This window comes from Pseudomonas sp. WS 5011, assembly GCF_012985775.1.
Lineage (GTDB): Bacteria > Pseudomonadota > Gammaproteobacteria > Pseudomonadales > Pseudomonadaceae > Aquipseudomonas > Aquipseudomonas peli.
Genome location: NZ_JAAQXA010000010.1, coordinates 1 through 112864, shown reverse-complemented (window position 1 = coordinate 112864; position 112864 = coordinate 1). Strand labels below are relative to the sequence as shown.

General features: G+C 59.7%; 105 protein-coding genes. 56 read left to right on the top strand and 49 right to left on the bottom strand.

Annotation, left to right across the window (positions count from 1 at the left end; all coding sequences use genetic code 11):
* Positions 1–55 precede the first annotated feature (55 nt).
* From flgN to flgA, 3 genes are all read right to left on the bottom strand, one after another.
* Positions 56–523, bottom strand: coding sequence for a flagellar export chaperone FlgN (gene flgN / locus HBN63_RS12795; protein ID WP_170049674.1), 468 nt, complete (start codon positions 521–523; stop codon positions 56–58).
* A gap of 85 nt (positions 524–608) precedes the next feature.
* Complete coding sequence (gene flgM / locus HBN63_RS12790) at positions 609–953, bottom strand: flagellar biosynthesis anti-sigma factor FlgM (RefSeq protein WP_170049673.1); 345 nt, start codon at positions 951–953, stop codon at positions 609–611.
* A gap of 158 nt (positions 954–1111) precedes the next feature.
* Entirely contained in the window at positions 1112–1870 is a 759-nt protein-coding gene (gene flgA / locus HBN63_RS12785) for a flagellar basal body P-ring formation chaperone FlgA (protein ID WP_160085159.1), read from the bottom strand.
* Positions 1871–1943: 73 nt separating this feature from the next.
* Here flgA and HBN63_RS12780 point away from each other — a divergent pair, with 73 nt between their 5' ends.
* Positions 1944–2876 (top strand): chemotaxis protein CheV, encoded by a 933-nt coding sequence (locus tag HBN63_RS12780; protein ID WP_090248441.1) that lies wholly within the window; start codon positions 1944–1946, stop codon positions 2874–2876.
* A gap of 44 nt (positions 2877–2920) precedes the next feature.
* Entirely contained in the window at positions 2921–3748 is an 828-nt protein-coding gene (cheR, locus tag HBN63_RS12775; protein WP_167354419.1) for a protein-glutamate O-methyltransferase CheR, read from the top strand.
* A 72-nt stretch (positions 3749–3820) separates the two neighbouring features.
* Here cheR and HBN63_RS12770 read toward each other — a convergent pair whose 3' ends face one another.
* Positions 3821–6904, bottom strand: coding sequence for a transglycosylase domain-containing protein (locus HBN63_RS12770; protein ID WP_170049672.1), 3084 nt, complete (start codon positions 6902–6904; stop codon positions 3821–3823).
* 299 nt (positions 6905–7203) lie between these two features.
* Here HBN63_RS12770 and HBN63_RS12765 point away from each other — a divergent pair, with 299 nt between their 5' ends.
* The gene (locus HBN63_RS12765) at positions 7204–7890 is read left to right on the top strand and encodes a methyltransferase domain-containing protein (RefSeq protein ID WP_170049671.1); all 687 of its coding nucleotides are present in this window, start codon (positions 7204–7206) and stop codon (positions 7888–7890) included.
* 17 nt (positions 7891–7907) lie between these two features.
* On the opposite strand, the gene HBN63_RS12760 is transcribed toward HBN63_RS12765, so the two are convergent.
* The 7 genes from HBN63_RS12760 to metR form a co-directional block, all read right to left on the bottom strand.
* A complete protein-coding gene (locus HBN63_RS12760; RefSeq protein WP_090248436.1) occupies positions 7908–8237 on the bottom strand; it encodes a DHCW motif cupin fold protein in 330 nt (109 codons plus the stop codon).
* A gap of 25 nt (positions 8238–8262) precedes the next feature.
* Positions 8263–9003, bottom strand: a complete 741-nt coding sequence (locus HBN63_RS12755; protein WP_090248434.1) for a glutathione S-transferase family protein — start codon at positions 9001–9003, stop codon at positions 8263–8265.
* Between the two features lie 126 nt (positions 9004–9129).
* Positions 9130–12276, bottom strand: a complete 3147-nt coding sequence (locus tag HBN63_RS12750) for an efflux RND transporter permease subunit (RefSeq protein WP_170049670.1) — start codon at positions 12274–12276, stop codon at positions 9130–9132.
* A 1-nt stretch (position 12277) separates the two neighbouring features.
* Positions 12278–13360, bottom strand: coding sequence for an efflux RND transporter periplasmic adaptor subunit (locus HBN63_RS12745; RefSeq protein WP_170049669.1), 1083 nt, complete (start codon positions 13358–13360; stop codon positions 12278–12280).
* A 5-nt stretch (positions 13361–13365) separates the two neighbouring features.
* On the bottom strand, positions 13366–14022 hold the full coding sequence (locus HBN63_RS12740) for a TetR/AcrR family transcriptional regulator (protein ID WP_170049668.1): 657 nt from the start codon (positions 14020–14022) through the stop codon (positions 13366–13368).
* 171 nt (positions 14023–14193) lie between these two features.
* Entirely contained in the window at positions 14194–15114 is a 921-nt protein-coding gene (locus HBN63_RS12735) for a bestrophin family protein (protein WP_170049667.1), read from the bottom strand.
* Between the two features lie 110 nt (positions 15115–15224).
* A complete protein-coding gene (metR, locus tag HBN63_RS12730) occupies positions 15225–16142 on the bottom strand; it encodes a transcriptional regulator MetR (protein WP_090248427.1) in 918 nt (305 codons plus the stop codon).
* Positions 16143–16292: 150 nt separating this feature from the next.
* On the opposite strand from metR, the gene metE reads away from it, so the two are divergent.
* Together metE and HBN63_RS12720 are read left to right on the top strand one after the other, a co-directional pair.
* The gene (metE, locus tag HBN63_RS12725; protein WP_170049666.1) at positions 16293–18596 is read left to right on the top strand and encodes a 5-methyltetrahydropteroyltriglutamate--homocysteine S-methyltransferase; all 2304 of its coding nucleotides are present in this window, start codon (positions 16293–16295) and stop codon (positions 18594–18596) included.
* Positions 18597–18795: 199 nt separating this feature from the next.
* Complete coding sequence (locus tag HBN63_RS12720) at positions 18796–19785, top strand: alpha/beta hydrolase (RefSeq protein ID WP_170049665.1); 990 nt, start codon at positions 18796–18798, stop codon at positions 19783–19785.
* 13 nt (positions 19786–19798) lie between these two features.
* On the opposite strand, the gene HBN63_RS12715 is transcribed toward HBN63_RS12720, so the two are convergent.
* The 5 genes from HBN63_RS12715 to HBN63_RS21890 form a co-directional block, all read right to left on the bottom strand.
* Positions 19799–20305 (bottom strand): DUF1993 domain-containing protein, encoded by a 507-nt coding sequence (locus HBN63_RS12715; protein WP_170049664.1) that lies wholly within the window; start codon positions 20303–20305, stop codon positions 19799–19801.
* A 155-nt stretch (positions 20306–20460) separates the two neighbouring features.
* Entirely contained in the window at positions 20461–20931 is a 471-nt protein-coding gene (locus HBN63_RS12710; RefSeq protein WP_090248421.1) for a MaoC family dehydratase, read from the bottom strand.
* Positions 20928–21890 carry an alpha/beta hydrolase gene (locus tag HBN63_RS12705; RefSeq protein ID WP_170049663.1) on the bottom strand — a complete coding sequence of 321 codons (963 nt, stop codon included), beginning with the start codon at positions 21888–21890 and terminating at the stop codon, positions 20928–20930. The genes HBN63_RS12710 and HBN63_RS12705 overlap by 4 nt, the downstream gene beginning before the upstream one ends.
* A gap of 72 nt (positions 21891–21962) precedes the next feature.
* Positions 21963–22238 (bottom strand): hypothetical protein, encoded by a 276-nt coding sequence (locus HBN63_RS21895; RefSeq protein WP_262498948.1) that lies wholly within the window; start codon positions 22236–22238, stop codon positions 21963–21965.
* A gap of 48 nt (positions 22239–22286) precedes the next feature.
* Positions 22287–22691 carry a hypothetical protein gene (locus HBN63_RS21890; RefSeq protein ID WP_262498947.1) on the bottom strand — a complete coding sequence of 135 codons (405 nt, stop codon included), beginning with the start codon at positions 22689–22691 and terminating at the stop codon, positions 22287–22289.
* 185 nt (positions 22692–22876) lie between these two features.
* Here HBN63_RS21890 and fadD2 point away from each other — a divergent pair, with 185 nt between their 5' ends.
* Complete coding sequence (gene fadD2, locus HBN63_RS12695) at positions 22877–24565, top strand: long-chain-fatty-acid--CoA ligase FadD2 (protein WP_170049662.1); 1689 nt, start codon at positions 22877–22879, stop codon at positions 24563–24565.
* 377 nt (positions 24566–24942) lie between these two features.
* Positions 24943–26631, top strand: coding sequence for a long-chain-fatty-acid--CoA ligase FadD1 (gene fadD1 / locus HBN63_RS12690; RefSeq protein ID WP_170049661.1), 1689 nt, complete (start codon positions 24943–24945; stop codon positions 26629–26631).
* A 91-nt stretch (positions 26632–26722) separates the two neighbouring features.
* Here the strand turns inward: fadD1 and HBN63_RS12685 are convergent, their stop codons facing one another.
* Positions 26723–27433 carry an endonuclease/exonuclease/phosphatase family protein gene (locus HBN63_RS12685; protein WP_170049660.1) on the bottom strand — a complete coding sequence of 237 codons (711 nt, stop codon included), beginning with the start codon at positions 27431–27433 and terminating at the stop codon, positions 26723–26725.
* A gap of 226 nt (positions 27434–27659) precedes the next feature.
* On the opposite strand from HBN63_RS12685, the gene HBN63_RS12680 reads away from it, so the two are divergent.
* The gene (locus HBN63_RS12680) at positions 27660–28691 is read left to right on the top strand and encodes an IS1595 family transposase (RefSeq protein ID WP_170049659.1); all 1032 of its coding nucleotides are present in this window, start codon (positions 27660–27662) and stop codon (positions 28689–28691) included.
* Here the strand turns inward: HBN63_RS12680 and HBN63_RS12675 are convergent.
* The 5 genes from HBN63_RS12675 to HBN63_RS12655 form a co-directional block, all read right to left on the bottom strand.
* Positions 28669–29178, bottom strand: coding sequence for a hypothetical protein (locus tag HBN63_RS12675; protein WP_170049658.1), 510 nt, complete (start codon positions 29176–29178; stop codon positions 28669–28671). The genes HBN63_RS12680 and HBN63_RS12675 overlap by 23 nt on opposite strands.
* A gap of 109 nt (positions 29179–29287) precedes the next feature.
* Positions 29288–29659 carry a hypothetical protein gene (locus HBN63_RS12670; protein ID WP_167144225.1) on the bottom strand — a complete coding sequence of 124 codons (372 nt, stop codon included), beginning with the start codon at positions 29657–29659 and terminating at the stop codon, positions 29288–29290.
* 2 nt (positions 29660–29661) lie between these two features.
* Complete coding sequence (locus HBN63_RS12665; protein ID WP_170049657.1) at positions 29662–30468, bottom strand: putative RNA methyltransferase; 807 nt, start codon at positions 30466–30468, stop codon at positions 29662–29664.
* Positions 30465–31619, bottom strand: a complete 1155-nt coding sequence (dapE, locus tag HBN63_RS12660) for a succinyl-diaminopimelate desuccinylase (protein WP_090248412.1) — start codon at positions 31617–31619, stop codon at positions 30465–30467. Before dapE ends, HBN63_RS12665 begins: the two co-directional genes overlap by 4 nt.
* Positions 31620–31712: 93 nt before the next feature.
* Complete coding sequence (locus HBN63_RS12655) at positions 31713–34307, bottom strand: glycosyltransferase (protein ID WP_170049656.1); 2595 nt, start codon at positions 34305–34307, stop codon at positions 31713–31715.
* A 250-nt stretch (positions 34308–34557) separates the two neighbouring features.
* Between HBN63_RS12655 and tcdA the strand changes: the two genes are divergently transcribed.
* Positions 34558–35379 carry a tRNA cyclic N6-threonylcarbamoyladenosine(37) synthase TcdA gene (gene tcdA, locus HBN63_RS12650; RefSeq protein WP_170049655.1) on the top strand — a complete coding sequence of 274 codons (822 nt, stop codon included), beginning with the start codon at positions 34558–34560 and terminating at the stop codon, positions 35377–35379.
* A gap of 74 nt (positions 35380–35453) precedes the next feature.
* A complete protein-coding gene (locus HBN63_RS12645; RefSeq protein ID WP_256665392.1) occupies positions 35454–36257 on the top strand; it encodes a transporter substrate-binding domain-containing protein in 804 nt (267 codons plus the stop codon).
* Here HBN63_RS12645 and HBN63_RS12640 read toward each other — a convergent pair.
* From HBN63_RS12640 to map, 7 genes are all read right to left on the bottom strand, one after another.
* Complete coding sequence (locus HBN63_RS12640; protein ID WP_170049654.1) at positions 36236–36667, bottom strand: SufE family protein; 432 nt, start codon at positions 36665–36667, stop codon at positions 36236–36238. The genes HBN63_RS12645 and HBN63_RS12640 overlap by 22 nt on opposite strands.
* Positions 36664–37869 (bottom strand): cysteine desulfurase, encoded by a 1206-nt coding sequence (locus tag HBN63_RS12635; protein ID WP_170049653.1) that lies wholly within the window; start codon positions 37867–37869, stop codon positions 36664–36666. The genes HBN63_RS12640 and HBN63_RS12635 overlap by 4 nt, the downstream gene beginning before the upstream one ends.
* Positions 37870–37952: 83 nt before the next feature.
* Positions 37953–38987: a 2,3,4,5-tetrahydropyridine-2,6-dicarboxylate N-succinyltransferase gene (gene dapD, locus HBN63_RS12630; protein ID WP_170049652.1), complete on the bottom strand. Its 1035-nt coding sequence runs from the start codon at positions 38985–38987 to the stop codon at positions 37953–37955.
* A gap of 39 nt (positions 38988–39026) precedes the next feature.
* A complete protein-coding gene (locus tag HBN63_RS12625) occupies positions 39027–39374 on the bottom strand; it encodes an ArsC family reductase (RefSeq protein WP_167141713.1) in 348 nt (115 codons plus the stop codon).
* Positions 39374–40570 carry a succinyldiaminopimelate transaminase gene (gene dapC / locus HBN63_RS12620; protein ID WP_170049651.1) on the bottom strand — a complete coding sequence of 399 codons (1197 nt, stop codon included), beginning with the start codon at positions 40568–40570 and terminating at the stop codon, positions 39374–39376. Before dapC ends, HBN63_RS12625 begins: the two co-directional genes overlap by 1 nt.
* A gap of 68 nt (positions 40571–40638) precedes the next feature.
* Entirely contained in the window at positions 40639–43341 is a 2703-nt protein-coding gene (locus tag HBN63_RS12615) for a [protein-PII] uridylyltransferase (protein WP_170049650.1), read from the bottom strand.
* 42 nt (positions 43342–43383) lie between these two features.
* Positions 43384–44166, bottom strand: a complete 783-nt coding sequence (gene map, locus HBN63_RS12610; protein ID WP_170049649.1) for a type I methionyl aminopeptidase — start codon at positions 44164–44166, stop codon at positions 43384–43386.
* Positions 44167–44451: 285 nt separating this feature from the next.
* Between map and rpsB the strand changes: the two genes are divergently transcribed.
* From rpsB to ispD, 23 genes are all read left to right on the top strand, one after another.
* The gene (gene rpsB / locus HBN63_RS12605) at positions 44452–45195 is read left to right on the top strand and encodes a 30S ribosomal protein S2 (protein WP_170049648.1); all 744 of its coding nucleotides are present in this window, start codon (positions 44452–44454) and stop codon (positions 45193–45195) included.
* 182 nt (positions 45196–45377) lie between these two features.
* A complete protein-coding gene (tsf, locus tag HBN63_RS12600; protein ID WP_160085136.1) occupies positions 45378–46244 on the top strand; it encodes a translation elongation factor Ts in 867 nt (288 codons plus the stop codon).
* Between the two features lie 190 nt (positions 46245–46434).
* Positions 46435–47184, top strand: coding sequence for a UMP kinase (gene pyrH, locus HBN63_RS12595; protein WP_090248393.1), 750 nt, complete (start codon positions 46435–46437; stop codon positions 47182–47184).
* Positions 47174–47731: a ribosome recycling factor gene (gene frr, locus HBN63_RS12590; RefSeq protein ID WP_090383231.1), complete on the top strand. Its 558-nt coding sequence runs from the start codon at positions 47174–47176 to the stop codon at positions 47729–47731. The genes pyrH and frr overlap by 11 nt, the downstream gene beginning before the upstream one ends.
* A 16-nt stretch (positions 47732–47747) precedes the next feature.
* Positions 47748–48503, top strand: a complete 756-nt coding sequence (gene uppS, locus HBN63_RS12585; RefSeq protein WP_090248390.1) for a polyprenyl diphosphate synthase — start codon at positions 47748–47750, stop codon at positions 48501–48503.
* The gene (locus HBN63_RS12580) at positions 48503–49318 is read left to right on the top strand and encodes a phosphatidate cytidylyltransferase (protein WP_170049647.1); all 816 of its coding nucleotides are present in this window, start codon (positions 48503–48505) and stop codon (positions 49316–49318) included. Before uppS ends, HBN63_RS12580 begins: the two co-directional genes overlap by 1 nt.
* Positions 49315–50499, top strand: a complete 1185-nt coding sequence (gene ispC, locus HBN63_RS12575; protein ID WP_170049646.1) for a 1-deoxy-D-xylulose-5-phosphate reductoisomerase — start codon at positions 49315–49317, stop codon at positions 50497–50499. The genes HBN63_RS12580 and ispC overlap by 4 nt, the downstream gene beginning before the upstream one ends.
* Before the next feature lie 21 nt (positions 50500–50520).
* A complete protein-coding gene (rseP, locus tag HBN63_RS12570) occupies positions 50521–51873 on the top strand; it encodes a sigma E protease regulator RseP (RefSeq protein WP_170049645.1) in 1353 nt (450 codons plus the stop codon).
* 89 nt (positions 51874–51962) lie between these two features.
* Positions 51963–54311, top strand: a complete 2349-nt coding sequence (gene bamA / locus HBN63_RS12565) for an outer membrane protein assembly factor BamA (protein WP_170049644.1) — start codon at positions 51963–51965, stop codon at positions 54309–54311.
* 43 nt (positions 54312–54354) lie between these two features.
* Entirely contained in the window at positions 54355–54858 is a 504-nt protein-coding gene (locus HBN63_RS12560; protein WP_090248384.1) for an OmpH family outer membrane protein, read from the top strand.
* Positions 54858–55919 carry a UDP-3-O-(3-hydroxymyristoyl)glucosamine N-acyltransferase gene (lpxD, locus tag HBN63_RS12555; RefSeq protein ID WP_170049709.1) on the top strand — a complete coding sequence of 354 codons (1062 nt, stop codon included), beginning with the start codon at positions 54858–54860 and terminating at the stop codon, positions 55917–55919. The genes HBN63_RS12560 and lpxD overlap by 1 nt, the downstream gene beginning before the upstream one ends.
* A gap of 48 nt (positions 55920–55967) precedes the next feature.
* Positions 55968–56408, top strand: coding sequence for a 3-hydroxyacyl-ACP dehydratase FabZ (gene fabZ / locus HBN63_RS12550; protein ID WP_160015687.1), 441 nt, complete (start codon positions 55968–55970; stop codon positions 56406–56408).
* Positions 56405–57181, top strand: coding sequence for an acyl-ACP--UDP-N-acetylglucosamine O-acyltransferase (lpxA, locus tag HBN63_RS12545; protein WP_170049643.1), 777 nt, complete (start codon positions 56405–56407; stop codon positions 57179–57181). Before fabZ ends, lpxA begins: the two co-directional genes overlap by 4 nt.
* 3 nt (positions 57182–57184) lie before the next feature.
* Positions 57185–58318, top strand: coding sequence for a lipid-A-disaccharide synthase (gene lpxB / locus HBN63_RS12540; RefSeq protein ID WP_170049642.1), 1134 nt, complete (start codon positions 57185–57187; stop codon positions 58316–58318).
* On the top strand, positions 58318–58914 hold the full coding sequence (rnhB, locus tag HBN63_RS12535; protein ID WP_170049641.1) for a ribonuclease HII: 597 nt from the start codon (positions 58318–58320) through the stop codon (positions 58912–58914). Before lpxB ends, rnhB begins: the two co-directional genes overlap by 1 nt.
* A gap of 111 nt (positions 58915–59025) precedes the next feature.
* Entirely contained in the window at positions 59026–62547 is a 3522-nt protein-coding gene (gene dnaE, locus HBN63_RS12530) for a DNA polymerase III subunit alpha (RefSeq protein WP_170049640.1), read from the top strand.
* A gap of 168 nt (positions 62548–62715) precedes the next feature.
* Positions 62716–63666: an acetyl-CoA carboxylase carboxyltransferase subunit alpha gene (locus HBN63_RS12525; RefSeq protein ID WP_090248373.1), complete on the top strand. Its 951-nt coding sequence runs from the start codon at positions 62716–62718 to the stop codon at positions 63664–63666.
* Between the two features lie 60 nt (positions 63667–63726).
* A complete protein-coding gene (gene tilS / locus HBN63_RS12520; RefSeq protein WP_170049639.1) occupies positions 63727–65043 on the top strand; it encodes a tRNA lysidine(34) synthetase TilS in 1317 nt (438 codons plus the stop codon).
* A 168-nt stretch (positions 65044–65211) separates the two neighbouring features.
* Positions 65212–66843 (top strand): CTP synthase, encoded by a 1632-nt coding sequence (locus HBN63_RS12515; RefSeq protein ID WP_160085125.1) that lies wholly within the window; start codon positions 65212–65214, stop codon positions 66841–66843.
* Between the two features lie 4 nt (positions 66844–66847).
* Entirely contained in the window at positions 66848–67693 is an 846-nt protein-coding gene (gene kdsA / locus HBN63_RS12510; RefSeq protein ID WP_170049638.1) for a 3-deoxy-8-phosphooctulonate synthase, read from the top strand.
* 145 nt (positions 67694–67838) lie between these two features.
* Positions 67839–69128, top strand: coding sequence for a phosphopyruvate hydratase (eno, locus tag HBN63_RS12505; protein WP_170049637.1), 1290 nt, complete (start codon positions 67839–67841; stop codon positions 69126–69128).
* Positions 69129–69193: 65 nt separating this feature from the next.
* Complete coding sequence (ftsB, locus tag HBN63_RS12500; RefSeq protein WP_090248365.1) at positions 69194–69475, top strand: cell division protein FtsB; 282 nt, start codon at positions 69194–69196, stop codon at positions 69473–69475.
* Positions 69472–70182 (top strand): 2-C-methyl-D-erythritol 4-phosphate cytidylyltransferase, encoded by a 711-nt coding sequence (gene ispD, locus HBN63_RS12495; protein ID WP_170049636.1) that lies wholly within the window; start codon positions 69472–69474, stop codon positions 70180–70182. The genes ftsB and ispD overlap by 4 nt, the downstream gene beginning before the upstream one ends.
* Here the strand turns inward: ispD and HBN63_RS12490 are convergent.
* The gene (locus HBN63_RS12490; RefSeq protein ID WP_090248362.1) at positions 70179–71066 is read right to left on the bottom strand and encodes a LysR family transcriptional regulator; all 888 of its coding nucleotides are present in this window, start codon (positions 71064–71066) and stop codon (positions 70179–70181) included. The genes ispD and HBN63_RS12490 overlap by 4 nt on opposite strands.
* A gap of 125 nt (positions 71067–71191) precedes the next feature.
* Between HBN63_RS12490 and HBN63_RS12485 the strand changes: the two genes are divergently transcribed.
* The 9 genes from HBN63_RS12485 to rpoS all read left to right on the top strand — a co-directional run bounded on the left by HBN63_RS12485 (position 71192) and on the right by rpoS (position 79220).
* Positions 71192–72304, top strand: a complete 1113-nt coding sequence (locus HBN63_RS12485) for an S-(hydroxymethyl)glutathione dehydrogenase/class III alcohol dehydrogenase (RefSeq protein ID WP_170049635.1) — start codon at positions 71192–71194, stop codon at positions 72302–72304.
* Between the two features lie 40 nt (positions 72305–72344).
* The gene (gene fghA, locus HBN63_RS12480; RefSeq protein WP_170049634.1) at positions 72345–73190 is read left to right on the top strand and encodes an S-formylglutathione hydrolase; all 846 of its coding nucleotides are present in this window, start codon (positions 72345–72347) and stop codon (positions 73188–73190) included.
* 100 nt (positions 73191–73290) lie between these two features.
* The gene (ispF, locus tag HBN63_RS12475; RefSeq protein ID WP_170049633.1) at positions 73291–73764 is read left to right on the top strand and encodes a 2-C-methyl-D-erythritol 2,4-cyclodiphosphate synthase; all 474 of its coding nucleotides are present in this window, start codon (positions 73291–73293) and stop codon (positions 73762–73764) included.
* Positions 73761–74819 carry a tRNA pseudouridine(13) synthase TruD gene (truD, locus tag HBN63_RS12470; protein WP_170049632.1) on the top strand — a complete coding sequence of 353 codons (1059 nt, stop codon included), beginning with the start codon at positions 73761–73763 and terminating at the stop codon, positions 74817–74819. The genes ispF and truD overlap by 4 nt, the downstream gene beginning before the upstream one ends.
* Positions 74807–75556, top strand: coding sequence for a 5'/3'-nucleotidase SurE (gene surE / locus HBN63_RS12465; RefSeq protein ID WP_170049631.1), 750 nt, complete (start codon positions 74807–74809; stop codon positions 75554–75556). Before truD ends, surE begins: the two co-directional genes overlap by 13 nt.
* A 41-nt stretch (positions 75557–75597) precedes the next feature.
* Complete coding sequence (locus tag HBN63_RS12460; RefSeq protein ID WP_167144219.1) at positions 75598–76233, top strand: protein-L-isoaspartate(D-aspartate) O-methyltransferase; 636 nt, start codon at positions 75598–75600, stop codon at positions 76231–76233.
* A gap of 22 nt (positions 76234–76255) precedes the next feature.
* Positions 76256–77194: a DUF368 domain-containing protein gene (locus HBN63_RS12455; protein ID WP_170049630.1), complete on the top strand. Its 939-nt coding sequence runs from the start codon at positions 76256–76258 to the stop codon at positions 77192–77194.
* Between the two features lie 55 nt (positions 77195–77249).
* On the top strand, positions 77250–78104 hold the full coding sequence (locus tag HBN63_RS12450; protein WP_345940482.1) for a peptidoglycan DD-metalloendopeptidase family protein: 855 nt from the start codon (positions 77250–77252) through the stop codon (positions 78102–78104).
* A gap of 105 nt (positions 78105–78209) precedes the next feature.
* Positions 78210–79220: an RNA polymerase sigma factor RpoS gene (gene rpoS / locus HBN63_RS12445; protein ID WP_170049628.1), complete on the top strand. Its 1011-nt coding sequence runs from the start codon at positions 78210–78212 to the stop codon at positions 79218–79220.
* Between the two features lie 564 nt (positions 79221–79784).
* On the opposite strand, the gene fdxA is transcribed toward rpoS, so the two are convergent.
* Both fdxA and mutS read right to left on the bottom strand, forming a co-directional pair.
* A complete protein-coding gene (gene fdxA / locus HBN63_RS12440) occupies positions 79785–80108 on the bottom strand; it encodes a ferredoxin FdxA (RefSeq protein WP_090248347.1) in 324 nt (107 codons plus the stop codon).
* Between the two features lie 139 nt (positions 80109–80247).
* A complete protein-coding gene (mutS, locus tag HBN63_RS12435) occupies positions 80248–82821 on the bottom strand; it encodes a DNA mismatch repair protein MutS (RefSeq protein WP_170049627.1) in 2574 nt (857 codons plus the stop codon).
* A gap of 78 nt (positions 82822–82899) precedes the next feature.
* Between mutS and HBN63_RS12430 the strand changes: the two genes are divergently transcribed.
* The 3 genes from HBN63_RS12430 to recX all read left to right on the top strand — a co-directional run bounded on the left by HBN63_RS12430 (position 82900) and on the right by recX (position 85022).
* The gene (locus HBN63_RS12430) at positions 82900–83412 is read left to right on the top strand and encodes a CinA family protein (protein ID WP_170049626.1); all 513 of its coding nucleotides are present in this window, start codon (positions 82900–82902) and stop codon (positions 83410–83412) included.
* 90 nt (positions 83413–83502) lie between these two features.
* Positions 83503–84546, top strand: coding sequence for a recombinase RecA (gene recA / locus HBN63_RS12425; protein ID WP_170049625.1), 1044 nt, complete (start codon positions 83503–83505; stop codon positions 84544–84546).
* An 11-nt stretch (positions 84547–84557) separates the two neighbouring features.
* Positions 84558–85022: a recombination regulator RecX gene (gene recX, locus HBN63_RS12420; RefSeq protein WP_170049624.1), complete on the top strand. Its 465-nt coding sequence runs from the start codon at positions 84558–84560 to the stop codon at positions 85020–85022.
* Between the two features lie 197 nt (positions 85023–85219).
* On the opposite strand, the gene HBN63_RS12415 is transcribed toward recX, so the two are convergent.
* Together HBN63_RS12415 and HBN63_RS12410 are read right to left on the bottom strand one after the other, a co-directional pair.
* Positions 85220–86299 (bottom strand): LOG family protein, encoded by a 1080-nt coding sequence (locus HBN63_RS12415; RefSeq protein ID WP_170049623.1) that lies wholly within the window; start codon positions 86297–86299, stop codon positions 85220–85222.
* 132 nt (positions 86300–86431) lie between these two features.
* Positions 86432–87835 carry an MBL fold metallo-hydrolase gene (locus tag HBN63_RS12410; protein ID WP_170049622.1) on the bottom strand — a complete coding sequence of 468 codons (1404 nt, stop codon included), beginning with the start codon at positions 87833–87835 and terminating at the stop codon, positions 86432–86434.
* A 129-nt stretch (positions 87836–87964) separates the two neighbouring features.
* On the opposite strand from HBN63_RS12410, the gene HBN63_RS12405 reads away from it, so the two are divergent.
* Together HBN63_RS12405 and HBN63_RS12400 are read left to right on the top strand one after the other, a co-directional pair.
* Positions 87965–90367 (top strand): xylulose 5-phosphate 3-epimerase, encoded by a 2403-nt coding sequence (locus HBN63_RS12405; protein ID WP_170049621.1) that lies wholly within the window; start codon positions 87965–87967, stop codon positions 90365–90367.
* Positions 90368–90403: 36 nt separating this feature from the next.
* The gene (locus tag HBN63_RS12400) at positions 90404–90604 is read left to right on the top strand and encodes a hypothetical protein (protein WP_170049620.1); all 201 of its coding nucleotides are present in this window, start codon (positions 90404–90406) and stop codon (positions 90602–90604) included.
* A 3-nt stretch (positions 90605–90607) separates the two neighbouring features.
* Here HBN63_RS12400 and HBN63_RS12395 read toward each other — a convergent pair whose 3' ends face one another.
* Positions 90608–91006 (bottom strand): quorum-sensing-regulated virulence factor family protein, encoded by a 399-nt coding sequence (locus HBN63_RS12395; protein WP_090248333.1) that lies wholly within the window; start codon positions 91004–91006, stop codon positions 90608–90610.
* 218 nt (positions 91007–91224) lie between these two features.
* Between HBN63_RS12395 and HBN63_RS12390 the strand changes: the two genes are divergently transcribed.
* Complete coding sequence (locus HBN63_RS12390) at positions 91225–91935, top strand: tRNA-uridine aminocarboxypropyltransferase (protein WP_090248332.1); 711 nt, start codon at positions 91225–91227, stop codon at positions 91933–91935.
* Positions 91936–91938: 3 nt separating this feature from the next.
* On the opposite strand, the gene HBN63_RS12385 is transcribed toward HBN63_RS12390, so the two are convergent.
* Positions 91939–92826, bottom strand: a complete 888-nt coding sequence (locus tag HBN63_RS12385) for a DMT family transporter (RefSeq protein ID WP_170049619.1) — start codon at positions 92824–92826, stop codon at positions 91939–91941.
* 198 nt (positions 92827–93024) lie between these two features.
* On the opposite strand from HBN63_RS12385, the gene erdR reads away from it, so the two are divergent.
* Both erdR and HBN63_RS12375 read left to right on the top strand, forming a co-directional pair.
* Positions 93025–93684, top strand: a complete 660-nt coding sequence (gene erdR / locus HBN63_RS12380; protein ID WP_170049618.1) for a response regulator transcription factor ErdR — start codon at positions 93025–93027, stop codon at positions 93682–93684.
* Positions 93685–93751: 67 nt separating this feature from the next.
* The gene (locus tag HBN63_RS12375) at positions 93752–94117 is read left to right on the top strand and encodes a diacylglycerol kinase (protein ID WP_090387581.1); all 366 of its coding nucleotides are present in this window, start codon (positions 93752–93754) and stop codon (positions 94115–94117) included.
* A 9-nt stretch (positions 94118–94126) separates the two neighbouring features.
* Here HBN63_RS12375 and HBN63_RS12370 read toward each other — a convergent pair whose 3' ends face one another.
* A complete protein-coding gene (locus tag HBN63_RS12370) occupies positions 94127–95053 on the bottom strand; it encodes a LysR family transcriptional regulator (RefSeq protein ID WP_090248326.1) in 927 nt (308 codons plus the stop codon).
* Positions 95054–95174: 121 nt separating this feature from the next.
* Here HBN63_RS12370 and fpr point away from each other — a divergent pair, with 121 nt between their 5' ends.
* Complete coding sequence (gene fpr / locus HBN63_RS12365) at positions 95175–95954, top strand: ferredoxin-NADP reductase (protein WP_090248324.1); 780 nt, start codon at positions 95175–95177, stop codon at positions 95952–95954.
* Between the two features lie 47 nt (positions 95955–96001).
* Here the strand turns inward: fpr and HBN63_RS12360 are convergent, their stop codons facing one another.
* The 11 genes from HBN63_RS12360 to HBN63_RS12310 form a co-directional block, all read right to left on the bottom strand.
* Entirely contained in the window at positions 96002–97336 is a 1335-nt protein-coding gene (locus HBN63_RS12360) for a GGDEF domain-containing protein (protein WP_170049617.1), read from the bottom strand.
* A 195-nt stretch (positions 97337–97531) separates the two neighbouring features.
* Entirely contained in the window at positions 97532–97945 is a 414-nt protein-coding gene (locus HBN63_RS12355) for a VOC family protein (RefSeq protein ID WP_170049616.1), read from the bottom strand.
* Positions 97946–98038: 93 nt separating this feature from the next.
* On the bottom strand, positions 98039–98734 hold the full coding sequence (gene tsaA, locus HBN63_RS12350) for a tRNA (N6-threonylcarbamoyladenosine(37)-N6)-methyltransferase TrmO (protein WP_170049615.1): 696 nt from the start codon (positions 98732–98734) through the stop codon (positions 98039–98041).
* A gap of 39 nt (positions 98735–98773) precedes the next feature.
* Complete coding sequence (locus tag HBN63_RS12345) at positions 98774–99544, bottom strand: SDR family oxidoreductase (RefSeq protein WP_170049614.1); 771 nt, start codon at positions 99542–99544, stop codon at positions 98774–98776.
* Positions 99545–99664: 120 nt separating this feature from the next.
* Entirely contained in the window at positions 99665–100126 is a 462-nt protein-coding gene (locus tag HBN63_RS12340) for a DUF1456 family protein (protein ID WP_090248320.1), read from the bottom strand.
* 47 nt (positions 100127–100173) lie between these two features.
* Positions 100174–100884 (bottom strand): rRNA pseudouridine synthase, encoded by a 711-nt coding sequence (locus HBN63_RS12335; protein ID WP_170049613.1) that lies wholly within the window; start codon positions 100882–100884, stop codon positions 100174–100176.
* Between the two features lie 188 nt (positions 100885–101072).
* Complete coding sequence (locus HBN63_RS12330; RefSeq protein WP_090248318.1) at positions 101073–101774, bottom strand: ABC transporter ATP-binding protein; 702 nt, start codon at positions 101772–101774, stop codon at positions 101073–101075.
* Positions 101774–102541, bottom strand: a complete 768-nt coding sequence (livG, locus tag HBN63_RS12325; RefSeq protein WP_160015649.1) for a high-affinity branched-chain amino acid ABC transporter ATP-binding protein LivG — start codon at positions 102539–102541, stop codon at positions 101774–101776. Before livG ends, HBN63_RS12330 begins: the two co-directional genes overlap by 1 nt.
* Positions 102538–103794, bottom strand: coding sequence for a high-affinity branched-chain amino acid ABC transporter permease LivM (locus HBN63_RS12320; protein ID WP_090251117.1), 1257 nt, complete (start codon positions 103792–103794; stop codon positions 102538–102540). Before HBN63_RS12320 ends, livG begins: the two co-directional genes overlap by 4 nt.
* A gap of 8 nt (positions 103795–103802) precedes the next feature.
* Positions 103803–104726: a high-affinity branched-chain amino acid ABC transporter permease LivH gene (gene livH, locus HBN63_RS12315; RefSeq protein ID WP_090248315.1), complete on the bottom strand. Its 924-nt coding sequence runs from the start codon at positions 104724–104726 to the stop codon at positions 103803–103805.
* A 117-nt stretch (positions 104727–104843) separates the two neighbouring features.
* The gene (locus tag HBN63_RS12310; protein WP_090248313.1) at positions 104844–105965 is read right to left on the bottom strand and encodes a branched-chain amino acid ABC transporter substrate-binding protein; all 1122 of its coding nucleotides are present in this window, start codon (positions 105963–105965) and stop codon (positions 104844–104846) included.
* A gap of 309 nt (positions 105966–106274) precedes the next feature.
* Here HBN63_RS12310 and HBN63_RS12305 point away from each other — a divergent pair, with 309 nt between their 5' ends.
* The 4 genes from HBN63_RS12305 to HBN63_RS12290 all read left to right on the top strand — a co-directional run bounded on the left by HBN63_RS12305 (position 106275) and on the right by HBN63_RS12290 (position 108812).
* Positions 106275–106592 carry a DUF2288 domain-containing protein gene (locus HBN63_RS12305; RefSeq protein ID WP_160085096.1) on the top strand — a complete coding sequence of 106 codons (318 nt, stop codon included), beginning with the start codon at positions 106275–106277 and terminating at the stop codon, positions 106590–106592.
* Between the two features lie 75 nt (positions 106593–106667).
* Entirely contained in the window at positions 106668–107036 is a 369-nt protein-coding gene (locus HBN63_RS12300) for a DUF5064 family protein (protein ID WP_170049612.1), read from the top strand.
* Between the two features lie 85 nt (positions 107037–107121).
* Positions 107122–108027 carry an NAD(P)-dependent oxidoreductase gene (locus HBN63_RS12295; RefSeq protein ID WP_170049611.1) on the top strand — a complete coding sequence of 302 codons (906 nt, stop codon included), beginning with the start codon at positions 107122–107124 and terminating at the stop codon, positions 108025–108027.
* Positions 108024–108812: a TIM barrel protein gene (locus tag HBN63_RS12290; RefSeq protein WP_170049610.1), complete on the top strand. Its 789-nt coding sequence runs from the start codon at positions 108024–108026 to the stop codon at positions 108810–108812. Before HBN63_RS12295 ends, HBN63_RS12290 begins: the two co-directional genes overlap by 4 nt.
* Before the next feature lie 52 nt (positions 108813–108864).
* On the opposite strand, the gene HBN63_RS12285 is transcribed toward HBN63_RS12290, so the two are convergent.
* The gene (locus HBN63_RS12285; RefSeq protein ID WP_090248305.1) at positions 108865–111069 is read right to left on the bottom strand and encodes a hypothetical protein; all 2205 of its coding nucleotides are present in this window, start codon (positions 111067–111069) and stop codon (positions 108865–108867) included.
* 309 nt (positions 111070–111378) lie between these two features.
* Between HBN63_RS12285 and HBN63_RS12280 the strand changes: the two genes are divergently transcribed.
* Positions 111379–112710: an MFS transporter gene (locus HBN63_RS12280; protein ID WP_160085092.1), complete on the top strand. Its 1332-nt coding sequence runs from the start codon at positions 111379–111381 to the stop codon at positions 112708–112710.
* The last annotated feature ends 154 nt before the right edge of the window (positions 112711–112864 follow it).

Sequence of the window (112864 nt, the reverse complement as noted above, 5' to 3'; positions counted from 1 at the left end):
TATGGCACTAGCATACTGGCAATATGACAGTATGTCCCCTGTGCCTTGTTGGGTTTCAGGCCTGGCTAAGCGGGCGCTGCTGGCCGATTCTAGCGGCACTGCCGCGGCTGTCATAGAGGCTGGGTGTCTCGTTGCCGCGCAGAATGCCGAGCATGCTGTGAGCGGACGCCTGACTGGAACGAATCAACCGGCCATTGCGCAGATTGGCCGCTTGGCAGCGTTCGAGCAGGCTGTTGAGCTGGTCGCCACGCTCCAGCAACAGCTCGCCCTGATTGGACTGAGCTGCAAGCGTTTGCAGGCCAGCACGGTCGGTACTGAGGTTAAGGCTGCTAAGCAGCTGGCTGCGTATCTTGCCGTGCTGGTCGAGTCGCGTCAGCAACGGCAGTTTTTCCGTGAGGATACTTTGCAGGCGAGGGAGGTCGCGGTCGCTGAGGGCTTGGAATTCGGTGTCGATCAATTCAAGCAACTGCTCGGCGGTGCCGATATCGTTGGTGAACAGTTCAAGCAACTGGGTGTCGTGCATTGCAGGCTCTTCGGGGTAACAGGCACTGATGCGAGTAGCATTCAGCGTCTATTGGGCGACCAATTACCCCAGCGTAGCCCGGTGACTAGCGCTGGGATTCGAAATTAAGCAGTTTGCTGGCAACGCGCTGGCTATCAACTTGGTAACTGCCATCTTCAATTGCTTGCTTGAGTTGGGCAACGCGCTCTTTATTGACGGTTGGCTGGTCGCGCAACTTCTCGCTGACTTTCTGCAGTTGTTGCGCATCACGGCTCAGCTGCACGGACTCACCGCTTTTGCCGGCCTGTTGTGCCTGCTCGACAGGGTTGGGGACGTTGCCAGGCTGTTTGCCGCTGATGGCTTCGTTCTGGCCACCTGCCTGCGCACTGCCGGCCCGCCCCGAATTGGCTGGCGATGCGGCATTGTTGAGCCGGTTGATGTCAATGACCATGATGCAAAACCTCGAACAGAGTTTGGACGCTTGACTAGCTTGTCGGCATTGCCCTGGAAAACTTTAGGGCAAAAAAGTGTGCGCCAAATAACAGTCTAAACACAGTGTGGATAATCGTCAGCTCACCGAGTGAACAAAGTTTAAAACAAGAATCATGCCTACATCGCTACTTCAACCTGTCCAGGGCCGATTACACGGGCTCTGATCACTCTGTTCGAGCGTTGATTGCGCACACTGATCTGCTTGCCAATTATGCCGTCAGATAAGGCTTCGCCCTGCATTCGCACGCTGATACCTGCGCTGCGGGCGCTGATAACAACCTGATCACCTTTGCGGATGGCGTCGGCCATTTGTACATGGATGGGCGCAAGCACCTGGTCGGGTAACAAAGGGCGCGTCAATTTTTTGCCGATGGCTTGCTTAAGTGCAGTGAGATAACCCTGGTTGAGTAGGCCGACATCACGCTCAGCCAACATCACGTCCATTTGTGTCAACAGGATGTCGCGCTTCAATGGCCGGCTGGCGATCACCACCTCCCGGTACAGGCGCACTTGTCCGGGCACAAACACCGTCCAAGGCGAGGCGCCGTCACAGCGTACGCGCAGGGTGACGCGGCCAATCGGCTCCGCAGGGCTTTCCAAGGTTGTGGTCAGGGGCTGCTGGCACTCTGGCAGGCGCAAGCGTGGGTCGAGTCGGTTGATTTGAATCTCATGGCGGCCAGCGATGTTGCTACGCTGTAAATAATCGTTCACCGCTTGCTCAAGAAAAACTTCGCCAGCGCCGATAAGTTGTTCAGGTCGTGTGGCGTTGGCTGTTGCCAAAGCGCTATAGCCGACTGCCAGCAAAGCGGGTACAACTGCCAGCCAGTAGCGGCATTTTGCCAGTGAGTGTCGGTTCGTTGTCGTTTCAGTGTTCATATGGGTTAGATAGCAAGGCGCGTGCCGCCTGCTACGCTGACAGCAATCTGTTACTCAAATAAGGAGTTTGGGTATGGCCGGTGTGATGGATTCGGTTAACCAACGAACTCAGTTGGTTGGGCAGAATCGTTTGGAGTTGTTGCTGTTTCGTCTGAACAGCAACCAGCTGTATGGGATCAATGTTTTCAAGGTGAAAGAGGTGCTGCAGTGCCCCAAACTGACCATCATGCCGAAATCGAGCCCGGTTGTTCGTGGTGTCGCCAATATCCGTGGCGGCACTATTCCGATTCTTGATTTGTCCATGGCCACCGGCAGCGCGCCGCTGGCTAATATCGACAACAGCTTTGTCATCATCACTGAATACAACACCAAGGTTCAGGGCTTTCTGGTGCACTCGGTCGAGCGCATCGTCAACATGAACTGGGAGTCGATTCATCCACCACCCAAGGGCACCGGTCGTGACCATTACCTCACAGCGGTCACCCACCTTGACGACAAGATGGTTGAAATCATTGATGTCGAAAAGATTCTGGCCGAAGTGGCTCCGACATCCGAAGTTATCTCTGAAGGTGTTCTGAATGCGGAGACCCAGGCCCGTGCGGTGAGCAAGCGTGTGCTGACCTGCGATGACTCATCGGTGGCGCGTAAACAGGTTACTCGCTGTCTGGAAACTGTCGGCGTGGAGGTGGTTGCGCTGAATGATGGGCGTCAGGCACTGGATTATCTGAAGGCGATGGTGGACGAGGGCAAGAACCCCGCAGAAGAGTTTTTGATGCTGATTTCTGACATCGAGATGCCGGAAATGGATGGCTATACCTTGACTGCGGAGATTCGCGCAGATCCGCGCATGCAAAAGCTGCACATCATCCTGCATACTTCGTTATCGGGCGTGTTCAACCAGGCCATGGTGAAGAAAGTCGGCGCGGATGATTTTCTCGCTAAGTTTCGCCCGGATGACCTGGCTGCACGGGTAGCTGACCGCATCAATATCGCGGCAGGGGACTGAGGGCTTTGCCCTCAGTGAATCATATGTTTGTCGAGGCCTCGCGAGTGTCTACAGGTAATTTGGATTTCGAGCAGTTCCGGACTTTCCTGGAAAAAGCCTGCGGCATCCTGCTTGGCACCAACAAGCAGTATCTGGTTTCCAGTCGGCTCAACAAGTTGATGGAGCAGAACAGTATCAAGACCCTGGGGGAGCTGGTGCAGCGCATGCAGACCCAGCCGCGCAGTGGTTTGCGCGAGCAAGTGGTCGATGCCATGACGACCAATGAAACCCTGTGGTTTCGCGACACTTATCCGTTTGAAGTGCTGAAAAACCGTGTGCTGCCGGAGATGATTAAGGCAAGCCCCGGCCAGCGCCTGCGCATCTGGTCGGCGGCGTGCTCTTCGGGGCAGGAACCCTATTCGCTTTCGATGACCATCGACGAGTTCGAGAAGACCAATATCGGTCAGCTCAAGGGTGGTTTGCAGATTGTGGCCACTGACCTCTCGCCGACCATGTTGATCAACTGTAAATCCGGTGAATACGACAGTCTGGCGATGGGCCGTGGGCTTTCCCAGGAGCGTCTGCAGCGCTATTTCGACCCTAAAGGGCCGGGGCGCTGGGTGGTCAAACCGGCCATTCGTAGTCGCATTGAGTTCCGCCCGCTGAACCTGTTGGACAGTTACGCCAGCCTGGGCAAGTTCGATGTGGTGTTCTGCCGTAACGTGCTGATCTATTTCTCGGCCGAGGTGAAGAAGGATATCCTCACGCGCATTCATGCCATGTTGAAGCCGGGCGGTTACCTGTTTCTGGGGGCTTCCGAAGCGCTTAATGGTCTGCCTAACCACTACCAGATGGTGCAGTGCAGTCCTGGAATCATCTACAAGGCGAAGTAACAGTCGCTGTATTGAAAAGCGGGAGGCCACTGGCCTCCCGTTTTTTATTGCGGACAGTTTTTGATGCTGGCCTTACGAGTTGCTGACCTGCGTTGCGGGGCTGGGTGGCAGGCACTGGCTGTGGGTATCTGGCTCAAGGTAGGGCTGCAGAATCGGGGCCATGCCCTTGAGCACCTGCACTGGCAAGGCTGAGGTGAAACGGAAGTTTTCTGCCGCACGGCCTGGGACGAAAGCGGTAAGCGTCCCGTAGTGGCGAGCGCCGAGGTAGAACACGAACGTTGCCGTACGGTTCATCGCCCGCGAGGTAAGTACCCGGCCACCGGCGCCAACGGTTTCGATGCGGTTATCGCCAGTGCCGGTTTTGCCGCCGACTTTCAGCGGTTGGCCATTCGCCTGGATAAAACTACCGAGCAGGCGCCGCGCAGTACCGGCTTCAACCACATCGGCGAGGGCGCTGCGCAACGCGGCCGCAACCTCAGAGGCCATCACTCGTTTGCCCTCGGTTTGATCGCGGAGCACAAGGGTGTCATAGGGCGTATCCGCAGCGAAGTGCAGGCTGTCGATGCGCGCTGTGGGCTGCCGAATGCCGTCGTTCTGAATAATTCCAACCAGTTCGGCCAACGCCGCCGGGCGGTCACCGGAGCTGCCGATAGCGGTGGCCAGCGACGGCACCAGATGGGCGAAGGGGTAGCCGAGGTTTTGCCAGCGCCGGTGAATATCGAGGAAGGCCTCTACCTCCAGCATGATGCGGATGCGGCTGTCGCGCGCGCTCTTGTGGCGACTGCGGAACAGCCAGCCGTAGACCTCTTGGCGCTCATCCTGGCTGGCGGTCACGGCATTGCTGAAGGTGGCTTGCGGTTGTTCGATCAGGTAGCCCAGGAGCCACAGTTCAAGCGGGTGGACGCGGGCGATATAGCCCTGGTCCGGTAGGCTGTAAGCGCCGGGGCCATAGCTTTTATAAAGCTCGGCGATGCGCTTATCGCTGAGTTTTTCCTGGGGCAGGTATTTGCGCAGGAAGGCGGCGAAGCTGGCTTCATCGCTATGCGGCATCAGGTAGCGGTGCACGGCGGCGAGGCGTACCGAGGTATGGCGCAGGCCGTTGAGGAAGGTGTCCAGACGCTGTTGCTCGGGCTGGCCCTGATATTTTCGCCAGAAACGCAGCAGGAAGGTGGTGCCTTCGCGGTCGGCGAAGTCCTGCAGATAGGCTTGGCGGCGCGGGTCCTTATCGTCCTTGAGCAGTTCGGCGCTGTTGTTCGGGCCCTGGTAGGTGCTGTAGCGCACCAGGTCGCGCATCAGGCGGATAAACGGCAGGTTGAGCGACTCGCGCAGGGCTTCGCGCATGCTGGCGATGCGCTGGTTGTCCTCGCGGCGGAAGTTGGCGAAGGTGTGAATGCCGCCGCCGGTGAAGAAGCGCTCGCCCGGGCTGGCGGAGTATTTACGCTCCAGCGCGGCATCAAGCATGGCCGATAGGCTGGCGTTGGGGGTGCTCTGCAGGTAGCCGATGGCCCAGCGGGTGAGGTTGTCCTGAGCGTTGACAGCGCGCAATTCGCTGGCGCTTTGGCCGGCATGGCGCTGATGCAGCTCGGCGATGATTTCCAGGTAGGTAGCCAGCACCCTGAGCTTGGCGGTGGAGCCCAGTTCCAGCTTGCTGCCTTCGTTGATGTCGAACGGCTGGTCTGTGCTGTCGGTTTGCACCCGTACCACGCTGCCGTTACTAGTGCGCTCGAACAAGGTGAAGCTGTAGCGCACATCGGCAGTCTTTTCCGGGGACAGCAGACGCTCGCCAAACAGGCCGATTTGCCCGGCAAATTCCGGGTCGGCCAATTGCTGCAGGTACTGGCTGGCGGCTTGCTGCAGCTGGTTGTTCAGCGTGCTGGTGGCGCTCAGGTCGAGGCGATCCAGGTCATACAGCGGCATGTTGAGCATGGCTGACAGGCGTGCCCGCGAAACGCTGATGCCCTTGTTATTGTCCACCACCTGCAGGTTGGGCTCCAGGGCCCAGTCGCGGTAGACCAGTGACTGGTTCAGTGCCGCATCGCGTAGCGCCGCGTCAATCAGGCCGCCGCCGGCCAGCAGACGGATATGGCTATCGGTCAGTTCGGCCAGGTCATTACGGCCCTGAGCTAGGTAATACGAGGGGCGGCGCTGGGCAATCATCAGAGCCAGTACCTGACGCAGCGCCAGGCCGCGCTCGGCCAGGCTGGCATCTGGCGAGCGCGTCGGGTCGAGCAGCAGATTGACCTGGGCGAAGTCCGCGCCGAACCAGATGCGCAGGCCATCGGCCAGGCCATGCACTTCGCCATGCCCGGGGGCGGCGGAGAGCGGCACGCTGTTGAGGTAGTCGCGCACGATATTTTCCCGCGCAGCCAGTGTCTGCGGGCCGCTCTGGTAGGCGCGCACGCTGGCGGAAAGCATTTGCCGCAGTTTCTCCGTGGCCGACAAGGTCAGGCCATCCGGGGAATGGCGATACTTCTCCAACTGGGTGGCCAGGGTGCTGCCGCCGGCAGACTGGTCCTGCATGTCCAACAACTTGCCGACCTGGGAGATGGCCGCCATGACGAAGCGCGGCCAATCCACCGCTGGGTTGGCCAGCGGCTGCTCGGGGTCGAGCAGCTTACGGTTTTCGATAAACAGCAGGCTGCTGGCTACCAGTGGCGGGATGGCGTTGAAGCTTGGGTAGCGCTGTTGCGGGTAGCGGAATTCATAGAAGGGCGTGCCGCTGCAATCACTGATGCGCAGGCCACTCTGGATTTTTTCCGGGTAGGGGATAAACAGGCCGCGCTGGGCATAGCTGAGCAGGGCGGGGGAGAACTGCGCCTGCTGTTGCACGATGTAATTGCGCTGGCCAAGGCGTTCCAGCATCAGGGGCAGGTAGGTGTAGCCCTGGCGCTTATCGAAAGGGCCTTCTTTGGGGTAGATGATCGACGGGCTGGGGCCTGGCTTGACCCGGTAGCTCAACGTCTGCGCATAGCGGCTGAGTTCCTGAGCCTGAAAGCGTGAGGTGCGCACTTCCTCGGCCAGCAAAAAGCCGGCAGCGATGCACAGCAGTAAAACCAGCAGCCAGAAAGTGACCTTCACTTTACTGATGGGGTTGCGCCGGTTAGGTGGTTCGCCAGCCGGCAGGGTGGTGATATCGAGTTGCCAAGGTGCGCCCATATTCATTTAGCCTGATGTACTCATCCATAGGTTTGACAGGTTGCTGAATAACATCAGCGGGCTTGAGCACTGAGTTCCTCTCAGCTGGCCACTGCCTGTAGTTTAGTCGTTGGTGCAGTAGGCAAGCCGGGATGGGCTTGGCAGCCGGAAGATTTTTTGCTGATTTTTATACGCGGCTGTTGGATTAAGTGATCAGCGGCAACACCGCGATACGGGAACTGGTGCACGATTGTGGTGATGCTGCGTTGAGGCGCAGTTCGCTGGAATTTTGCCGTGACGGAACAGGCGACGAGTGAGCGATGCAGCGCGATCATCGGGAGCAACTCAACCTCAGTTGGCAGGCCAATGCCGATGCCTGGACGGCAGCCGTGCGCGAGCAGCGCATTGAAAGCCGCCGGTTGGTGACGGATGCCGCCATCGTTCAGGCGATTCTGGCCCTGGCGCCTAAGCGTGTGCTGGATCTTGGGTGTGGCGAGGGCTGGTTGTGCCGTGGGCTGGTCGAGCATGGCATTGAGGCGGTTGGCGTGGATGCTTCCGCCCCGCTGATTGCTGTGGCGCAGCAGGCGGCGACAGGTGCGTCGCAGTACCGCGTATGCGGCTATGCCGAGCTGGAAAGTCAGGCCGAGCTGCTGGGCCGTTTCGATGTTCTGGTGTGCAACTTTGCCCTGCTGGAAGAACCCCTGACGCCGACCCTGAATGCCTTGCATGGCCTACTGGCGGAGAACGGTCGCTTATTGATCCAGACCCTGCATCCTTGGCGCGCCTGCAACGATGCGAGCTATCGCGACGGTTGGCGGGTGGAAACCTTTGCCGGCTTCGGCGAGGGCTTTGCCCAGCCGATGCCCTGGTTTTTTCGCACGCTGGAGTCCTGGCTGGCGTTGTTCAGTGAAACCGGCTGGCGCCTGCAATGGCTGCAGGAGCCGTTGCACCCGGAGAGCGAACAGCCGGTATCGCTGTTGATGCTGCTGAGTTCCGAGCGCAGCTGAACCGGCTGTACTGCCGATCAATCGACGATAAACAGCCGCGCCCCGTCGGTCGTGGATGAACGATGCGCCTCAGCCTGATCAGCCACCTGATAGCTCATGCCCGCTGTCATGACAAAGCGCCGGCCATCCTCCAGCTCGGTGTGCAGTTCGCCTTCGAGGCACAGCAGGATGTGGCCTTTCTTGCACCAATGATCGGCCAGGTAGCCGGCGCTGTACTCGACCATGCGCACGCGAATGTTGCCAAACACCTGGGTGCGCCAGTAGGCCATACCGGTTTCGCCGGCATGTTCGCTGCGCTCAATCTGGCTCCAGTCGGTAACGCCGAATGGGATATCGCTGAGGTTCATGGTGTCAGTCCTTTGCTCAAGCCGCTCAACTGCGGCGTTGACGATCTTCTGCATAGCGGCGCATCACCCATTGGCCGGCCGGGTGAGCGTGCAGTTCATCAAGGAAAGCCTGAGTCTTGGCATCGTGTCCGGCAATGCCTTCCCACGGCGTACCGGCCGGGGTGAACAGCGGGGCGAACAGGGCGGCGGCGCTGATGTCGGCCAGGGTCAGCTGCTCACCGACCAGATAGCGTGATGGATCGCCATGGATGCGCGACTCGATCAGTGCCAGGCCTTCGAGCAATTCGGCCTGGGATTTCGCCACCCGCGGCGGCGTCACGCCATACAGGCGTTGTACACCGTTGATCAGTACCGGCTTCATTAGGTCGCGCAGGCCCAGCAGCGGGCGGTAGACCTTGAGCATGGCGTGCATCACCGAGTCCCATTGCTTGATCTGGCCGTACAACCAGCGGCGTACATGCACACCCAGGCGGTCGAACTGTTCTTCCAGCTCCAGCACCTCGGCGCGTTGTGCCGCGTCGGTCGGCAGCAGCGGACGCTCTGGATAATGCTGCTCCAGGTACAGGGCGATCTGCGTGGAGTCGCCGATGACCTGCTCGCCATCCTTGAGGATCGGCAGGGTGACGATATTGGCCAGGCGCTTGCTTTTCAGCCGGTGCAGACCAGGAAAGAGGTTATCCACCTGAAAATCGAGGCCCTTATGATCCAGGTGCCAGCGGGTTTTTTCGCAGTAGTGGGATATCGGGAACTGATAAAGCGTGCGCATGGTGGGCCCTCGACAATGATGCGCCGAGTGTACGGGCTGTTTGGTCGACTACCCAGTCGCAATCAGCAGTCCAGGCTTTCGTTGGGGGAGCCATTGCCCAGGCCACCGTTGACCTGGGCGAACAGCTTAGGGCGTACGTTGCAGCTCGACCTTGCCGGTGGCACTGGCCAGCAGATGCTCCGGCAAGTCGAGCAGGTCATCATCGAAGGTTTCCAGCGGCGGCGGGCGACGCTCGAAACGCGAGCCGAGCACCAGCAGGCAAGGCGTCAGCAGCAGGGTCAGCACGGTGGCGAAGCTCAGGCCGCCAGCGATGGCGCTGGACAGCTGGGTCCACCACTGGGTCGACGGCGCGCCAAAGCCCAGGCTGGGGGTGAGCAGGTCAACGTTAACCCCGATCACCATCGGCACCAGGCCGAGGACCGTGGTCACGGCGGTCAGCAGCACTGGGCGCAAGCGCAGGCTGCCGGTTTCCAGCGCCGCCTCACGCGGCTCCAGACCCTGGCGGCGTAGCTGGTTGTAGGTGTCGATGAGGATAATGTTGTTGTTCACCACGATCCCCGCCAGTGCGATCAGGCCCATACCCACCATCACGATACCGAACGACTGGCCATTGACCAGCAGGCCCATCAGCACTCCGGCGGTGGACAAGACGATAGCCGAGAGCACCAGCAGCGACTGGTAGATGCTGTTGAACTGCGTCACCAGGATGATAAACATCAGGAAAATCGCCACCGCAAAGGCAGTGCCGAGGAACGTCGCGGCTTCACGCTGGTCGGCGTCTTCGCCGGCGAATTTCACCTGCACATCAACGGGCACCTCGCCCATGGCTTCGCGCAGGGCTTGCAGGCGCTCGTCCAGGCGCGCGCCTTCGGCGATGTCGGCCTGTAGGGTGATTGTGCGGTTACCGTCGACCCGGCGCAGGGTGCCGACCTTCGGCGCCTGTTGCAGCGAGACGAAATTACTCAGCGGAATCTGCCCGGCCGGGGTGTTCAGGGTCAGGCGGCCGAGCTGGTCGAGGGAGCGCCAGTTGGCCGGCAGGCGCACGCGGATATCCACCTCGTCGGTAGCGTCTTCCGGGCGGTAGGTGGCCAGTTTCAGGCCGTTGGTGACCATCTGCACGGCATTACCCACGCTCAGCACGTCCGCGCCAAAACGCGCGGCCGCCTCGCGGTCGACCTTGACCCGCCATTCGATACCCGGCAGGGCTCGGTCATCCTCGACATCCTTGAAGCCGCCCAGGCGCTGCATGTTGGCGCGCACCTGTTCGACCCACTGATCGGCCTTGGCCGGGTCCATGGAACTGACCTGTAGCTTCACGGGTTTGCCGCTGCTGGGGCCTTCTTCCTGTTTGCGGAATTCCAGCACGATGCCCGGGATGTCCGCCGTTCGCGTGCTCATGTCGGCGAGGATCTTGCCGGCCGAACGCCGCTCATGCCATTCGACGAACTGGAATTGCAGGGTGCCGATCACGTCCGCACCGAGCTGGCCATCCGGCTGCGCCAGGGAGCGAGCGTACAGCGCTTTGACCTCGCTCATGCCGAGCAGGCGTTTCTCCACCTGTTGCAGCAGGGCGTCTTTTTCTTGCACTGACAGATCGCCACGGGCGCGCAACCAGATCTGCGCGTTTTCCGGCTCGACTTCGGGGAAGAATTCCACGCCATGGTTGAAGCGACCATAGGCGGTGTAGATCAGCGCAATCAACGCGAGCATGCCCAGCAAGGTCAGTCCAGGGCGTTTCAGCAACGTAGCGAGCAGGCGGCGATAACCGACGGCGCCACGGCCAGGCTGGGCGGCTTGCGGCAGGGGCTGGCCGCCAGTGACGGCGCCGAGCACTGGTAGAAACACCAGGGCCATGGCCAGTGAAGCGAGCAGGCAAACGATCACTGTAGCCGGCAGGTACTTCATAAACTGGCCGACCACGCCGGGCCAGAACAGCAGTGGCAGAAACACCACCAGGGTGGTGGCGGTGGAGGCGATCACCGGCCAGGCCATCCGCGTGGCGGCATTGGCCCAGGCCTGGCGTGGCGTCTGCCCTTGATGCAGGTAGCGGTCGGCCAGTTCTGAGACGACGATGGCGCCGTCCACCAGCATGCCAGCCACCAGAATCAGGCTGAACAGCACGACGATATTCAGGGTGAAACCGAACATCCAGATCACCAGGATGCCGGTCAGAAAGGCCCCTGGAATGGTCAGCCCAACCAACAGCGCCGAGCGCATGCCCATGCTCGCCACAACCAGAATCAGCACCAACACGATGGCGGTCATCACGTTGTTGAGCAGGTCACTGAGCATGCTCTGCACCTGCTGCGACTGGTCCATGATGTAGCTGACCTTGAGGCCTTCGGGCAGCAGCGGCTGGGCTTTGACCATCAGCGCCTTGACCTGCTCGATGGTGTCGATGATGTTGGCGCCGCTGCGCTTGGACACCTCCAGCACCACCGCCGGCTGGCCATTGATCCGTGCGTAGCCGGTGGGGTCCTTGAAGGTGCGGTGAATGGTGGCAACGTCGCCGAAGGTCACCACGCTGTCGCCGACCACCTTGATCGGCATGGACAGTACGTCTTCGAGGTCTTCGATCACCCCGGGCACTTTCATGCTCATACGCCCGGCACCGGTGTCCAGGCTGCCGGCGGCGACCAGGCGATTGTTGCGGCTGACCAGGTTGAACAGCTCGTTGTAATCGATGCCGTAGCTGTCGAGCACCTGTGGGTCTACGACGATTTCCAGCAGGTCTTCGCGGTCGCCGCCGATTTCCACCGACAACACTTCGGCGATGCCTTCGACGTTCTCTTTCAGGCGCCGGGCGATGTAGACCAATTCGGTTTCGGCAATCGGCCCGGACAGGCCAATCGACAGCACCGGAAACAGCGCCACGTTGACTTCATTGACTGTCGGTTCCTCGGCTTCCTCTGGCAGCTTGCTGCGGGCGGTATCAACCTTCTCACGCACATCGGCCAGGGCCAGTTTGGCGTTGAAGCCAGCATCGAACTCCAGAGTCACCGAGGCATGGCCTTCGCTGGCCATGGAGCGCATTTCCTTGACCCCTTCGAGGCTGCGCAGCTCCTGCTCAAGGGGGCGAACCAGCAGGCGTTCGGCGTCTTCCGGGCTGATGCCTTCGAGGGTTACCGAAACATAGATGATCGGGATGCTGACATCCGGATTGGCTTCCTTGGGGATGGCGAAATACGCCGCCAGCCCACCTAGCATAAGAAATAGCAGCACCAGCAGGCTGGTGCGGCTGCGATCCAGCGCCGCAGCGATCAGGCCGTGCATATCAGCTACCCCCTTTGGCCAGCTGGCTGATCACCTGCTGGCCCGGCTCGACAAAGCCCTGGCCGAGGGTGATCAAGGCGACCTTGTTAGGCAGGCCGCTGACCCAGGCGCCCTGATTGTCGACGCTGATCAGTTGCACGGGCGTGAACTCTACCTGTTGCTGCTCGTTAACCCACTTGACGCCATGCCGGCCGGCTTTATCCAGGCTCAGCAGGGCGGGCGACAGGCGATGGGCCAGGGCTTCGCCGGTCTGTACATGCAGGGTCGCGCTGGCACCCGCCAGGCGCAGGGCTTGCGGGTTGGCAACCTTGACCTCGATGCGGAAGCTGCGTGAGCCCGGATCGGCGGCGGCGGCGATAAAGTGCAGCTCGCCCTGCAGTTCGCGGCCGTCGAGCAATTCGACCTTCACCGGCTGCCCCAGCTTGAGTTGGGTGACTTCCTGCTGGGCAATCTGCGCACTGACCTTGAGCTGGCTGATGTCCACCAGGGTCAGCAAGCTTTGCCCCGGCTGAACGAAATCACCCAGCTCGACCATGCGCTGGTCATACACCCCGGCAAACGGCGCGTTGATTTGCGTGTTGCCCAGCTGAATGCGCGCCAGATCGAGTTCGGCGCGGGCCTTGGCCAGTTCGCTCTGTAGGCGGATCAGTTCGTTGGTCGAAACCAGGTTGCGTTCGCGCAGGCGTTCGGCGGCGCTGGCATCGGCGGCACGCTGGCGTACATCGGCCTCGCCCTTGGCCACCTGAGCCGGACGGTTATCGGTGGAGAGGCTGAGCAGCAACTGACCCTGCTTGACCGGGTTGCCTTTGTCCTGATCCAGGCGCATCACCGTGCCGCTGATCTGCGAACGCAGCTCGACCCGGCGCCAGGCTTCGATCTGCCCTTGCACCACATGCTGGCGCTGCATCGGGCTGGCTTCCAGCCACTGCACTTCAACCTTGGTCAGACCCTTTTCCTCCACTGGCGCATCGGCCGTGGCGGTTTCCTGGGTCTTGAACAGCGAGCCGCTGAACAGCCACAGCACGAGCAGCAGACTGATGGCGACGGCGATCAACCAGGGGCGTTTGGACAGCTGACTGAACATGGTGGCTACTCGTGGCAATGGGGTTGAGCAAGCAGTTCGGCGGCCTGAGTGCGCAGGCCGGCAATAATGAAATCGGTGACGCGGGCGAAGTACTCATCCAGGGCAATCGGCTCAGCCCAGTGGGCAAAGCCACCGGAGGCGATGCGTGCCATTACCCCGTTGACGCAGGCTTCCACGCCCCACAGCAGGTTCTGGCAGTCGCTCTGGCTGAGCGCCTGGTTGTTCAGGGCCACGCCGAGCATGTCGCTGAAGAACAGCTGGAATTCGCGCTCTATATCGAGGAATTGCTGGCGGTACGGGCTTTCCAGGCGCTCCTGAAACTCCGGGCGGTCGCAGTGCAGGCACAGCTGCGCCTGAATCGGGTTGGCCAGCATCTGCTCGAAGGCGCGGTGGATCACCCGGCGCATGGCGTCCTGCGCCGGGCTGGCGGCATGCAGTTCGCGTAGTTCCAGCAGGTTGGCGCGGCTGAGGTCGAGCACCAGGCGCGCATACAGCGCTTCCTTGCTGGGGAAGTGCTTGTACACCGTGCCTTTGCCTATGCCGGCGGCAAGCGCCACTTCGGCAATCGTCACGCGATCCCAGGGCTGTTCGGCAAACAGCTGGCGGGCCGCATCGAGAAGGGCGTTCTCACGTTGTTCGAAGAGTTGATCTTGGTAGCGCATGCGGATTTGTCAGAGGTTGTGACCGGTGGTCATGCTATGACTGTTGGTCACGATGCGGCAAGCCGGCAGTTGTAACAGGCTTTGCCGTGCAGTTATTTGCAGAGAAGTGTGTGTTGAGGGCCCATCAGGCAAACATCGGGTTATTGCTGCTGCGCTCCTGTTTAAGCGCCATTACCGCAAAACGTAGTCCTGCGGCTGCAAGGGTGCGGGCAAGGTGTCGCCAAGTGACTCGAGCAGGTCGATCTCAATCCCCCTAACCATGGCGCTTAAGGGGAGGTCGTTGTCTGACAGGCCGAAGGGCTCCTCCAGTTCGTCACCCAGAGCATCCAGACCGAAGAAGGTGTAGGCAATAATAGTTACCAGAACCGGTGTGAGCAGTTCCAGTGAGCTGACCAGGCCGAATGGCAGCAGCATGCAGAACAACCAGGCCGTGCGGTGCAGCAGCAGGGTGTAGGCGAACGGTGTGGGTGTGCTCTTGATGCGTTCACAGACGGCCTGACTGACGGCTAGGGTATCCAGTCGTTGTTCCAGGCCCCTGTAGAGCACATCGCTGATGCGCTGTTCACGTACGCATTGGGCCAGGTCCTGGTTGATCCAGATGAGGAGCGTGTCCGGCACGTTGCGCCGTTGGCGCAGGATTGTCAGTTCGTCTGGGCCGACCCAGGCGGCACAGGCCGCCGCGCCATCCTGCCCACGCAGATGAGCGGCCAGGGCGTGGGCAAAGGCAATACAGCGCTGGATGGTCTGGCGGCGCAAGCCCGCGTTGTCATCACCGGGCAGCAGGGCATGACTTTCACGGGCGAGGCCGCGAGCCTGGATGATCAATTCGCCCCACTGCTTGCGTGCTTCCCACCAGCGGTCATAACAGGCGCTGTTGCGAAACCCGAGAAACACCGAGAGTGCCAACCCCAGCAGTGAAAACGGTGGGGCGCTGACCTGGTCGAGCCACTGGAGCCAACCGTATTCATAAAATCCCACCACCATGCAGGAGAGCAGCGTGATGCTCAGCAGCTTGGAGGCAATGTGCGGGAAGATTGAACCACGGCGAACAAAGAACAGGTGCAACGCACTGGGGCGCGGGCGAACGATCATGGCGGAAGTGCATCCAGGGATCGGAGGGGTTTGAGCGGCGCGAATTATGCGCCGCGCCTGGGTGTCTGCCTAGGTCCTGTTTAATCCGCCACGACGTTTCTGCAAGGCCTCTAACGCGCCACGCTGACGCCTTCCAGATTGGCGAAGGAGGTGTCCTTGGCGGTCAGCAGGAAGTCACGCATAAACGGCGCGTCGAGCATATCGGTACGGATGCCGGCATACAGGGTGGCAAACAGCCCCTTATCGCCCAGGCGTTTTGCCGTCACGTAGCCACGCGAACTGTATTCATGCAGCGCCCAGTTGGGCAGGCCACACACGCCGCGGCCGCTGGCCACCAGTTGCATCATCATCACCGTCAGCTCGGAGGTGCGCACCTGCGCTGGTTCGACATCTGCCGGCTCAAGGAAGCGGGTGAAGATGTCCAGGCGGTCGCGTTCCACCGGGTAGGTGATCAGGGTTTCCGTGGCCAGGTCCTGCGGCTTGATGCACGGTTTGCTGGCCAGCGGATGCTGGTTGGCCACGGCGAGCATGGCTTCATAGGTAAACAGCGGCACATAGGTGATGCCGGCCAGCTCCAGTGGATCGCTGGTTACCACCAGGTCCAGATCACCGCGGGCCAGGGCGGGCAGTGGGGCGAAGGAGAAGCCCGAGGCCAGGTCCAGTTCCACTTCCGGCCAAGCATCGCGGAACTGGTCGATGGTCGGCATCAGCCACTGGAAGCAGCTGTGGCATTCGATGGCCATGTGCAGACGGCCGGCGGTGCCACCGGCCAGGCGGGCTAAATCACGCTCGGCACCGCGCAGCAGCGGCAATACCGTGTCGGATAGCTGCAACAGGCGCAGGCCGGCGCTGGTAAAGCGCACTGGCTTGGTTTTGCGCACGAACAGCGGCATGCCCAGACGCTCTTCCAACTCCTTGAACTGGTGCGACAGCGCTGATTGCGTCAGGTGAAGGCGCTCGGCGGCGTCCACCAGGCTTTCGCTTTCGCGCAGGGCATGCAGGGTTTTCAGGTGGCGCAATTCGAGCATGGCGGGCCTCGGTGTTTGGCGGATCGGCTTTCTAGTGGCAAGCAGAACATGAGTAAAACTATAGTTCAAGGCGAATAGATTGAGTTTGTCTCACTTAGGCGGGGTGCCGAGAATAGCCAGCATCTTATTGATCTGCTGGAGCGTTCTGACATGGCCCTGTCCCATTCCCTTGGTTTTCCGCGTATCGGTCGTGACCGAGAACTGAAACAAGCCCTGGAGGCCTACTGGAAAGGCGAGCTGGACGAGGCCGGTCTACAGGCGGTGGGTCGTGAACTGCGCGCCGCCCACTGGCAGCTGCAGAAGGACGCTGGCATCGATCTGCTGCCGGTCGGCGACTTTGCCTGGTACGACCAGGTGCTCACCCACTCGCTGACCTTCGGCGTAATCCCCGAGCGTTTCCGCCCGGCAGACTGCAAGCCAACCCTGGATACCTTGTTTGGCATGGCGCGTGGTGCCGTTGCAAACAAGAGCAGCCAGAACGCCTGCTGCGCTGCTCATGCACAAGAGATGACCAAATGGTTCGACACCAACTACCACTATCTCGTGCCCGAATTCAGTGTCGAGCAGCAGTTCCAGCTGAGCTGGGAACAACTGTTCGAGGAAGTCGAAGAAGCCCACGCCCTGGGTCACCGCATCAAACCGGTGCTGATCGGCCCGCTGACCTATCTGTGGTTGGGCAAAGCCAAGGGCAGCGATTTCGATAAGCTCGATTTGCTTGAGCGGCTGCTGCCGGTCTACGGCGAAATCCTCCAGCGCCTGGCCGCTCAGGGTGTGGAGTGGGTGCAGATCGATGAGCCGATTTTGGTGCTGGACCTGCCGCAAGCCTGGAAGAACGCCTTCGAGCGCGCCTACAACCTGCTGCAGCGCGAGCCCTGCAAGAAACTGATCGCTACCTATTTCGCCGGCCTGGAAGACAACCTCGGCCTGGCCGCCAGCCTGCCGGTGGATGGACTGCATATCGACCTGGTACGTGCGCCCGAGCAGTTCCCGACCATCCTCGACCGTTTGCCGGCCTACAAGGTGCTGTCGCTGGGCGTGGTCAACGGCCGTAACGTTTGGCGTACCGATCTGCAAGCGGTACTGGAGACGCTGCAGCAGGCTCAGGAACGCCTGGGCGAGCGCCTGTGGGTGGCGCCAAGCTGCTCGCTGTTGCACAGCCCGGTGGACCTGAACCGCGAGGAAAAACTGGATGATGAGCTGAAAAGCTGGCTGGCCTTTGCCGTGCAGAAGTGTGAGGAAGTCGCACTGCTGACCACGGCGCTTAATAACCCGCAGGATGCTCAGGTGCAGGCCGCACTGGCGGCAAGCCGCGCCGTGCAGGCCAGTCGCGCGCAGTCGCCACGTATCCACAAACCGTCGGTACAGGCGCGTTTGGCTGCCATTACTGCCGCTGACAGCCAGCGTCAGTCGCCATTTGTCACACGCATCGAGCAGCAGCGTGCACGCCTGCAGTTGCCGGTCTTGCCGACCACCACCATCGGCTCGTTTCCGCAAACCGCCGCCATCCGTCTGGCGCGTCAGGCGTTCAAGGCTGGCAAGCTGTCGGCGGGGGATTACACCGAGGCCATGCACAGCGAAATCCGTCATGCTGTCGAGGTGCAGGAAAACCTCGGACTGGATGTGCTGGTGCACGGCGAGGCCGAGCGCAACGACATGGTCGAGTACTTCGCCGAGCAGCTCGACGGCTATGCCTTTACCCGTTTCGGTTGGGTGCAGAGCTACGGTTCGCGTTGTGTCAAACCGGCAGTGATCTACGGCGACCTGAGTCGGCCCAAGGCCATGACTGTGGCCTGGATCGGTTATGCGCAAACCCTCACCCGCAAGGTGATGAAGGGCATGCTGACCGGCCCGGTGACCATGCTGATGTGGTCCTTCCCGCGCGACGATATTTCCCGTGAACAGCAGGCACGCCAGCTGGCTCTGGCCATTCGTGACGAGGTGGTGGACTTGGAAACAGCGGGTATCAAGATCATCCAGATCGACGAAGCCGCCTTCCGCGAAGGCCTGCCGCTGCGCCAGGCGCAGTGGCAGGGTTACCTGAACTGGGCCACCGAGGCATTCCGTCTGTGCGCCTCGGGCGTGCGTGACGAAACGCAGATCCACACCCACATGTGCTACAGCGAGTTCAACGACGTGATCGAGTCCATCGCTGCCATGGATGCCGACGTGATCACCATTGAAACCTCGCGTTCGGACATGGAGCTGCTGGAGGCCTTCGAACGCTTCGACTACCCCAACGACATCGGCCCCGGCGTGTATGACATACATTCGCCACGGGTGCCGGACAGCCTGGAGATGGTCAACCTGCTGCGCAAGGCTGCGCAGCGTATTCCGCTCGAGCGGCTGTGGGTCAACCCGGATTGTGGCCTGAAAACCCGTGCCTGGCCGGAGACCGAAGCGGCGTTGATCAATATGGTGGCGGCGGCTCGTCAGCTGCGTAGCGAACTGGCCTGATTGCCTTCACGAGCACGCCCCTGTGACTGCCCTGATCGGCTGTCGCAGGGGCTTTCGCTATTTTTTGTCGCTGTAGAAAGACCGCTCGTCCCCCTTCATCAAATTGTCACGCTTGTGTGGCAGCGCGCTCGCACAAACATCACCACACTCGAGTCTTAATGGGGTGCTGCGTTCTGCTGTCCCGGGTCTGGGTGATGTTATGCGTGGGTTGATTCTTCTCGCTGCACTGTTGTGCGGCCTGCCGGTTTTTGCGGCGCAGCGTTGTGATGTGGAGGTGCCGACGCACATGGCGGATGTGGGCGAGGTGCGTCTGGCGTATCAGAGCATTGGTCGCGACAGCGATCCTGCGCTGCTGCTGGTTATGGGCCTGGGCGGGCAGTTGATTCACTGGCCGGATGAAGTGGTGGCTCGCCTGTGTGAGCAGGGCTTTCGGGTGATCCGCTTCGATAACCGCGATGTTGGGCTGAGTGCATGGGCTGGCAACGCGCCAGAAATCAATCTGACCTATGAAGCACTGCGTTATCGCCTCGGTCTGTCGGTGGCCGCGCCTTATGGGCTGCGCGATATGGCCAAGGATGCCCTGGGCTTGCTGGATGCACTGGCCGTGCGTGAGGTTCACGTACTTGGGGCGAGCATGGGCGGGATGATCGCCCAGCATATGGCCGACCTTGCACCTGAGCGGGTGCAGAGCCTGACCTTGATTATGACCAGCTCCGGTGCTCAGGGGTTGCCGGCGCCAAGTAGTGCGCTACTGAGTCTGCTGGCCAAACGTGAAGCGCCCAACCGCGCGATAGCCCTGGAGCAGCAGGCTGACCTGCTGGCCGCGCTGGGCAGCCCGGCGGTCAGCGATGACCGGCAGTTACTGCTGCAACAGGCGCAGATTGCCTACGACCGGGCGTTCAACCCCGAAGGCGTGCAACGTCAGTTGTTGGCCATTCTCGCGGAGCCGAGCAGGGTCGAGCTGCTTAACCGTCTGCGCGTGCCAACCCTGGTGGTGCATGGCACGGCCGATCCGCTGCTGCCGGTGATGCACGGCGTGCATGTGGCGGCGCATATCAAGAACAGTGAATTGAGACTGATCCCCGGTCTGGCCCACCGCTTTCAGGAAGCGTTCAAAGAACCCTTGCTGGCGGCGGTGTTGCCGCACCTGCAGGCCCATCGGGGCGATGGGCAGTGGGCGCGGCTTTAAGGCGCAGAGTTACTTAACGAGTGCCTAGGAAGTCACGCTTACCGATGGCCACGCCGTTGTGGCGCAGGATGGCGTAGGCAGTGGTGCAGTGGAAATAGAAGTTCGGCATGACGTGATCGAGTAGGAAGGCCTGACCCTGGAAGTGGGTTTCCTTGTCGCGGCGCTTGAGGGTGACGGTGCGCGCTTCGCTGCCGTCGATCTGCGCAGCGTCAAGGCTGTGCAGGAAATCCAGGGTCTTGCTGATGCGTGCCTGCAGCTCGGCAAAGCTGGCTTCATCATCGGCATGGCTCGGTGCGTCGACCCCAGCCAGCAGGGCAGCGCCAGCCTTGGCGCCATCACAGGCGATCTGCACCTGGCGGCTTAGTGGAAACATATCGGGGGCCAGGCGCGCGTTGAGAAATACGCTCTGCTCAATCTTCTTCTCTTCGGCGTGGGCGGCGGCGATACCGAGGATAGTCGACAGGTTGTTTAGCTGGCGGGTGAAGACCGGGATGGATGCTTGGTACATGGACAGGGACATGAAAATCTCCAGAAGCGCCGAAGCGGATTGCCTCGGTGCGATTGTGTAGAAGGGCGGTGCACCGCCGCAGGCAGCGGCGGTGACGTGGGCTAACAAGCTTAGAAGCTGTTGATGATCTTGCCGCCGAGCAACGGGTAGTCGATCGTAAGCAATTTTTAGCCGATGGTGATGGGCGGCAGCTGAGTCAGTTCAACGGTCTGCGCTTTGCGCGGGGCGAGGATTTCCGCTTCGCCATCGACCACCAGCTCATCGTTCTGGTTGAACACGCGAGTGGCTACACGCACGCGGAATTTTGGCAGTTTCTCAAGGATTTCAAGACGCACGGTGAGGGTGTCACCGAGCTTCACTGGTGCGGTGAAGCGCATGCTCTGGCCGATGTAAATAGTGCCTGGGCCAGGAAGTTCGCAGGCCACGGCGGCGCTGATCAATGCACCGCTGAACATGCCATGGGCGATACGCTCCTTGAACATGGTGGTGGCAGCATATTCAGCGTCAAGGTGCACCGGGTTGTGGTCGCCGGATACTTCGGCAAACAGCTGGATGTCGCGTTCGCTGACGGTCTTGCTGTAGCTGGCGGTCTGGCCGACTTCGAGGGCGTCGTAGGGCGTGTTGCTGCTCTGGGTCATGGGTGGCTCTCTTGGCTCTGTTGGTGGCACTGGCGCGGTTGGCTGAGAGCCTGCTGCAACCAGTCGATGATGTAGGTGGTGACTTCGTCGCGGTTGCTCTCGTTGAGCAGCTCATGACGCGCATCGGGATAGAGTTTGACCTGTACGTGCTGGTTGCCTGCGGCGCTCAGGGCATTACCCAGGTCCTGCTGACGGCGGCCGTCGCTGACCGGGTCACAGGCCCCGCCGATCACCAGCAGCGGCAGGCTGTTGTCGATCTGCGCAAGATTTTCCAGCGGTGTGATCTGTTGCAAGCCGCCGAGTAGGTCGACCCACAGCTGATTGCTGCAGCGGAAGCCGCACAGTGGGTCACTGATGTATTTGTCGACTTCCAGCGGGTCGCGGCTCAACCAGTCGAAGGCGGTGCGGTTGGGCTTGAAGGCTTTGTTAAATGAGCCGAACGAAACGAACTCCAGCAGCGCACTGCGCCCCTGCGCTCCTTGCCGCCAGCGCTCGAAGCGTGCCAGCAACTGGCCGGCGCGGTACAGCGCCACGGGCTGGTAGTTGGAGCCGGAAAGAATAGCGCCCTGTAGGCTGCAGCTGTGGTGCATCAGGTAGGCCTGGCTGATGTAGCTGCCCATGCTGTGGCCGAGCAGGAATATCGGCGTTTGCGGGTGGGTTTGGCGCATATGATGGTTAAGGTGGGCCAGGTCATTGACCACCAGCTCCCAGCCCTTGTTGTCGGCATAGTGGCCGAGTAGACCATGTTCGGCAGTTTTGCCGTGCCCGCGCTGGTCATGCGCATACACCTCGAAGCCTTGCGCCACCAGTGCTTCGGCCAGGCGTGCATAGCGCCCGCTGTGTTCGGCCATGCCGTGAGCGACCATCAGCAACGCTTTCGGCGGCTGTTCGGCGTACCAGCGGTTGACAAAGAGGGGCGCTGCATCGGTGCTATTGAGCCAGAACGCTTGGTGGAGCATGGCGAATCCCTTAAGCCTGCAGAAGCTGCGCATTGTGCACCCCGCGCGGCGCGGCGCAAAGTCCGTGCGGGTTTAAGGATTATGGCTGCGCAATATCTGCATATATTCGCCGCTGCTGTGTAGATCGCGCAGGCCCTGCTCAAACACTGCGCTCCAATCCGGTTCGCCGGGCTTGGCGGGTACAAAGCCGACCAGCAGCGGGACGCGCTCCAGCACATTGCCCTGCCAGCTGAGCTTGCCGCGCAGTTGTTCATCGTTTGCGATCAAATGGTTACCGACGATACGTTCCAGCAACACCATGTCGAAACGCCGGGCATTGAGCTTGCGCAGGTTACTGATGTCGTCCACGGCGTCTTCGAGGGTAAGCCCAGCATCGAGAATATGCTGTGGGTAACCCTAGCCGCGTACGATGCCCAGGGTGCGCCCGCGTAATTCCTGCAGCTGGCTGAACTGCAGCGGATAACCGTTGCGGATAAACAGCCCCAGTTCGCTGTAAAACAGCGGGCGCGAGGGCTGCAGCCCTTCCTCGTTAATCTCCTTGGGCCACAGCGCCAGCGCGCCCTGGTAGTTGCCGTTGCCCAGCTCAACGCGCGCTCGCGCCCAGGGTAGAAAGTCGATCTGCAGCGGATAGCCACGTACAGCAAAGGCGCGGCGGGTCAGAGCGACGATGCTGCCGCCATCCGGCAGGTGTTCAGAGCTGTAGGGCGGGTATTCCAGGGTGGCCATGCGCAGTTGTGGCTGGGCCTGCGCCGATTGCGCGAAGAAAAACAGCAATGTTGCAACGAATAGAACGATAGGCATGGGGAGCCGTCAGCGCAGGGTGCAGATTGGTTATAGGTGGCGCGGCAGGATAGTTCCATAGGGAGCGGCAAGATTCAGTGCGTCAATGACGCTGCTCGGCTATTTGCCTGTTTGGCGTTAGCTGTTAACTTCCAGCCAACTCCGCAGCGCGGATTAGACCATCTCAGGGCAAGAGGATAAAAATAATGCAGCCTGATTTCTGGAGTGACAAACGCCCGGCCGGCGTACCCAATGACATCGACCTGGGGGCTTACAAGTCGGTAATCGAGGTGTTCGAGCGCTCGTGCAAGAAGTTCGCCGACCGGCCCGCCTTCAGCAACCTGGGCGTGACCCTGACTTATGCCGAGCTTGATCGGCTCTCGGCGGCCTTTGCCGCCTACCTGCAAAAGCACACTGACCTGCAACCGGGCGAGCGCATCGCCGTGCAGATGCCCAACGTGCTGCAGTACCCGATTGCCGTATTCGGCGCTATGCGCGCCGGGCTGATTGTGGTCAACACCAACCCGCTGTACACCGCCCGCGAGATGCGCCACCAGTTCAAGGATGCCGGCGTGCGTGCGCTGGTGTACCTGAACATGTTCGGCAAGCTGGTGCAGGATGTGCTGCCGGATACCGAGATCGACTACCTGATCGAAGCCAAGATGGGTGACATGCTGCCTAGCCTGAAAGGCTGGCTGGTCAACACCGTGGTGAAGAAGGTCAAGAAGATGGTTCCTGACTACCACCTGCCGCAGGCGGTGGGCTTCAAGGATGCACTCAAACAGGGCCAAGGGCATGCGCTGAAGCCGGTCAAGGTCGGCCAGGAAGACATCGCCGTGCTGCAATACACCGGCGGCACCACCGGTGTGGCCAAGGGCGCGATGCTCACCCACGGCAACCTGGTGGCCAATATGCTGCAAGTCGATGCCTGTCTGTCGCAGCTGGGCAACGATGGCACCCCGCTGATGAAGCAGGGCCAGGAAATCATGATCGCGCCGCTGCCGCTATACCATATCTATGCCTTCACCGCGAACTGCATGTGCATGATGGTCAACGGCAACCACAACGTGCTGATCACCAACCCGCGTGATATCCCAGGCTTCGTCAAGGAGCTGGGTAAGTGGCAGTTCTCCGCGCTACTGGGCCTCAACACGCTGTTCGTGGCGCTGATGGATAACCCCGAGTTCCAGAAACTGGATTTCTCCAAGCTCAAGGTCACCAACTCCGGTGGCACCGCCCTGGTCAAGGCCACCGCCGAGCGCTGGCAGGCGATGACCGGCTGTACTGTAGTCGAAGGCTATGGCCTCACCGAAACCTCGCCAGTGGCCAGTACCAACCCTTATGGCGATAAAGCGCGTCTGGGCACGGTGGGCATTCCGGTGCCGGGTACGGCGTTCAAGGTCATTGATGATGACGGCGTTGAGCAAGGCCTGGGCGAGCGCGGCGAGCTGTGCATCAAGGGCCCGCAGGTGATGAAGGGCTACTGGAACCGCGAAGAATCCACCGCCGAGGTGCTGGACGCCGAGGGCTGGTTCAAGAGCGGGGATGTGGCGGTTATCGACCCGGATGGCTTTGTGCGCATTGTCGACCGTAAGAAGGACATGATCATCGTCTCGGGTTTCAACGTATACCCCAACGAGATCGAAGATGTGGTCATGGCTCACCCGAAAGTCGCCAGTTGCGCGGCCATCGGCGTGCCGGATGAGAAGTCCGGGGAAGCGGTCAAGCTGTTCGTGGTAGCCCGCGATAGCAGCCTCAGTGCCGATGAACTGAAGGCCTACTGCAAGGAAAACTTCACCGGGTACAAAGTGCCCAAGCAGATCGTCTTCCGCGACTCGCTGCCTATGACGCCGGTCGGCAAGATTCTCCGTCGCGAGCTGCGCGATATCGCCTGACGCATACACGGTCGCGTCAATACAGCCGCAGGTTTAGCTGCGGCTGTATGAAACCTCCGCCAATCCCCGCGCAACCCCTGTAACTCGCTGCTTTCAGCGTCATCAATAAAAGTGACTTAAATTGCCGTGCTGGTCATTTTTGTGACTGCTGCGGCGCTTATTGGTGCTAGTCGCTGTTTGGCAAAGCTGCTACTCTCGGGCGGCTTTTTTGTGATCCACCATCCATGGCGACCCTGCTTTCCAGGCTGTTGCTGTGTGACGTCAAAAATTGCTCCCGGCAATTTTTTGCCGTTCAAATCGCAGAAAACACGCAAATCTACAATAAACAACCGTCTACGCGCGGTGAAGATCAAGCTGTTGCTGAGGAGTGGGCTTCCATGACCGAAAACTTTTGGAAGGATAAGTATCCCGTTGGGATTGCTGCCGAAATCAATCCTGACCAGTACCCGAACATCCAGGCGGTACTGAAAGAGTCCTGCCAACGCTTCGCCGACAAGCCAGCTTTCAGCAATATGGGTAAAACCATTACCTATGGTGAGCTGTACGAGTTGTCCGGCATTTTTGCCGCTTACTTGCAGCAGAACACCGACTTGCAGCCTGGCGACCGAATCGCCGTGCAACTGCCTAACGTGCTGCAGTATCCGGTTGTTGTCTTCGGTGCCCTGCGCGCCGGTCTGGTGGTGGTCAACACCAACCCGCTCTACACCGCGCGGGAAATGGAACACCAATTCAACGATTCCGGCGCCAAGGCCCTGGTCAGCCTGGCCAATATGGCCCACCTGGCTGAACAAGTTCTGCCGAAAACCGGGATCAAGACGGTCATCATCACTGAAGTCGGCGACATGCTTTCGCCGCTCAAGCGCCTGCTGGTCAACAGTGTGGTCAAACACGTTAAGAAGATGGTCCCGGCCTACAACCTGCCGCAAGCCGTCAAATTTACCGCTGCCATGGCCAAAGGCCGTGGTCAGAGCGTGAAAGAAGCAGCTCCGGCCAATGGTGAAATTGCCGTGCTGCAATACACCGGCGGCACCACCGGCGTGGCCAAGGGCGCGATGCTCACCCACCGCAACCTGATCGCCAACATGCTGCAGGTAAAGGCGCTGATGGGTTCGGAAATGAGCGAAGGCAGCGAAGTGCTGATCGCGCCATTGCCGCTGTACCACATCTATGCGTTCACCTTCCATTGCATGGCGATGATGCTGATTGGTGGGCACAACGTGCTGATCACCAACCCGCGTGATCTGCCTGCGATGACCAAGGATCTGGCCAAGTACAAATTCACCGGTTTTGTCGGCCTCAACACCCTGTTCGTTGCCCTGTGCAACAACGAGGACTTCCGCAAGCTGGACTTCTCCACCCTCAAAGCCACCTTCTCCGGCGGTATGGCGCTGCAACTGGCGACTGCCGAGCGTTGGAAGCAGGTGACCGGTTGCTCGATCTGCGAAGGCTTCGGCATGACCGAAACCAGTCCGGTGGCCTCGGTCAACCCGTTCAGCAATATCCAAATCGGCACCATCGGTATTCCGGTACCGTCGACCGTGTGCAAGGTGATCGACGACGAAGGCGTCGAGCAGCCATTGGGTTCGATTGGTGAGCTGTGCGTCAAAGGTCCGCAGGTGATGAAGGGCTACTGGCAGCGTCAGGAAGCCACCGACGAAATCCTCGACGCCGAAGGCTGGTTGAAGACTGGCGATATCGCGGTGATTCAGGAAGACGGTTACATGCGTATCGTCGACCGCAAGAAGGACATGATTCTGGTGTCCGGCTTCAACGTCTACCCGAACGAGCTGGAAGACGTGCTCGCCACTCTGCCAGGTGTGCTGCAGTGCGCGGCCATCGGTGTGCCGGATGAGAAGTCGGGCGAAGCGATCAAGATCTTCGTGGTGGTCAAACCGGGTGAAACCCTGACCAAAGAGCAGGTGATGGAGCACATGCGCGCCAACGTCACGGGCTACAAGGTGCCGAAAGCCGTAGAGTTCCGCGACGTCCTGCCGACCACCAACGTGGGCAAGATCCTGCGCCGCGAACTGCGTGATGAAGAACTGAAGAAGATGGGCAAGAAGTAAAACCGCGCTAAACAAAACCCCGCCTAGGCGGGGTTTTTTGTGTCTGCGCGCTATTATGCACCAGGGACACAAAGCCTTAATAATCAAATGGTTATCTGTTAGTCCCTGGCGCAATATCGACAATGAGTGGTAAATGATCACTGTGCTCTAGCCAGTGATCAGCAGCACCGATTGATATGCGGGCACCGATCTTAAGCATTTCGGACAGAAATGCGTAATCGATGTGATAGGGCTTCTCCAGCTTCCGATGCAGGAAAAATGTTGGCTGGGTCTCGGCCCCCTGGGCCTCCCCGGCTTGAGAATGGTAGAGGCTATGAAGCCCCAGACTCTCAAGCTCTTTAACCACATCCGAGTGGTTCCACCAACGATCCCAAACATCCCAACAGGCATTGCTGTTTAGGTCTCCGATGACGACAGCCTTCGGTGTGGCCAAATGAGCTTTGTGTAATTCAAGCCATTTGTGGAGCTGCCCGATGTATTTGAACGTCGGGGAGCCTGCCTCTTTTGTCCAAACTGCTAGCAGCGTGATGTCATCGACCATAAGCGGCAAAAACAACTGCAAGCGCCCCGAGTCAAGGTTCAGAGGTTCTAGCCGAACGTCGGGCTTAGCAAAGACGCCAAGCCCTTTGTTCTTGTTGTCACCGGCCCACAGGTGATTAGTTGCCCATTGTTTGTAGTGGGCATCACGACACTGAAATGGGTCTTCACATTCCTGGATCACAAGGACGTCTGCGTTCAACTCCTCCAGCAGATGGAGTTTTTTTCGAAAGGCACCGTTGCAGTTCCAGCTCACAATACGCATTCAGACGGACATTCCTTTGGCGTGAAGAATCGCGTGGATGAGTCTATCACTGACACTGATTGATTAATTTTTGTAGCACAAAAATACCCCGCAAGGCCCGTGATAGAGAGCTTTTAGCAGGCTTGCGCATTTTGCTTTTAGCGGTAGACTCATCACTGTATAAATAAACAGTGGTGTTCTGGTGGCAGCATATTTTTGGCTCAAGAAGGAGGCCCTGACGACCTCGATGAGCGACCTAGATGGTCTCTCGGAGGCGCAGGCGCATGCCTTCCTGGCAGGAATGCGCTGGCAATCAGAAGATCATCAGGTATGTCCGGACTGCGGCGTTCGCGACAAGCATTATTTCCGTTGCACGCGACTGCAATGGAGCTGCAAGCATTGCTTCAGCACGTTCTCGTTGACCAGCGGAACCGCTTTCCACGGGCATAAACTCAAGTACCGTGTTCTGCTCAAGGCCCTGTTTTACTTCGCCATTAACCAGAAAGGGCTTTCGGCGCTTGCGCTCAGACGCTACCTGGGGGTGCAGTACCGCACGGCATATCTGCTGATGCATAAAATCCGTGAAGCCATCATGTTGAGCACTGAGGTCAGGCCCCTATCAGGGCATGTGGAGATCGATGGTGGCCACTTTTCCGGCAAAAAGCGCAAGCCTAGAAAGGTCGCGGAAAAGGAACTACCGAAGCTGGCTAAGAAGTACCAGCATCGGGATAAGGTGGGCCCTGCGGAAAATCCTTTGCACGAGAACAGGCGCATCATCATCGTCTTTCGGGAGTGCGATACCCGCCCCCTAGAACAAGGCGGTCGTCCAGGGGCTATCCGTACGATCACTGCTATCTGCAAGGCCGAGGATAGCCAGGTTGTCCCGCTCGTTGAGAGATATGTGAAGAAAGGCAGCAAGGTCTACACGGACGAACTGCCAGCGTACCGGAAGCTCCAGTACATCGGCTTCAGCCACGAGACTGTCAATCACTCGCGCGAATTCTCAACCGATGCGGGCGTGAACCAGAACCAGGCCGAGAGCTATTTCTCGCGATTACGGCGGGCGTTCATTGGCGTTTTCCACCGGATTACGCCGCGCTATATGCTGGACTACAGCTGCGAGATGAACTGGCGAGAGGACATGCGTCGAACGGACTTGCTCGGTCAGGTTACCGACCTCTTTTACAAGGTGACCAACACCCCGCACTCCAAGGATTGGCGAAACTATGTCCGGGGCAACAAACGTGAAGGCGAACTCAGGACGATTCCTGGCTTGTAGGCTTTTCGCCGACCCATAGCCAAGTCGCCTTAGTACCTGCGCTGCCACCATCAGCACGAATCACCCAGCCACGATCTCTAAGCACCCTCAAATCACGGGCGATCCTGTGCATGGCGTCACGACGCTTGGTTGGCAGCTTGAAGCCAGCCAGAGTTTCCCCTTGTAGCAACTCCAATATCTCGGCAGTGCCAAGCGGTTCGCCAGTCTGCTGTAAGAGCTGAGCCAACTCTTTTCTGAAGACCCCATGCCGAACACCATCTAAGCGAGGAGTCGCCCGGATTGTTCGAACGTCATCCGGGTTCAGATGAAAGTCCTGAATCTTTCTTGAAAGCTCAAGCACAGCCTTTTCGGCAACTTGCTTCTGAGATCTGGTCTCAGCAAGCTCCGCAATCAGTGCCTTTTCTCGTGCGTTGAGTGTTTGAACCTCGCCTTTTCGGTACGCGAGGTCTTTCGCCAATTTGGCGATTCTGGGGTGATGGTTGGCCATCAGGAGAAGAGAGCACATGACAGCCGGGCTGTCATGTGCTTGTGGTGCATAATAGCGTGTCTGCGACTAAACTGATCGAACAGCGGTGAGCTTTAGTTTCAGTGGTCGGTCAAGCTGTGCGCCAGGTGATTTCCTCTACGCCATCAGCGCTGATGCGCATCCAGCGGTCGGCTTGCTCGTCGCTTTCTTCTTCCTGCCAGCCGCCCGGCGCGCAGCGGACTTCAACATTCAGTGCCGCGAAGGCCGCTTGAGCGCAGGCCAGGTCGTCAGCCCAGGGCGTGGCATCACTTTCCAGGTACAGGCTGTTCCATTTGCCAACCGCTTTGGGCAGCCAGGTGACGGGTACGTCGCCGGCCGTGCATTTATAGGTCTGGCCTTTCTGCTGCCAAGGCGTGCAGCTGCCCAGTGCGCTGTTCAGCCACTCGCCGATGGCGGTGTGGTCGGCGTCTTTCAGGTAAATCTCGATATCCGGTTGGCGCATGGTCATAGTCTCTCGATCCAGTCGTAGCGGATGGCGACAGTCACGTCGCAAGGTTCGGCGATTACCGCCGCGCGGCGCTCGGCGCTGGCGCGCCAGCCGTGTGGGGTCATGGCCAGCAGGTCGGCGCGGGCCTCGCTGCTGTCCAGGTGCAGATTAAAGGTCAGGGTTTCGCTGTGAGCCAGGCGCATGCCCTCAGGGATCAGCTCCAGGTGTTTCTGATCATCGTAGTCACGCACTTCGTCGTACAGCTTCTGCCGCAATTCCATCAGGTGTTCGCGGGTCGGGCCCATGCGCAGCAGGCCACCACCGGGGGCGAGCAGGCGCTTGGCTTCTTGCCAGTCGAGCGGGCTGAAGACGCTGGCGAGTAATTGGCAGCTGGCGTCCGCCAGCGGCACACGGGCCATGCTCGCCACCAGCCAAGTCAGCTGCGGCGCACGTTTGCAGGCGCGCTTGACCGCCTCGCGGGAGATGTCCAGGGCATAGCCATCGGACTGCGGCAGGGCGTCGGCGATCTGTGTGGTGTAGTAACCCTCGCCACAGCCAATATCCAGCCAGCGTTCCGGGTTATAACCGGCGGCCAGTTCGGCCAGGCGCTGCGCCAGAGGAGCGTAATGCCCACCGTCGAGAAAGCGCCGTCGGGCCTCGACCATGGCGGCGTTATCGCCTGGGTCGCGGCTGTTCTTATGCTGCACAGGCAGCAGGTTCAGGTAACCCTGGCGTGCACGGTCGAAGCGGTGGTTGGCCGGGCAGGCCACACCATTGTCGAGCGTCTGCAGCGGCGCCTGGCAGATCGGGCAGGTCAGGCTCATGCGAGCAGATTGACCAAGGTCTGGTAGTAAATTTCGGTCAGCACATCCAGATCACTGGCCAGCACGCGTTCGTCGACCTGGTGGATGGTGGCGTTGACCGGGCCGAGTTCGACCACTTGGGTGCCAAGGGTGGCAATAAAGCGCCCGTCCGAGGTACCGCCGCTGGTAGACGGTTTGGTATCGCGGCCGGTGATGGCCTTGATGCTGGCCGCTACGGCGTCGAGCAAGGCACCTGGTTCGGTGAGAAAAGGCAGGCCGGAAAGTGCCCAGTCCAGTTCAAAATCCAAGCCGTGTTTATCGAGGATGGCCTGAGTGCGCTGCTGCAGACCTTCAACCGTCGATTCAGTCGAGAAACGGAAGTTGAAGATGGCCTTCAGCTCACCCGGAATCACGTTGGTCGCGCCGGTGCCTGCGTTGAGGTTGGAAATCTGGAAGCTGGTCGGCGGGAAGAATGCGTTGCCGTCGTCCCAATGCTCGGCGGCCAGTTCGGCCAGGGCCGGCGCGGCCAGATGTATCGGGTTGCGCGCCAGGTGCGGATAGGCCACATGACCTTGCTTGCCGCGTACGGTCAGGGTGCAGCCGAGCGAGCCGCGGCGGCCGTTTTTCACTACGTCACCGACCAGGGTAGTGCTCGAGGGTTCGCCGACGATGCACCAGTCCAGGCGCTCGTTACGTTCGCGCAGGCGTTCAACCACCGCCTTAGTGCCGTGGTGCGCCGGGCCTTCTTCATCACTGGTGATCAGAAAAGCGATACGGCCTTTATGGTCCGGGTATTCCGCAACAAAGCGTTCAACGGCGATGATCATCGACGCCAGGCTGCCTTTCATGTCCGCCGCGCCACGGCCACAGAGCATGCCGTCTTCATCAATCAGCGCATCGAATGGCTGGTGCTGCCACTTCTGCACCGGGCCGGTGGGCACCACATCGGTGTGTCCGGCAAAGCACAGTACGGGGCCTTCTTGGCTGCCGTGGCTGGCCCAGAAGTTGTCCACATCTTCGATACGCATCGGCTCGATGGTGAAACCGCAGGCGGCAAGGCGGCGCGTCATCTGCTCCTGGCAGCCTTCATCAAGCGGCGTGACGGAAGGACGACGAATCAGCTCACAGGCAAGCTCCAGCGTCGGGGAGAGGGGCGTGGCGTTGGCGGTCATTGCGGCTCCAAGGCGGCATCAAGCGGAAAGGTCGCCATCTTAAAGCAAAACGGCGGCCATTGGCCGCCGTCTAGTATTCAGGCACACCTGTGATCAGCTGGCCGCGGCGGTTTCCTGCACGCTTGCCTGAGGCGCCGGCAGTGACGACAGCAAAGCCATGATCAGCGCCGCCAGGTAGGGCAGCGACTGCACCAGTAGCATGGCTACCCAGAACTTCACATCGGCGCTCGGCAAGCCCTGGACGATGCTGATACCGATGGCCGAACCCCACAGCAGTAGCATGATAAACACTTCTTCGCGGGCCTCGGCCAAGGCCACCAGGATGCCGTGGTTGCTGGCCATCTTCGGTGTGCGGAAGAACGGAATAGTCTTGGTGAAGGTGCCGTAGAGCACCGCCTTGGCGATCGTGTGCGACAACGCCAGGCCTGCCAGCGCAGCCTGGAAGGAGCGCACCAAGTCAACTCCCATGGCCTTGCGGTAGAGGAACAGGATCTTGCCCAGCTTGAAGAAGAACAGCGCCAACGGCGGGATGGCGAAGATCATCAGCGGCGGGTCAACCCGCTGCGGCACGATGATCATCGCTGCCGACCAGAGCAGCGCACCGACGGTGAAGAAGATATTCAGGCCGTCGGCGATCCACGGCAGCCAACCGGCGACGAAGTGGTAGCGCTGTCCGCTCTTGAGTTCGGAGTCCTTGCCGAGGAACAGGCTGCGTGCATGGCCCTTCATGATCTGAATGGCGCCGTAAGCCCAACGGAAGCGCTGCTTCTTGTAGTCGATAAAGGTGTCCGGCATCAGCCCCTTGCCGAAGCTTTCGTGGGCGTAGGCGGCGCTGTAGCCTTTCTCGAATACGCGCAGGCCCAGTTCGGCGTCTTCGCAGATGGTCCAGTCGGCCCACTTCAGTTCGTCCATCACGGTACGACGGATCATGGTCATGGTGCCGTGCTGGATGATCGCGTCGCGGTCATTACGCGTCACCATACCGATATGGAAGAAGCCTTTGTATTCGGCATAGCAGAGCTTCTTGAATACGTTCTCGTTGCCGTCACGGTAATCCTGCGGTGATTGCACCACGGCAATCTTAGGGTCGCTGAAGTGCGGCACCATGTACTTGAGCCAGTTCTTGTCGACGCAGTAATCAGCGTCGATCACCGCCACCACTTCGGCGTCCGGACAGGTGTGCGGGAGGATGTAGTTCAGCGCACCGCCTTTGAAACCGGCAATCGGTGCTACGTGGAAGAAGCGGAAGCGTGGGCCCAGGACTTTGCAATACGCCTCAACCGGCTCCCACACGGCCGGGTCCTTGGTGTTGTTGTCGATGATGATGACTTCGTAATCCGGATAATCCAGCGCAGCCAGGGCGTCGAGGGTCTGTTTGACCATCTCCGGTGGCTCGTTGTAGCAGGGTACGTGCACCGATACCTTGGGGCGGTAGGCACTGTCGGCCAAGACCGGCTGGAACGGCCTGCGCCGCGCACGGGTCCAGGCGGTTTCAGCCAGTTCGTGGGCTTCTGTCAGTAGGACGATAAACACGCCGAAGGCGCCAATGCCCAACAGCAGGCCAACCAAGGTGCTGAACCAGGTGCTGTATTGCTGGCTGTAGTCGTAACCGATCCACACCAGGGCGGAGCCGCCGGCGAACGCGACAATGGTCAGGAAGGTGCGGCCGCGCTGACGCAGGGCGCTGCCGTCGATCAGCATCAGCGCCAGGCTGAGCAGGGCCAACACCACCGAGCCGATGGCCAGCAAGCGCCACTGGGGAATCGCCACCACCGGCCCTTCGAAGGCGAACTTGGCCTGACGTTCTAGGTTGTACACGCCCCAATACGCCCCCACCGCGCCTTCATCGCTGGCCTTCCACGGCTGGTCGAAAGCTTCGATGACGAAGTAGTTGTAGCCCTTGACGTTCAGTGCATTGACCAGGGTGCGTAGGTAGATGGCCTGGTCCGCCTGTGAGGCGTCGGCGCCGCCGCGCATGCGGCCGTTGCTCGGCCAGCCGACCTCGGAGAGCAGCAGGGGTTTTTTCGGGAAGAGCTTTTTCAGGTCTTTGGCGCGTTCGAGGACGAACTCGGTAGAGTCCTCCATCGGCACAAATTCCCAGTAGGGCAGTACGTGGGCGGCAATCAGGTCGACGTGCTGCGCCAGTTCTGGATGATCCTGCCAGATGTGCCACTGCTCGGAGGTGGTCACCGGCACCTTGACCGCCGCGCGTACGCGGTCGATGTAGGCAATCAGGTCCTCTGGGGTCACTTCACTGCGGAACAGGGCTTCATTACCGACTACCACGCGCACCACGCTGCGTGAGTTGTTGGCAATTTCGATGGCTTTGACGATTTCCCGCTCGTTACGCGCAAGATCCGGACTGATCCAGATGCCCAGGGTTACGCGCAGGCCGAACTCTTCGGCCAGCAACGGGATATTGCCCAGAGGGCCGTCTACCGAGTAGGTGCGGATGTTATCGGTTTGCGTGCTCAGCAACTCCAGGTCAGCACGCATTTGCTCATCGCTGGGGTAGGTGTCCTGCTGCGGGTTCTGCCCGGCGCGGAAGGGCGAGAATGAATACCCGGAGATCTGTTCCGGCCAGTCCGGCGCGGTGACCGGGCGGTTGTACAGCGCCCAGATACCGGTAAACACGGCGGCAATCGCCAGGAACATGACCAGGTTCAGTCCAAACTTACGCGAAGGCATAGTGTGCAGGTCCAGCGAAGGGGCAATAAAAAGCGACGAGCGTCGGGTGGCGCATGCTACGCCGCCGCCATTGGGCTGTATAGCTCGGCCTATGGGCATGTTGATGGGATGCCGAAGGGGCTTGAAGGTTCCTGTTGTGGCAATTTGCCATTGCAGCTCATCGGCTAATTACGCTCTGCATGACACAGCGCTTGGGCGCAGGCCGTCGGCTACCTATAATGCGCGCCGCTGTTGCTTGTGAGAGAGAAGAATGCCCTTAGATGAACAACGCTTTGCCGGAATCGCCCGTCTGTATGGTCGCCAAGGGGCCGAGCGGCTGGCGGCTGCGCATGTGGCGGTGGTTGGTATTGGCGGCGTGGGCTCCTGGGCGGCGGAAGCGTTGGCGCGTTCTGGGGTCGGTGAGATATCTCTGTTTGACCTGGATGATGTCTGCGTCAGCAACAGCAACCGCCAGTTGCATGCCCTCGACAGCACAGTCGGTCAGCCTAAGGTCGAAGTGATGGCCGCACGTATTCGCGGTATCAATCCAGGGTGCGTGGTGCATGCCGTGACGGATTTCGTCACCCGCGAGACCATGGCCGAGTACATCACCGAGCAACTTGATGCGGTGATCGACTGCATCGACAGCGTCAACGCCAAGGCCGCGCTGATTTCCTGGTGCAAGCGGCGCAAGATCCAGGTGATTACCACCGGTGGCGCGGGTGGGCAGATCGACCCGACGCAGATCCAGGTCGGCGACCTGAACAAAACCTGGAATGATCCGCTGGCGTCCAAGGTGCGCTCCACACTGCGCCGCGATTACGGCTTCTCACGCACGCCTGGGCGCAATTACAGCGTGCCCTGCGTGTATTCCAGCGAGCAGCTGCGCTATCCCAAACCCGACGGTACGGTGTGTCAGTACAAGGGCTTTGTGGGGGAGGGGGTCAAGCTCGACTGCGCTGGCGGTTTTGGCGCAGTGATGATGGTGACCGCGACTTTTGGCATGGTCGCCGCTGCGCGCATCGTCGATAAATTGGTTGCTGGTACTCGGCGGCCGGCAGAGCGGCGGCCCGCACATGATGATGTTGGCTAATATTTAAAGAATGACCGGTTGCGGTCGATGTTCAGCAGGGATGTGCTGGTAGTTCTCTTTTGAGGTGTGCTGTGTTGTCCCTGCTGCGTCATGTATTACGTCATGTCCCGCGATATGCGCTGCTGTTTGCTGCGCTCTCTGCTTGCCTGAGTGTCCATGCCCACTCGGTTGTGCGAGTTGGTACCGGTGACTGGGTGCCCTATGTTGACCAGCAGCGCAAAGATGGCGGCGCCCTGTCGCGGTTGGTGCGGGACATTTTCAAGGCGGCCGGTTATCAGGTTGAGTTCGTCTATTACCCCTGGGACCGCAACCTGCTGATGCTCGAACAGGGCGGCCTGGATGCGGTGATGCCGTATATCTGCAGTAAGAGTCGCCAGCGTTTCACTGCATGCAGTGATGCCGTTGTGGCGGGGGACGTGGTGTTATTCCAGCGCAGCGACCAGCAACTTGCTTGGACCCGTTTCGGCGATCTTAAGACGTTCCGCATCGCCACGACGCTGGGCTACTCCTATGGTACGGAGTTTGATGCGGCGCTTGATGCTGGGCAGTTGCAGGTGCAGCAACATGGCAAAGAAGACACTGGCTTCCGTTTACTGAGCCTGGGGCGGGTTGACTTCCACCCTCAGGATCGAGCGGTTGGTTATGCCATGTTGCGTCGCCTGTTTTCCGAACAGGAGCGAGCGTTGATTACCCATAATCCGCGTATTTTGCATGCTGAACCGCTGCACCTGCTGTTTCGCAAAGGTGATGCTAAAGCCGATCAGTTGCGTGAGATATTTAATACCGGCCTGCGGCGCCTGGCGCAGAGCGGTGAGTTGCAGCGTTTGCAACAGGCCCTGTATTCCGGCAATGCCGATCAGTGGCGCGCTGCGCCCTGATCGTTGGCATCGAGCAAGTGCTGCATCCGTGTCAGCACGGCCTGCAGGCCATTGCTGCGTGAGGGTGACAGGTGGCGGGCCAGGCCGAGCTGGGTAAACCAGTCCGGCAGATCCAGTTGCGCCAGTTCGGATGCCGGCAGGCCGTTGACTCTGGCCAGCAGCAGCGCGAGCAAACCCCGCAACAGTCGTGCATCACTGCTGGCGCGAAACTGCCAGTGAGCGCCGTCCTGCTCAGCCAACAGCCACACCTGACTTTCACAGCCTTGCACCCGGTTGGCTTCAATGCGTTCGGCATCACTCAGCGGGACGAGCAGGTCGCCCCATTGCATTAGCAGGCGTGCGCGCTGCTCCCAGCCGGGGCAGGCGCTAAAGGCTTTTAGTGCAGTCTGCGCAGTGGCAGGAAGGCTCATTGCAACAACTCCAAGGCTTGATCCAGCGCGCTGAAAAAACGCTTTAAATCGCCGCCATCGTTATACAAACCCAGCGACACACGAATCGCCCCGTTCAGGCCGAGGCCCTGTAACAGCGGCATGGCGCAGTGATGGCCGGCGCGCACGGCGATGCCTTGTTCGGTCAGCAGGTGAGCCAAGTCGGCATGGTGCACAGCATCGATCACAAAGCTGGCCAGCGCGACAGTCGGTGTGCCGAGCAGGCGCAGGCCCTGGCGCAGTTGCAGCCCTGCGATCAGCTCGGCATGCAATGCCGCTTCGTGGGCGCTGACGGCGCTGGCATTGAGGCTGTTCAGATAATCCAGGCTCGCGCCTAGGGCGATCACTGAGGCAATCGGCGGAGTGCCTGCCTCAAAACCCAATGGTGCTGGGCGAAAGCTGGCGTTGCTGTAGTCGGTGTGCAGCAGCATCTCGCCACCAAACTGCCAGTGCGCCAGCTGCTCAATGGCGTTCGTGCGGCCATAAAGCAGGCCGACGCCGTCCGGACCGTAGAGTTTGTGGCTGGAGCAGATATAGAAATCGCAGCCCAAGGCCTGCACGTCTTGGCGGCTATGCACCACGCCCTGAGTGCCATCGACCAAAGTCAGTGCGCCTTGCGCCTGTGCCAAGGCCAGCAGCGGCTCAAGTGGCTGCCAGCAGCCGAGCACGTTGGACAGCTGGCTTACCGCCAACAGGCGGGTGCGTGGGCCAATCAACTGCGCTGCTTGGGCTAGGTCGATCAACCCATGCTGATCCAGCGGCAGCACCACCAGCTTGAGCTGGCGGCGCAGCGCGAGTTGCTGCCAGGGCAGCAGGTTGGCGTGATGTTCCAGGGCGCTGATGACGATCTCGTCACCGGGTTGCAGGCGCTGCTCCAGGCCGTAGGCCAGCAGGTTGAAGGCTTCGGTGGCGCTGCGGGTAAAGATGATCTGCTGCGCGCTGGGCGCATTTAGCCAGCGTGCAGCCTTCTCACGTGTAGCCTCGAAGGCGCGGGTGGCGCGCTCGCCCGGCAGGTGCTGGGCGCGATGCACATTGGCTGCGCCACCGGCGTAATAGCCGAGCAGGGCATCGAGCATGGCCTTGGGTTTTTGCGCAGTGGCAGCGCTGTCCAGATAGGTCTGGCCTTCGGCCGCAAGGGCCAGAATGCCAGGGAAGTCAGCACGCCATGGGGAGATCAGTGACATGGGCTTGGGCACCGCAAGAACTGTCTGTTGAGTATAAATAGACAGGCCGGGCATGGGCCCGGCCTGTGGCAACTGCGTGGCGCTTAGTTGTGCGCGTGCAGGGCTTCGTTCAGCTCGATAGCCGACTTGTGGGTTTTGCACTCCACAGCGCCGGTTTGCGAGTTGCGGCGGAACAGCAGGTCCGGCTGGCCAGCCAGATCACGGGCCTTGAGCACCTTGACCAGCTTGTTGTCAGCATCCAGCAGCGCCACCTTGGTGCCGGCGGTGATGTACAGGCCGGATTCCACAGTGTTGCGGTCGCCCAACGGAATGCCGATACCGGCGTTGGCACCGATCAGGCAGCCTTCACCCACGGAAATGACGATATTGCCGCCACCGGACAGGGTGCCCATGGTCGAGCAGCCGCCGCCCAGGTCCGAACCTTTGCCGACAAACACGCCCGCCGACACGCGGCCTTCGATCATGCCGGGGCCGGCGGTACCGGCGTTGAAGTTGACGAAGCCTTCATGCATCACGGTGGTGCCTTCGCCCACATAGGCGCCCAGGCGGATGCGCGCGCTGTCAGCGATACGCACGCCAGCCGGCACCACGTAGTCGGTCATTTTCGGGAACTTGTCCACCGAGAAGACTTCCAGCAGATCGCCCTTCAGGCGTGCTTCCAGTTGACGCTCAGCCAGTTCACCGAGGTCGACGGCACCCTGGCTGGTCCAGGCCACGTTTGGCAGCAGCGGGAAGATTCCGGTGAGGTTCAGGCCGTGCGGCTTAACCAGGCGGTGCGACAGCAGGTGCAGCTTGAGGTAGGCCTCAGGCGTGCTGGTGAGTGCGGCGTCTTCGGCGAGCAGGGTGACCACCAGAGGCTTCTGGCTTTCGGCCAGGCGGGTGAGCAGGGCGGACTGCTGGCTGTCGACATTTTTCAGCGCTTCGGCCAGGTCGCCTGCCTGGCTGTTGGTCAGGCTGAGAGCCTGGTTGCCGCCTTGGTACGCGATTTTTTCCAGCACTTTGGCGACCAGTTCGCTGCTCGGGTTGAGCAGTGGCTGGGCGTAGAAGACTTCCAGCCAGGTGCCCTGACGGTTCTGGGTGCCAACGCCGAAAGCCAGGCTGAAGAGGGTTGTGCTCATGTTGTTTTCCTTACCGCAAATTCGTGTGGGCCGGCTGGTTCAAACCAGTTCGGCGGCATAACGGTCAGCCTTGAAGCCAACCAGGGTCTTGTTGCCGAGATCCAGCACCGGGCGTTTGATCATCGACGGTTGGGCGAGCATCAGTTCGATCGCCTTGTGCTGATCGAGGCCGCTTTTCTGCGCCTCGTCCAGCTTGCGGAAGGTGGTGCCTGCGCGGTTCAGGATGGTTTCCCAACCATGCTCATTGCACCACTTTTCCAGGTTGCCACGGTCTATGCCGCAGGCTTTGTAATCATGAAAGGCGTAGCTTACCCCGTGCTCGTCGAGCCACGTGCGGGCTTTTTTCATGGTGTCGCAGGCTTTTATGCCAAACAGGGTCTTGCTCATCAGAGGCTCTTCACAAAATCACGGATACGTTCGGCTGCTGCCACGCACTCGGCCAGCGGCGCGACCAGGGCCATGCGCACACGGCCGGCCCCCGGGTTGTTGCCGTCCACTGCGCGCGACAGGTACGAACCAGGCACCACGGTGACATGCTCGCGGGCAAACAGCTCGCGGGTAAATGTTTCATCGTCTATCGGCGTTTTCGCCCACAGGTAGAAACCGCCATCCGGCCGTTGCACATCCAGCACATCGCCAAGAATCGCCAGCACCGCGTCGAACTTCTCGCGGTACAGGTCGCGGTTGGCTTTGACGTGGGCTTCGTCGCTCCAGGCGGCGACGCTGGCCAGTTGGGTTTGCACCGGCATGGCGCAGCCGTGGTAGGTACGGTACAGCAGGAAAGATTTCAGAATGTCGGCGTCGCCGGCGACGAAGCCCGAACGCAGGCCTGGCAGGTTGGAGCGCTTGGACAGGCTATGGAACACCACGCAGCGTTTGAAATCATGGCGGCCCAATTCGGCGCAGGCCGTGAGCAGGCCGGCCGGTGGGGTGCCTTCATCGAAATACAGCTCGCTGTAGCACTCATCCGCAGCGATCACGAAGTTGAATTTATCGGCCAGGGCTATCAGCTTCTTCAGCGTCGGCAGCGGAATCAGCGCGCCGGTCGGGTTGCCGGGTGAGCAGAGAAAGAGGATCTGGCAACGCTGCCAGACCTCGTCGCTGACGGCGTCGAAATCCGGGTTGAAACCGTGTTCTTCCAAGCATGGCAGGTAGTGCGGCTGTGCGCCGGCAAGAAAAGCCGCGCCTTCATAGATCTGATAGAAGGGGTTGGGGCTGACTACCAGGCCATCGACATCGCGCTTGACCACCGCCTGGGTAAAAGCAAACAGCGCCTCACGGGTGCCGTTGACCGGCAGCACGTGGCGCGCCGGATCGAGCACGCCGGCCGCTAGGCCAAAGCGGCGGTTACACCAGTTGGCGATGGCTTCACGCAGCGCAGGGATGCCCAAGGTGGTCGGGTATACCGCAAGCTGGTCGAGGTTAGTGCGCAACGCCTCAGCGACAAACTCCGGCGAGCGGTGTTTCGGCTCGCCGATCGACAGGGCAATCGGGCTTTTGCCGGCGGGAGCCTGTACGGCGCCCAGCAGTGCGCGGAGCTTTTCGAACGGGTAGGGCTGCAGCTGGTTTAACGCGTCGTTCATTGTTGCTTCCTGAGGTCTGCCAGCGCCCGCATCCAGGATGGCGGGCGGCTCAAGGGTAATAAGGGGCTTTAAATAACGATTCGGCTTAGTTCGGCCTGCGTGCCTGGGGCATCGGACAGTTGCGCAACCATGGTTTCCTGCAGGCGCATGCACAGCTCGGGGTCGGACAGCGGCTGGTTGTGCGCGTCGGTGACGAAGAACACGTCCTCCACCCGCTCGCCCAGAGTGGCGATCTTGGCATTCTGCAGCGACAGGTCGAAGTCGAGGAAAATCCGCCCGATTCGCGCCAACAGGCCCGGTCGATCCGGTGCGGTGACTTCGAGGATGGTCACTGGTCGGTGCGCATCGTTATGAATGGTCACTTGCGGCGCAAAAGCAAAGTGCTTGAGCTGGCGCGGTACCCGGCGTTGGATAATGGCCGGGTAGTCGTCTGGGTTCTTCAATGCGTCGACCAAGCCCTGGCGAATCTCTTTGATCCGCACTGGGTTCTCGCCAATCGAGCCGCCTTCGCCTTCGAGCACGATGTAGGTGTCGAGGGTGAACTGGCTGGTGGAGGTGAGAATCCGCGCGTCATGGATGTTCAGGTTGAGCTGGGCCATGGCCGCCACGGTCACGGCAAAGAAGTCGTGCTGATCCTGGGCGTAGATGAAGATCTGCGTGCCACCTTCAAACTCGCGCTGGGTGGTTTCCTTGATCAGTACTAACGGCTCGCTGTTGTTGCCGTGTTGCAGGATCGCCTCGCTGTGCCAGGCCACGTCAGATGCCGTGTGGCGCAGGAAGTAGTCGTCACCCAGTTGCGACCAGAGTTGCTCGGCATCATCCGGGTCGGTGCCGCCGCGCACTAGGATGTCCAGAGCGGCGATCTGCGTCAGGCGTATCTGCTCTTCGCGGTCCAGTGGGTTTTCTAGGCCGCGGCGCAGCGCACGCTTGGTCTCGGTATACAGCTGGCGCAGCAGGCTGGCACGCCAGGAGTTCCACAGGCTAGGGTTGGTGGCGTTGATGTCGGCCACGGTCAGCACATAGAGGTAATCCAGGCGGGTTTGGTCGCCGACCAGGCGGGCGAAATCGAAGATTACCTGTGGGTCGGATAAATCCTTGCGCTGCGCTGTGGTGGACATCACCAGGTGGTGTTGCACCAGCCAGACGATCAGCTTGGAGTCCCAGTTTGGCAGCTGGTGGCGTACACAGAAGGCTTCGGCATCCACTGCGCCGAGCTCCGAATGGTCGCCGCCACGGCCTTTGCCGATGTCGTGGTAAAGCCCAGCCATATAGATCAGCTCGGGTTTGGGCAGCTTGTCGATCAGTTTGCTGGCTAGGGGGAATTTTTCCGCCAGCTCGGTCCACTTGAACTTACGCAGGTGCTTGATCAGGTTCAGGGTGTGCGCATCGACCGTATAGATGTGGAACAGGTCGTGCTGCATCTGCCCGACAATATGACCGAACTCCGGCAGGTACAGGCCGAGGATGCCGTAACGGTTCATTCGGCGCAGATTACGATGAATGCCTTGCGGGCTTTTGAACAGTTCAACGAACAGGCTGGTGTTGCGGATGTCACGGCGGAAATCATCGTCGATCAGGTGACGGTGCTCGCGCAGCAGACGAATGCTGTTGGCGCAGACGCCTTTGATGTCGGGGTGCTGCGCCATCAGCACGAAGATTTCCATGATGGCAAACGGCGTACGCTTGAAGACGTTGGGGTGCGCGACCTCGATATAGCCATCACGCAGCAGGAAACGACTGTTAAGCGGCGTGGCCTGGCCAATTTCGCCGGCGTTGAGGATTTGCTCTTCAAAGTGCTGGACGATCAGATCGCTCAATTCGGCGATCGCCATCACCACGCGGTAGTACTTCTGCATAAAGCGCTCAATGGCGCGCTTGCTGTCGCTGTCTTCGTAACCCAGCAGGGCCGCTACCTTGCTCTGGTGGTCAAACAGCAGACGGTCTTCGGCGCGGCCAGCGAGCATGTGCAGTGCGTAGCGCACCTTCCAGAGGAGTTCCTGACTGGAGGCGAGCAGGGCGTATTCGCTTTCCAGCAAAAAGCCCTGGCCGACCATGGCGTGCAGGTTCAGCGTGCCGAAATGCCGGCGTGCGACCCAAAGGATGGTCTGGATATCGCGTAATCCGCCGGGTGAGCCTTTGACGTTGGGCTCGAGGTTGTATTCGGTGTCGTTGTATTTGCCGTGACGGGCGCGCTGCTCTTTGTGCTTGGCCAGGAAGAACTGCTTGCTTGGCCACATCTGCTCGGTGCTGGTGACCGCCTGCATACGCTGACGCAGGCGTTCGGGACCGGCAATGGTGCGGCTTTCCATCAGGTTGGTAATCACCGTCAGGTCGGCGCGCGCCTCTTCGGCGCATTCATCCACGCTGCGCACGCTCTGCCCGACTTCCAGGCCGATATCCCAGAGTAGGGTAAGGAAGCGCTCGATGGGCTCGCGGAAGGTTTCGTGGTCGGCATTGTCGAGCAGGATTAGCAGGTCGATATCGGAGAAGGGGTGCAGCTCGCCGCGGCCATAGCCGCCGACTGCGAGCAGGGCGATATCGGCGTCTTCACTCCACGACAGGCGGTCCCAGGCTTCGCGCAATATCTGGTCGACAAACCAGGCGCGGTCTTCAACCAGGCGGCGCACATCGCGACCACTGGTGAAACGCCCGTCGAGCACTTCACGGGCGTGGCGAATGGCCTTTTTGAACGCCGCAATAGGACTGGCCTTTAGGGCCAGTTCCGCCTGGAACTGGCCGCGGTCGAACAGCTCGGGATCTACCTGCGGCATTGCGGCCTTCCTTCTATCTATAAAGCAGACTCAGCGAGCGGCTCAGGCCGATGTACGGGCGATGGTGTCATCACTGCGCAGGGTGAAGATCTCGTAGCCATCAGCGGTCACCAGAATGGTGTGCTCCCACTGGGCGGAGAGCTTGCGGTCCTTGGTGATTGCGGTCCAGCCGTCACCCAGGGTGCGGGTTTCCGGTCGGCCCTGGTTGATCATCGGCTCGATGGTGAAGGTCATGCCTTCCTTCAGTTCCATACCAGTGCCGGCGCGGCCGTAGTGCAGCACTTGCGGCTCTTCATGGAACACCGCACCAATGCCGTGACCGCAGTATTCGCGCACCACCGAGAAACCGTTCTTCTCCGCATGCTTCTGGATCACTTCGCCGATATCGCCCAGGCGCGTACCGGGTTTGATCAGCTCAATCCCTTTATACATGCATTCCTGGGTGATCTTGGCCAGGCGCTCAGCCCACTCTGGCACTTTGCCGACCATAAACATCTTGCTGGTATCGCCGTGGTAGCCATCTTTGATCACGGTGATATCGATGTTGATCACGTCGCCTTCTTTCAGCGGCTTGTCATTTGGGATGCCGTGGCAGACCACGTGGTTGACCGAAGTGCAGATCGACTTAGGGAAACCTTTGTAATTGAGCGGCGCAGGGATGGCCTGTTGCACGTTGACAATATAGTCATGGCAGATGCGATCAAGCTCTTCGGTGGTGACGCCGGGCTTGACGTGTTCGCCAATCATTTCCAGAACTTCGGCAGCCAAGCGACCGGCTACGCGCATTTTCTCGATTTCGTCGGGCGTTTTGATGGTGACGGTCATGTGCGGCTCTCGAACGCGAACAGAAAGGGCGACATCTTAACAGCTACAAGTCGCCAGCCATAAGCGCCACGTTAAACCTGCGGCTAACTTGGCTGCATATGTTGTTGTCTGTGAGTAGCTTGGTCCTGACTTTTATGATATAAAACGCGCCGCTTTACGGGCTGTGTGCCCGAAAGCTTAAACCCACACACGTATCGACACGGTTTCCTGGGTGCCTTGCGACAAGTTCGCCAGGTTGGAGATCGGGATACGTGGAGGCCTAACCCGACTTATCAAGGAACTATCATGTCCCAAGTCAACATGCGCGATATGCTGAAGGCCGGTGTGCACTTCGGCCACCAGACCCGTTACTGGAACCCGAAAATGGGCAAGTACATTTTCGGTGCGCGCAACAAGATCCACATCATCAACCTTGAAAAAACCCTGCCAATGTTCAACGAAGCACTGTCCTTCGTTGAGAAACTGGCTTCGGGCAAAAACAAGATTCTGTTCGTGGGCACCAAGCGTTCCGCTGGCAAGATCGTTGCTGAAGAAGCAGCACGTTGCGGTTCGCCGTACGTCGACCATCGCTGGTTGGGCGGCATGCTGACCAACTACAAAACCATCCGCGCCTCGATCAAGCGTCTGCGTGATCTGGAAGTTCAGTCCCAGGACGGTACTTTCGCCAAGCTGACCAAGAAAGAAGCTCTGATGCGCACCCGTGATCTGGAAAAACTGGATCGCAGCCTGGGTGGTATCAAGGACATGGGCGGTCTGCCAGACGCTCTGTTCGTGATCGACGTTGACCACGAGCGCATTGCTATCACCGAAGCCAACAAACTGGGTATCCCAGTTATCGGCATCGTCGATACCAACAGCAGCCCTGAAGGCGTTGACTACATCATCCCAGGTAACGATGACGCCATTCGCGCCATCCAGCTGTACATGGGTGCAATGGCTGACTCGGTAATCCGTGGTCGCACTAACGCTAATGGCGGCGCCGACGAGTTCGTTGAGCAAGCCCCGGCTGCAGAAGCTGCTGAAGGCTAAGTAAAACGCGCTTAGCGTTTGCTTAGTTCGCAAAAAGGGGGCTTAGCCCCCTTTTTGCCACCTTGAAAACCATCGTCGACGTGCAGTTGCAATCGTTTCTGGTCATTGTCGGCAATGCGTAACGAATTGAGCGCCCGTTTTCGCGGGTGGAATGGTTAACAACCTATCCAGAGGATTTTGAAATGGCAGAAATTACTGCAGCGTTGGTTAAAGAACTGCGTGAGCGTACTGGCGAAGGCATGATGGATTGCAAGAAGGCCTTGACTAAGGCTGGCGGCGACATCGAAAAAGCCATCGACGACATGCGTGCTTCCGGCGCGATCAAAGCTGCCAAGAAAGCCGGCAACGTGGCTGCTGAAGGCGCCATCAGCATCAAGGAAGATGGCAAGACTGCCGTCATTCTCGAAGTCAACTCGCAGACCGACTTCCTGGCTCTGCAGGACGATTTCAAGAACTTCGTTGCTGCCAGCGTCGAGAAAGCCTTTGCTGACAAGATGACCGAAGTTGAGCCGCTGATCGCTGCTCAAGAAGAAGCCCGTCTGGCCCTGGTTGCCAAAACTGGCGAGAACGTCAATATCCGTCGTCTGGCGCGTATTGAAGGTGACGTTCTGGGTTCTTACCTGCACGGCAACAAGATCGGTGTTGTGGTTGTGCTCAAGGGCGGCACCGTCGACCTGGCCAAAGACATCGCCATGCACGTAGCTGCAAGCAACCCTGAATTCCTGCTGCCTTCGGAAGTTTCCGCTGAAGCCATCGAGCGCGAGAAAGCCGTGTTCGTCAGCCTCAACGAAGACAAGATCAAGGGCAAGCCGGCTGAAATCGTCGAGAAGATGGTTGCTGGTCGTATCCAGAAGTTCCTGGCTGAAGCCAGCCTGGTTGAGCAAGCCTTCGTTAAGGATCCGGAAATCAAGGTCGGTGCTCTGGCCAAGAAAGCCGGTGCTGAAATCGTTTCCTTCACCTACTTCAAGGTTGGCGAAGGCATCGAGAAGCCGGTCGACAACTTTGCTGAAGAAGTTGCTGCGCAAGTAGCTGCTGCCAGCAAGCAGTAAGACGGCTAACCGCTGTTGCCCCGAAGAGGCTGCCCGCTAACGCGCGCGGCCTCTTTGTCAAATTGAGGGCACAGCTAAGCTGTGGAGTGGTTGGAGCTTTGGCACCAATGACTCAGGGCGCTGTCGAAGCGCTCGATAAAAGCGAACCGAAGGTTTGCACAGAATTCAAACGCCGCAGGAGAGACTCGCAATGGCTCAGCAGATGAGTGGTCGTCAACCGCGCTACAAGCGCATTCTGCTCAAACTTAGCGGCGAGGCCCTGATGGGGTCGGAAGATTTTGGCATCGATCCCAAGGTGCTGGATCGCATGGCGCTGGAAGTCGGCCAATTGGTCGGTATCGGTGTACAGGTCGGTCTCGTTATCGGTGGTGGCAACCTGTTCCGTGGCGCGGCGCTGAGCGCGGCGGGTATGGATCGGGTCACCGGCGACCACATGGGCATGCTGGCCACCGTGATGAACGCCTTGGCCATGCGCGACGCGCTGGAGCGTTCGAATATCCCGGCAATCGTCATGTCGGCCATCTCCATGGTTGGCGTGACCGATCACTACGACCGGCGCAAGGCGCTGCGTCATCTGAAAACCGGTGAGGTGGTGATTTTCGCCGCTGGCACTGGTAATCCGTTCTTCACCACCGACTCGGCCGCTTGCCTGCGCGCCATCGAAATCGATGCTGACGTGGTGCTCAAAGCGACCAAGGTGGATGGTGTGTACACTGCCGATCCATTCAAAGACCCGCATGCCGAGAAGTTTGATCGCCTGACCTACGATGAGGTGCTCGACCGCAAGCTGGGCGTAATGGATCTGACGGCCATCTGCCTGTGTCGCGACCATAATATGCCGCTGCGCGTTTTCAACATGAACAAGCCCGGTGCCCTGCTGAACGTTGTAGTCGGCGGCGCTGAAGGCACTCTGATTGAGGAAGATAAACATGATCAATGAGATCAAGAAAGACGCCCAGGTACGTATGCAGAAGAGCCTGGAATCGCTGGTTCACGCCTTCAGCCGTATTCGTACCGGTCAAGCTCACCCGAGTATTCTCGGTGGCGTGATGGTGCCTTACTACGGCTCCGACACCCCGTTGAATCAGGTGGCCAACGTCACCGTTAAGGACGCCCGTACCCTGCAGGTTGTAGCCTTCGAGCGCAATATGCTGTCTGCTGTCGACAAGGCGATCCAGAGCTCCGGCCTGGGCTTCAACCCGACCAATCTGGGTGAGCTGCTGCTGATCTCAATGCCTGCGCTGACCGAAGAAACTCGTAAGGGCTTCACCAAGCAGGCGCGTGACGCGGCTGAAGATGGTCGTGTGGCGGTGCGCAATATTCGTCGTGACGCCCTGAGCCAGTTGAAAGACCTGGTTAAAGAGAAGGAAATCAGCGAAGACGAAGAGCGCCGTGCGGCCGACGAAATCCAGAAGCTGACCGATAAGTTTGTCGCGGAAATCGAAGTGGCAGTGAAGCAGAAAGAAGCGGATCTGATGGCCGTTTAACGGCCAGGATATCGTCATGGAAAAGACCAAAGACGGTAGTCCGTTCGCCGTGCCACGGCATGTGGCGATCATCATGGACGGTAATAATCGCTGGGCGAAGAAGCGTCTGCTGCCCGGCGTGGCCGGTCATAAAGCCGGTGTCGATGCGGTGCGTGCGGTGATCGAGGTGTGCGCCGAGGCGGGCGTCGAGGTGCTGACGCTGTTCGCCTTCTCCAGTGAAAACTGGCAGCGCCCGGCCGAGGAAGTCAGTGCGCTGATGGAGCTGTTCCTCAGTGCGCTGCGCCGCGAGGCGAAGAAGCTCAATGCCAATGACATCAGCCTGCGCATCATTGGTGATCGCTCACGCTTTCACCCTGAGCTGCAGGCTGCGATGCGTGAGGCTGAAGCGCAGACTGCTGGCGACAAACGCTTTGTCCTGCAGGTGGCGGCCAACTATGGCGGTCAGTGGGATATCGCTCAGGCGGCGCAGCGTTTAGCCCGTGAAGTTCAAGGCGGTCATTTGCGCGCCGAGGACATCACTCCCGAATTGCTGCAGAGTTGCCTGGTAACCGGCGATTTGCCGCTGCCGGATCTGTGCATTCGCACCGGTGGCGAACACCGCATCAGTAACTTCCTGCTCTGGCAGCTGGCTTACACCGAGCTGTATTTCTCCGACCTGTTTTGGCCGGATTTCAAACACGACGCCATGCGCAAAGCCTTGGCCGATTTTGCTAGCCGCCAGCGTCGCTTTGGGAAAACCAGCGATCAGGTGGCTGCTGAGGCCCGTAGTTGATGCTCAAACAACGAATTATTACGGCGCTGGTGCTGTTGCCATTCGCCCTGGGTGGCTTCTTTCTGCTCAATGGCGCGCTGTTTGCGCTGTTTATCGGCGCGGTGGTCAGTTTGGGCGCCTGGGAATGGGCGCGGCTGGCAGGATTTACTGCCCAGGTGCAGCGCGTGGCCTATTCCGTGCTGGTGGCCGCATTGTTGCTTGGCTTGTATCTGCTGCCCGCCTTGGCGCCCTGGGTGCTGTTGTTTGGGGTTGTCTGGTGGGCGGTGGCGACCTTTCTGGTGTTGGGTTATCCAGCCAGCAGCCGTTACTGGACGCAGGCTCCGGTGAGATTACTGATCGGCTTGCTTATTCTGCTGCCCGCCTGGCAGGGCCTGGTGCTGTTCAAGCAGTGGCCTGAAGCGAATTGGCTGATTCTGGCGGTGATGGTGCTGGTGTGGGGCGCGGATATCGGTGCCTATTTCGCCGGTCGGCGCTTCGGCAAGCGTAAGCTGGCCCCGCAGGTAAGTCCCGGTAAAAGCTGGGAAGGGGTGTTCGGTGGTCTGCTGGCGACCCTGCTGATCTGTGTGGGCGTGGCGATTTACCGCGACTGGTCGTTTGCCAGTCTGTTGCTGGGCTTGATCGGCACCGCCGTGGTGGTGTTGATATCGGTTGTCGGTGATCTGACCGAAAGCATGTTCAAGCGTCAATCCGGGGTTAAGGACAGCAGTAATCTGCTGCCGGGCCACGGCGGCGTGTTGGACCGTATCGACAGCCTGACGGCGGCAATCCCGGTGTTCGCTGCGTTGTTGTGGCTAGCGGGCTGGGGCGCGCTGTGAGTCATCCGCAGCAGATTACTGTGTTGGGGGCGACCGGCTCGATCGGTCTGAGCACCCTCGATGTCATCGCTCGCCATCCAGAGCGTTATCAAGTATTCGCGTTGTCCGGTTTCAGTCGTCTGGCTGAACTGGAGGCGTTGTGCATGATCTACCGCCCGCGCTTTGCTGTGGTACCGCAGGCTCTGCAAGCTCGCCACCTGCAGGAGGGTTTGCGTGCTGCCGGCCTGGCCACTCAAGTGCTGCATGGCCCCGAGGGGTTGTGTGAAGTGGCAGTGCGCCCTGAAGTGGATGCGGTGATGGCTGCCATCGTCGGCGCGGCCGGTTTGCCGCCGACCCTGGCGGCGGTCGAGGCCGGCAAGAAGGTGCTGCTGGCCAACAAAGAAGCTCTTGTGATGTCGGGCGCGCTGTTTATGCAGGCTGTGCGTAAAAGCGGCGCTGTGCTGTTACCAATCGATAGTGAACACAATGCGATTTTCCAGTGCCTGCCGGGTGGCTACGCTCGCGGCCTGCAGCAAGTCGGTGTGCGGCGTATTCTGTTGACCGCTTCGGGCGGGCCATTTCGCGAAATGCCGCTGGAACAGTTGCATGCGGTCACCCCCGAGCAGGCGTGCGCGCACCCCAATTGGTCGATGGGGCGCAAAATCTCGGTCGATTCGGCGAGCATGATGAACAAAGGCCTGGAGCTGATCGAGGCCTGCTGGTTGTTTGATGCTACCCCGGCGCAGATTGAAGTGGTGGTGCATCCGCAGAGCGTGATCCATTCGCTGGTCGATTATGTCGACGGTTCGGTGCTGGCCCAATTGGGCAATCCGGATATGCGTACGCCGATCAGTCATGCTCTGGCCTGGCCAGAGCGAATCGACTCGGGTGTTGCGCCGCTGGATCTGTTCGCCATTGCTCGGTTGGACTTCCAGGCGCCTGACGAACAGCGCTTTCCTTGTCTGCGCCTGGCGCGTGATGCTGCGCAAGCCGGCGGTACCGCGCCAGCCATGCTCAATGCGGCCAATGAAGTGGCGGTTGCGGCCTTTCTTGAGCGACGCATCCGCTTTCCCGAGATCGCGAGTATCATCGAAGACGTTTTGCTCGCTGAGCCCGCCCTGGCGGTTGAGAGCCTGGATACGGTGCTGGCTGCAGATGGTCGGGCCCGCTATCTGGCCGAACAATGGCTGAGTCGGCGCTGATCACCGACGCGGAGAAGTTTGATGAGTGCGCTTTATATGTTGGTCGGTACCCTGGTTGCACTGGGTGTGCTAGTAACCATCCACGAATATGGGCACTTCTGGGTCGCCCGCCGATGTGGCGTCAAGGTACTGCGGTTTTCCGTCGGTTTTGGCAGCCCGCTGCTGCGTTGGCATGACCGCCAGGGCACTGAGTTTGTCGTGGCCGCCATCCCGCTGGGCGGTTATGTGAAGATGCTCGATGAACGCGAAGGCGATGTGCCGCCGGAGCTGCTTGATCAGTCGTTCAATCGCAAGTCAGTCCAGCAGCGTATTGCCATCGTGGCGGCTGGTCCGGTGGCGAACTTCCTCCTAGCGCTACTGTTCTTCTGGGTTGTGGCGATGCTGGGCAGCCAGCAGGTGCGCCCGGTTATTGGCGCGGTCGATGCGGGCAGTCTGGCCGATGTCGCTGGTTTGCAGGTCGGGCAGGAGATTGTTGCGGTTGACGGCGAGCCCACCACCGGCTGGGCTGCGGTAAATCTGCAGCTGGTTAGTCGGCTGGGGGAAAGTGGTCGTCTGGATCTCGCGGTACGCGAGCCGGGTTCCTCGGTCGACAGTCCTCGGCAGATCGTCCTGGATAACTGGCTGCGCGGTGCCGATGAGCCAGATCCCATCTCCTCATTGGGTATTCGTCCTTGGCGTCCGGCTCTGCAGCCGGTGTTGGCGCAGCTTGATCCTGAAGGTCCGGCATTTGCTGCGGGCTTGCAGGTTGGCGATCGCCTGCTTGCGCTCGACGGTCAGTCTTTGGCCGATTGGCAGCAGCTGGTGGATCAAGTACGTGGCTTACCGGGTAAAAAGATTAGTTTACGGGTAGAGCGCCAAGGTCAGCAGCTGGATGTGCCGTTGACTCTGGCCGCCCGCGGTGAAGGTGAGGCGCTCAGTGGTTACCTGGGTGCTGGTGTTGCGGGTGGCGAATGGCCGCCTGAGATGTTGCGCGAAGTCAGCTATGGCCCATTAGAAGCCATCGCCGAAGGTGCCAAAAACACCTGGACAATGAGCGTTCTGACCCTCAATTCACTGAAGAAAATGCTGTTTGGCGAGCTCTCGGTAAAAAACTTGAGCGGGCCGATAACCATTGCTAAAGTGGCGGGCGCTTCTGCTGAGTCAGGTTTGAGTGATTTTCTTAAATTTCTCGCTTACTTAAGCATTAGTCTGGGGGTTCTTAATTTGTTGCCTATCCCCGTGCTGGATGGGGGGCATCTGCTTTTTTATCTGGTCGAGTGGGTGCGTGGTCGCCCGCTGTCGGAACGGATACAGGGTTGGGGGATGCAGATCGGCATCAGTTTGGTCATCGGGGTGATGCTACTGGCCCTGGTAAACGACTTGGGTCGCCTGTAACCACTGCTGAATTACGCTCTCGGTACGAACAATACGTGTCGCACTAAGCGGCAGATTTTTTATTGTCAGTTGGAATAAGAAAGGACTTCATGAAACGTCTGCTGCTACCTGCGGTGCTTGCCGCACTGATGATCACCGAAGTTCACGCCGAGTCCTTCACCATTTCCGATATCCGGGTCACCGGTCTGCAGCGCGTTTCCGCGGGTAGCGTATTCGGTGCCCTGCCACTTAATGTGGGCGCGCAAGCCGATGACCGTTCGCTGGTTGAGGCGACCCGCGAGCTGTTCAAAACCGGCTTTTTCCAAGACATTCAGCTCGGTCGCGATGGCGACGTACTGGTTGTGACCGTGGTTGAGCGTCCGTCGATTTCCAGTATCGAAATCGAAGGCAACAAGGCCATCACCAGCGAAGACTTGCTCAAAGGTCTCAATCAGTCCGGTCTGTCTGAAGGTGAGATTTTCCAGCGCGCAACCCTCGAAGGTGTGCGTAATGAGCTGCAGCGTCAGTACGTTGCGCAGGGCCGCTATTCCGCCGAAATCGAAGCCGAAGTGATTCCGCAGCCGCGTAACCGCGTAGCGCTAAAGATCAATATCAATGAAGGCTCCGTTGCTGCAATTCAGCATATCAACGTAGTGGGTAACTCAGTCTTTGCTGATGAGGACCTGATTGACCTGTTTGAGCTGAAGACCACCAACTGGCTGTCCTTCTTTAAAAACGATGACAAGTACGCCCGTGAAAAACTTTCCGGCGACTTGGAGCGCCTGCGTTCCTATTACCTGGATCGCGGCTATATCAATATGGATATCAGCTCGACTCAGGTATCCATTACCCCGGACAAAAAACACGTCTATGTCACCGTCAATGTCGACGAAGGCGAGAAGTACACCGTACGTGAGGTCAAACTCAGCGGTGAACTGAAGGTTCCGGAAGAAGACGTGCGGGCCCTGCTGCTGGTTCAGGAAGGTCAGGTATTCTCGCGCAAAGTGATGACCACCACGTCCGAGCTGATCACCCGTCGCCTGGGTAACGAAGGCTATACCTTCGCTAACGTTAACGGCGTACCGGAAGCCCATGATGACGGCACTGTGTCTATTACCTTTGTGGTCGATCCGGGCAAGCGTGCTTACGTTAACCGCATCAACTTCCGTGGTAACACCAAGTCTGAAGACGAAGTGCTGCGCCGTGAAATGCGTCAGATGGAAGGTGGTTGGGCTTCGACGTACCTGATCGATCAGTCCAAGACCCGTCTTGAGCGTCTGGGCTACTTCAAGGAAGTTAATGTCGAAACCCCACAGGTGCCAGGCACCGATGACCAGGTTGATGTCAACTACAGCGTGGAAGAGCAGGCTTCTGGCTCCATCACCGCCAGCGTTGGTTTTGCCCAGAACGCCGGTTTGATTCTCGGTGGCTCGATTACCCAGAACAACTTCCTGGGTACGGGTAACAAGGTTAGCGTCGGCCTGACCCGAAGCGAATACCAGAGTAACTACAACTTCGGCTTTGTTGATCCCTACTGGACGCCAGATGGCGTTAGTTTGGGTTACAACGCCTTCTTCCGTGAAACCGATTACGACGAACTGAATACTGATGTATCCAGTTACTCGGTGGACAGCTACGGTGCGGGTGCCAGTATTGGTTATCCAATCAGCGATACCTCGCGTCTGACTTATGGCTTGACCATCCAGAACGACAGCATCGGTACCGGTGTGTATACCGTTGATGAGATTTTCAACTTTATCGAGGCCGAGGGTGACAGCTACCTGAACCTCAAAGCGTCGATTGGCTGGTCTGAATCGACTCTGAACCGTGGTGTGCTGGCTAACCGCGGTCATTCGCAAAGCCTGGTATTCGAAACCACAGTGCCGGGCAGTGACCTGTCGTTCTTCAAAGTGGATTACCGTGGCCAGATATTTAAACCGCTGAGCGACACCTATACCTTGCGCTTGCATACCCAGCTGGGTTATGGCGAAAGCTACGGCTCTACTTCTGACCTGCCGTTCTATGAGCATTACTACGCGGGTGGTTTCAACTCGGTACGTGGCTTTAAGGACAGTAGCTTGGGGCCACGCAGCACGCCGAGTCGGGGGACTAACCCTGGTACAGCCTTCGATCCAGATCAAGATCCGCTTCCGTTCGGCGGTAACGTCCTTATCCAGGGTGGTGCTGAACTGCTGTTCCCCATGCCGTTCGTAAAAGATCAGCGTTCCCTGCGTACAGCACTGTTCTGGGACGTGGGTAATGTCTTCGACACCAATTGCGGTAATTCTCAAGCAAATTGCAGCAGTATTGATCCTGGCAACTTGGCCAGCTCGGTCGGTGTTGGTTTGACCTGGATCACCGCATTGGGTCCGTTGAGCTTTAGTTTGGCTATGCCGATCATCAAACCGGATGATGCTGACACGCAGATTTTCCAGTTCTCTCTCGGTCAGACGTTCTAAGCGTCGGATTTTTGAACACCAACAGTTTTGCAGGAGTTGCACCGTGCGTAAGTTGACTCAACTGGTTTTGTTAAGCGTTGCCTTGCTGGCGACCCCGGCGTTTGCCGAGATGAAAGTTGCGGTACTGAACTATCAAATGGCCTTGCTGGAGTCTGATGCTGCCAAACGTTACGCCGTGGATGCCGAGAAGAAATTCGGCCCGCAGTTGAATAAGCTGAAAACCCTGGAAAGCGACGCCAAGCGCATTCAGGACCGTCTAGTTAAAGACGGCGAAAAAATGCAGACCGCTGAGCGTGAGCGCCTGGAGCTTGAATTCAAGCAAAAAGCTCGTGACTTCCAGTTCCAGTCCAAGGAACTGAATGAGTCCAAGGCCGTGGCTGATCGTGAAATGCTGAAAAAGCTCAAGCCGAACCTGGACAAGGCCGTGGAAGAAGTGATCAAGACTGGTAACTTCGACCTGGTGCTGGAGCGCGGTGCGGTGATTGATGTCAAACCTCAGTTCGACATCACCCGCCAGGTTATTGAGCGCATGAATCAGCTGCGCTGATCATGAGTGCAACAGTTTATACCCTTGGCCAGTTGGCTGATCGTCTGGGCGCCACATTACGTGGCGACACAGATAAGCTGATCAGCGGCTTGGCCACCTTGCAGGAAGCCGGCGCTGATCAGCTGAGCTTTCTCGCCAATGCGCAATACCGTAAGTTTCTCTCGGGCTGCCAGGCTGGCGCGGTGCTGTTGGCCGCCGCAGATGCTGAAGGCTATGCCGGCAATGCCTTGGTCGTTGCTAATCCTTACCTGGCGTATGCCGAGCTTTCCCATCTATTTGACCGTAAGCCCCAGGCTATGCCTGGCGTGCACCCCACTGCAGTGGTGGCTGCGGATGCTCACGTTGATGCGAGTGCCAGTATCGGCGCCTATGCGGTGATCGAAAGTGGCGCGCAAATCGCTGCCGGTGTAACCGTCGGCGCGCAGTGCGTTATCGGTGCGCGCTCGGTGATTGGCGAGGGTGGTTGGTTGGCTCCGCGAGTGACGCTGTATCACGACGTGAGCATTGGCAAACGGGTGGTTATTCAATCTGGCGCGGTGATCGGCGGTGAGGGCTTCGGCTTTGCCAACGAGAAGGGCGTTTGGCAGAAGATCGCGCAGATCGGTGGGGTGACCATCGGTGATGACGTCGAGATAGGCGCTAATACCACTGTCGACCGTGGCGCACTCTCAGATACGCTGATTGGTAATGGAGTGAAGCTGGATAACCAGATCATGATCGCGCACAACGTGCAGATCGGCGACAACACGGCCATGGCCGGTTGTGCGGGGATTTCCGGCAGTACCAAGATTGGCAAGAACTGCATGATCGCCGGTGGTGTGGGCATGGTTGGGCACATCGAGGTGTGCGACAACGTATTTGTCACCGGTATGACCATGGTCACCCGTTCGATCACTGAGCCAGGGTCCTATTCCTCGGGCACCGCCATGCAGCCAGCGTCTGAATGGCGCAAGAGCGCGGCACGGATTCGTCAGTTGGATGATATGGCGCGCCGCCTGCAACAGTTGGAAAAGCAGCTGGCGGCCGTGACCCCAACCGCCGACACTTCATCTGATGCCTGAGCCGGTGTTTGCCGGCTTCTCTTTTTTCTCTTACAGGCTTCTCTGCACATGATGGACATTAACCAGATTCGCGAATACTTGCCGCACCGCTACCCGTTCCTCTTGGTGGACCGGGTGGCTGAGCTGGATATTGAAGGCAAGCGAATTCGCGCCTACAAGAATGTCAGCATCAATGAGCCCTTCTTCAACGGGCATTTCCCTGAGCACCCGATTATGCCGGGCGTGTTGATCATCGAAGCCATGGCTCAGGCCGCCGGCATTCTCGGGTTCAAGATGATGGACCTGAAGCCTTCCGATGGCACCCTGTATTATTTTGTTGGCTCCGACAAGCTACGCTTTCGCCAGCCAGTGGTGCCGGGTGATCAACTGATCCTCGAAGCCCGTTACCTGAGCAGCAAGCGCAGCATCTGGAAGTTCGAGTGCAAAGCCAGCGTCGACGGCAAGGAAGTCTGCTCGGCAGAAATCATCTGTGCGGAACGCAAGCTATGAGTTTGATTGACCCTCGCGCCATCATCGATCCCAGCGCCAAGTTGGCTGACGACGTCGTCGTCGGCCCTTGGTCGATAGTCGGGGCCGATGTAGAAATTGGCGAGGGTACAGTGGTCGGCCCCCATGTGATTCTCAAGGGGCCGACGCGGATCGGTAAACACAACCGCATCTATCAGTTCTCCTCGGTGGGTGAAGACACCCCCGATCTCAAGTACCAGGGCGAGGCGACTCGGCTGGTCATTGGCGACCATAACGTGATCCGCGAGGGTGTCACCATCCACCGCGGCACCGTTCAGGATCGCAGCGAAACCACCCTGGGTGACCACAACCTGATCATGGCCTATGCCCACATCGGCCATGACAGCGTGATCGGCAACCATTGCATCCTGGTCAACAACACTGCGCTGGCCGGGCATGTGTGGGTCGATGACTGGGCGATTCTCTCTGGCTACACCCTGGTTCATCAGTTCTGCCGTATCGGTGCGCACAGCTTTTCCGGTATGGGCACGGCGATTGGCAAGGATGTACCGGCATTTGTCACCGTATTCGGGAACCCGGCCGAAGCGCGCAGCATGAACTTTGAAGGCATGCGTCGTCGTGGTTTCAGCGCTGAGGCGATCGCTGCCTTGCGTCGTGCCTACAAGATTGTCTATCGCCAGGGTCTTACGGTAGAGCAGGCGATGGCTGAGCTGGCCGAGTCGTCTGCAGAGTTCCCCGAAGTCGCGATCTTCCGCGATTCTATCCAGGCTTCAAGCCGCGGCATTACCCGATAATTTATGACTGACCTGATGCGTGTCGCGCTGGTCGCTGGCGAGGCGTCTGGCGATATTCTCGGTGCGGGCCTGATGCAGGCCCTCAAAGCCCAATACCCACAGATCGAATTTATCGGTGTCGGTGGCCCGCTGATGCAGGCCCAGGGGCTGAGTTCCTATTTTCCGATGGAACGTCTGTCGGTAATGGGCTTGGTTGAGGTGTTGGGGCGTCTGCCTGAGTTGCTGTCACGGCGTAAGCGGCTGATCAACACCCTGATCGAGGCCAAACCGGACGTCTTTATCGGTATCGATGCGCCGGATTTCAACCTGACCCTCGAGCTTAAGTTGCGCCAGGCCGGAATCAAAACGGTGCATTACGTCAGCCCGTCTGTGTGGGCCTGGCGGCAGAAGCGTGTGCTGAAGATTCGCGAGGCCTGCGACCTGATGCTGACTCTGTTCCCGTTCGAGGCGCAGTTCTATCAGGATCATCAGGTGCCGGTGCGTTTCGTCGGCCACCCGCTGGCCGATACCATTCCGCAGCAGGCGGATCGCGCTGCGGCCCGTGATGCGCTGAGCTTATCGCAGGATCAGCCAGTGGTGGCTCTGATGCCGGGTAGCCGTGGCGGCGAAGTGTCGCGCCTTGGCAGCCTGTTTCTCGATGCCGCAGTGCGGTTGCGCACCTTGCGCCCCGGTATCCAGTTCGTCCTGCCCTGTTCCAGCCCGGAGCGCCGTGCGCAGATTGAGCAAATGCTGGTGGGCCGTGATCTGCCGTTGACCTTGCTCAATGGCCGTTCCCATGAGGCGCTGGCGGCCTGTGATGCGGTGTTGATCGCCTCCGGTACGGCGACCCTTGAGGCCTTGTTGTACAAGCGTCCGATGGTGGTTGCTTACAAGGTTGCACCACTGACCTATCGCATCCTCAAGCGCCTAGTCACCAGTGCCTATATCTCCCTGCCGAATCTGCTGGCCGAGCGTTTGCTGGTACCCGAGATGATTCAGGACGCTGCGACGCCTGAAGCATTGGCCCAGTTGCTGGCTCCGCTGCTGGATGGCGGCGAGGTGCAGACCGAAGGCTTTGATGTGATTCACCGCGCGCTGCGTCGTGACGCTTCGGTGCAGGCTGCCCAGGCTGTGCTGCAACTGACAGGGCGCGGCTGATGCAACTCGGGCTGGATTTCACTTTGGTGCAGGGGTTGGTGGCCGGTGTCGATGAAGTCGGCCGTGGCCCGCTTTGCGGCGCGGTGGTGACGGCGGCGGTGATTCTCGATCCGGCGCGGCCGATTCTCGGCCTGAACGATTCGAAAAAGCTGACCGAGGCGCGTCGGGAGAAACTTTTCGACGAGATTCGTGAAAAAGCTCTGGCCTGGTGCATCGCCCGCGCTGAGGTCGAAGAAATCGATCAGCTGAATATCCTGCAGGCCACCATGCTGGCCATGCAGCGCGCGGTCGAGGGCTTGAGCGTCACGCCCAAGCTGGCACTGATCGATGGTAATCGCTGCCCGAAACTGCGGGTGCCCAGTGCAGCTGTGGTCAAGGGTGATAGCCAGGTGCCAGCGATTGCCGCGGCATCGATCCTGGCCAAGGTCAGTCGTGATCGCGAGATGCAGGCGCTTGATCTGCAATACCCCGGTTACGGCATCGCCGGGCACAAAGGCTATCCGACTCCGGTGCACCTGGAAGCGCTACGGCGCCTAGGGCCAACCCCGATTCACCGGCGCTCCTTTGGCCCGGTACGTGCGTTGTTGGACGACTGACGCAACGCTTCTGAGATTCCCTCGTTATCCTGTGCCCGGTAGCGCTTGTCGCGTGCTGCTGCGGTTGTACAATCCCTGCCTTGTCGTTTTTGCGTTTTGTATAGGATTGCCATGACCGTTTCGTTCGTCCACCTGCGTTTGCACACCGAGTTTTCCCTTGTCGATGGGCTGGTACGGGTCAAACCACTGATCAAGTCGGTGGCGGCAGCGGGAATGCCGGCGGTAGCGGTTACCGATATGAGCAATATGTGCTCGTTGGTGAAGTTCTATAAGGCCGCCATGGGCGGTGGCATCAAGCCTATTTGCGGTGCCGACATCTGGCTGGCCAGTGCCGATGAAGATGGCCCGCTGAGCCGCATGACCTTGCTGGCGATGGATGCCAAGGGCTATCGCAACCTCACTGAACTGGTCTCGCGCGGCTGGAGCGAGGGGCAGAGTAACGACCTGGTCATCATCCAGCGTGACTGGGTCAAGGACGCGGCCGAAGGCCTTATTGCGCTCTCTGGTGCAAAAGAAGGCGAAGTCGGTCATGCCTTGCTCGATGGAGAGCCGGCGGCGGCCGAAGCCTTACTGCGCGAGTGGATGGAGGTGTTCCCCGAGCGTTTCTATCTGGAGGTGCAGCGCACCAATCGGGTTAACGACGAAGAACATCTTCACGCCGCCGTCGCCCTGGCCGATAAGGTCGGCGCGCCACTAGTAGCGACCAACGATGTGCGCTTTATCAAGCAGGACGATTTCGCTGCCCACGAAACCCGCGTGTGCATTGGCGAAGGCCGCAGCCTGGATGACCCGCGCCGTCTGCGCACTTATTCCGATCAGCAGTATCTAAAAAGTCCGGAGGAAATGGCCGAGCTGTTCAGTGACTTGCCGGAAGCGCTGGAAAACACCATCGAGATCGCCAAGCGCTGCAATATCGAAGTGCAGCTGGGCAAGTACTTCCTGCCAGATTTCCCGGTGCCGGCCGGGCTGACCATGGATGAATACTTTCGCCAGGTGTCGTTCGAAGGCTTGGAGGAACGCCTGGCGGTGCTCTGGCCAAAGGAAACCACGCCCAATTACGAAGAGAAGCGTCAGGTCTATATCGACCGGCTGAATTTCGAGCTGGATATCATCATCCAGATGGGCTTCCCCGGTTACTTCCTGATCGTAATGGACTTTATCAAGTGGGCGAAGAACAACGGCGTCCCGGTCGGTCCAGGCCGTGGGTCGGGTGCCGGTTCGCTGGTGGCCTACGTGCAGAAGATCACTGACCTCGATCCGCTGGCCTATGACCTGCTGTTCGAACGTTTCCTCAACCCGGAGCGGGTGTCCATGCCCGACTTCGACGTCGACTTCTGCATGGACGGCCGCGACCGGGTAATCGATTACGTGGCCGAGAAATACGGCCGTAACGCGGTGAGCCAGATCATCACCTTCGGCACCATGGCGGCCAAGGCGGTGGTGCGAGACGTGGCGCGGGCGCAGGGCAAGTCCTACGGCTTGGCCGACCGCCTGTCGAAGATGATTCCTTTCGAAGTCGGCATGACCCTGGAAAAAGCCTACGAGATGGAAGAGCCGCTGCGCGACTTCCTCAAGGTCGACGAAGACGCCCGGGAAATCTGGGAGATGTCGCTCAAGCTCGAAGGCATCTGTCGCGGTACCGGCAAGCACGCCGGTGGCGTGGTTATCGCGCCAACCAAACTTACCGACTTCTCGCCGATTGCCTGCGATGACGAAGGCGGCGGTCTGGTAACCCAGTTCGATAAAGACGACGTGGAATCCGCTGGCCTGGTGAAGTTCGACTTCCTCGGTCTGCGTACCCTGACCATCATCAAGTGGGCGATGGAGACCATCAACCGCGAGCAGGCCAAGAAGGGCTTGCCGGATCTGAACATCGACTTTATCCCGCTGGACGACAAACCGACGTTCAGCATGCTGCAGAAGGCCGAGACCACTGCAGTGTTCCAGCTTGAATCACGCGGCATGAAGGAGCTGATCAAGAAGCTCAAGCCGGACTGCCTGGAAGACATGATCGCTCTGGTGGCCCTGTTCCGTCCGGGGCCGCTGCAGTCGGGCATGGTGGACGACTTTATCAACCGTAAACACGGTCGCGAGCCGATTTCCTACCCGCATCAGGACTACCAGTACGCGGGTCTGGAGCCGGTGCTGAAACCGACCTACGGCATCATCCTGTACCAGGAACAGGTGATGCAGATCGCCCAGGTCATGGCTGGCTACACCCTCGGCGGTGCGGACATGCTGCGCCGCGCCATGGGTAAGAAAAAACCCGAAGAGATGGCCAAGCAGCGCGGTGGCTTTATCGAAGGCTGCGCCAGCAACGGGATCGATGCGAACCTGGCGGGTAACATCTTCGATCTGGTGGAGAAGTTCGCTGGTTACGGCTTCAACAAATCCCACTCCGCTGCCTATGGCTTGCTTTCGTATCAGACGGCCTGGCTTAAGGCGCACCACTCTGCGGCCTTTATGGCAGCAGTGTTGTCGGCAGATATGCACAACACCGACAAGGTGGTCACCCTGATCGAGGAGTGCCGCAGCATGAAGCTGCGCCTCGACGCGCCGGATGTGAACATCTCCGAGTTCAAGTTCACGGTTAACAACGAAGGCTGGATCGTTTACGGCCTGGGCGCGATCAAGGGTGTGGGCGAGGGGCCGGTGGAGGCCATCGTTGAGGCGCGTCAGGACGGACCGTTTAAGGATCTGTTCGACTTCTGTTCGCGGGTCGACCTCAAACGCATCAACAAACGCACCCTCGAAGCGCTGATTCGCAGCGGTGCACTGGATCGCCTGGGGCCGCACTTCCATGAAGAGCTGAAAGCCTACAAGGCCAATATCGATCGCAATCGCGCGGTATTGCTGGGTGCGATGGAGGAAGCCGTGCAGGCCGCCGAACAGACCGCGCGCAGCGCCGAGAGCGGGCATATGGACCTGTTCGGTGGGGTGTTTGCCGATGCCGAGGCGGATGTTTACCTCAATCATCTGCGCGCCCGCGAGCTGACGCTGAAAGAGCGCCTCAAAGGTGAGAAAGACACCCTGGGCCTGTACCTGACTGGTCACCCGATTGATGAGTACGAAGGCGAAGTGCGGCGGTTTGCCCGCCAGCGCATCGTCGACCTGAAAGCCGCACGCGGCGATCAGACGATTGCCGGTCTGGTGGTCAACCTGCGGGTTATGAAGAACAAGAAGGGCGACAAGATGGGCTTTATCACCCTCGATGACCGTTCCGGGCGTATCGAGGCCTCTCTGTTTGCCGAAGCGTTTAACAGTGCTCAAGCCTTGTTACAGACCGACGCCCTGGTGGTGGTCGAAGGCGAGGTGAGTAATGACGACTTCTCCGGTGGTCTGCGCCTGCGTGCCAAACGGGTGATGAGTCTGGAAGAAGCGCGCACCGGTCTGGCCGATAGCTTGCGTCTGAAGGTCGCCAGCAGCGCCTTGCAGGGCGATCGTCTGCGTTGGCTGGCCGACTTGTGCGGCCGTCATCGCGGTGCGTGCCCGATCACTGTCGACTACAGCGGCAGTGACGCCAAGGCGCAATTGCAGTTTGGCGAAGGCTGGCGCATTGAGCCGGCTGACAGTCTGATTCAGGCATTGCGTGACCAGTTCGGCCGCGACAACGTCTTTTTGCACTACCGCTGATTTGCGAGGCTCAGGCTTCGCCGGTCGGTCGTGATACCCAGTGGGTTCTGTATTGAAGGCTTTCGTACAGAACCGGGTGTCGACCTGAATGCGCCTGCTGCTATAAGGTAGGGCGCGATAACGGATACAGCTCCCGGCCACTTGGCCGTCGACGCAAGACGGATGACTATGAACCCGAATTTTCTCGATTTCGAACAGCCGATCGCCGACCTGCAAGCCAAGATCGAAGAGCTTCGCCTGGTTGGTAACGACAACTCGTTGAACATCAACGATGAAATCGCCCGCCTGCAGGACAAGAGCAGCTCGCTGACCGAAAGCATTTTCGGCAACCTGAGCAGCTGGCAAATCGCCCAGCTGGCGCGCCACCCACGCCGTCCTTACACCCTGGATTACCTGCAGCACATCTTTACCGAGTTCGATGAGCTGCATGGCGACCGCCATTTCTCCGACGACGCGGCCCTGGTGGGCGGCGTTGCCCGTCTGGATGGTGAGCCGGTGATGGTCATTGGTCACCAGAAAGGCCGTGAGATTCGCGAAAAGGTGCGCCGCAACTTCGGCATGCCGCGCCCTGAAGGCTATCGCAAGGCGTGCCGCCTGATGGAAATGGCTGAGCGCTTCAAGATGCCGATCCTGACCTTTATCGACACCCCAGGTGCCTACCCAGGCATCGACGCGGAAGAGCGTAACCAGAGCGAAGCCATCGCCTGGAACCTGCGCGTTATGGCACGCCTGAAAACCCCGATCATCGCCACCGTAATCGGTGAGGGTGGTTCTGGTGGTGCCTTGGCGATTGGTGTGTGCGATCAGCTGAACATGCTGCAGTACTCCACCTACTCGGTGATCTCGCCGGAAGGTTGCGCCTCGATTCTGTGGAAAACCGCAGAAAAAGCCCCTGATGCCGCCGAGGCCATGGGCATTACGGCCGAGCGCCTGAAAGGCCTGGGCATTGTTGACCAGGTAATCGGTGAACCACTCGGTGGCGCCCACAGCGATCCGGCTGCTGCGGCCGAATCTGTGCGTCAGGCTTTACTGACGCAGCTGGCAATGCTCAAGACCTTCGATACCGACGCGCTGCTCAAGCGTCGTTATGAGCGTCTGATGAGCTACGGAATTGCTTGATTGCTCGGCAGCTGCGCATACAACGGGCCTTCGGGCCCGTTGTTGTTTTAAGCTTGGCCGATGACTCCTGTGCATATTCGTTTGCGTGATGACCTCCAGCCTTGGCGTAGTGCCTCGGGCTGGTGTGTAGCCTTGTCCGGCGGGCTGGATTCCACTGTGCTGTTGCACCTGCTGGCCAGCCTCGCGCAACGCGAGGCATTGCCGCCTCTTTCCGCCATTCATATTCATCACGGCCTGCAGGCTGCGGCTGAAGCCTGGCCGGCCCATTGCCGTGAGCTGTGCGCGGCTTTGTCCGTATCGCTACAGGTTGAATATGTTCAGGTCCTGCCTGGGGCGAGTCTGGAGCGTGCGGCACGCGAGGCTCGTTACGCTGCTTTTGCGGCGCGCCTGGGGGCTGGTGAGGTACTGCTTACTGCTCAGCATCGCGATGACCAGGCTGAGACTCTGTTATTTCGCCTGTTGCGCGGTGCCGGCGTGCAGGGTCTGTCGGCGATGCCGGTGAGTCGCGCGCTGGGCTTAGGGCAGCTGGTTCGGCCGCTACTCAACTGCTCGCGCGATGAACTGCTGGCATATGCCCGTGAGCACAAGTTGACCTGGATCGAAGATCCATCAAATACCGATGAGCGCTTCTCGCGTAATTACCTGCGCCGTCAGGTGATGCCTGCGCTGCTTAGTCGCTGGCCGCAGGCCTCGGCCAATATGGCCCGTAGCGCTGCGCACTTGAGTGAGGCTGCGCAGTTGCTCGATGAATTGGCGCAGCAGGATATAGCCGCCGCGCAGGTGTCAACCGAGTTTGCCTGGCTGCCGTTACCAAATCTGGCACTGCCTGCGCTGCGCAGTCTGAGTGAGCCGCGCCAGCGCAATGCCCTGCGCAATTGGCTGCGTCCGCTGACGGCGATGCCCGATAGTGAGCACTGGGCCGGCTGGCAGGCGCTGCGCGATGCCGCGTCGGATGCAGCGCCAATCTGGAAGCTGGCGGCAGGGGAGTTGCGTCGCAATGATGAGCGGCTGTGGTGGTTGGCGGGTGATTGGCTGTGCTCTCCAGTACCGGTCAATGTGGTGGTGCAAGGTAATCAGCAGGTGACATTACCCGCTAACGGCAGTGTGCGAATTGACGGTCAGTTACCTGCGGGTAACTGGCAGTTGGGTTACCGGCAGGGCGGCGATCAGCTTCTTTTACCGGGGCGTGGGCATCGCGATCTGAAGCGCTTGTTCAATGAGCTGCGCGTACCGGCTTTTGTGCGTGATCGCCTGCCGCTGCTGCGTCTGGATAATCGAGTTATGGCGATCGCCAACCTGCCAGGTCTGCAGTGCGCCGTCGATGGTGGTTGGCAATTGCATTGGCAGCCACCGACGAATGATCAAGGTTTGAGCTGATAAGCCCTTTCCGGTAGACTACGCTCCCGTCTTACTACAGCTTTTGTTGACTCCCTTTGGGAATCGGCAGGGCTAGCTAATTGCGGTGTATTGCAATTGGCCGCTTCGGTATTCCTTCGCTTTCCCCGGCGGCATTGACCGCTTAAACGCAGACTTCTAGGGTTTTTCATGACGCGCTACATATTCGTCACGGGTGGTGTTGTTTCTTCATTGGGGAAAGGCATCGCCTCGGCTTCATTGGCGGCTATCCTGGAGGCGCGGGGCCTGAAGGTCACCATGCTCAAGCTGGATCCCTATATCAACGTCGATCCGGGCACCATGAGCCCATTCCAGCACGGTGAGGTGTTCGTCACCCACGACGGCGCTGAGACCGACCTTGACCTGGGCCACTATGAGCGGTTTATCCGCACCACCATGACCCAGAACAACAACTTCACCACCGGTCGCGTCTATGAAGACGTGCTGCGCCGCGAGCGCCGTGGTGATTACCTGGGCGCGACCATTCAGGTCATCCCGCACATCACCGACGAGATCAAGCGCCGCATCATCAAGGGCGCCGGCGATGCCGACGTGGCCATGGTAGAGATCGGCGGTACGGTCGGCGACATCGAGTCGCAGCCGTTCCTTGAGGCGATTCGCCAGCTGCGTGTGGAAGTAGGTGCCAAGCGCGCCATGCTGATGCACCTGACTCTGGTGCCGTATATCGCAACCGCTGGCGAAACCAAGACCAAGCCGACTCAGCATTCGGTGAAAGAGCTGCGCTCTATCGGCCTGCAGCCGGACGTGCTGATCTGCCGCTCCGATCATCCGATCGATATCTCCTCGCGTCGCAAGATTGCGCTGTTCACCAACGTTGAAGAGCGTGCGGTGATCTCCCTGGAAGACGTCGACACCATCTACAAAATTCCTGGCGTGCTGCATGCCCAGGGCTTGGATGATTTCGTCGTCGAGCGCTTTGGCCTGGAATGCAACGGTGCCGACCTGTCCGAGTGGGACCGCGTGGTCGATGCCAAGCTGAATCCGGAGCACGAAGTCACCATCGCCATGGTCGGCAAGTACATGGAGCTGTTGGATGCTTATAAATCGCTGATCGAAGCGATGAGCCATGCCGGTATCCAGAACCGCACCAAGGTTAACCTGCGCTACATCGACTCTGAAGACATCGAGAACAAAGGTACTGCGCTGCTTGAAGGCGTGGATGCCATTCTGGTGCCAGGTGGCTTCGGTCTGCGCGGGGTGGAAGGCAAGATCAAGACCGTGCAGTACGCCCGCGAGAACAAGATTCCCTACCTGGGTATCTGCCTCGGCATGCAGGTCGCGGTGATCGAGTTCGCCCGCAACGTTCTGGGCTGGACTGATGCCAACTCCACCGAATTCGACACCGTCAGCACGCATCCAGTGGTCGGCCTGATCACCGAATGGCAGGATGCCACCGGCGTGACCGAACAGCGTACAGACGCCTCCGACCTGGGCGGCACCATGCGCCTGGGCGCACAGGACTGCCAGCTGCTGTCTGGCTCGCAAGTGCACGCTTGCTACGGCAAAGATGTAATCGTCGAGCGTCACCGTCATCGCTATGAAGTGAACAACAACCTGTTGCCGCAGCTGATCGAAGCCGGCCTCAAGGTCACCGGTCGCTCGGGCGACGGCGCACTGGTTGAAGTGGTGGAAGCACCGGATCATCCATGGTTCGTCGCCTGCCAGTTCCACCCGGAGTTCACTTCGACTCCGCGCGATGGCCACCCGCTGTTCAGTGGCTTTGTCACTGCCGCGCTGACGCAAAAAGCCAAGAAGGCCTAGGGATATGGCGCAGAAAATCATCAAGGTTGGCGACATTGAAATCGCCAACCACAAGCCGTTTGTTCTGTTCGGCGGGATCAACGTCATCGAATCCCGCGATCTGGCCATGCGCGCCTGTGAAGAGTACGTGCGGGTTACCGAAAAGCTCGGCATTCCCTACGTGTTCAAGGCCAGCTTCGACAAGGCCAACCGCTCGTCCGTAACCTCATTCCGTGGCCCAGGCCTGGAAGAGGGCATGAAGGTCTTCGAGGAAATCAAAAAGACCTTCGGCGTGCCGGTGATCACCGACGTGCATGAGCCGCATCAGGCGCAACCTGTGGCCGATGTCTGCGACATTATCCAGTTGCCGGCATTTCTTTCGCGGCAGACCGATCTGGTCGTGGCCATGGCCAAGACCGGCGCGGTGATCAATATCAAGAAAGCCCAGTTCCTCGCCCCCCAGGAGATGAAGCACATCCTGGCCAAGTGTGAAGAGGCCGGTAATGACCAGCTGATTCTCTGCGAACGTGGTTCCAGCTTCGGTTACAACAACCTGGTGGTGGACATGCTCGGCTTCGGCATCATGAAGCAGATGAACTACCCGGTGTTCTTCGATGTGACCCACGCCCTGCAAATGCCGGGTGGCCGCGCCGATTCCGCTGGTGGTCGTCGTGCTCAGGTCACTGATCTGGCCAAGGCAGGTATGAGTCAAGGCCTGGCCGGTCTGTTCCTGGAAGCGCATCCGGACCCGGACAACGCCAAATGCGACGGCCCTTGCGCCCTGCGTCTGGACAAGTTGGAGCCGTTCCTCACCCAGCTCAAGCAGCTGGATGATTTGATCAAGAGTTTTGCGCCGATTGAGACTGCCTGAAACGGCAAATCTCCGGTAAAGTGCCATTTGTATACAATCTGACTGATTAATCAGTACATATTGCGCGCTGGAGTAATCACCGGCGCGCAGTGAGTGTGCAACTCGGTACTACCCTTTTCGTCAATTTTTTGGAGTGCTACACGCAATGGCAAAGATCGTCGACATCAAAGGCCGTGAGGTTCTCGATTCCCGTGGTAACCCTACTGTGGAAGCCGATGTAATTCTCGAAGGCGGCATCATGGGCAGCGCCTGCGCGCCGTCCGGTGCCTCCACCGGTTCGCGTGAAGCGCTGGAATTGCGTGATGGCGACAAGAGCCGTTACCTGGGCAAGGGCGTGCTGAAGGCCGTGGCCAACATCAATGGCCCGATCCGCGACTTGCTGCTGGGTAAAGATGCAACTGACCAGAAAGCCCTCGACCTAGCGATGATTGCCCTCGACGGTACCGAGAACAAAGCCACCCTGGGCGCCAACGCCATCCTTGCCGTATCCCTGGCCGCTGCCAAGGCTGCCGCTCAGGCCAAGGGCGTGCCGCTGTACGCACACATCGCCGACCTGAATGGCACTCCGGGCGTCTACTCGATGCCGGTGCCGATGATGAATATCATCAATGGCGGCGAGCATGCCGATAACAACGTCGATATCCAGGAATTCATGGTTCAGCCGGTTGGCGCGAAAACCTTCGCCGACGCACTGCGCATGGGCACCGAAATTTTCCACCACCTCAAAGCCGTGCTGAAGGCCCGTGGTCTGAGCACTTCGGTTGGTGACGAAGGCGGTTTTGCGCCGAACCTGGCGTCCAACGAAGACGCACTGGCTGCCATCGCCGAAGCCGTTGCCAATGCCGGTTATACATTGGGCGACGATGTCACCCTGGCCTTGGATTGCGCCTCCAGCGAGTTCTTCAAAGACGGCAAGTACGACCTGGCTGGCGAAGGCAAGGTGTTTGACGCTGCTGGTTTTGCCGACTACCTGGCTGGTCTGTCCGAGCGTTACCCGATCATCTCCATTGAAGACGGCATGGACGAGTCCGACTGGGCTGGCTGGAAAGTCCTCACCGACAAGATCGGCAGCAAAGTACAGCTGGTGGGCGACGACCTGTTTGTAACCAACACCAAGATCCTCAAGCGCGGTATCAACGAGTCGATCGGTAATTCGATCCTGATCAAGTTCAACCAGATCGGTACCCTGACCGAGACGCTGGAAGCCATCCAGATGGCCAAGGCAGCCGGTTACACCGCCGTGATCTCGCACCGTTCGGGTGAAACCGAAGACAGCACCATCGCTGACCTGGCGGTCGGTACTGCTGCTGGCCAGATCAAGACCGGCTCACTGTGCCGCTCGGACCGCGTGTCCAAGTACAACCAACTGCTGCGTATCGAAGAGCAGCTGGCTGGCAAAGCACCTTACAAAGGCCGCGCCGAGTTCCGTGGTTGAACCCAGGCATGGTAAAAGAGGGGCGGCGCGAGTCGCCCCTTTTTCGTTCGGAAGCTTTTTACGCTATGCGCAATAACTTTTACTGGGTATTTATCGTGCTGATTGCCGTGTTGGCAGGTCTACAGTATCGCCTGTGGGTCGGTGATGGCAGCCTGGCGCAGGTGGCCCAGTTGCAGCAGCAGATCGCCGATCAACAGGGCGAAAACCAGCAGTTGCAAGAGCGCAACCGGATTCTCGAAGCCGAGGTTCTTGAGTTGAAAAGCGGGATGGAAACTGTCGAAGAGCGTGCGCGGCATGAGCTGGGTATGCTTAAAGAGGGCGAAACCCTCTATCAGTTGGCTGAATGAATACCTCTGATTTACCCCCTTTCTGGGCGTTGATCCCTGCTGCTGGCATTGGCAGCCGGATGCGCGCCGACCGGCCCAAGCAATACCTGCAACTGGCCGGCAAAAGCATTATCGAACACACCCTGGCGTGCTTTCTCGATCATCCGCAGTTGCGCGCGGTAGTGGTTAGCCTGGCGGTGGACGATCCTTATTGGCCAACCTTAGGCTGCGCCAATGATCCGCGTATCCGGCGCGCCGATGGCGGTGTCGAGCGTGCCGACTCGGTACTCAGCGGCCTGCTGCGCCTCAGTGAGCTGGGTGCTCAAGAGCTGGATTGGGTGCTGGTACATGACGCCGCGCGGCCAAACCTAGCACGCAGTGATCTGGATCTGCTGCTCAGTGAGCTGACTGATGACCCGGTGGGTGGCCTGTTGGCCGTACCGGCGCGCGATACGCTCAAGCGCGCCGGCGCGGATGGCCGGGTGCAGGCTACGGTGGATCGTTCGACCATCTGGCAGGCCTTTACCCCGCAGATGTTCCGTCTTGGCGAATTGCAGCGTGCGCTGGCCGATGCGCTGATTGCTGGAGTGGCCATTACCGACGAGGCCTCGGCCATCGAATGGGCTGGACAGGCACCGCGCCTGATCGAAGGCCGTTCGGACAACCTCAAGGTCACTCGTCCTGAAGATCTGCGCAGCTTGGCCAGCCTTTGGCACCTGAAGAGCTAGCGATACTCGCTGCGTTGCGCCAACCCCTGTTTAAGAAACTCCACCAGTTGACGCACCTTGGGTGACAGGTGGCGTTGCTGTGGATATAGCGCCCACACCGCAGTGTCCGGTGGTTGCTGGTTATCCAGCAACGAGACCAGCGCGCCGCTGCGCAAATGTTCCAGCACGTAATAGTCTGGCAGTTGGCACAGACCCAGGCCGCGCAGCGCCGCTTCCAGCACCGCCTGGCCACTGTTGCAGCGCCAGTTGCCCTGTACCCGCAGGCTGGAATCGCGGCCATTGGCCTGAAAACTCCAGAGGTCCGAACTGCCGATCAGGCAGTTGTGCCGCGCCAATTCTGACAGCGAATGCGGGCGCCCATAGCGCTGCAGGTACTCGGGTGCGGCGCACAGGTACATCTGCCTTGGTGCCAGGCGGGTGGCCACCAGGCGCGAGTCCTGCAGGCGGCCCAGGCGGATGGCCAGGTCGAGGCCGTCATGCAGCAGGTCGAGGGTGCGGTTGCTCAGTTCGATATCCACCCGCAATTGCGAATGCTGCAGCATAAAGTCGGTGACCAAGGGCACTATAAAGCGTTCTCCGTAGGCCACCGCGCAGGTCATACGCAGCAGGCCTTTGGGCTCGCTGCCTAGGTCGCCCACGGCGCGCAGGGCTTCCTCGCGGGCATCCTGCAGGCGTTGGCAATGTTGCAAGAACGTCTGCCCAGCCTCGGTCAGTGCCACGCGGCGGGTGCTGCGGTAGAACAGGCGGGTTTGCAGGCGTTCTTCCAGGCGGGCGATTTGTCGGCTGACCTGGGATGACGACAGGCTCAGGCGTTCGGCGGCGGCGGTGAACTGGCCGCACTCGGCTACGGCGACAAATTCATCGAGGCCTTCCCAGCGATTCATGGTGCATGTCCTTGGTGCGGTTTGATTGTCCCTATATAGCAAGAATGTTTTGTTTTTTGGCGGATTATCTATCTGCATCACTGATCTACACTCTGCGCCACCGTTGAATCCGCTGGAGAGCGATCATGATCAAGTCCCGTGCTGCCGTAGCCTTTGCCCCCAATCAGCCGCTGCAAATCGTCGAAGTTGACGTGGCGCCGCCTAAGGCCGGTGAAGTGCTGGTGCGTATTGTCGCCACCGGCGTGTGCCACACCGATGCCTACACCTTGTCCGGTGAGGATTCCGAAGGGGTGTTCCCGGCGATTCTCGGGCATGAAGGCGGCGGCATCGTTGAGGCGATCGGTGAGGGCGTGACCTCGGTCAAGGTCGGCGACCACGTGATTCCGCTGTACACCGCCGAATGCCGAGCCTGCAAATTCTGCAAGTCCGGCAAGACCAACCTGTGCAGCTCGGTGCGCGCCACCCAAGGCAAAGGCCTGATGCCCGATGGCACAAGCCGCTTCAGCTACAACGGCGAGCCGATCTACCACTATATGGGCTGCTCGACCTTCTCCGAATACACCGTGCTGCCGGAAGTCTCCCTGGCGGTGATCCCCAAGGAAGCGCCGCTGGAGAAGGTCTGCCTGCTCGGTTGCGGGGTCACCACCGGCATCGGCGCCGTGCTCAACACCGCCAAGGTGGAAGAGGGTGCCACCGTGGCGATCTTCGGTCTCGGTGGTATCGGTCTCGCGGCAATCATCGGCGCGAAGATGGCCAAGGCCTCGCGCATCATCGCCATCGATATCAACCCGGCCAAGTTCGAGGTGGCGCGTGAGTTGGGTGCGACCGATTTCGTTAACCCCAAGGATTTCACCAAACCGATTCAGGACGTCATCGTTGAGATGACCGACGGCGGTGTGGATTACTCCTTCGAGTGCGTAGGCAATGTGCAGCTGATGCGCGCCGCGCTGGAGTGCGCGCACAAGGGCTGGGGAGAGTCGGTGATTATCGGCGTGGCCGGTGCCGGTCAGGAAATCAGCACCCGGCCGTTCCAGTTGGTGACTGGGCGCGTCTGGCGCGGTTCGGCGTTCGGTGGCGTTAAAGGCCGTACCGAGCTGCCGAGCTATGTGGAAAAGGCGCAGAAGGGCGAAATCCCGCTGGATACCTTTATCACCCACAACATGCCGCTGGAAGACATCAACAAGGCCTTCGACCTGATGCATGAAGGCAAGAGCATCCGCACCGTTATCCACTTCTGATTGCGCTGGGCGGCTTTCACTGCCGCCCACTGGATGCCTTATGACCTTGGAAAATATTTCCTGCCAGAAGAGTGCCGGCGGCTGGCACAAGCGCTATCGGCATCGTTCAGCGGTGCTAGGTTGCGACATGGTCTTTGCCGTGTACCTGCCGCCGCAGGCCGAGCAGGGCGGCAAGCTGCCTGTGCTGTATTGGCTGAGCGGGCTTACCTGCACCGATGAGAATTTTATGCAGAAGGCCGGCGCGCACAAGCTGGCGGCCGAGTTGGGGATGATCATCGTTGCGCCGGATACCAGCCCGCGCGGCGCCGATGTGCCGGATGATCCGGATAAGGCTTGGGACTTCGGCCTGGGCGCGGGCTTCTACCTGAACGCCACTCAGGAACCTTGGGCGCGGCATTACCGCATGTACGACTATGTGGTGCAGGAGCTACCGGCGCTGATCGAGGCGAACTTCCCGGTATCCGACAAGCGCGGTATCAGTGGTCACTCCATGGGCGGGCATGGCGCGTTGGTCTGTGCGCTGCGCAACCCGGGGCGCTATCAGTCGCTGTCGGCCTTTGCGCCGATCAGCAACCCGAGCAACTGTCCCTGGGGTGAGAAGGCGTTCTCGCGCTATCTCGGCGATGAACGTTCGCGCTGGCGCGAATGGGATGCCTGCGCCTTGCTCGCTGAAGCAACGGAAAAGCTGCCGATTCTGGTGGATCAGGGCGATCGTGATGATTTCCTGGAAAACCAGCTTAAGCCGGATGCACTCAAGGCAGCGGCGCAGGCCGCTGGCCATCCGCTGACCCTGCGTCTGCAGCCGGGCTACGACCACAGCTACTACTTTATCGCCAGCTTTATCGATGACCATCTGCGTCATCACGCCAAGGCGCTATTGAGCTGAACCGGCGCTGGCGGACGACGTTCGGTGCGCCAGCTAGCGGGCTCCTATAGGCAGCTTTCAGTTAGAATCACGCCCTGACTTTTTCAGGGCGTTGTTTCTTATGCGTATTGGCCACGGCTACGATGTGCACCGCTTTACCGAGGGCTCCTTTATTACCTTGGGCGGCGTGCAGATTCCCCATAAGTTCGGCCTACTGGCCCACTCCGATGGCGATGTGCTGCTGCATGCCCTGAGCGATGCCTTGCTCGGCGCTGCCGCGCTGGGCGATATCGGCAAACACTTCCCCGATACCGATCCGACCTTCAAGGGCGCCGACAGTCGTACGCTACTGCGCCACGTGCTCGGCCTGGTTCATGCCAAGGGCTGGCAGGTCGGTAATGTCGACGCCACCATCGTCGCCCAGGCGCCGAAGATGGCGCCGTATATCGAGACCATGCGCGCGCGGATTGCCGAAGATCTGCAGGTGAGCCTGGATCAGGTCAACGTCAAGGCCACCACCACCGAGAAACTCGGCTTTACCGGCCGTGAAGAAGGCATTGCCGTGCATGCCGTTGCACTGTTGGTTGCCCGATGAACGAACTCGAACTGCTCGGCCCGCGCGCCTATGGCGAACCCTGCGGTACGGCGGTACTCAAGGCTGTGGCGGAAGACTTTCAGGTCGATGAAGTGCTGGATATCCCCCTGGCCGGCGAGGGCGAACACCTCTGGCTGTGGGTGGAAAAGCGCGAGCTGAATACCGAGGAGGCGGCCAAGCGCATCGTCCGCGCCGCCGGCGTGCCGCTGAAGTTGATCAGCTATGCCGGGCTCAAGGATCGTCAGGCCCTGACCCGTCAGTGGTTCAGCCTGCATCTGCCGGGCAAGCTTGATCCCGACCTGAGCGCCGCCGAAGATGCCAGTCTGAGCATCCTCAAGCAGGTGCGGCATACCCGCAAACTGCAACGCGGTGCCCATGCGGCCAACGGCTTTACCCTACGTCTGACTCAGTTGGTTGCCGATCACAAGGCGCTGGACAAGCGGCTGACGCAAATCGCCGCTCAGGGCATTCCCAACTATTACGGCTTGCAGCGTTTTGGCTTCGAGGGCGGTAATGTCGCCCATGCCCGGCATTTTGCGGCGAACAAGAGCCTGCCGGAGAAGCGCAATGTGCGTTCGCGGGTGCTTTCGGCGGCGCGTAGCTATCTGTTCAATCAGGTGCTGGCCGGTCGGGTAGCAGCGGGCACTTGGAATCAGGCACTGCTCGGTGATCTGCTGGCCTTTACCGACAGCCGCAGCTTCTTTGCTGCCGGCGAGGCGGAGTGCAGTGATCCGCGCCTGGCGATTCTCGATCTGCATCCGACGGGCCCGTTGTGGGGTGCAGGCGTCTCTAGCGCCGGCGGTGTGGCGCAGGCGCTGGAGCAAGATCTGGCCGCACGCGAAAGCGTTCTGGTCGACTGGTTGGCAGAAGCGGACATGACGCACGAACGGCGTATCCTGCGCCTCCCCATTGGCGGCCTGTCGTGGCATTATCCCGAGCCTGACATTCTGCAACTGGAATTCGTCCTGCCGGCTGGATGCTTCGCCACCGTCTTGGTGCGTGAGCTCGTCGATCTGTTGCCTGCAGGGCAGACGGACAACCCATGCGTATTCTGATTTCCAATGATGACGGCGTTGCTGCGCCAGGCCTTGCTGCGCTGCATGCGGCGCTGGCCGACTATGCCGAGTGCACGGTGATTGCCCCTGATCAGGACAAGAGCGGCGCGAGCAGCTCGCTGACTCTCGACCGCCCGCTGCACCCGACCACCTTGCCCAATGGCTATATCAGCCTGAACGGTACGCCGACCGATTGCGTACACCTCGGCCTCAACGGCTTGTTGCCGCATGTGGCGGACCTGGTGGTGTCGGGTATCAATCTGGGCGCCAATCTCGGCGATGACGTGCTGTATTCCGGTACCGTCGCCGCTGCACTGGAAGGGCGTTTTCTGGCCCGTCCGGCGTTTGCTTTCTCCTTGCTTTCACGCATGCCGGACAACCTGCCGACCGCGGCCTATTTCGCCCGCAAGCTGGTCGAAGCCCACGAGCAGCTCGACCTGCCGCCACGCACCGTACTCAACGTGAATATCCCCAATCTGCCGCTGGAGCATATCCGCGGCATTCAGCTGACCCGCCTAGGCCATCGTGCTCGTGCGGCAGCACCGGTGAAGGTGGTCAATCCGCGCGGTAAGGAAGGCTATTGGATCTCGGTGGCCGGTGATGCCGAAGATGGCGGCCCCGGCACGGATTTCCATGCGGTGATGCAAGGGTATGTCTCGGTCACCCCGCTGCAGCTGGACCGTACTTTTGCTGATGGCTTCAACAGCCTGCAGCCCTGGTTGGAGGGGCTGCTGTGATCCGCCGGGAACAGGACGAGCTGCACCACCGCGGCATCGGCATGACCTCGCAGCGCACCCGCGAGCGGCTGATTCAGCGGCTGTACGAGGAAGGGCTGTCCAACGCCCATGTGCTGGAAACCATTCGCCGCACGCCGCGTCATCTGTTTGTCGATGAGGCCCTGGCCCATCGCGCCTACGAAGACACCGCCCTGCCAATCGGCAATAACCAGACCATCTCGCAGCCCTATATGGTCGCGCGCATGAGCGAGCTGCTGCTGGCGGCCGGTCCGCTGGACAAGGTGCTGGAGATCGGCACCGGCTCGGGCTATCAGACCGCGATTCTGGCGCAGCTGGTAGAGCGGGTGTTTAGCGTCGAGCGCATTCAGAGCCTGCAGGAAAAAGCCAAGGAGCGTCTGGCTCAGCTCAATCTGCGCAATGTGGTATTTCGCTGGGGCGACGGCTGGGAAGGTTGGAACGCACTGGGCCCGTACAACGGCATCATCGTCACCGCAGCGGCGGCCAATGTGCCGCAGGCATTGCTCGATCAGCTGGCTCCGGGCGGACGTCTGGTGATTCCCGTCGGTGCAGGCGATGTGCAGGAATTGTTGCTAATTGTCCGTGAAGAAGACGGCTTCTCCCGGCATGTGCTGGATGCGGTGCGCTTTGTGCCCCTGCTCAATGGGCCCCTGGCCTGATTCATTGTTTACGGATGAACTCATGAAGAAGTATTTCCTGCTCTACGCCAAAGGCATTGCTATGGGGGCTGCCGACGTAGTGCCCGGCGTATCCGGCGGCACTGTGGCGTTTATTACCGGTATCTATGACGAGCTGCTGCGCTCGATTGCCAGCGTGCCGGTAGCGCTAGGGCTATTTCTGCGCGGGCGTATCGTCGAGGCCTGGAAGGCTGCCAATGCGACATTTTTGCTGGTGCTGCTGCTGGGCATCATGACCAGTGTCCTGAGCCTCGCGCGCTTGATCACCTACCTGCTGGATCAGCAGCCGATCCCGGTCTGGTCGTTCTTCTTCGGTTTGATTCTGGTTTCCACGCACCTAGTGGTACGTGAAGTCCAGCGTTGGAACTGGACGCGGGTTGTCAGTCTGGTACTAGGAGCGGCATTCGCCTACTGGATTACAGTAGCTTCGCCGCTGCAGTGGGGGCATGACCCGCTGAGCCTGTTCTTCGCGGGCGCTATTGCCATCTGCGCGATGATTCTGCCCGGGATTTCCGGCAGCTTTATTCTGGTGCTGCTTGGCTTGTACAGCTTTGTGCTGACGGCGGTGAAAGGCCTGGATATTACCGTGCTGCTGATTTTTGCCAGCGGTTGCCTGGTGGGAATTGTCAGCTTTGCCGGGATTCTGCGTTGGCTGCTGGCGCGCTGGCGTGACCTGACGCTGGCGTTTCTCACGGGGCTGATGATCGGCTCGCTGAACAAGATCTGGCCCTGGAAGGAAACCTTGACCTGGCGTACCGATAGCCATGGTGAACAGGTGCCGTTGCTACAAGCCAATCTCTGGCCTGCGCAGTTTGCCGAGATCAGCGGCCAGGACCCGCAGTTGCTCTTGGCGATTGCCCTGGCGGTTGCTGGCATCCTACTGGTGCTGGGCCTGGAGTGGTTGGCTGGGCGCAGTCCGCAAAGCGCTGGTGATAACCCATAATTGCGGCACAATGCATGCCAGCAAGATGTAAGCAGTTTTACCCAGGGAGATGCAGGTGAGTTTCACAGCTATTCAATTGCCGATTCGCGCCAGCAGTGCTCGTACCCTGTTGAGTGGCCTTGTCCTCAGTGCGTTGCTTAGCGCCTGTGCGAGCCCGCCACCGGGTGGCGTCAAGGTGGTTGACCGTGCTCATGGCGGCGCCAGTCAGGCACCGCAGCGTCAGCCGGTCAGCAGTGGCCAGTATCAGGTGCAGCGTGGCGATACGCTGTACTCGATTGCTTTCCGCTTCGGCTGGGATTGGAAGGCGCTGGCTGCACGCAATGGCATTGCGCCGCCTTACCTGATCCGGGTTGGCCAGATCATTCGCTTTGATGGGCAACCAGCCAGTCGTCCGCCTGTGGTGGCGACTACGCCAGTCGTGGTCACGCCTTCCGGTCGGCCGAGCGCACCCATTCAGACCAAGCCCGTGCAAACCCAACCGCCAGCGCCAGTGAAAACCACCCCATCCGTCACTGCGTTACCGCCCACGCAGCGCTCTGCATCGGGTTGGTTGTGGCCCTCCAATGGGGCCGTTATCGGGCGGTTTTCCTCAAACGGCAGTTTGAATAAAGGCATTGATATCGCCGGAGAATTGGGCCAGCCTGTTTTAGCTGCGTCTGATGGTTCAGTGGTCTACGCCGGGAGTGGTTTACGGGGCTACGGCGAATTAGTGATCATCAAACATAGCGATACCTACGTAAGCGCCTACGGCCACAACCGCAGGCTGTTGGTGCAGGAGGGGCAAAAGGTCAAAGCCGGGCAGAAAATTGCCGAAATGGGTTCCACAGGAACCGACCGGGTGAAACTTCACTTTGAAGTACGCCGCCAAGGTAAACCTGTCGACCCGCTGCAATACCTGCCGCGACGTTGATCTAGCGCTAGCCTGTCTCCACCGCGTGGGAGGGACAGGCTTTGGTGTAACCAGGGATTTGGTCGCGCTAGGGCTTGCTGTCGAACTCAGCAAGGAACAACAAAAATGGCTCTCAATAAAAAAGAAGCGCCGGAGTTTGACGTCGATGATGAAGTGCTCCTGATGGAGCCCGCTATTGTCCTTGACGATGATTCAGACGAAGAAGCGCAACCGCCACTTTCCCGCAGCAAAGCAAAAGCATCCACAGCTAGCAGCAAGCAGCATAAGTACATTGATTACACCCGCGCGCTTGACGCCACTCAGCTGTACCTCAACGAAATCGGCTTTTCCCCTCTCCTGACTCCTGAAGAAGAAGTGTTCTTCGCGCGCTTGGCGCAGAAGGGCGACCCTGCCGGCCGCAAGCGCATGATTGAAAGCAACCTGCGCCTGGTCGTGAAGATCGCTCGCCGTTACGTCAATCGGGGCTTGTCCCTGCTGGATCTGATTGAAGAGGGCAACCTCGGCCTGATCCGTGCGGTGGAGAAATTCGATCCCGAGCGTGGTTTCCGTTTCTCGACTTATGCCACCTGGTGGATCCGCCAGACCATCGAACGGGCGATCATGAATCAGACCCGTACCATTCGTTTACCTATTCATGTGGTCAAAGAGCTCAACGTCTACCTACGTGCTGCTCGCGAATTGACCCAGAAGCTCGACCATGAGCCTTCGGCAGAAGAAATTGCCAACCTGCTGGAAAAACCGGTGGGTGAAGTTAAACGCATGCTCGGTCTTAATGAGCGTGTGTCCTCGGTGGACGTTTCACTGGGCCAGGACTCGGATAAAACCCTGCTCGATACCCTGACCGATGACCGTCCGACCGATCCCTGCGAGTTGCTGCAGGATGGTGATCTGTCACAGAGCATCGATCAGTGGCTGTCCGAACTGACTGACAAGCAGCGTGAGGTGGTGATTCGCCGCTTCGGCCTGCGCGGCCATGAAAGCTGCACCCTGGAAGAGGTTGGCCAGGAAATCGGCCTGACCCGTGAGCGCGTTCGGCAGATTCAGGTCGAAGCACTCAAGCGTCTGCGGGAAATTCTGGAGAAGAATGGTCTGTCGAGCGATTCGCTATTCCAGTGAGCTTGATGCGTTAACACTCAACCCGGCCTTGGCCGGGTTTTTTGTGCTTGTGTTATATGTTCGCTACTCCTCTCGTGAGAGAAATGCATGACGGCAGAAGTTGTTGCGGGCGAGTTTTGTGCGTGCCTATGTAAGCTATTGCTTACAGGTTGCGTAAGCCATTGGTGCGGAATACGGCGGGTGAAGTGCTCTTTTTTTTTAAGTTGCTGTTTTTAAAAGATATTTGTTTTTTATAAGGAGGGCTGAATGCCATCCGTGTGGCGTTTTCAGCGCTTGTTCAGAGGGCGGAAATGGCTAGTATTACACCTGTGCTCAGGGACAAGCACAGGTTGTCAGGAAGACAATCAGGACATCGCAAGACGCGATTCATCAGGATGATGAGCTGGGAAATACAGGGACTAGGGACAAAAGAGTGGGCGACGCGAGTCGCCCCTTTTTTTGCCTGCGTTTTCTGTGTCTATCGTTTGCAGATCTCTCTGCGGCCTTGTTTCAGGCAATTTCGGGTCTGCAGAAAAGTAAAAACCCGCGCAAGGCGGGTTTTTGTGTAGCCAGCGCAGCTAAGTACTAGCGCTCCAGATACTGCAGTTTGTCCTTCACGCCATCCCACTCTTCAGCGTCCGGCAGGGACTCTTTCTTCTCGGTGATGTTCGGCCAGACTTCGGCCAGATCAGCGTTCAGTTCGATGTATTCCTGCTGATCTTCCGGCACCTCATCTTCGGAGAAGATGGCTTGTGCAGGACACTCAGGCTCGCAGAGTGCGCAATCGATGCACTCGTCCGGGTGGATCACCAGGAAGTTCGGGCCTTCGTAGAAGCAGTCCACCGGGCAGACTTCTACGCAGTCGGTGTATTTGCATTTGACGCAGTTGTCGGTAACGACGAAGGTCATTTCTGATTCTCTCCTCGGGCGCCAGCCTGCCCCGTTCTATGCGGGTTTTAAGCAGGCTAGGGGTAATGGCCACGGCTCAGGCTTTAAGTCGGGCAGTCATAAAAATGCGCGCGATTCTAACAGTTCGCGCGCAATAGCGTTAGAAGCGTGTCTTCCATGTATATAACAGTTCCAGCGCTTTGCGCGGAGTCAGATCATCCGGGTTGATCTTGCGTAATTCCTCCTGCAGCGGGTGCGGCAGGCTGGCGAACATATCGCTCTGCATCGGAGCCGCCGTCTGACCTGGCGGCGTCGGCGGCAGTTCATGGGGCAGGCTGGTGGTTTCCAGGCGCGCCAGGTGCTCGCGGGCACGCAGGATCACCTCATTCGGTACACCCGCCAGTTGCGCTACCGCCAAACCATAGCTTTGACTGGCAGGGCCAGGCAGCACGTGGTGGAGGAACACGATGCGCTCATTGTGCTCGGTGGCATTTAGATGCACGTTGGCCACGATGGGCTGGCTTTCCGGCAGCACGGTCAGCTCGAAGTAATGGGTGGCGAACAGCGTGTAGGCGCGCAGCTTGGCCAGCTGTTCGGCAGCGGCCCAGGCCAGCGACAACCCGTCGAAGGTGCTGGTGCCGCGGCCTACCTCATCCATCAGCACCAGGCTGCGTTCGCTGGCGTTATGCAGAATGTTAGCGGTCTCACTCATCTCCACCATAAAGGTCGAGCGGCCACCGGCCAGGTCATCGCTGGAGCCGATACGAGTAAAGATGCGGTCGACCAGCGACAGCTCGCAGCTTTTCGCCGGCACGAAGCTGCCAATATGCGCAAGCAGCACGATCAGTGCGGTCTGGCGCATATAGGTGGATTTACCACCCATGTTCGGCCCGGTGATGATCAGCATGCGTGTGTCGTCGTCCAGGCTCAGGTCGTTGGCCACAAACGGCGTGGTCAGCACCTGCTCGACCACCGGGTGACGGCCCTGGTCGATGCGCATGCACGGCTCATCTACAAAGCGCGGGCGATTGAGGTCCAGGTTCAGCGCGCGTTCGGCCAGGTTGCTCAGCACGTCCAGCTCGGCCAGGGCCGCGGCGCTGTCCTGTAGCGGGCCGAGGTGGCTGATCAGGCGTTCCAGCAGTTCGTCATAGAGCATCTTCTCGCGGGCCAGGGCGCGGCTCTTGGCTGAGAGCGCCTTGTCTTCGAACTCTTTCAGCTCGGGGGTGATAAAGCGCTCAGCGCCTTTCAGGGTCTGCCGGCGGATGTAGTCGGCCGGGGCCGACTCGGCCTGCTTGCTCGGCAGCTCGATAAAGTAGCCGTGCACGCGGTTGTAGCCGACCTTGAGGTTGGCCAGGCCAGTGCGGGCTTTCTCGCGGGTTTCCAGGTCCATCAGGTATTGGCCGGCGTTCTCGCTGAGCGATTGCAGCTCATCCAGCTCGGCGTCGTAACCGGTTTTCAGCACACCGCCGTCGCGGATCACCGCTGGCGGGTTATCGATAATCGCCCGGGCCAGCAGCTCGGCCAGTTCTGGGTAGGTGCTGACCACGCCCGCCAGCTCGCTCAGGTGCGGCGCTTCCAGATTGGTCATGGCCATTTGCAGCGTAGGCAGAGCGGCCAGCGCGTCGCGCAGGCGTGCCAGGTCGCGCGGGCGTGCATTGCGCAGGCCGATACGGGCGAGGATGCGCTCCAGATCGCCGATTTCCTTCAGCTGCGGCTGCAGGGTTTCGAAGCGGTAGCGCTCCAGCAGGCAGGCAATCGATTCCTGGCGCGCTTCCAGAATGGCCTGGTCACGCAATGGACGGTTCAGCCAGCGGCTGAGCAGGCGACTGCCCATGGCGGTCTGGCAGCGGTCGACTACCGATTGCAGGGTGTTCTCGCGCCCGCCCGCCAGGTTGATGTCCAGCTCCAGATTGCGGCGGCTGGCGCCGTCGAGAATCACCGTGTCGTCCAGGCGCTCGTGGCGCAGGCTGCGCAGGTGCGGCAGGGCGGTGCGTTGCGTTTCCTTGGCATAGGCGAGCAGGCAGCCGGCGGCGCCGATGGCCAAGGTTAGACTCTCGCAGCCGAAGCCTTTCAGGTCCTGGGTGGCGAACTGTTGGCACAGGCTCTTGTGAGCTGTGTCGCGCTCGAAGTCCCAGGGGGCGCGACGGCGTACGCCACGGCGTTTTTCTGCCGGCAAGCCTTGCGGCCAATCATCGGGAATCAGCAGTTCAACCGGATTCAGGCGTTCCAGTTCGGCCAGCAGGTTTTCCCAGCCGTTGATCTCCAGCACGCTGAAGCGGCCGCTGGTGATATCCAGCACGGCCAGGCCGAACAGGCGCTCATCGCCCAGCACCGCGGCTAACAGGTTGTCGCGGCGCTCATCAAGCAGCGCCTCGTCGCTGACGGTGCCCGGGGTGATGATGCGCACCACCTGGCGTTCCACCGGGCCTTTGCTGGTTGCCGGGTCGCCGATCTGTTCGCAGATCACCACCGACTCGCCCAGCTTGACCAGCTTGGCCAGGTAGCCCTCCAGCGAATGGTAGGGAATCCCGCACATGGGGATCGCCTGGCCGGCGGATTGGCCGCGAGCGGTTAGGGTGATATCCAGCAGCTTGGCGGCCTTTTTCGCGTCCTCGTAGAAGATCTCGTAGAAATCGCCCATGCGGTAAAACATCAGCTGTTCCGGGTGCTGATTTTTCAGCTTCCAGTACTGCTGCATCATCGGCGTGTGAGAACTGAGGTCGCTTTGGCTCATCGTTTTAACTGTCCGGCTGAATCGCAAAAGCGCCTAGTGTACGGTATCGGCCTGGCTGGCTTTAACCCCGGAGTGCAGATGACTGCTAATGAAGATGCCCTTATCCAACTGGCTGCCGAGCTGGGTGCACAGCTGGTTGCTGCTAAGGCCCAGGTGACGACCGCCGAATCCTGCACCGGCGGCGGTATTGCCGAGGCGATTACACGGATTTCCGGTAGCTCGGCCTGGTTTGAAGCCGGTTATGTCACCTACTCCAACGCGCAGAAAACCAAGCAGCTGAGTGTGCCCGAGGTGCTGTTCGCTACTGTTGGCGCCGTGAGTCAGGAAGTGGTCGAAGCCATGGTGCGCGGGGCGCAGGCGAGTAGTGGCGCGCGCTTTGCGGTGGCGGTCAGCGGTGTGGCTGGGCCGGATGGCGGTTCGCCGGAGAAACCGGTGGGCACGGTCTGGCTGGCTTGGGGCGATGGTGAGCAGCTGTTCAGTGTGCGCCGGCAGTTTGCCGGGGATCGCAGCGAAGTTCGCCGACAAACGGTCGAGGCCGCACTGGCTGGGCTGTTGCGCCTACTTGCGCAAGAAAATCCAAACGCGGGGTAGGCGGGCGACTTGCCCTGTGGAATAATACTGTCTACTTATACAGTTGTTGGTGGCCGCTAGCTGGCCCTTCTTGATTACGTGAGGACTTAAATGGACGAGAATAAGAAGCGCGCTTTGGCGGCAGCCCTGGGCCAGATTGAAAAGCAATTCGGCAAAGGTGCAGTGATGCGCATGGGCGATCACGATCGCCAGGCGATCCCGGCCATCTCCACCGGCTCGCTGGGTCTGGACATCGCGCTGGGCATTGGCGGTCTGCCGAAAGGCCGAATCGTTGAAATCTACGGCCCAGAGTCCTCGGGTAAAACCACCCTGACCCTGTCGGTGATCGCCGAAGCGCAAAAGCTCGGCGCCACCTGCGCCTTCGTCGATGCTGAGCATGCACTCGACCCGGACTATGCCGGTAAACTCGGCGTCAATGTCGATGACCTGCTGGTGTCGCAGCCGGATACCGGCGAACAGGCCCTGGAAATCACCGATATGCTGGTACGCTCCAACGCTGTTGACGTGATCATCGTCGACTCCGTGGCGGCCTTGGTGCCGAAGGCGGAAATCGAAGGCGAAATGGGCGATATGCACGTAGGCCTGCAGGCCCGCCTGATGAGCCAGGCGCTGCGCAAGATCACCGGCAACATCAAGAACGCCAACTGCCTTGTGATCTTTATCAACCAGATCCGCATGAAGATCGGTGTGATGTTCGGCAGCCCGGAAACCACCACCGGTGGTAACGCGTTGAAGTTCTATGCTTCGGTCCGCTTGGACATCCGCCGTACTGGCGCGGTGAAGGAAGGCGAAGAAGTGGTCGGTAGCGAAACCCGCGTCAAAGTGGTGAAGAACAAGGTCGCGCCGCCGTTCCGTCAGGCCGAGTTCCAGATTCTTTACGGCAAGGGTATCTACCGCAACGGCGAGATCATCGACCTCGGTGTGCAGCTCGGTCTGCTGGAAAAATCCGGCGCTTGGTACAGCTACCAAGGCAACAAGATCGGTCAGGGCAAGGCCAATTCGGCCAAGTATCTGGAAGACAACCCGGAAGTAGCACGCACCATTGAAGGCTTGATCCGTGAGAAGTTGCTGGTGGTCAGTCCGACGGTCAAGGCCAACTCTACGGCCGATGACCTGGCTGACGCCGACGCCTGATCTGCCTGCCTATGTCCATTGCTCTGGATAACCCCGTCGCGGTGCGGCGGGCGGCCATGGATCTGCTGGCGCGGCGCGAACATGGCCGAGTCGAGCTGACCCGCAAATTGCGCAGTCGTGGGGCGGCAGATGAGTTGATCGAAGCCGCTCTCGATCGCCTGGCTGAAGAAGGCTTGCTGTCTGAGGCGCGTTATCTGGAGGCCTTTGTCAGCTACCGGGCGCGTTCCGGCTATGGGCCGTTGCGCATTCGTGAAGAGCTGACCCAGCGTGGCCTGGCCCGCAGTGATGTCGAGCAGGCCTTGCGCGACAGTGGTATCGATTGGCGTGAACATCTACAGGAAACCTGGCAACGCAAGTTTGCCGGTGAGCTGCCCTGTGATGCCCGCGAGCGTGCCCAGCAGGGACGCTTTCTTAGCTATCGGGGTTATCCGCCTGAGCTGATTGGGCGGCTGCTACGCGGTGTACTGGACGACTAAGCCGCAGCTGGCTGTTGTTCGGGCTGCCTGTATCAGTACTTCCGTTTACCCATTACTTACTTTCACACGCCGATGATGCTGCAGTACTGGAAGCCAATGCTTCCCGTACTGAAATGCGTGTGGCTGATCTTTTCTTGTTAGCCAGCTGAGCCACGACTACCGATAGCCCGCAAGCAGGCTATCGGCTGGGTGACAGATCAGGCATTTTCCGCCCAGTTGTGCGTCTGATTGACCAGGTCCAGCAGTTCGCGCAAGCGGCCGTGGTTGCGTCCGTTAAAGGCGAAGGCCAGGCGCGTCATATGGCACAGCTCCGGTTCGTCCTGCTCGGAGTCGCAGTGTGCTTGTTGCTGGAAGTCACCCTGCTTGCACAGGTCGCGGAACTCATCGTTCAGCTGCTGCATGGCCGCTTCATTCAGCGCGTGGTTGAGGCGGATCACGTAGCGTTCCTTGAGCCAGCGGCTGGAGTGGTAGTTGCGGTAGAACTGGGCGATTTCCTCGGTAGCCTCTTCGGCGCTGTGCACCAAGCGCATCAGGCGCATATCGCTGGGTAGGATATAGCCGTTGTCCTGCAACTGTTCCTGCAGAAACGTCAGGGCGCTGGTCCAGAAGGTGCCGCCAGGTTGGTCGAGCAGCACCACCGGTACCAGTGGGCTTTTGCCGGTCTGGATCAGGGTCAGCACTTCCAGGGCTTCGTCCAGGGTGCCGAAACCACCGGGGCAGAGCACCAGGCCGTCGGCCTCCTTGACGAAGAAGAGTTTGCGCAGAAAGAAGAAGTGGAACGACAGCAGGTTATTGCTGCCTTGTACGGTGGCATTGGCGCCCTGCTCGAAGGGCAGGGTGATATTGAAACCCAGGCTGTTCTCCAAGCCGGCACCTTCATGAGCAGCCGCCATAATGCCGCCACCGGCTCCGGTAATGACCATCAGGTTGTGCTTGGCTAGAGTTGCACCCAGATCGCGGGCTAGGCGGTAAACCGGGTGGCTGGCAGGGGTGCGCGCCGAGCCGAACACGGTCACTTTGCGTCGCCGTTTGAACTGTTCCAGTGTGCTGAAGGCATGCTCCATCTCGCGCAGGGTCTGCAGCATGATCTTGGCGTCCCAGCGGTTGCGGTCGGCCTGCGCCATGCGCACAACCGTGCCGAGCATGGCCTGGTAGAGCTTGGTGTTGGGGCTGTCGGGCGGTGCTGCGAGGATGCCCAGTTCTTCTACGCGGGTGGTCAGGTCGACGCCACTGGTCTGAAAATGCCGGGACAGAAAATCGTCCGATTCATCGGGCATACAACTTCTCCTTCTGGTTGCCGGCCGAGCAGCTTATTGCCGTGTCGGCCTTGTCCTGAGTATGGCTGTTGGCTGCCGGTTTGTGTGACTCATGCCCATGCGTGACAACCGACAGCCCATGCCAGGACTGCATCAGAGGGCGATTTGCTCGCCTGGTTCAGGGATGTTGGCGATCCAGTTCAGACGCTCGCGCAAGGCCAGTTGCAGGGCCTGCATCTTCTCTAGCTCGCCATGCACCAGGTACAGCTCGGGGTGGTGCTCGAAGTGGCTGACCCAGTCGAGCAGCTGTGATTGCCCGGCATGCGCGGAGAAGCCGCCGAGGGTGTGCACCTTGGCTTTTACCGCGATGCGCTGATGGAGGATTTTCACGTTCTCAGCGCCGTCGACGATATTGCGTCCCAGCGTGCCCTTGGCCTGGAAACCGGGAAAGATCAGGTGGCAATTCTCGCGCCAGAGGTTGTGCTTGAAGTGATGGACAATGCGCCCGCCGGTGCACATACCGCTGCCGGCGATGATGATTGCGCCGCTCTGTATCCGGTTTATCGCCATCGATTCTTCCGGGCTCGGCGTGCAGCGCAGGATCGGTAGCCAGTCTTCGATGCGTTTGCTGCCGCGGGCCTGAAAGGCGGCGCGGTCTTCGGCGGCAAACTGGTCCTGAAAACGCGAGTAGATGGCGTTGGCGCGGATTGCCATGGGGCTGTCGAGAAACACTGCCTGCTGCGGCAGTCGCCCTTCGTGATAGAAGCGCCCGAGGTAGTAGATCAGGTCCTGGGTACGACCGACGGCGAAGGACGGGATCAGCACGTTGCCGCCGTCGCGATGGGCCTGCTGCAGAATCTCTGCCAGCTCCTCCAGGGTTTCTTCACTGCAGCGGTGGTCGCGATCACCGTAGGTCGATTCCAGCAGCACCACATCGGCTTTGCTCAGCGTGCTGGGGTCTTGCATCAAGGGCGAGCAGGTATTGCCCAGGTCGCCGGAGAACACCAGGCGGCGGGTCAGGTGATGGTCCTGTACTTCGAGTTCGACAATCGCCGAACCGAGGATATGTCCGGCATCGTGAAAGGTGACCAGCACGCCCTTGGCCACTTCGCGGCTTTCGCCATACATCATTGGCCTGCGTTGGCTCAGCGCCTGTTCGGCATCGGCGGTGGTGTAGAGCGGGCTTATTGGCGCCTTGCCCATCCGCGCGCGCCATTTGTTTTCCCACTCGGCGTCTTTCTCCTGAAGAAACGCGGCGTCGAGCAGCATCAACTTCATCAGCTCACAGGTCGCATCAGTGGCAAAGATCGGCCCGCGGTAGCCGGCTGCCGTGAGTTTTGGCAGCAGGCCGCTGTGATCAATGTGTGCATGGGAAATCACCACGGCGTCCAGGCTGCGCGGATCAAAGGCAAACGGCGCGCGGTTGCCGTCTTCCTCTTCGCGGCGGCCCTGACGCATGCCGCAGTCGAGTAATACCCGTGCCCCGTCGCGGCTTTCGATCAGGTAGCAGGAGCCGGTGACTTGTTGAATTGCGCCGAGGAAGTTGAGCAGGGCCATGGCTAATCCTTGAACACGTTGAATGGGTGGCGCTTAAGGCTGTCCCATCAGGTAACCGGGGGTTTTGATACAGGTCAGCATCTGCCTGTATCCCGCGCTCTAAGCTGACTAAAACTATCGGAGCCGCATATGACCCAGCTATTTCCCAGCGCCAGCGAGTTGGCCGAGCATGCCCGCCTTGAACCAACCTTCGCCGCCTGGCAGCGCGGTTATGGTCCTTTGCAGCACAGTTCGCAGACCTGCGCTGCGGTCTACCGTATTGCCCACCAACTTGTGCAGGCCGGCGTGCAGGCGGATCTGCCGAGCGTCTACCGTCACTTTCACGCGCTGGATCGGCTGACAGCGGCAGGGCTGTGGCTGGTGGTGCATATGACCTATGCCCAGCGCGTACGCCTCGATGGCGTAGCGTTGGCTGCAGAGGACTTCAAGGTGTCCCCCGAAGGGCATACCGGCGGCGCGTTGAATATGGTGCAGGCCTATGCCGGTTACCTGGCGCTGAATAACCTGACTGGGGAAACCCGTGGCTGGCTGATGGGTCAGGGCCACTGTGTGGCAGCCATCGAGGCGCTCAACCTGCTAACGGCCAATCAGCACCCGGAACAGGCCGAGCGTTACCCCTGTGACGAGGCCGGGATGACCCAGTTGGTGGCGGACTTCTACATCTATGCGCAGAACGCCGCCGGCCAGGTCAGCGCGCCGCTGGGCAGCCACGTCAATCCGCATACGGCGGGCGGCATTGCCGAGGGTGGTTATCTGGGCTTTGCCGAGCTGCAATATGCTCATCTGCCGTTACCCGGCGAGAAACTGGTGGCCTTTCTCTCCGATGGTGCGGCCGAAGAGCAACGCGGCAGTGACTGGATGCCACGCTGGTGGCGCGCCGAGGACTGCGGCGTGGCGTTGCCGCTGATGATTGCCAATGGTCGGCGCATTGAGCAACGCACCGAGCTGGCGACGCCCGCCGGGCTGGATAACTTCCGTGAGCACCTGCGTCATTGCGGCTTTGATCCCGTTAGTTTCGATGGCCGCGACCCGGCGGCTTTTGTCTGCGCGTTGTGGGACATGGAGCAGCGTATGGGGCACCGTGTGCAGGAGCTGCGCGATGGCGTGCTGAATTACCCGCTGCCCATGCCTTACGGTATTGCCGAAACGCTCAAGGGTTTCGGCTTTTACGGCGCTGGCAGCAATGCGGCGCACAACCTGCCGTTGCCGGCCAACCCGCATACCGATGAAGCGGCCCGCGAGCTGTTCAATCAGCATGCGGCGCAGCTTTGGGTCGCGCCGGAAGAGCTGAGCGCCGCCTGCGCACTGTTTGCGGATCGAGGCTCCCGCCCCCTGGAGCGCGATAACCCGTTGGCGCAGCGTCATCCAGCGCTGCCAAAACTGCCCGAGCTGCAGTATCAGGACAGCGCCTGTTCGCCGATACTGGCCCTGGATCGTTTCTTTGTCGATCTGGTGCAAGCCAATCCGCAGTTGCGTCCACGTGTTGGTAACCCCGATGAGCTGGCCAGCAATCGCCTGGGCGGCGTCCTCAAGGCGCTCAAGCACCGGGTGACCGCGCCGGAGAGCGAACAGGAAGCGCTGGATGGCGCAATCATCACTGCGCTCAATGAAGAAGCCGTGGTGTCTGCCTGCCTGGCCAACCAGGGTGGCCTGAATCTGGTGGCGAGCTACGAGGCGTTCTGCGTGAAGATGCTCGGCGCGGTGCGCCAGCGGATCATTTTTGCCCGGCAACAAAAAGAGGCGGGGCGCGCTGCAGGTTGGCTCGGTTGGCCGCTGGTGGCCACCTCGCACACCTGGGAGAACGGCAAGAATCAGCAATCGCACCAGGACACCACCTTCTGTGAGGCCTTGCTCGGTGAGATGAGCGATATGGTGCGGGTGATTTTTCCAGCCGATCACAATTCGGTATTGGCGCTGATGCCAGGCATCTATCAGGCGCGTGGTCAGATCGCCTGCATGGTGATTGCCAAACGTGAGCGGCCTTGTGTATTCACTCGCGAACAGGCCGAGCAGCTGGCGCAGGATGGCGCTGCTGTGCTGGCTGAGAAGCAAGGCGAGCAGCCTTTGCTGCTGATCGCCGCCGGCAGTTATCAGTTGGCAGAAATGCAGCGCGCGGCCGTTCGTCTGAGCGCGGCCGGGTGCGCCTGGCGTCTGGTTTACTTGCAAGAGCCGGGGCGTTTTCGTGCGGCCCGCGATACCTGGGAACAGGCGGTGATTGTTGATGCCGAGCGGGTTGAGCGGTTATTCCCGGCTGCCAGCATAAAGCGTGTGCTGCTCACCCATATGCGCCCGGAAGTTGCCCGTGGGCATCTGTGGCCGCTGCTGGGTGAGGCTCGACACAGCCGTGTGCTGGGCTACCGTAATCGAGGTGGCACCCTGGATGAAGCCGGTATGTTGTTCGCCAACCAGGCGAGCTGGGCGCATGTGCTGGAGGCAGCAGCCGCGTTGCTGGAAAAACCGCTTGGCGATTTGCTCAGTGCCGAGGAGCAAGCAGCCGTGCAAGGGCGGGGAGAACCACACTGTCTGCGTTAGTGCAGGCCAGTGGGTGCGGGAAAAGGAGGGGCAGGTATGCCTAAATTGACTTTGGGTCTTGATGCGGATTTGTACCGCTTGTTAGAGCAGGCAGCACAGCAGAACCAGATAAGCCTGGAAGAAGAGTGTTTGCATCGTCTTGAGGGCGGCGTTAGGCGTTCGCGCTATATGCATGCCTTGTTAGCCGATCTGCGCGCCGATGATGAGCAGCGGCGCGCGGAGCAAGCGGATAGCTGAGGCTTACAGGCCGCAGTCGGCTTTGCTGAAACGCTCGGTGGTCACTGGGCGGTTGCTTTTGTATTCGCTGAATTCATAACGCAGCGCCGCGCCGCGGGCCAATAACTGGCGATACCCGGTGTTGCGGCACACGCTGTTAGCCAGTTGTGCGCGAACCACATCCGGGTTGCCACGCATTTGTGCCGCATGCTCGCTGCGTACGCTGAGGTGGTTGACCAGCTCACTGCCATCAACGGTATAACCTTGATCAAGAATGTCTTCATTGATTGCCCGTGGCGTGCCTACGCTGCTCTCGCGCGCGACTTTTTCCAGGGTTTTGCTCAGCTCAAAGTCTTTCAGGGTAGCGGCATGGGCAAACAGGGGCAGACTCACTGCCAGGGTCAGGCTGATCAAACGCAGCATGGGGTTCTCCAAAGTCGATTCGCACCTTCTGACCGGCATTGCCGGGCAGAGGTTCAGTGGCGCCTATCTTACCCGTCTGCCGACACTTACGCAGTTACCACGGTAGGCCACGTAAGACGCACGGTTGAATACGCCTGAGCGGGCTTTGATAGACTGCCGCGCTTGCTGACCCCAGGATGACTCATGCCGTTTCTTCTTATCTGTCAGGTGTACGCCTGATGAGCCACGCTGTCTCGCGTTTACGCGCTGCGCGGATTGCTCGCAGTGCTAAACCATTTTTGGCCCGTGGTAGCCGCTCAGTGCGCTGTGACGAGTGCCGTTTGGTGATGACCCATTGCCTGTGTGCCTGGCGTCCGCGCATAGCTGCTACGTCAGCGGTGTGTCTGTTGATGCATGATGTCGAGGCGCTCAAACCGAGCAATACCGGCTGGCTGATTGCCGATGTGCTGGCTGATACGTCGGCATTCGGCTGGTCACGTGTCGAGGTTGATGCCGAGTTGCCGGCGTTGCTGAACGATCCGCAGTGGCAGCCTTATCTGGTGTTTCCGGGCGAATACGTGGCCGCCGAACGAGTGGTCAGCGAAGTTCAACCCGCGCCCGGCAAGCGGCCTTTGTTTGTGCTGCTGGATGCCACTTGGAGCGAGGCGCGCAAGATGTTTCGCAAAAGCCCCTACCTCGACAGCCTACCTGTACTCAGCCTTCAGGCTGAGCAGCTGTCACGCTACAAGCTGCGACGCTCCAAACGCGATGACCATTTCTGTACGGCCGAGGTCGCGGCACTGTGCCTAGAGTTGGCAGGCGACCAGCGCGCGGCGGATGGTTTGAATGCTTACCTGGATGTTTTTAGTCAGCACTACCTGGCTGCCAAGGCACCGCGTGCGGTGCCATTGGATGATCCGTTGCACGAACGCCTGCGCGCGTTTCTCTAGCGGCTAGTGGGTCAGTTTCTTGGGCCACAACTGCGCCAACAGCATGCCGGCAAACATCAGTGCGCAGCCGAAGTAGCCGCGCAGTTCCAGTGATTCACCGAGTAGCCAGGCTCCGGCGATGGCGGCGAATACCGCCTCCAGTGAGAGGATGATGGCCGCATGCGAGGCGATGGCGTCTTTCTGCGCCACCACCTGCAAAGTAAAACCAATGGCCACGCCGAAGATGCCGCCATAGAGAATCGCCGGTCCCGCGGCGATGATCGCGTCCAGCTGAATTTCCTCGAAGACTACTGCCAGCACCAGGCTGATTACCGCGCAGGTGATGAACTGCACCAGCGCCAGGCGCAGCGGGTCATGGCGCCCGGCAAAGAAGCCCACCAGCAGTACATGCACGCCCCACACGAACGCCCCGGCCAGTTGCAGCCAATCGCCGGAGGCCACGGTAAAGCCCTCGCCGACGCTAAGCAGGAACATGCCGACCACTGCCAGGCAGGCGCCCAACCAGATACCCAGGCCGGTTTTATGGCCAATAAAAAGCCCTAGCAGCGGCACGATGATCACGTACAAACCGGTGATAAAACCGGAGTTGGTCACGCTGGTAAACAGCAGGCCAACCTGCTGCAGGTTGATCCCCAGAGCCAGGGCCAAGCCCATCAGCACGCCGCCACGCAGCAACTGGCGGTTCAGTGGTGCGACTGTCGCGCTGTTGCTGCGACCTTCCAGCAGGCGTAGCACAGGCAGCAGAATCAGTGCTGCCAAGCCAAAACGCAGGCCGCTGTAGAGAAACGGGCCTACAGAGTCCATGCCCAGGCGCTGAGCAACAAACGCCGAGCCCCAGATCATGGCAGTCAGCAGCATTAACAGGTCGGCGCGCAGGGCGTGGCTTCGCATTTCAGGCTCTCGTCGGCAAAGCTGCGAACTGTGCCGCAAAGCGTCGTGCTTGACCACCCCGTCAGTGCTGGGCATGCTTGGTCGCTTTTCTGCGTTTTCAGGCTTGGTTGCGCCGCAACCCTGCGGCCTGTACGCATTGTTCACCGTGCCCTGGACAGTACCCTGGCGGGTACCCACATAACAAAAACAGGATTCACCATGGCCGCTTTTGAAATCCTCATTGCCGACGATCACCCCCTGTTTCGCAGTGCCTTGCAACAAGCGTTAACCCTGGGGTTGGGGCCCGATGTACGGCTGGTCGAAGCCGCCAGCATTGCCGAGTTGGAAACCTGCCTGGCACAGAAGACCGACTGGGATCTGGTTCTGCTTGATCTCAATATGCCCGGCGCTTATGGCTTCTCCGGCTTGGTGTTGCTCCGTGGGCAGTACCCGCATATTCCGGTGGTGATGATCTCCGCTCAGGAAGAGCCGTCCATCGTTGCGCGCTCGCGGGAATTTGGCGCCAGTGGCTTTATCCCCAAATCCAGCTCGCTGGAGACGATCCAGCAGGCAGTTCGCCTGGTGCTGGATGGCGAGGTCTGGTGGCCACAGCAAACTCAGGAAGCAATTGCCTTGTCGGCTGAAGCCAAAGCCGCCAGTGCAGGCCTGGCCAGCCTGACGCCGCAGCAGTTCCGCGTGCTGACCATGGTCTGTGATGGCTTGCTGAATAAGCAGATCGCCTATGAACTCAGCGTGTCTGAGGCCACGGTGAAGGCTCATGTGACGGCGATCTTCCGTAAACTGGGAGTGCGTACTCGGACTCAAGCGGCCTTGCTGCTGCAACAGCTGGAGTCGATTCCTTCACAAACGGACGGTTAAGCGTCCGTTAATCTTTGCCTGGCAGGCTTGCCGCGCTGTTTTCCTCCTATCGTTGTGATGACCCTCAATGTCTCCATTCAAAGGCCAGACCGGCCTTAAACGTGTACTCAATGCCACTGGTTACTCGCTGGCCGGCCTGCGCGCCGCTTTTACCGGTGAAGCTGCGTTTCGCCAGCTGTTGTTGATCAACCTGATACTCGTGCCTTTGGCGTTCTACCTGGATGTCAGCCGCGTTGAACGCGCCTTGATGGTCGCGGTATGTCTGCTGGCGCTGATCGTCGAGCTTCTCAACTCGGCAGTGGAGGCGGCCATCGACCGCATATCCCTGGAGCTGCACCCTCTGTCGAAAAATGCCAAGGACATGGGCAGCGCCGCGCAGTTCACCGCCCTCAGCCTGATTGCCCTGGTGTGGGCGATTATCCTGCTCGGTTAATCCGCCGTTTCAGGCAATCGTTGGCAGGACGATCTGGTCGCTGCGCGTCACGCCGGCGGTCAGGGCGCGGCACAGCTCGATGAACTCCCGCATGGCGGCGGTCTGGTACTTCTGTTTGTGCCAGATAAAGTAGAACTGCCGGCGCAGATCCAGCTCAGGAGTTTCCACCGCCACCAGGCTGCCGCGGCGAAAGGCATCGCGCAGCGCCAGGCGGGAAATGCAGCCAATCCCTAGGCCTGATTCCACCGCACGTTTGATCGCCTCGGTGTGTTCCAGCTCAAGGCGAATATTCAGACTGCTGGGGTGATGGCGCATGGCTTGGTCAAAGGTCAGGCGCGTACCGGAGCCTTGTTCACGCAGAATCCACGCCTCGCGCGTCAGCTCGTCGAGGCTCGCTTCACCGCGCTGCGCCAGCGCATGTTGCGGCGCGCAGAACACCACCAGCTCATCTTCAACCCAGGGCTGCACCTCGATATCCGGGTGCTGGCAGTCACCTTCGATCATGCCCATATCCAGTTCGTAGTGGGCAATCTGTTGCACCACATAGGCGGTGTTGTGTACCTGCAGCTTGACCCGGCACTCCGGGTGGCGCTGCATAAAACTGCCGATCAGCAGGGTGGCCAGGTAGTTACCGACGGTGAGCGTGGCGCCAACATTCAGCGAGCCGTAGCCGCTCTTACCGCCCAGCAGGCGTTCGATTTCTTTGGCCTGATCGAGGAATGCGACTGCTTGTGGCAGCAGTTGCAGGCCCAGTGCGTTGAGGCCCAGGCGTTTACCCGCGCGGTCGAACAGTTGGCAGTCGGACTGACGCTCCAGTTCGCTGAGTGAGGTGCTGGTGGCTGATTGCGACAGGGCCAGGGAATCGGCCGCGCGCGACACGCTTTCATGCTGGGCCACGGCGACGAAGACTTGTAATTGTCTGAGGGTAAATCGCATATCTATATAACCGATAACCTATATCTTGATAATCAAGTTAACAGATAATCTGCCGCTCATTACAATGCCGTGCAATTGCGCACAGGCGCGCAGGCGACATTACCTTTGCGGAGCTCCGAACATGAGCAATCTTAACGCCGAGCGCATTCTTAGCGTTCACCATTGGAACGACACGCTGTTCAGCTTCAAGTGCACCCGTGATCCGGGTCTGCGTTTCGAGAATGGTCAGTTCGTGATGATCGGCCTGCAGCAGGAAACCGGCCGTCCGTTGATGCGCGCCTATTCGATTGCCAGCCCGAACTGGGAAGAGCATCTGGAGTTCTTCAGCATCAAGGTGCCGGATGGCCCGCTGACCTCGCAGTTGCAGCACCTCAAGGAAGGTGATGAGATCATCATCAGCAAGAAACCCACCGGGACCCTGGTGCTGGATGACCTCAAGCCGGGCAAGCACCTGTACCTGCTCAGCACGGGCACTGGCTTGGCACCGTTTATGAGTGTGATTCAGGACCCGGAAACTTATGAGCGTTTTGAGAAGGTGATTCTGGTTCACGGCGTGCGCTATGTGAATGAAGTGGCCTACCGTGAATTCATCACCGAGCACCTGCCGAAGAATGAATTCTTCGGCGATGCGCTGAAAGACAAGCTGATTTACTACCCGACGGTGACCCGTGAACCGTTCGAGAACCAGGGCCGTCTGACCGATCTGATGCGCAGTGGCAAGCTGTTCCAAGACATTGGCCTGCCGCCGATAAATCCACAGGACGACCGCGCGATGATCTGCGGTAGCCCGAGCATGCTGGATGAAACCAGCGAGGTGCTCAACGAGTTCGGCTTGACCGTTTCGCCACGTATGCGTGAACCAGGTGATTACCTGATTGAGCGTGCCTTCGTCGAGAAGTAAGCCTGCCGTCATCAAAAGCCCGCTCATGGCGGGCTTTTTTATGCGCGCTATTCCAGCGCTAAGGCGCTGTGCGCACGGTTGCCGCCTTTCTGCTTGGCTTGGTACATGGCGTTGTCGGCATGTTGCAGCAGTTGCTGCTCGTCCTGGGCGTGCTGGGGGTACAGGGCGATGCCGATGCTGGGCAGGACGGTCTGGCTCTGGCCACACACTTCAAAGGGTTGATTGAGGCTCTGGCGGATTTTCTCGGCTACCACGCTGGCGTGATCGGTCGAGTGAAAGTCTTCTAACAGCACGACGAACTCGTCCCCGGCAAAGCGTGCCACCGTATCGGACTCGCGCAGGCACAGCTGGATACGTTGAGCGACACCCTGCAGCAGTTGATCGCCTGCAGCATGACCGAAGCTGTCGTTGACCTGCTTGAACTTGTCCAGGTCAAGGAACAGCAGCGCGACCTGCGACTGCTCACGACGTGCGCGGGCCAAGGCTGTGTGAAGGCGGTCACGCAGGAGTTCGCGATTGGGCAGTCGGGTGAGTTGGTCGTACTGCGCCATAAACTGCAGCCGGCTGAGCATTTGCTGGCGCTCAATGGCCGCAGCCACCTGGGTCGAGACGAATTGCAGTAATTCCTGATCACGTTCGCTGTAGCGGGTGGAGGCGCTGCTTTGCACCAGCAGTGCGCCGATGATGCCTCTGTGTGAGTGCAGCGGCACGCCCAGCCAGCTGTGTGGCGATTCAGGTTGCGGCCGGCTGGCACTGGGTAACAGCAAAGTGTTGCCGCTGCGAATGACCTGGGCACTCAACGTGACGGCATTCAGCGGCGAATCAGTCAACGGAATGGGAAGGGGTTCGGCAGGGTAGGGGAAGCTTAATTCGTCGTTTTGTTCGTCATACAAGGCGACGGAAAAGCTCAGGGTTGGCAACAGTTCGCCAATAATCTGATGCACCTGCTGAAAGAGGCCAAGCAGGTCCTTGGCCGAATGAGCGGCTTCGGAAATGCCATAAAGCGCGGTCAGCAGGGCTTCGCTGCGCTTACGCTCGGTGATGTCGTGGGCCACGGCGACGCGCACCTGATCATCTTCTGACCAGCGTGCAGACCAGAGGATATGGACAGTGCTGCCATCCTTGCGCAGGTAACGGTTTTCAAACTGTGGTTTATGCACCCCGGCCATTACTTCCTTTGCCGCCAGCAGGGTTTTGGCGCGGTCTTCGGGGTGGACCATTTCGATCATCACCTGGCCGATCATTTCTTCTGCGCTGTAGCCGAAAATGCGCTGGCAGGCCGCACTGACAAAAACAAAGCGGCCGCGTTTGTCGACCACGCAGATGGCGTCGAGCAGCAGATCGACAAGGTTTTCGGTCGGCGCGTAGGTGCTGGCTTTCATGCGTTCACAGTGTGTCGATGTGTGATGACGGTTTATCGGGCCGCTTACTGGCGCTTTGGCAGCATGACCCTTGCACTCACCATACCCGCAAGGCGTTGAACAGTGCACGTCTGTTTGTCGCCTGCAGGGCTTTGCCGATCACTGCTGACGGGCGTCTACTCAGTGTAGAACGCCGTGACGACGGCGTACTGCCTGTTATTGCGTGCTGCTGAAGCGCTGCCCGGAGACGGCCGGATGGTAGATCGGCTGTACCTTGTTACCGGCGGGGTCGAGCAGGTGGAAGCTGTGCGCGCCGTCACCATGGGCGAAGGGGCGGTCAAGCAGGGTCACGCCGTATGCCTTGAAGTAGGCGTACCAGGCGTGCAGCTCATCGATGCTGTCGACGATAAAGCCGTAGTGATCCACCGCCTGCTCGCCGCTGCTGGGCACAGAAGCGCGACCCAGGGACAGGTTGTCATTGCCGCAGGTCAGGTAGACCAGGTCTGGATTGGCGCGGTGCAGCACCTGCATGCCGAGAATATCCACGTAGAAGCGTTCGCAGGCTTCTAAGTCAGGGACCAGCAGGGCGATATGGCGCAAGCCATTGAGGCGACCGGGGCGTTCGAGCATGGTGAGTATCCTATTTTGTATACATTTATCTGGTAAATATAAGACAAAATAACTGATCAGCCTATGTGCGAGTGTGGGCTGGCGCGAGCTGGGTCAGCCGGCGGGTACGACTTCCAGCACGCAAATGCTGCCAGGCTGCGGGTAGTGCCAGTGCACATCGACATCCCAGAAGCAAGCGCCATAGCGGCGTTCCGGGCTGGGCTGCTGATAGGCGGGGCGCGGGTCCTGGGCCAGGCATTGCTCGATCAACTCGACCAGCGGCTCATTCAGGCGCTGCCCATGTTGGTTTGCCTGGATCAGTGCACTGTCCTGCCAGCTGACTTCGATCAGCGCCGGCGCGCTGTTGGCGATGCGGTTGTAGGCTCCGGCGACGCTGTCGGCATAGGGCACGTAGGGTTTGATATCCAGCACCGGGGTGCCGTCGAGTAGGTCGATACCGGACAGCCACAGTTTTCCAGCTTCGACCTTGTCCAGTTTGACCACCGACTGGCCGATGCCATTGGGCCGGTGGGTGGCGCGGGTGCTGAATACGCCGACCGACTGATTGCCGCCCAGGCGCGGCGGGCGCACCTTCAGGCGCGGCTTGTCTTCCAGCGCCTGGTGAAACAGAAACAGCAGCCAGACATGGCTGACCTGCTCCAATCCCTGCACTGCATCGCCGTTATCGAAGGGCGCGACCAGCTCCAGTACGCCACGGGCCGCCGGGGCCAATTGCGGCTGACGGGGAATGGCGAACTTCTCCTTGAAGCAGGAGCGGACAAAACCGATGGGCGAAACCGAGTAGGGCATGGCGGCGTGATCGAGTGAAAACGCCGCCATAGTACCTGACTAGAGGTGAAAACCGCCGTCGATGGGGATGATCGCACCGGTCATGTAGGCCCCGGCCGTGCTGGCCAGGCTGATCGCCAGAGCGGCCATTTCCTCTTCACGGCCCCAGCGCTGCATCGGGATCAGTGCGGTGTCTTCGGCCATGGCGGCCTCGTCGGTGGCGATATGCTGAGTCATCTTGCTCGGGAAGCGCCCCGGCGCGATGACGTTGACGTTGATATGTTGGCCGACCAGTTCGCGGGCCAACATGCGCGACAGCTGATGCAGCGCCGCCTTGCTCGGGCCATAGGCGTAGGCGTCTTCGCCGTGGGAGGTGATGCCGGCGACCGAGCCGATATTGATCACTCGTGCCGGATTAGCCGCGCTACCGGCCTTGCGCAGCAGCGGCAGCAATTGCTGGATGCAGCTGAACACCGAAGTCACATTGAGCTGCATGACCTTTTCCCAGCCCTTGGCCGGATAGCTTTCTAGCGGCGCGCCCCAGGTGGTGCCGGCGTTATTGACCAGGATATCCAGGCTGCCGATTGTGCCGGTCAATTGCTCGGCCAACACGTGCACGCCTTCCTCGCTGGCCAGGTTGGCGGCCATGCCGTGGCAGGTGCCAAAGGCTGATAGTTCGGCAGCGGTTTGTGCGCAGGCTTCGCCGTCACGGGCGCAAACGTAGACCGTGGCGCCGGCTTCGACAAAGGCTTTGGCTATCATTTTGCCGATGCCGCGGGTGCCACCGGTAACCAGGGCGGTGCGGCCTTGCAGGCTGAAGTAGGGGTGCATGGCGAATCCTTTTAACGGATGAGTGCCACTACCCTAATCATCTGACCGCGCCATGGCAGTCATCATTGCCCGTGGAAATAAGCTGCCATGCGGGCAGGCATGGCAGCGAGGCGTTGGGACTCAGCCGCGAACGCGCAGGGTTAGACCCTTAAGGAAGTTGCGCAGGAACTGGTCGCCGCAGGTGCGGTAGTTGCTGTGGCCGAATTTGCGGAACAGCGCGCTCATCTCTGGCTTGGAAACCGGGCAGTCGACGCTGTTCATGATCGTGTGCATGTCATCTTCTTTCAGCTCGAAGGCCACGCGCAGTTTCTTCAACACCATGTTGTTGGTGACGGGCAGCTCCAGCGGCTGAGCGGGGCGGCTGTCATCCTTGCCGCGCTTGAAGAACACCAGACCGTCGAGGAAATGTGCCATCAGCTCGTCGTCGCATGGGGTAAAGCCTTCTTCGTCTTCCTTCTTGAGCATGGCCGCGAGGTCGCTGGGAGCAACCTGTTTGCCGCTGAGCTTAATGATGTCGACCATCTGCGCGTCGCTGATGTCGAGGGTGTAGCGCAGGCTGCGCAGTACGTCGTTGTTAAGCATGGAAAGGTCCTGAAAAGGCGGCGGCCAAGGCAGCCGTTAAAAAATGATTAGAAGCGTTCTTTGCCGGCCAGGTAGCGCCATTGCCCAGGCTGAACCTTGGCCATCGACACACCGCCGATACGGATGCGCTTCATACCCAGCACTTTGAGGTCGACGCTGTTGCACATGAACACGATCTGTCCGGGCAGCGGGTTCTTCAAAGCGAAGCGTAGGCGGGTTTCGTTCTGCCAGCTGACCTTGCAGGGTGGCAAGGCCACGCCATTAAAAGTCAGGCCGTGTGCCAGGCGTTTGAGCTGACTTGCACTCAGGGTGCCGACGACTTCGACCACATATTCCTGCTCCAGTTTGCTCAGGTCTTCCTTGAGCTTGCGCTCGATGCGCCAATCCTGGGTCAGTACATGCAGGCCATCTGCGCCAGCTTGCAGCGGTGCACAGTTGATCAGACGGGCGAAATGGTCTTTTAACGGGCGAATCCCCGAACTGTCTTCCGGCCAGTGATTGGCCGAGCTGATGCCTTCCACTGCGCGTTCCGGGTTATGCCCATTGGGCACATTCAGAAGCAAGGTGACCGGCTCGATCGGCGCCAGGACGGCATTGGGCAGCAGTTCCACGCGCTGTTCAGCGACTTTGAACTGGGGCTCTTCTACGACCACACCATCCACCGTGACCCAGCCGCCTTCGATGTAGAGTTCGGCCTCGCGGCGCGAACAGCCAATCACTTCGATCAGGCGTTTGGACAGGCGAATGGGGTCAGTCATAAAAGCGGTCATCGGCAAAAAAAGGGCCGCCATTGTAACCGGACAGGCCCCCGGTGCACGGAACATCGGGCGAACGGCGGCGATAAAAGCTGTTGTCAGTATTGAGGCAGAGACAGGCAGGCAGGGTTGGCTTTGTCTTCGGCAATAAAAAACCGCTCCGAAGAGCGGTTTTTTCAGCGAGGTAGCGCTTAACCGCCCAGATAGGCGTCGCGTACCTTTGGATCGTTCAGCAGTTGTTCACCGCTGCCTTGCATGACGATCCGGCCGTTCTCCAGGACATAGCCACGGTCGGCCAGCTTGAGCGCCTGGTTGGCGTTCTGCTCAACCAGGAACACCGTCACACCGTCCTTGCGCAGCTGTTCGATGATGTCGAAGATCTGTTGGATGATGATCGGTGCCAGACCCAGCGACGGCTCATCGAGCAGCAGCAGTTTGGGCTTACTCATCAGCGCGCGGCCGATGGCGAGCATCTGCTGCTCACCGCCGGACATGGTGCCGGCGCGCTGGGCAAAGCGTTCCTTCAGGCGCGGGAACAGGTGCAGGACCTTGTCCAGCTGTTCCTGATTGTCGGCCTTGCTGCCGAAGAAGCCGCCCATCACCAGGTTTTCTTCCACGGTCAGGCGGGAGAACACCCGGCGACCTTCCGGCACCACGGCAATGCTCTTGCGCATGATGCTTGGAGTGTCCTGGCCGATCAGCTCTTCACCCTGGTAGCGGATGCTGCCACTGCTCGCCTGGGGCGAGCCGCAGAGGGTCATCAGCAGGGTCGACTTGCCGGCACCGTTGGCGCCGATCAGGGTGACAATCTCACCCTGACGGACTTCGACGTTGACGTCATGCAGCGCCTGAATCTTGCCGTAGAAGGTGGAAACGTTCTCGAAATACAGCATCACGCTTCCCCCAGGTAGGCTTTGATCACGTCCGGGTTGGCGCGGATCTGTTCCGGCGTGCCGTCCGCCAGGGGCGTGCCCTGGTTGATCACGTAGATGTGGTCGGAAATGCTCATGACCAGCTTCATGTCGTGCTCAATCAGCAGCACGGTGACGTTGTGCTGGTCGCTGAGCACGCGGATCAGCGCCTTGAGGTCGTCGGTCTCGCGCGGGTTGAGGCCAGCGGCTGGCTCGTCGAGCATCAGGATGCTCGGGCGGGTCATCATGCAGCGGGCGATTTCCAGGCGACGTTGCTGACCGTAGGCCAGGGTGCCGGCCGTACGGTTGGCAAACTCAGTCAGGTTGACCTGATCCAGCCAGTGCGCGGCAAACTCCATGGCTTCACGTTCGCTCTTACGAAACGCCGGGGTCTTCAGCAGGCCCGCCAAGTAGTTGGTGTTGAGGTGGCGGTGCTGAGCGACCAGCAGGTTTTCCACCGCGGTCATGTCCTTGAACAGACGCACGTTCTGGAACGTGCGCACCACGCCTTTGCGGGCGATCTTGTGGCCAGGCAGGCCTTCGATCTGCTCGCCATTGAGGCGGATGCTGCCGCTGGTAGGCTGATAGAAGCCGGTCAGACAGTTGAATACGGTGGTCTTGCCGGCGCCGTTTGGGCCGATCATCGACACAACCTGTTTTTCCTTGACCTGCAGGTTCACCCCGTTGACGGCCAGCAGGCCGCCGAAGCGCATGGACAGGCCGCTTACTTCCAGGATCGGGCGGCTCATTGCTTCAGCTCCAGGTGCGGACGTTGCATGGGCAGCAGGCCCTGCGGACGCCAAATCATCATCAATACCATCAGCGCGCCGAACATCAGCATGCGGTATTCGTTGAATTCACGTGCCAGCTCCGGCAGTAGAATCATCACGATGGCAGCCAGAATGATGCCCAGCTGCGAGCCCATACCACCCAGTACGACGATAGCGAGAATGATCGCCGATTCGATAAAGGTGAACGACTGTGGGCTGACCAAGCCCTGGCGCGCGGCGAAGAAGCTACCGGCGAAACCTGCGAAGCACGCACCGATGGTGAAGGCCGAGAGCTTGATCGCGGTAGGGTTCATGCCCAGGGCGCGGCATGCAATTTCGTCTTCACGCAGCGCTTCCCACGCGCGGCCGATTGGCATGCGCAGCAGGCGGTTGATCACGAACAGGGTCAACAGCACCAGCAGCAGGGCGATCAGGTAGAGGAAGATCACCTTGTTGATCGAGTTGTAAGCCACCCCGAAGTACTCGTGGAAGGTCTGCATGCCTTCAGCGGCCTTGCGGTCGAACGAAAGGCCAAACAGCGTTGGCTTGGGGATCGAGCCGATGCCATTCGGGCCACCGGTCAGCCAGGTCATGTTGTTCAGCAGGATGCGGATGATTTCGCCAAAACCCAGGGTCACGATGGCCAGGTAGTCGCCGCGCAGGCGCAGCACCGGGAAACCCAGGATAAAGCCGAAGAACGCCGCCATCAGGCCGGCAATCGGCAGGCAGATCCAGAAGCTCAGGCCGAAGTAGAACGACAGCAGCGCGTAGCTGTAAGCGCCCACGGCGTAGAAGGCCACGTAGCCGAGGTCGAGCAGGCCGGCCAGACCGACCACGATGTTCAGGCCGAGGCCGAGCATCACGTAGATCAGGATCAGCGTGGCGATATCCACCGCACCGCGCGAGCCGAAGAACGGCCAGGCCAGCGCGACGACGATCAGGCCGAGGACGATCCAGCGCTGGGTCGAAGGCAGGGTGAGGAACTCGCTGGCTTTGCCCGGCATGCTGGGCAGCTTGGGTGCATTGCTCCAGGCGGCGCTCAGGTGGTTGCGGAACAGTTGCCAGAAGAACATGGCAATCGAGCAGCCGAAGATGGTCCACAGCACGGCTGGGCTGGCGCCTTGCACTTCGAGCTTGATGCCGACAGTGGAGAGCTTCAGACCGATAACCGGGTAGGCCACGGCCAGCACCAGCAAGGCGCTGAAGATCGCGGTTCTGAGGTTTTGGGTAATGGAGGTCTTCATACTTTTTCAACCTCCGGACGGCCGAGAATACCGGTTGGGCGGAACAGCAGCACCAGTACCAGCAGGCTGAAGGCCACCACGTCCTTGTACTGGTCGCCGAAGATATCGGCACCAAAAGCTTCGGCCACACCCAGCAGCAGGCCACCGAGTACCGCTCCGGGAATGCTGCCGATACCGCCGAGTACCGCTGCGGTGAAGGCCTTGATCCCGGCGAGGAAACCCAGGTGTGGGTTGATGACACCGTATTGCATGCCCAGCAGCACGGCAGCGATGGCAGCCAGTGCGGCGCCGATGACGAAGGTCAGGGCAATGATGTTGTTGGTGTTGATGCCCAGCAGGTTGGCCATCTTGATGTCTTCAGCGCAGGCGCGGCAGGCGCGACCCAGGCGCGAACGGGAGATAAACAGCGTCAGGCCGACCATGACAAAGAAGGTGACGACGAAAATCAGTACCTGCATATAGGAAATCACCACGCCATTCATGGCGCTTTCGCCGAAGACGAAGTTGCCTGGTAGCAGGTTGGGGATCGATTTGTCCTTGGAGTCCTGCGCCAGGAGCACCTGGTTCTGCAGGAAGATCGACATGCCGATGGCGGAGATCAGCGGAATCAGACGGTTGCCGCCGCGCAGAGGGCGGTAGGCGACCCGTTCGATGCTGTAGCCATAGGCGCTGGCGACAATGATGCTGGCGGCAAAGGCCGCAATCATCACGATGGGTAAACTGTCCAGGCCATACATGGCCAGGCCGGCGACCACAATGAAGGCTACGTACGAGCCAATCATGTAAACCTCGCCGTGGGCGAAGTTGATCATGCCGATAATGCCGTAAACCATGGTGTAGCCGATGGCGATCAAGGCATAGGTGCTGCCAACGGTCAGACCGTTAACCAGCTGTTGCAGGTAGTGATAAAGATCAGGCATTGCCTAACTCCTGGGTTGTCACGCAAGGCAGCGCTTTTGGCGCAGCATGCAACCGGAATTCTTCTAATAAACAAAACCCACTGCCGAAGCAGTGGGTTTTGGGTTCAGGCTAAGAGCTTACTTGGCTTCGGACTTGGTGCCGTCCTGGTGCCATTCGTAGACGACGAAGCTGAAGTCTTTCAGATCGCCCTTCTCGTCGAAGGCCAGGGTGCCAGTTGGGGTGTCGAAGCTGTTGGCGCGCAGGGCTGCGGCCACTTTAGCGGTGTCGGTGTCGCCAGCCTTGGTGATGCCTTCGGCGATCACTTGTACCGCGGCGTAAGCCGGGAACACGAACGGACCGCTGGAGTCTTCGTTTTTGGCTTTGAACGCATCAACCAGCGCCTTGTTGCGTGGGTCCTGGTCGAACGACTTCGGCAGAGTAACCAGCAGGCCTTCGGAAGCTGGGCCAGCGATGGCCGAGATTTCCTTGTTGCCAACGCCTTCTGGGCCCATGAACTTGGCGCTCAGACCTTTCTCAGCCGACTGACGCAGCAGCAGGCCCAGCTCTGGGTGGTAGCCACCGTAGTAGATGAAGTCCACACCGGCTTGCTTGAGCTTGGCGATCATTGCGGAGAAGTCCTTGTCGCCGGCGTTGATGCCTTCGAACATAACGACTTTGGTGCCTTTGCTTTCCAAGGTCTGCTTGACCGCGGTAGCAATGCCTTCACCGTACTGCTGCTTGTCGTGGATCACGGCAACCGCTTTCGGCTTGACGTGGTCAGCGATGAAGTTGCCAGCGGTTGGGCCTTGCAGGCTGTCCAGACCGATGGTGCGGAACACCAGCTCGTAACCGCGAGCGGTGATGTCCGGGCTGGTGGAAGCCGCGGTGACCATCAGGATGCCTTCGTCTTCGTAGATGTCGGACGCTGGCTGGGTGGAGCTGGAGCACAGGTGGCCAACTACGAATTTAACTTCGTCGTTGACGATTTTGTTAGCAACGGCAACGGCTTGCTTTGGATCGCAGGCGTCGTCATAGACCACGCCTTCGAGCATTGCGCCGTTCACCCCGCCGGCCTTGTTGATCTGCTCGATAGCCATTTTGGCACCGATGAACTGCATTTCACCGTATTGCGCGACGGCGCCGGTGACTGGGCCTGCCAGGCCAATCTTGATGGTGTCAGCCGCTACCGAGTAGCTGGCAACGCCAGCCATGGCCATGGCGGCAAACAGTTTGGAAATCTGCTTAGTAGCCTTGTTCATAGTGCTCCACTCTTATTGGTTTTGATTGTTGTAGTTCTGGCGGCCAAAGCTGCAGAACCGGGTTGTTCCCCCGGTCATCCCCCCGGCAACTGTACCGGTGCAGTGTAGAGCGCGGCTTTGCGGCTTGAAAAGCGGCTTGCTGGGGGCAAAACCCTGAGGTGTCGCTTTAACGCAATAAACGTATAGAAAAACGGCGTGTCTTGATCACCGTTGGCAACGTCGCGAACAGCGTTGCGAATTTGCCAGCGGGCTGGTCGACGCTATCATGGCGGCCGATTAAAAAAGCGGTCACCAATGACAGGGCAATCCATGACAGAACAACCTAGCACCCTCTATGCCAAGCTGCTTGGTGAAACTGCAGCTATTACCTGGCAGGAGCTGCAACCTTTCTTCGCCCGTGGCGCCTTGCTGCTGGTCGACGGCACTCAGGATCTGATCGAAGTGGCGCAGGCTGTGGCGCAGAACGATCAGGAAAAAGTCGCCGCCTGGCTGGCCGCAGGTATCTTGAGTAAGGCTGACGACAGCCGCGCCGAAGACCTGCTAACCCGCGATCCAGAGCTGTGGGCGGTGGTAGTGGCGCCCTGGGTGCTGGCGCAGGAACGCATTGAGCGCGCGCCGCTGCACTGATCTGGCGCGCGTATCACGCTTTATCCAGAGCAACTATGCTGGCAGCACCATGGACTGATTGCAGGAGCTGCCAGCATGTTTGAACCCGGACATTTGCATCGCGCCAATACCTTGGCCACGACTGAGGCGCCGCTGTTTAGTGTCGACTTGCATTACGAAGTACGCCAGGACCCGACCGAAGGCCCGATGTTGCACATGCGCATGCATGGTCAGGTGGAGGGTAAAGCGTTTGAGGAAATCTTCGAACTGCACCGCGATACCGCCTTCAACTTCGCCAGCGTGGCCACGCGCCTGGCGCACAAGCATGGTTTGCCGACCAACAGCAGCCTGATCATGCGCAGCCACGCCGAGTACGACCTGATGTTCGAAGACATCCGCGCCAAGCTCGGCGCGCAGAGCGGCGAGCCGGTCAACCTCGATCATCTGGAAAAAGACGGCCTGTAGGCCTGTTGCTCGGGCGTTGACTGGCGGGACAGGTTCCGCAGCCACTAGGTTAAGATGGCGACCATCAATGAGTCGGAGTCTGCCTATGTCCACCTCCCTTCCTGCTTTGGCATTTGCTGGTATTGGCCTGATGGGTCTGCCTATGACCCAGCGCTTGTTGGCCGCTGGTTATCCGCTGAGCGTGTGGAACCGTTCCTCTGATAAGTGCGCGCCACTGCAAGCGTTGGGCGCGCAGGTGATTGCCAGCCCGGCGCTGCTCTGTGCTCGGGCCGATATCGTCATGCTTTGCCTGGCCAATACCGAGGTGGTGCGCGAGGTGGTGTTTGGCCCTGGCGGCATCGCGGAAATGGCCAAGCCCGGACAGGTGTTGGTGGACTTCTCTAGTCTGGAACCGGCCGCCACCCGTGAGATGGCAGCTGAGTTGCACGCCCGTTGCGGCATGCACTGGGTCGATGCGCCCGTGTCCGGCGGCACGCCGGGTGCGGCCAATGGCACGCTGGCAATCATGGCCGGAGGGCGGGTTGAGGACATTGAACGCGTTAGGCCGATTCTCGCGAATCTGGGACAGCGCCTGACACGCATGGGTGATGTCGGTGCGGGCCAGGTAACCAAAGTGTGCAACCAGATGATCGTCGCCTGTAACGCGTTGGTGATCGCCGAAGTGGTGGCCCTGGCCGAGCAGGCAGGGGTTGATGCCAGCTTGATTGCACCGGCGCTGGCCGGCGGTTTTGCCGATTCCAAACCGCTGCAGATTCTCGCGCCGCAGATGGCCGAGAGTCAGTTCGAGCCGGTTAAATGGCATGTGCGCACTTTGCTCAAGGATCTCGACACGTCGGTCAAACTGTCGCAGCAGGTCGGCTCTGCTACACCGCTCAGCGGTCTGGCCGCGCAGCTTATGCGCCAACACGGCAGCCAGGGCAATCTGGAGCGTGACCCGGCGACGCTGGTGCAGCTGTATCGTGCGCAGCAGCCTCAAGAGCCACAGTCATGAAGATCGCGGCCAACCTGTCGCTGCTGTTTACTGAGCTGCCGCTTATCGAACGAGTGGTGGCTGCCTCTGCAGCAGGCTTTGATGGCGTGGAATTCCAGTTTCCCTATGAGTTACCGGCTATTTGCCTGAAAGAGGCGCTGGAGGCTGCGGGCATGCCGCTGCGGCTGATCAACCTGCCCGCCGGTGACCTGATGAGCGGCGGCCCCGGCTTGGCCGCTGTGCCTTCGCGACAGACCGAGTTTGATGCCGCGTTGCAGCAGGCATTGAGTTATGCCGCGATGGTGCGTCCGGCGTTGGTCAATGTGTTGCCGGGTCGCCTGGCTGAGGGCGTTGAGCCTGAGCAGGCGTTGGCCTGTTTGATCGCTAACCTGAGCAAGACCGCCGAAGCTTTTCAGCTATTGGGGATCGGCGTGGTGGTAGAAGCGATCAATCCGCTGGATATGCCCGGCTTTCTGATCAATACCCCGGCACAACTGGATGAGTTGCTCAGGGCTGTGGGTCATCCCAATCTGGCGGCGCAGTACGACCTCTACCATATGGCGCGGCAGGGCCTGGATATACAGGCTGGTATCGCGCTGTTGGCAGGGCGTATCGGCCATGTGCAGTTTGCCGATTACCCCGGACGCGGTGCGCCGGGCAGCGGCGAGTTGCAGTTCGCGCCGTTGCTCAAGGCTTTGCGTGACGGTGGGTATCAGGGCTGGCTGGCAGCGGAGTACCGACCGGGAGAGGCCAGCACCCAGGCCAGCCTGAACTGGTTGAGTGAGTGGCGAGCAATGCTCGTCTGAATGAGGCGCCTGTTTTTCGCAGCGACTGCAGCGAAAAACAGGCGCTTCGGCCTTACTCTTGCGGATCTTCTTGGTACTTATTGAGCGAGATAACCCGAGTCTTGCCGATGCGGTGACGGTAGATCTCGCGCAGGTACTTGATCGCCTTTTTCACGCTTTCACGGGACAGGCGGATATCGTTGATCGAAACGAATTTATCCTGATCGTGGATCAACTCGCGGTACTTCTTCTCATACATCGGCTTGATCGCGTACCAGTTGGTATCGAGGATTTTCGCAGGGTTCTCGTACTCGTTAAGCATGGCATCGACCCGCACTTCGTCGAACTCCTCGCTCATGATGAAATCGAGAATGGCGTTGTCCAGGCTTTCATCGAAACGATGCGGGTCGCGGGCGAAGCAGCGCTTGATAAAGGCCACGATCAGCGTCAGGAAATCGTCCGACAGGCACGGGCTCTTGGCGATCAAGGTGGTCAACGACAGGTTGGCCGACGCGCCGATGACCAATGCATAGCGCTTCAATGTGGTGTTAGGGAACAAGCTATTGAGGTGGGTCTTCAGCCGGTTCAGGTCCATGTAGGACAGCTTATAGTCTTTCGGCAGTGAAACGATCGACACCACCGAGGAGCAGTTCTTGAAGAAGTGCAGGTCACTGAGTTTGGCGGCGTTGTAATCGGACTTCTTGTACTCATCCAGCGCTTCGCGATACCGCTTGGACTCGATCGGCAGCAGGCTGATGCCCTCAATGGCCTGGGTGACCTTGTTGAAGTGCGGCAGGTCGATGGAACGGAAGAACAGGTCGTCGATATTCAGGCGTGACGGTTCTTTGTCCAGTACGCGGAATTTGTCCAGCGCGGCGGTGCTTTGTTCAGGCACCACTGATTCGGCATACGCCACCGCCACTGGGCCGGCCAAGCTCATAAACAGGTCGTTGGCGTCCAGGCGAATGGTTTCGCCTATGTCGATGCCCGCGCGGCGGAAGTAGTTCTGGTCGTAGTCGGTGGTCACCGCCTGGGCGGTGAGGATGTTGAAGATTTGCTGCGAGATGTACTGGTTGGCGTGACGCTCCATGGCGTTGACGTCGATATTCTGGATATTGCCGTCATCGCTTTCCTCGGCGTAGCGCATGATGTCGTTGGAGATCAGCATCATCGCGTTCCAGGGGCGGATGCGACGCATCACGCTTTCTTCGCTGTTCTCTTCATTGTCGAAGTTGTAGGAGAAATCCCACTCCTCGGCGAGGTACTTACACAGCAGGCGACCGGCGTTGATGTGCAAGGCTTCGGACATCTCGCTGCGTTGGTCGGAGATGTTCGGCAGGATGCAGATGCCGCTGGTGAAGATCGGCTCGAAGACAAAGCTGTGGTCGCGGTTTTCCGGGGTTTCGTCGAAGCTCTTGGTGTCGAAGGTCTTGCTCATGTAGGCGAATTGCTGGGCCAGGCCGAACTCTGAGGCCATGCCCGAGCCGGTGCCGCCGCCGGCGCTGAAAATGTAGAAGTACAGGCGCGACTGGTTGGCCTTGATGCCGCAAGAGTCGATCAGGTAGCTGTGAATAAACTTCCAGTCTTCATTGGTAAAGCGCTGGGTGTCTTTGTTGAGGATGATCTTGGCCAGGTACTGCCCGAGGATCGGCGCGTTACCGGCGCCGCCGGCATGCACCTCAGAGAGGTCCATGATCTTCATCTTGCTGTAGTCGCTGAGGAAACCGCTGGTTTCGCCCTTGCGCGAGAAGCGGATGCGCCCCTCGATGTCCTTGTCCAGATCGCCGAGCATGACCAGTGGCTCGATCAGAAATACTGGCTTGCTGTCCTTGCTCGGTGCCCGCAGCAGGTTGCTGCGAATCCAGCGGGTCGGGCGGAAGTCCTGTTCGGCAACGGTTTTTTCTTCGCTTTTGAATTCGCTCAGGTAGAACTGCCGAGCGTTGTAGACCAGTGAGGCGACATCTAGGGCGATGTTCGAGCCGCAGCGGCCAAGGCCAATCAGGCACACCGATGGGAAATGCTGTACACGTCGGTCGTTCTCTTCGTCATGTGGCGCTGGGGGAAAGACCAGGCTGCGCAAACCGTCGAGGTTGTCGAGGATGCGATCAATGTCGCGCTCGGTGAAATACATGTATTGCTCACCGCTGCTGTCGATGCGCACCGGTACCAGCGGTGCGGGGGGCGGCAACGGTTCAAGCGGGGCCAGCAGCGTATCAGCCAAGCCCGCCAGTGTGGCTTCGGTCGCAGGTGGGGTCACAGCGTCTTTTTTTGTTTTCATTTGGAGACAGTCCGGCGGCTAACGAGGGTGGAGCGGCAAATGGCCACATTTCGCTCAACAGGCTTGTTTGTAGCATGAAAAATGGAAAATCTCGCGGTTTCACATGGTTTTACTTAGGCATATTCGGAGTTTTTCCGATGCACTTTGTGACCTGGGTGCTTGCTCGGGCGCCCATTACCCGGCATACACACCACAAATAGTCACAGACAGCATAGTCGCAAGGCTCTAGATTGCGCCTTCACGTGCTGGATACAGCGGTTGGCCAAGCGTCACCGACTTGCTTCGATAACAACAATAGAGATGGATTCCATGCAGCAGCAGTCCCTTCAAGCGACGAATGCCTGGCGCATTCTGTTCCTGCTTTTTCTCGCCAACCTGTTCAACTTCTTCGACCGCACCATTCCTGCGATCATCATTGAGCCCATCCGTATGGAGTGGAATCTCAGTGACTTGCAGCTGGGCTTGATCGGTACCGCTTTTACCATCGTCTATGCGATTGCCGGCATCCCGCTTGGGCGCATGGCCGATACCGGTGCGCGGCGCAAGATCATGGGTTGGGGCCTGGCGGTCTGGAGTGGCCTGACGGCGGTCAACGGTCTGGCCTGGAACTTCTGGAGCTTCCTGCTGATTCGCATGGGCGTCGGCATTGGCGAGGCCAGCTATGCACCGGCGGCCAACTCGCTGATCGGCGATCTTTTCCCAGCGCACAAACGTGCGCGGGCCATGGGCATCTTTATGCTCGGCCTGCCGATTGGCCTGCTGCTGGCGTTTTTCACCATTGGTGCGATGGTCAAGGCGTTCGACAGCTGGCGTGCCCCCTTCTTTATTGCCGCCGTGCCGGGACTGATCCTCGCGCTGTTTATGTTCTTCATCAAGGAACCCAAACGCGGCGCGGCCGAGCTGGTGCAGTCGCGCACCACGCCGGTGGAAAAACCCCTGCGCAAGGTCATGGCAATCCGCACCTTCTGGTGGCTGGTGATGGCCGGCCTGGCCTTCAACTTCGCCACCTATGCCTGCAACTCGTTCATGGTGCCGATGCTGCAACGCTACTTCCTGATGCCGCTGGAGCAGGCCGCGATGGCCACTGGGGTAATCGTTGGGTTAACCGGCTTGGTCGGCCTGACTCTGGGCGGCTGGCTGGCAGACAAGATCCACCAGCGCTGGCAGACCGGCCGGCTGCTGTTTGCCGCACTGAGCATGTTGATTGCCTCTGTCGCCACGGGCTACGCCCTGCTGGCCGGGCAAATTGAAATCGCTGTGTTCGTGGCGCTGTTCAGCATTGGCTGGCTGTTTGCCTACAACTTCTACACCTGTGTTTACACTGCGATTCAGGATGTGATCGAGCCCCGTCTGCGTGCCACTGCCATGGCGCTGTTCTTCGCCGGGCTGTATCTGCTTGGTGGCGGCCTTGGCCCATTGGCTGTGGGTATGCTGTCGGATCACTACTCCCATGCAGCAATGCTCGCCGCTGGGGCCAGTGAAATGAACGAAACCTTCAAGGCGGTTGGCCTGCATAACGCCATGTATCTGATTCCCGTAGCCTTGATGCTGACCATGGTGGCGCTGTTGCAAGCCTCGCGCTGCTTCGTCGCCGATGCGGCTAAGATGCAGCAGGGTATGACTGAGGCGGTACCTGCCTGACCCAAAAAACAAAAGGCCCGCATCTGCGCGAGCCGTTCGCTTAATCTGTTGAAAACCTAAGGCCCGGTGAAGTACAGGATATCCTCGTATTTCACTGGGCCTTTGGCTAATCCAAGGCGCATAGCCGGTGTTTTCTTGTCCTTACCGCCCTTCA

Excerpts from the sequence above, each read along its gene's own strand:
- flgN (WP_170049674.1), bottom strand. The coding sequence starts at position 523 with ATGCACGACACCCAGTTGCTTGAACTGTTCACCAACGATATCGGCACC.
- flgM (WP_170049673.1), bottom strand. The coding sequence starts at position 953 with ATGGTCATTGACATCAACCGGCTCAACAATGCCGCATCGCCAGCCAAT.
- flgA (WP_160085159.1), bottom strand. The coding sequence starts at position 1,870 with ATGAACACTGAAACGACAACGAACCGACACTCACTGGCAAAATGCCGC.
- HBN63_RS12780 (WP_090248441.1), top strand. The coding sequence starts at position 1,944 with ATGGCCGGTGTGATGGATTCGGTTAACCAACGAACTCAGTTGGTTGGG.
- HBN63_RS12770 (WP_170049672.1), bottom strand. The coding sequence starts at position 6,904 with ATGGGCGCACCTTGGCAACTCGATATCACCACCCTGCCGGCTGGCGAA.
- HBN63_RS12765 (WP_170049671.1), top strand. The coding sequence starts at position 7,204 with ATGCAGCGCGATCATCGGGAGCAACTCAACCTCAGTTGGCAGGCCAAT.
- HBN63_RS12760 (WP_090248436.1), bottom strand. The coding sequence starts at position 8,237 with ATGAACCTCAGCGATATCCCATTCGGCGTTACCGACTGGAGCCAGATT.
- HBN63_RS12755 (WP_090248434.1), bottom strand. The coding sequence starts at position 9,003 with ATGCGCACGCTTTATCAGTTCCCGATATCCCACTACTGCGAAAAAACC.
- HBN63_RS12750 (WP_170049670.1), bottom strand. The coding sequence starts at position 12,276 with ATGCACGGCCTGATCGCTGCGGCGCTGGATCGCAGCCGCACCAGCCTG.
- HBN63_RS12745 (WP_170049669.1), bottom strand. The coding sequence starts at position 13,360 with ATGTTCAGTCAGCTGTCCAAACGCCCCTGGTTGATCGCCGTCGCCATC.
- HBN63_RS12740 (WP_170049668.1), bottom strand. The coding sequence starts at position 14,022 with ATGCGCTACCAAGATCAACTCTTCGAACAACGTGAGAACGCCCTTCTC.
- HBN63_RS12735 (WP_170049667.1), bottom strand. The coding sequence starts at position 15,114 with ATGATCGTTCGCCCGCGCCCCAGTGCGTTGCACCTGTTCTTTGTTCGC.
- metR (WP_090248427.1), bottom strand. The coding sequence starts at position 16,142 with ATGCTCGAATTGCGCCACCTGAAAACCCTGCATGCCCTGCGCGAAAGC.
- metE (WP_170049666.1), top strand. The coding sequence starts at position 16,293 with ATGGCCCTGTCCCATTCCCTTGGTTTTCCGCGTATCGGTCGTGACCGA.
- HBN63_RS12720 (WP_170049665.1), top strand. The coding sequence starts at position 18,796 with ATGCGTGGGTTGATTCTTCTCGCTGCACTGTTGTGCGGCCTGCCGGTT.
- HBN63_RS12715 (WP_170049664.1), bottom strand. The coding sequence starts at position 20,305 with ATGTCCCTGTCCATGTACCAAGCATCCATCCCGGTCTTCACCCGCCAG.
- HBN63_RS12710 (WP_090248421.1), bottom strand. The coding sequence starts at position 20,931 with ATGACCCAGAGCAGCAACACGCCCTACGACGCCCTCGAAGTCGGCCAG.
- HBN63_RS12705 (WP_170049663.1), bottom strand. The coding sequence starts at position 21,890 with ATGCTCCACCAAGCGTTCTGGCTCAATAGCACCGATGCAGCGCCCCTC.
- HBN63_RS21890 (WP_262498947.1), bottom strand. The coding sequence starts at position 22,691 with ATGCCTATCGTTCTATTCGTTGCAACATTGCTGTTTTTCTTCGCGCAA.
- fadD2 (WP_170049662.1), top strand. The coding sequence starts at position 22,877 with ATGCAGCCTGATTTCTGGAGTGACAAACGCCCGGCCGGCGTACCCAAT.
- fadD1 (WP_170049661.1), top strand. The coding sequence starts at position 24,943 with ATGACCGAAAACTTTTGGAAGGATAAGTATCCCGTTGGGATTGCTGCC.
- HBN63_RS12685 (WP_170049660.1), bottom strand. The coding sequence starts at position 27,433 with ATGCGTATTGTGAGCTGGAACTGCAACGGTGCCTTTCGAAAAAAACTC.
- HBN63_RS12680 (WP_170049659.1), top strand. The coding sequence starts at position 27,660 with ATGAGCGACCTAGATGGTCTCTCGGAGGCGCAGGCGCATGCCTTCCTG.
- HBN63_RS12675 (WP_170049658.1), bottom strand. The coding sequence starts at position 29,178 with ATGGCCAACCATCACCCCAGAATCGCCAAATTGGCGAAAGACCTCGCG.
- HBN63_RS12670 (WP_167144225.1), bottom strand. The coding sequence starts at position 29,659 with ATGCGCCAACCGGATATCGAGATTTACCTGAAAGACGCCGACCACACC.
- HBN63_RS12665 (WP_170049657.1), bottom strand. The coding sequence starts at position 30,468 with ATGAGCCTGACCTGCCCGATCTGCCAGGCGCCGCTGCAGACGCTCGAC.
- dapE (WP_090248412.1), bottom strand. The coding sequence starts at position 31,619 with ATGACCGCCAACGCCACGCCCCTCTCCCCGACGCTGGAGCTTGCCTGT.
- HBN63_RS12655 (WP_170049656.1), bottom strand. The coding sequence starts at position 34,307 with ATGCCTTCGCGTAAGTTTGGACTGAACCTGGTCATGTTCCTGGCGATT.
- tcdA (WP_170049655.1), top strand. The coding sequence starts at position 34,558 with ATGCCCTTAGATGAACAACGCTTTGCCGGAATCGCCCGTCTGTATGGT.
- HBN63_RS12640 (WP_170049654.1), bottom strand. The coding sequence starts at position 36,667 with ATGAGCCTTCCTGCCACTGCGCAGACTGCACTAAAAGCCTTTAGCGCC.
- HBN63_RS12635 (WP_170049653.1), bottom strand. The coding sequence starts at position 37,869 with ATGTCACTGATCTCCCCATGGCGTGCTGACTTCCCTGGCATTCTGGCC.
- dapD (WP_170049652.1), bottom strand. The coding sequence starts at position 38,987 with ATGAGCACAACCCTCTTCAGCCTGGCTTTCGGCGTTGGCACCCAGAAC.
- HBN63_RS12625 (WP_167141713.1), bottom strand. The coding sequence starts at position 39,374 with ATGAGCAAGACCCTGTTTGGCATAAAAGCCTGCGACACCATGAAAAAA.
- dapC (WP_170049651.1), bottom strand. The coding sequence starts at position 40,570 with ATGAACGACGCGTTAAACCAGCTGCAGCCCTACCCGTTCGAAAAGCTC.
- HBN63_RS12615 (WP_170049650.1), bottom strand. The coding sequence starts at position 43,341 with ATGCCGCAGGTAGATCCCGAGCTGTTCGACCGCGGCCAGTTCCAGGCG.
- map (WP_170049649.1), bottom strand. The coding sequence starts at position 44,166 with ATGACCGTCACCATCAAAACGCCCGACGAAATCGAGAAAATGCGCGTA.
- rpsB (WP_170049648.1), top strand. The coding sequence starts at position 44,452 with ATGTCCCAAGTCAACATGCGCGATATGCTGAAGGCCGGTGTGCACTTC.
- tsf (WP_160085136.1), top strand. The coding sequence starts at position 45,378 with ATGGCAGAAATTACTGCAGCGTTGGTTAAAGAACTGCGTGAGCGTACT.
- pyrH (WP_090248393.1), top strand. The coding sequence starts at position 46,435 with ATGGCTCAGCAGATGAGTGGTCGTCAACCGCGCTACAAGCGCATTCTG.
- frr (WP_090383231.1), top strand. The coding sequence starts at position 47,174 with ATGATCAATGAGATCAAGAAAGACGCCCAGGTACGTATGCAGAAGAGC.
- uppS (WP_090248390.1), top strand. The coding sequence starts at position 47,748 with ATGGAAAAGACCAAAGACGGTAGTCCGTTCGCCGTGCCACGGCATGTG.
- HBN63_RS12580 (WP_170049647.1), top strand. The coding sequence starts at position 48,503 with ATGCTCAAACAACGAATTATTACGGCGCTGGTGCTGTTGCCATTCGCC.
- rseP (WP_170049645.1), top strand. The coding sequence starts at position 50,521 with ATGAGTGCGCTTTATATGTTGGTCGGTACCCTGGTTGCACTGGGTGTG.
- bamA (WP_170049644.1), top strand. The coding sequence starts at position 51,963 with ATGAAACGTCTGCTGCTACCTGCGGTGCTTGCCGCACTGATGATCACC.
- fabZ (WP_160015687.1), top strand. The coding sequence starts at position 55,968 with ATGATGGACATTAACCAGATTCGCGAATACTTGCCGCACCGCTACCCG.
- lpxA (WP_170049643.1), top strand. The coding sequence starts at position 56,405 with ATGAGTTTGATTGACCCTCGCGCCATCATCGATCCCAGCGCCAAGTTG.
- lpxB (WP_170049642.1), top strand. The coding sequence starts at position 57,185 with ATGACTGACCTGATGCGTGTCGCGCTGGTCGCTGGCGAGGCGTCTGGC.
- rnhB (WP_170049641.1), top strand. The coding sequence starts at position 58,318 with ATGCAACTCGGGCTGGATTTCACTTTGGTGCAGGGGTTGGTGGCCGGT.
- dnaE (WP_170049640.1), top strand. The coding sequence starts at position 59,026 with ATGACCGTTTCGTTCGTCCACCTGCGTTTGCACACCGAGTTTTCCCTT.
- HBN63_RS12525 (WP_090248373.1), top strand. The coding sequence starts at position 62,716 with ATGAACCCGAATTTTCTCGATTTCGAACAGCCGATCGCCGACCTGCAA.
- tilS (WP_170049639.1), top strand. The coding sequence starts at position 63,727 with ATGACTCCTGTGCATATTCGTTTGCGTGATGACCTCCAGCCTTGGCGT.
- HBN63_RS12515 (WP_160085125.1), top strand. The coding sequence starts at position 65,212 with ATGACGCGCTACATATTCGTCACGGGTGGTGTTGTTTCTTCATTGGGG.
- kdsA (WP_170049638.1), top strand. The coding sequence starts at position 66,848 with ATGGCGCAGAAAATCATCAAGGTTGGCGACATTGAAATCGCCAACCAC.
- eno (WP_170049637.1), top strand. The coding sequence starts at position 67,839 with ATGGCAAAGATCGTCGACATCAAAGGCCGTGAGGTTCTCGATTCCCGT.
- ftsB (WP_090248365.1), top strand. The coding sequence starts at position 69,194 with ATGCGCAATAACTTTTACTGGGTATTTATCGTGCTGATTGCCGTGTTG.
- ispD (WP_170049636.1), top strand. The coding sequence starts at position 69,472 with ATGAATACCTCTGATTTACCCCCTTTCTGGGCGTTGATCCCTGCTGCT.
- HBN63_RS12490 (WP_090248362.1), bottom strand. The coding sequence starts at position 71,066 with ATGAATCGCTGGGAAGGCCTCGATGAATTTGTCGCCGTAGCCGAGTGC.
- HBN63_RS12485 (WP_170049635.1), top strand. The coding sequence starts at position 71,192 with ATGATCAAGTCCCGTGCTGCCGTAGCCTTTGCCCCCAATCAGCCGCTG.
- fghA (WP_170049634.1), top strand. The coding sequence starts at position 72,345 with ATGACCTTGGAAAATATTTCCTGCCAGAAGAGTGCCGGCGGCTGGCAC.
- ispF (WP_170049633.1), top strand. The coding sequence starts at position 73,291 with ATGCGTATTGGCCACGGCTACGATGTGCACCGCTTTACCGAGGGCTCC.
- truD (WP_170049632.1), top strand. The coding sequence starts at position 73,761 with ATGAACGAACTCGAACTGCTCGGCCCGCGCGCCTATGGCGAACCCTGC.
- surE (WP_170049631.1), top strand. The coding sequence starts at position 74,807 with ATGCGTATTCTGATTTCCAATGATGACGGCGTTGCTGCGCCAGGCCTT.
- HBN63_RS12460 (WP_167144219.1), top strand. The coding sequence starts at position 75,598 with ATGACCTCGCAGCGCACCCGCGAGCGGCTGATTCAGCGGCTGTACGAG.
- HBN63_RS12455 (WP_170049630.1), top strand. The coding sequence starts at position 76,256 with ATGAAGAAGTATTTCCTGCTCTACGCCAAAGGCATTGCTATGGGGGCT.
- rpoS (WP_170049628.1), top strand. The coding sequence starts at position 78,210 with ATGGCTCTCAATAAAAAAGAAGCGCCGGAGTTTGACGTCGATGATGAA.
- fdxA (WP_090248347.1), bottom strand. The coding sequence starts at position 80,108 with ATGACCTTCGTCGTTACCGACAACTGCGTCAAATGCAAATACACCGAC.
- mutS (WP_170049627.1), bottom strand. The coding sequence starts at position 82,821 with ATGAGCCAAAGCGACCTCAGTTCTCACACGCCGATGATGCAGCAGTAC.
- HBN63_RS12430 (WP_170049626.1), top strand. The coding sequence starts at position 82,900 with ATGACTGCTAATGAAGATGCCCTTATCCAACTGGCTGCCGAGCTGGGT.
- recA (WP_170049625.1), top strand. The coding sequence starts at position 83,503 with ATGGACGAGAATAAGAAGCGCGCTTTGGCGGCAGCCCTGGGCCAGATT.
- recX (WP_170049624.1), top strand. The coding sequence starts at position 84,558 with ATGTCCATTGCTCTGGATAACCCCGTCGCGGTGCGGCGGGCGGCCATG.
- HBN63_RS12415 (WP_170049623.1), bottom strand. The coding sequence starts at position 86,299 with ATGCCCGATGAATCGGACGATTTTCTGTCCCGGCATTTTCAGACCAGT.
- HBN63_RS12410 (WP_170049622.1), bottom strand. The coding sequence starts at position 87,835 with ATGGCCCTGCTCAACTTCCTCGGCGCAATTCAACAAGTCACCGGCTCC.
- HBN63_RS12405 (WP_170049621.1), top strand. The coding sequence starts at position 87,965 with ATGACCCAGCTATTTCCCAGCGCCAGCGAGTTGGCCGAGCATGCCCGC.
- HBN63_RS12400 (WP_170049620.1), top strand. The coding sequence starts at position 90,404 with ATGCCTAAATTGACTTTGGGTCTTGATGCGGATTTGTACCGCTTGTTA.
- HBN63_RS12395 (WP_090248333.1), bottom strand. The coding sequence starts at position 91,006 with ATGCTGCGTTTGATCAGCCTGACCCTGGCAGTGAGTCTGCCCCTGTTT.
- HBN63_RS12390 (WP_090248332.1), top strand. The coding sequence starts at position 91,225 with ATGAGCCACGCTGTCTCGCGTTTACGCGCTGCGCGGATTGCTCGCAGT.
- HBN63_RS12385 (WP_170049619.1), bottom strand. The coding sequence starts at position 92,826 with ATGCGAAGCCACGCCCTGCGCGCCGACCTGTTAATGCTGCTGACTGCC.
- erdR (WP_170049618.1), top strand. The coding sequence starts at position 93,025 with ATGGCCGCTTTTGAAATCCTCATTGCCGACGATCACCCCCTGTTTCGC.
- HBN63_RS12375 (WP_090387581.1), top strand. The coding sequence starts at position 93,752 with ATGTCTCCATTCAAAGGCCAGACCGGCCTTAAACGTGTACTCAATGCC.
- HBN63_RS12370 (WP_090248326.1), bottom strand. The coding sequence starts at position 95,053 with ATGCGATTTACCCTCAGACAATTACAAGTCTTCGTCGCCGTGGCCCAG.
- fpr (WP_090248324.1), top strand. The coding sequence starts at position 95,175 with ATGAGCAATCTTAACGCCGAGCGCATTCTTAGCGTTCACCATTGGAAC.
- HBN63_RS12360 (WP_170049617.1), bottom strand. The coding sequence starts at position 97,336 with ATGAAAGCCAGCACCTACGCGCCGACCGAAAACCTTGTCGATCTGCTG.
- HBN63_RS12355 (WP_170049616.1), bottom strand. The coding sequence starts at position 97,945 with ATGCTCGAACGCCCCGGTCGCCTCAATGGCTTGCGCCATATCGCCCTG.
- tsaA (WP_170049615.1), bottom strand. The coding sequence starts at position 98,734 with ATGCCCTACTCGGTTTCGCCCATCGGTTTTGTCCGCTCCTGCTTCAAG.
- HBN63_RS12345 (WP_170049614.1), bottom strand. The coding sequence starts at position 99,544 with ATGCACCCCTACTTCAGCCTGCAAGGCCGCACCGCCCTGGTTACCGGT.
- HBN63_RS12340 (WP_090248320.1), bottom strand. The coding sequence starts at position 100,126 with ATGCTTAACAACGACGTACTGCGCAGCCTGCGCTACACCCTCGACATC.
- HBN63_RS12335 (WP_170049613.1), bottom strand. The coding sequence starts at position 100,884 with ATGACTGACCCCATTCGCCTGTCCAAACGCCTGATCGAAGTGATTGGC.
- HBN63_RS12330 (WP_090248318.1), bottom strand. The coding sequence starts at position 101,774 with ATGCTGTATTTCGAGAACGTTTCCACCTTCTACGGCAAGATTCAGGCG.
- livG (WP_160015649.1), bottom strand. The coding sequence starts at position 102,541 with ATGAGCCGCCCGATCCTGGAAGTAAGCGGCCTGTCCATGCGCTTCGGC.
- livH (WP_090248315.1), bottom strand. The coding sequence starts at position 104,726 with ATGCCTGATCTTTATCACTACCTGCAACAGCTGGTTAACGGTCTGACC.
- HBN63_RS12310 (WP_090248313.1), bottom strand. The coding sequence starts at position 105,965 with ATGAACAAGGCTACTAAGCAGATTTCCAAACTGTTTGCCGCCATGGCC.
- HBN63_RS12305 (WP_160085096.1), top strand. The coding sequence starts at position 106,275 with ATGACAGAACAACCTAGCACCCTCTATGCCAAGCTGCTTGGTGAAACT.
- HBN63_RS12300 (WP_170049612.1), top strand. The coding sequence starts at position 106,668 with ATGTTTGAACCCGGACATTTGCATCGCGCCAATACCTTGGCCACGACT.
- HBN63_RS12295 (WP_170049611.1), top strand. The coding sequence starts at position 107,122 with ATGTCCACCTCCCTTCCTGCTTTGGCATTTGCTGGTATTGGCCTGATG.
- HBN63_RS12290 (WP_170049610.1), top strand. The coding sequence starts at position 108,024 with ATGAAGATCGCGGCCAACCTGTCGCTGCTGTTTACTGAGCTGCCGCTT.
- HBN63_RS12285 (WP_090248305.1), bottom strand. The coding sequence starts at position 111,069 with ATGAAAACAAAAAAAGACGCTGTGACCCCACCTGCGACCGAAGCCACA.
- HBN63_RS12280 (WP_160085092.1), top strand. The coding sequence starts at position 111,379 with ATGCAGCAGCAGTCCCTTCAAGCGACGAATGCCTGGCGCATTCTGTTC.